Source organism: Acidilutibacter cellobiosedens (assembly GCF_004103715.1).
Lineage (GTDB): Bacteria > Bacillota > Clostridia > Tissierellales > Acidilutibacteraceae > Acidilutibacter > Acidilutibacter cellobiosedens.
Window position 1 is genome coordinate 3,177,844 of sequence record NZ_CP035282.1, and the last position, 115,343, is coordinate 3,293,186.

General features: G+C 34.6%; 114 protein-coding genes, 3 pseudogenes, 1 riboswitch and 1 other annotated feature (2 of these 119 only partly in view). Of the genes and pseudogenes, 28 read left to right on the forward strand and 89 right to left on the reverse strand.

Annotated elements, in window-relative coordinates:
• Window positions 1-1,675, forward strand: the 3' portion of a protein-coding gene (locus EQM13_RS15320) for a site-specific DNA-methyltransferase (RefSeq protein ID WP_128753122.1). It extends 65 nt beyond the left edge of the window; the window shows 1,675 of its 1,740 coding nt (coding positions 66-1,740); its start codon lies beyond the left edge, outside the window; it ends in the stop codon at window positions 1,673-1,675.
• A gap of 5 nt (window positions 1,676-1,680) precedes the next feature.
• Entirely contained in the window at window positions 1,681-4,218 is a 2,538-nt protein-coding gene (locus EQM13_RS15325) for a DEAD/DEAH box helicase (RefSeq protein ID WP_206172720.1), read from the forward strand.
• Between the two features lie 250 nt (window positions 4,219-4,468).
• On the opposite strand, the gene EQM13_RS15330 is transcribed toward EQM13_RS15325, so the two are convergent.
• Window positions 4,469-5,587, reverse strand: coding sequence for a hypothetical protein (locus EQM13_RS15330; protein WP_128753124.1), 1,119 nt, complete (start codon window positions 5,585-5,587; stop codon window positions 4,469-4,471).
• Window positions 5,588-6,010: 423 nt separating this feature from the next.
• Between EQM13_RS15330 and EQM13_RS15335 the strand changes: the two genes are divergently transcribed.
• The 3 genes and pseudogenes from EQM13_RS15335 (at window position 6,011) to EQM13_RS15345 (ending at window position 9,102) form a co-directional block, all read left to right on the forward strand.
• A complete protein-coding gene (locus tag EQM13_RS15335; protein WP_128753125.1) occupies window positions 6,011-6,529 on the forward strand; it encodes a hypothetical protein in 519 nt (172 codons plus the stop codon).
• Window positions 6,530-6,802: 273 nt separating this feature from the next.
• A complete protein-coding gene (locus EQM13_RS18310; RefSeq protein ID WP_161567275.1) occupies window positions 6,803-6,967 on the forward strand; it encodes a hypothetical protein in 165 nt (54 codons plus the stop codon).
• A gap of 104 nt (window positions 6,968-7,071) precedes the next feature.
• Window positions 7,072-9,102: pseudogene (locus EQM13_RS15345) on the forward strand (thioredoxin domain-containing protein).
• A 55-nt stretch (window positions 9,103-9,157) separates the two neighbouring features.
• On the opposite strand, the gene EQM13_RS15350 reads toward EQM13_RS15345, so the two are convergent.
• The 4 genes from EQM13_RS15350 to EQM13_RS15365 all read right to left on the reverse strand — a co-directional run bounded on the left by EQM13_RS15350 (window position 9,158) and on the right by EQM13_RS15365 (window position 13,084).
• The gene (locus EQM13_RS15350; protein ID WP_128753128.1) at window positions 9,158-10,474 is read right to left on the reverse strand and encodes a TolB-like translocation protein; all 1,317 of its coding nucleotides are present in this window, start codon (window positions 10,472-10,474) and stop codon (window positions 9,158-9,160) included.
• Window positions 10,475-10,636: 162 nt separating this feature from the next.
• Window positions 10,637-11,374 (reverse strand): ABC transporter permease, encoded by a 738-nt coding sequence (locus EQM13_RS15355; RefSeq protein WP_161567276.1) that lies wholly within the window; start codon window positions 11,372-11,374, stop codon window positions 10,637-10,639.
• Window positions 11,375-11,385: 11 nt separating this feature from the next.
• The gene (locus EQM13_RS15360; protein ID WP_161567277.1) at window positions 11,386-12,162 is read right to left on the reverse strand and encodes an ABC transporter permease; all 777 of its coding nucleotides are present in this window, start codon (window positions 12,160-12,162) and stop codon (window positions 11,386-11,388) included.
• 16 nt (window positions 12,163-12,178) lie between these two features.
• A complete protein-coding gene (locus tag EQM13_RS15365; protein ID WP_128753131.1) occupies window positions 12,179-13,084 on the reverse strand; it encodes an ABC transporter ATP-binding protein in 906 nt (301 codons plus the stop codon).
• A 152-nt stretch (window positions 13,085-13,236) separates the two neighbouring features.
• Between EQM13_RS15365 and EQM13_RS15370 the strand changes: the two genes are divergently transcribed.
• Window positions 13,237-13,935: a response regulator transcription factor gene (locus EQM13_RS15370; RefSeq protein ID WP_206173016.1), complete on the forward strand. Its 699-nt coding sequence runs from the start codon at window positions 13,237-13,239 to the stop codon at window positions 13,933-13,935.
• A gap of 4 nt (window positions 13,936-13,939) precedes the next feature.
• Window positions 13,940-15,334, forward strand: coding sequence for a sensor histidine kinase (locus tag EQM13_RS15375; RefSeq protein WP_128753132.1), 1,395 nt, complete (start codon window positions 13,940-13,942; stop codon window positions 15,332-15,334).
• Between the two features lie 187 nt (window positions 15,335-15,521).
• Here EQM13_RS15375 and EQM13_RS15380 read toward each other — a convergent pair whose 3' ends face one another.
• The 4 genes from EQM13_RS15380 to EQM13_RS15395 form a co-directional block, all read right to left on the reverse strand.
• On the reverse strand, window positions 15,522-17,009 hold the full coding sequence (locus tag EQM13_RS15380) for a cobyric acid synthase (protein WP_128753133.1): 1,488 nt from the start codon (window positions 17,007-17,009) through the stop codon (window positions 15,522-15,524).
• 123 nt (window positions 17,010-17,132) lie between these two features.
• On the reverse strand, window positions 17,133-17,705 hold the full coding sequence (locus EQM13_RS15385) for a chromate transporter (protein WP_128753134.1): 573 nt from the start codon (window positions 17,703-17,705) through the stop codon (window positions 17,133-17,135).
• Window positions 17,702-18,274, reverse strand: coding sequence for a chromate transporter (locus EQM13_RS15390; RefSeq protein ID WP_071140689.1), 573 nt, complete (start codon window positions 18,272-18,274; stop codon window positions 17,702-17,704). Before EQM13_RS15390 ends, EQM13_RS15385 begins: the two co-directional genes overlap by 4 nt.
• Window positions 18,275-18,291: 17 nt before the next feature.
• On the reverse strand, window positions 18,292-19,113 hold the full coding sequence (locus EQM13_RS15395; RefSeq protein WP_071140688.1) for a glycosyltransferase family 8 protein: 822 nt from the start codon (window positions 19,111-19,113) through the stop codon (window positions 18,292-18,294).
• Between the two features lie 501 nt (window positions 19,114-19,614).
• On the opposite strand from EQM13_RS15395, the gene EQM13_RS15400 reads away from it, so the two are divergent.
• Window positions 19,615-20,358, forward strand: a complete 744-nt coding sequence (locus EQM13_RS15400; protein ID WP_128753135.1) for a class I SAM-dependent methyltransferase — start codon at window positions 19,615-19,617, stop codon at window positions 20,356-20,358.
• 137 nt (window positions 20,359-20,495) lie between these two features.
• A complete protein-coding gene (locus tag EQM13_RS15405; RefSeq protein WP_206172721.1) occupies window positions 20,496-21,509 on the forward strand; it encodes a hypothetical protein in 1,014 nt (337 codons plus the stop codon).
• Window positions 21,510-21,624: 115 nt separating this feature from the next.
• On the opposite strand, the gene EQM13_RS15410 is transcribed toward EQM13_RS15405, so the two are convergent.
• From EQM13_RS15410 to EQM13_RS15485, 17 genes are all read right to left on the reverse strand, one after another.
• Window positions 21,625-22,485, reverse strand: coding sequence for a DegV family protein (locus EQM13_RS15410; RefSeq protein ID WP_128753136.1), 861 nt, complete (start codon window positions 22,483-22,485; stop codon window positions 21,625-21,627).
• Between the two features lie 311 nt (window positions 22,486-22,796).
• Window positions 22,797-23,249, reverse strand: a complete 453-nt coding sequence (locus EQM13_RS15415) for a hypothetical protein (RefSeq protein WP_114219195.1) — start codon at window positions 23,247-23,249, stop codon at window positions 22,797-22,799.
• Window positions 23,250-23,289: 40 nt separating this feature from the next.
• Window positions 23,290-24,123, reverse strand: a complete 834-nt coding sequence (locus EQM13_RS15420; RefSeq protein ID WP_114219194.1) for a deoxyribonuclease IV — start codon at window positions 24,121-24,123, stop codon at window positions 23,290-23,292.
• A gap of 40 nt (window positions 24,124-24,163) precedes the next feature.
• Window positions 24,164-24,652, reverse strand: coding sequence for a methylated-DNA--[protein]-cysteine S-methyltransferase (locus tag EQM13_RS15425; RefSeq protein WP_114219193.1), 489 nt, complete (start codon window positions 24,650-24,652; stop codon window positions 24,164-24,166).
• Window positions 24,653-24,672: 20 nt separating this feature from the next.
• Window positions 24,673-25,479 carry a class I SAM-dependent methyltransferase gene (locus EQM13_RS15430; RefSeq protein ID WP_114219192.1) on the reverse strand — a complete coding sequence of 269 codons (807 nt, stop codon included), beginning with the start codon at window positions 25,477-25,479 and terminating at the stop codon, window positions 24,673-24,675.
• A gap of 190 nt (window positions 25,480-25,669) precedes the next feature.
• Window positions 25,670-26,410 carry a DUF5131 family protein gene (locus tag EQM13_RS15435; protein ID WP_240662947.1) on the reverse strand — a complete coding sequence of 247 codons (741 nt, stop codon included), beginning with the start codon at window positions 26,408-26,410 and terminating at the stop codon, window positions 25,670-25,672.
• A 297-nt stretch (window positions 26,411-26,707) separates the two neighbouring features.
• Window positions 26,708-27,136, reverse strand: coding sequence for a hypothetical protein (locus tag EQM13_RS15440; RefSeq protein ID WP_128753137.1), 429 nt, complete (start codon window positions 27,134-27,136; stop codon window positions 26,708-26,710).
• Between the two features lie 330 nt (window positions 27,137-27,466).
• A complete protein-coding gene (locus EQM13_RS15445) occupies window positions 27,467-28,165 on the reverse strand; it encodes a flavodoxin family protein (RefSeq protein WP_128753138.1) in 699 nt (232 codons plus the stop codon).
• 184 nt (window positions 28,166-28,349) lie between these two features.
• A complete protein-coding gene (locus EQM13_RS15450; protein WP_128753139.1) occupies window positions 28,350-29,243 on the reverse strand; it encodes a damage-control phosphatase ARMT1 family protein in 894 nt (297 codons plus the stop codon).
• Window positions 29,244-29,339: 96 nt separating this feature from the next.
• The gene (locus EQM13_RS15455; RefSeq protein WP_161567278.1) at window positions 29,340-31,454 is read right to left on the reverse strand and encodes a glucosaminidase domain-containing protein; all 2,115 of its coding nucleotides are present in this window, start codon (window positions 31,452-31,454) and stop codon (window positions 29,340-29,342) included.
• Between the two features lie 58 nt (window positions 31,455-31,512).
• A complete protein-coding gene (locus tag EQM13_RS15460) occupies window positions 31,513-31,713 on the reverse strand; it encodes a hypothetical protein (protein WP_128753141.1) in 201 nt (66 codons plus the stop codon).
• A 212-nt stretch (window positions 31,714-31,925) separates the two neighbouring features.
• Window positions 31,926-32,063: a hypothetical protein gene (locus tag EQM13_RS18315; RefSeq protein WP_161567279.1), complete on the reverse strand. Its 138-nt coding sequence runs from the start codon at window positions 32,061-32,063 to the stop codon at window positions 31,926-31,928.
• 69 nt (window positions 32,064-32,132) lie between these two features.
• On the reverse strand, window positions 32,133-32,495 hold the full coding sequence (locus EQM13_RS15465; protein ID WP_114219187.1) for a C-GCAxxG-C-C family (seleno)protein: 363 nt from the start codon (window positions 32,493-32,495) through the stop codon (window positions 32,133-32,135).
• 117 nt (window positions 32,496-32,612) lie between these two features.
• Window positions 32,613-32,858: a hypothetical protein gene (locus EQM13_RS15470; protein ID WP_114219186.1), complete on the reverse strand. Its 246-nt coding sequence runs from the start codon at window positions 32,856-32,858 to the stop codon at window positions 32,613-32,615.
• 188 nt (window positions 32,859-33,046) lie between these two features.
• The gene (locus EQM13_RS15475) at window positions 33,047-34,915 is read right to left on the reverse strand and encodes an ABC transporter ATP-binding protein (RefSeq protein ID WP_240662948.1); all 1,869 of its coding nucleotides are present in this window, start codon (window positions 34,913-34,915) and stop codon (window positions 33,047-33,049) included.
• Window positions 34,905-36,641 carry an ABC transporter ATP-binding protein gene (locus EQM13_RS15480; protein ID WP_114219184.1) on the reverse strand — a complete coding sequence of 579 codons (1,737 nt, stop codon included), beginning with the start codon at window positions 36,639-36,641 and terminating at the stop codon, window positions 34,905-34,907. Before EQM13_RS15480 ends, EQM13_RS15475 begins: the two co-directional genes overlap by 11 nt.
• A 114-nt stretch (window positions 36,642-36,755) precedes the next feature.
• Window positions 36,756-37,193 (reverse strand): MarR family winged helix-turn-helix transcriptional regulator, encoded by a 438-nt coding sequence (locus EQM13_RS15485; RefSeq protein ID WP_071140670.1) that lies wholly within the window; start codon window positions 37,191-37,193, stop codon window positions 36,756-36,758.
• A 409-nt stretch (window positions 37,194-37,602) separates the two neighbouring features.
• Between EQM13_RS15485 and EQM13_RS15490 the strand changes: the two genes are divergently transcribed.
• Window positions 37,603-38,226, forward strand: coding sequence for a ketopantoate reductase family protein (locus EQM13_RS15490; protein WP_161567280.1), 624 nt, complete (start codon window positions 37,603-37,605; stop codon window positions 38,224-38,226).
• An 18-nt stretch (window positions 38,227-38,244) separates the two neighbouring features.
• On the opposite strand, the gene EQM13_RS18760 is transcribed toward EQM13_RS15490, so the two are convergent.
• Window positions 38,245-38,349 (reverse strand): toxic anion resistance protein, encoded by a 105-nt coding sequence (locus tag EQM13_RS18760; RefSeq protein ID WP_240662949.1) that lies wholly within the window; start codon window positions 38,347-38,349, stop codon window positions 38,245-38,247.
• Between the two features lie 335 nt (window positions 38,350-38,684).
• Here EQM13_RS18760 and EQM13_RS15495 point away from each other — a divergent pair, with 335 nt between their 5' ends.
• From EQM13_RS15495 to istB (EQM13_RS15525), 7 genes are all read left to right on the forward strand, one after another.
• The gene (locus EQM13_RS15495) at window positions 38,685-39,476 is read left to right on the forward strand and encodes a zinc dependent phospholipase C family protein (RefSeq protein ID WP_161567281.1); all 792 of its coding nucleotides are present in this window, start codon (window positions 38,685-38,687) and stop codon (window positions 39,474-39,476) included.
• Window positions 39,477-39,504: 28 nt separating this feature from the next.
• Window positions 39,505-40,494: an MFS transporter gene (locus tag EQM13_RS15500; protein ID WP_128753144.1), complete on the forward strand. Its 990-nt coding sequence runs from the start codon at window positions 39,505-39,507 to the stop codon at window positions 40,492-40,494.
• 149 nt (window positions 40,495-40,643) lie between these two features.
• Complete coding sequence (istA, locus tag EQM13_RS15505; RefSeq protein ID WP_128753145.1) at window positions 40,644-42,194, forward strand: IS21 family transposase; 1,551 nt, start codon at window positions 40,644-40,646, stop codon at window positions 42,192-42,194.
• Between the two features lie 33 nt (window positions 42,195-42,227).
• Window positions 42,228-42,971, forward strand: coding sequence for an ATP-binding protein (locus tag EQM13_RS15510; protein ID WP_128753146.1), 744 nt, complete (start codon window positions 42,228-42,230; stop codon window positions 42,969-42,971).
• The gene (locus EQM13_RS19060; protein WP_128753147.1) at window positions 42,964-43,161 is read left to right on the forward strand and encodes a mobility-associated LCxxNW protein; all 198 of its coding nucleotides are present in this window, start codon (window positions 42,964-42,966) and stop codon (window positions 43,159-43,161) included. Before EQM13_RS15510 ends, EQM13_RS19060 begins: the two co-directional genes overlap by 8 nt.
• A gap of 337 nt (window positions 43,162-43,498) precedes the next feature.
• Entirely contained in the window at window positions 43,499-45,016 is a 1,518-nt protein-coding gene (gene istA / locus EQM13_RS15520; protein WP_406565237.1) for an IS21 family transposase, read from the forward strand.
• On the forward strand, window positions 45,010-45,735 hold the full coding sequence (istB, locus tag EQM13_RS15525) for an IS21-like element helper ATPase IstB (protein ID WP_128751668.1): 726 nt from the start codon (window positions 45,010-45,012) through the stop codon (window positions 45,733-45,735). The genes istA (EQM13_RS15520) and istB (EQM13_RS15525) overlap by 7 nt, the downstream gene beginning before the upstream one ends.
• Before the next feature lie 270 nt (window positions 45,736-46,005).
• On the opposite strand, the gene bshB1 is transcribed toward istB (EQM13_RS15525), so the two are convergent.
• The 7 genes from bshB1 to EQM13_RS18320 form a co-directional block, all read right to left on the reverse strand.
• Entirely contained in the window at window positions 46,006-46,713 is a 708-nt protein-coding gene (bshB1, locus tag EQM13_RS15530) for a bacillithiol biosynthesis deacetylase BshB1 (protein WP_114218765.1), read from the reverse strand.
• 12 nt (window positions 46,714-46,725) lie between these two features.
• Window positions 46,726-48,525, reverse strand: a complete 1,800-nt coding sequence (locus tag EQM13_RS15535; RefSeq protein WP_114218763.1) for an ABC transporter ATP-binding protein — start codon at window positions 48,523-48,525, stop codon at window positions 46,726-46,728.
• 2 nt (window positions 48,526-48,527) lie between these two features.
• On the reverse strand, window positions 48,528-50,288 hold the full coding sequence (locus EQM13_RS15540) for an ABC transporter ATP-binding protein (protein WP_161567282.1): 1,761 nt from the start codon (window positions 50,286-50,288) through the stop codon (window positions 48,528-48,530).
• A 189-nt stretch (window positions 50,289-50,477) separates the two neighbouring features.
• The gene (locus tag EQM13_RS15545; RefSeq protein ID WP_128753149.1) at window positions 50,478-51,242 is read right to left on the reverse strand and encodes a class I tRNA ligase family protein; all 765 of its coding nucleotides are present in this window, start codon (window positions 51,240-51,242) and stop codon (window positions 50,478-50,480) included.
• A 41-nt stretch (window positions 51,243-51,283) separates the two neighbouring features.
• Window positions 51,284-51,533 (reverse strand) — a binding site (T-box leader).
• Between the two features lie 257 nt (window positions 51,534-51,790).
• Entirely contained in the window at window positions 51,791-52,504 is a 714-nt protein-coding gene (locus EQM13_RS15550) for a CPBP family intramembrane glutamic endopeptidase (RefSeq protein WP_128753150.1), read from the reverse strand.
• Window positions 52,480-52,614 carry a hypothetical protein gene (locus tag EQM13_RS18880; RefSeq protein ID WP_255417528.1) on the reverse strand — a complete coding sequence of 45 codons (135 nt, stop codon included), beginning with the start codon at window positions 52,612-52,614 and terminating at the stop codon, window positions 52,480-52,482. Before EQM13_RS18880 ends, EQM13_RS15550 begins: the two co-directional genes overlap by 25 nt.
• 308 nt (window positions 52,615-52,922) lie before the next feature.
• Window positions 52,923-53,081, reverse strand: a complete 159-nt coding sequence (locus EQM13_RS18320; RefSeq protein ID WP_161567283.1) for a hypothetical protein — start codon at window positions 53,079-53,081, stop codon at window positions 52,923-52,925.
• Window positions 53,082-53,332: 251 nt separating this feature from the next.
• Between EQM13_RS18320 and EQM13_RS15555 the strand changes: the two genes are divergently transcribed.
• Complete coding sequence (locus EQM13_RS15555; protein ID WP_128753151.1) at window positions 53,333-54,229, forward strand: SDR family oxidoreductase; 897 nt, start codon at window positions 53,333-53,335, stop codon at window positions 54,227-54,229.
• Window positions 54,230-54,470: 241 nt separating this feature from the next.
• On the opposite strand, the gene ehuA is transcribed toward EQM13_RS15555, so the two are convergent.
• The 29 genes and pseudogenes from ehuA to EQM13_RS15695 form a co-directional block, all read right to left on the reverse strand.
• Window positions 54,471-55,256, reverse strand: a complete 786-nt coding sequence (ehuA, locus tag EQM13_RS15560) for an ectoine/hydroxyectoine ABC transporter ATP-binding protein EhuA (protein WP_454665254.1) — start codon at window positions 55,254-55,256, stop codon at window positions 54,471-54,473.
• Window positions 55,257-55,267: 11 nt separating this feature from the next.
• Entirely contained in the window at window positions 55,268-55,921 is a 654-nt protein-coding gene (ehuD, locus tag EQM13_RS15565; RefSeq protein ID WP_071140657.1) for an ectoine/hydroxyectoine ABC transporter permease subunit EhuD, read from the reverse strand.
• A 1-nt stretch (window position 55,922) separates the two neighbouring features.
• Complete coding sequence (ehuC, locus tag EQM13_RS15570) at window positions 55,923-56,570, reverse strand: ectoine/hydroxyectoine ABC transporter permease subunit EhuC (protein WP_071140656.1); 648 nt, start codon at window positions 56,568-56,570, stop codon at window positions 55,923-55,925.
• Window positions 56,571-56,596: 26 nt separating this feature from the next.
• Entirely contained in the window at window positions 56,597-57,508 is a 912-nt protein-coding gene (ehuB, locus tag EQM13_RS15575) for an ectoine/hydroxyectoine ABC transporter substrate-binding protein EhuB (RefSeq protein WP_071140655.1), read from the reverse strand.
• 174 nt (window positions 57,509-57,682) lie between these two features.
• A riboswitch (cyclic di-AMP (ydaO/yuaA leader) is annotated at window positions 57,683-57,817 on the reverse strand.
• 282 nt (window positions 57,818-58,099) lie between these two features.
• Window positions 58,100-58,816: pseudogene (locus EQM13_RS15580) on the reverse strand (IS1634 family transposase); the annotation flags it as partial.
• Window positions 58,817-58,932: 116 nt separating this feature from the next.
• Window positions 58,933-59,478 (reverse strand): radical SAM protein, encoded by a 546-nt coding sequence (locus EQM13_RS18560; RefSeq protein WP_206173017.1) that lies wholly within the window; start codon window positions 59,476-59,478, stop codon window positions 58,933-58,935.
• 40 nt (window positions 59,479-59,518) lie between these two features.
• Window positions 59,519-60,466 carry an IS982 family transposase gene (locus tag EQM13_RS15590; RefSeq protein WP_128753153.1) on the reverse strand — a complete coding sequence of 316 codons (948 nt, stop codon included), beginning with the start codon at window positions 60,464-60,466 and terminating at the stop codon, window positions 59,519-59,521.
• 118 nt (window positions 60,467-60,584) lie between these two features.
• Window positions 60,585-62,300 (reverse strand): ABC transporter ATP-binding protein, encoded by a 1,716-nt coding sequence (locus EQM13_RS15595; protein ID WP_128753154.1) that lies wholly within the window; start codon window positions 62,298-62,300, stop codon window positions 60,585-60,587.
• Between the two features lie 531 nt (window positions 62,301-62,831).
• Window positions 62,832-63,119 carry a hypothetical protein gene (locus EQM13_RS15600; protein ID WP_206172724.1) on the reverse strand — a complete coding sequence of 96 codons (288 nt, stop codon included), beginning with the start codon at window positions 63,117-63,119 and terminating at the stop codon, window positions 62,832-62,834.
• Between the two features lie 178 nt (window positions 63,120-63,297).
• Window positions 63,298-64,158 (reverse strand): uroporphyrinogen decarboxylase family protein, encoded by an 861-nt coding sequence (locus EQM13_RS15605; protein ID WP_128753155.1) that lies wholly within the window; start codon window positions 64,156-64,158, stop codon window positions 63,298-63,300.
• 11 nt (window positions 64,159-64,169) lie between these two features.
• The gene (locus EQM13_RS15610) at window positions 64,170-65,894 is read right to left on the reverse strand and encodes an ASKHA domain-containing protein (protein WP_128753156.1); all 1,725 of its coding nucleotides are present in this window, start codon (window positions 65,892-65,894) and stop codon (window positions 64,170-64,172) included.
• A complete protein-coding gene (locus tag EQM13_RS15615; protein ID WP_240662951.1) occupies window positions 65,894-66,901 on the reverse strand; it encodes a uroporphyrinogen decarboxylase family protein in 1,008 nt (335 codons plus the stop codon). Before EQM13_RS15615 ends, EQM13_RS15610 begins: the two co-directional genes overlap by 1 nt.
• 3 nt (window positions 66,902-66,904) lie before the next feature.
• Window positions 66,905-67,978 carry a uroporphyrinogen decarboxylase family protein gene (locus tag EQM13_RS15620; protein ID WP_128753157.1) on the reverse strand — a complete coding sequence of 358 codons (1,074 nt, stop codon included), beginning with the start codon at window positions 67,976-67,978 and terminating at the stop codon, window positions 66,905-66,907.
• A gap of 15 nt (window positions 67,979-67,993) precedes the next feature.
• Window positions 67,994-68,641 (reverse strand): corrinoid protein, encoded by a 648-nt coding sequence (locus tag EQM13_RS15625; protein WP_128753158.1) that lies wholly within the window; start codon window positions 68,639-68,641, stop codon window positions 67,994-67,996.
• A 302-nt stretch (window positions 68,642-68,943) separates the two neighbouring features.
• Complete coding sequence (locus EQM13_RS15630; RefSeq protein ID WP_128753159.1) at window positions 68,944-71,544, reverse strand: ABC transporter permease; 2,601 nt, start codon at window positions 71,542-71,544, stop codon at window positions 68,944-68,946.
• Entirely contained in the window at window positions 71,541-72,227 is a 687-nt protein-coding gene (locus tag EQM13_RS15635) for an ABC transporter ATP-binding protein (protein WP_128753160.1), read from the reverse strand. The genes EQM13_RS15630 and EQM13_RS15635 overlap by 4 nt, the downstream gene beginning before the upstream one ends.
• 83 nt (window positions 72,228-72,310) lie before the next feature.
• A complete protein-coding gene (locus EQM13_RS15640; RefSeq protein ID WP_128753161.1) occupies window positions 72,311-73,300 on the reverse strand; it encodes a sensor histidine kinase in 990 nt (329 codons plus the stop codon).
• Window positions 73,287-73,958 carry a response regulator transcription factor gene (locus EQM13_RS15645; RefSeq protein ID WP_206172725.1) on the reverse strand — a complete coding sequence of 224 codons (672 nt, stop codon included), beginning with the start codon at window positions 73,956-73,958 and terminating at the stop codon, window positions 73,287-73,289. Before EQM13_RS15645 ends, EQM13_RS15640 begins: the two co-directional genes overlap by 14 nt.
• A gap of 11 nt (window positions 73,959-73,969) precedes the next feature.
• Entirely contained in the window at window positions 73,970-74,164 is a 195-nt protein-coding gene (locus EQM13_RS15650) for a helix-turn-helix domain-containing protein (RefSeq protein WP_114218752.1), read from the reverse strand.
• A 130-nt stretch (window positions 74,165-74,294) separates the two neighbouring features.
• The gene (locus EQM13_RS15655) at window positions 74,295-75,326 is read right to left on the reverse strand and encodes a class I SAM-dependent methyltransferase (RefSeq protein ID WP_161567284.1); all 1,032 of its coding nucleotides are present in this window, start codon (window positions 75,324-75,326) and stop codon (window positions 74,295-74,297) included.
• Between the two features lie 265 nt (window positions 75,327-75,591).
• Window positions 75,592-75,744, reverse strand: a complete 153-nt coding sequence (locus EQM13_RS15660; RefSeq protein ID WP_320053652.1) for a P-loop NTPase family protein — start codon at window positions 75,742-75,744, stop codon at window positions 75,592-75,594.
• Between the two features lie 258 nt (window positions 75,745-76,002).
• Window positions 76,003-76,485 (reverse strand): threonine/serine exporter family protein, encoded by a 483-nt coding sequence (locus EQM13_RS15665; protein WP_128753164.1) that lies wholly within the window; start codon window positions 76,483-76,485, stop codon window positions 76,003-76,005.
• On the reverse strand, window positions 76,485-77,300 hold the full coding sequence (locus tag EQM13_RS15670; protein WP_071141241.1) for a threonine/serine exporter family protein: 816 nt from the start codon (window positions 77,298-77,300) through the stop codon (window positions 76,485-76,487). Before EQM13_RS15670 ends, EQM13_RS15665 begins: the two co-directional genes overlap by 1 nt.
• Window positions 77,273-78,070: a pyrroline-5-carboxylate reductase gene (proC, locus tag EQM13_RS15675; RefSeq protein WP_128753165.1), complete on the reverse strand. Its 798-nt coding sequence runs from the start codon at window positions 78,068-78,070 to the stop codon at window positions 77,273-77,275. The genes EQM13_RS15670 and proC overlap by 28 nt, the downstream gene beginning before the upstream one ends.
• A gap of 83 nt (window positions 78,071-78,153) precedes the next feature.
• Window positions 78,154-79,221 carry a M24 family metallopeptidase gene (locus EQM13_RS15680; RefSeq protein ID WP_071141239.1) on the reverse strand — a complete coding sequence of 356 codons (1,068 nt, stop codon included), beginning with the start codon at window positions 79,219-79,221 and terminating at the stop codon, window positions 78,154-78,156.
• Between the two features lie 252 nt (window positions 79,222-79,473).
• Window positions 79,474-79,596: a hypothetical protein gene (locus EQM13_RS18885; protein WP_255417529.1), complete on the reverse strand. Its 123-nt coding sequence runs from the start codon at window positions 79,594-79,596 to the stop codon at window positions 79,474-79,476.
• 33 nt (window positions 79,597-79,629) lie between these two features.
• Window positions 79,630-80,835 carry a hypothetical protein gene (locus EQM13_RS15685; RefSeq protein ID WP_128753166.1) on the reverse strand — a complete coding sequence of 402 codons (1,206 nt, stop codon included), beginning with the start codon at window positions 80,833-80,835 and terminating at the stop codon, window positions 79,630-79,632.
• Window positions 80,836-80,837: 2 nt separating this feature from the next.
• On the reverse strand, window positions 80,838-81,302 hold the full coding sequence (locus EQM13_RS15690; RefSeq protein WP_128753167.1) for an RNA polymerase sigma factor: 465 nt from the start codon (window positions 81,300-81,302) through the stop codon (window positions 80,838-80,840).
• A gap of 174 nt (window positions 81,303-81,476) precedes the next feature.
• Entirely contained in the window at window positions 81,477-81,920 is a 444-nt protein-coding gene (locus EQM13_RS15695; RefSeq protein ID WP_071141236.1) for an Lrp/AsnC family transcriptional regulator, read from the reverse strand.
• A 135-nt stretch (window positions 81,921-82,055) separates the two neighbouring features.
• Here EQM13_RS15695 and EQM13_RS15700 point away from each other — a divergent pair, with 135 nt between their 5' ends.
• Window positions 82,056-82,472 (forward strand): carboxymuconolactone decarboxylase family protein, encoded by a 417-nt coding sequence (locus EQM13_RS15700; RefSeq protein ID WP_071141235.1) that lies wholly within the window; start codon window positions 82,056-82,058, stop codon window positions 82,470-82,472.
• Window positions 82,473-82,701: 229 nt separating this feature from the next.
• Here the strand turns inward: EQM13_RS15700 and EQM13_RS15705 are convergent, their stop codons facing one another.
• Window positions 82,702-86,808: an FtsX-like permease family protein gene (locus EQM13_RS15705; protein ID WP_161567285.1), complete on the reverse strand. Its 4,107-nt coding sequence runs from the start codon at window positions 86,806-86,808 to the stop codon at window positions 82,702-82,704.
• Window positions 86,808-87,509 (reverse strand): ABC transporter ATP-binding protein, encoded by a 702-nt coding sequence (locus EQM13_RS15710; RefSeq protein WP_128753169.1) that lies wholly within the window; start codon window positions 87,507-87,509, stop codon window positions 86,808-86,810. Before EQM13_RS15710 ends, EQM13_RS15705 begins: the two co-directional genes overlap by 1 nt.
• A 215-nt stretch (window positions 87,510-87,724) precedes the next feature.
• Between EQM13_RS15710 and EQM13_RS15715 the strand changes: the two genes are divergently transcribed.
• Window positions 87,725-88,300, forward strand: a complete 576-nt coding sequence (locus EQM13_RS15715) for a TetR/AcrR family transcriptional regulator (RefSeq protein WP_128753170.1) — start codon at window positions 87,725-87,727, stop codon at window positions 88,298-88,300.
• 111 nt (window positions 88,301-88,411) lie between these two features.
• Here the strand turns inward: EQM13_RS15715 and EQM13_RS15720 are convergent, their stop codons facing one another.
• From EQM13_RS15720 to EQM13_RS15735, 4 genes are all read right to left on the reverse strand, one after another.
• The gene (locus tag EQM13_RS15720; protein ID WP_128753171.1) at window positions 88,412-89,026 is read right to left on the reverse strand and encodes a class I SAM-dependent methyltransferase; all 615 of its coding nucleotides are present in this window, start codon (window positions 89,024-89,026) and stop codon (window positions 88,412-88,414) included.
• A gap of 64 nt (window positions 89,027-89,090) precedes the next feature.
• Complete coding sequence (locus tag EQM13_RS15725; protein ID WP_161567286.1) at window positions 89,091-89,711, reverse strand: class I SAM-dependent methyltransferase; 621 nt, start codon at window positions 89,709-89,711, stop codon at window positions 89,091-89,093.
• 50 nt (window positions 89,712-89,761) lie between these two features.
• A complete protein-coding gene (locus tag EQM13_RS15730; protein WP_128753173.1) occupies window positions 89,762-90,730 on the reverse strand; it encodes an alpha/beta fold hydrolase in 969 nt (322 codons plus the stop codon).
• 109 nt (window positions 90,731-90,839) lie between these two features.
• Entirely contained in the window at window positions 90,840-91,760 is a 921-nt protein-coding gene (locus tag EQM13_RS15735; protein ID WP_128753174.1) for a DUF4180 domain-containing protein, read from the reverse strand.
• A gap of 432 nt (window positions 91,761-92,192) precedes the next feature.
• On the opposite strand from EQM13_RS15735, the gene EQM13_RS15740 reads away from it, so the two are divergent.
• The 6 genes from EQM13_RS15740 to EQM13_RS15770 all read left to right on the forward strand — a co-directional run bounded on the left by EQM13_RS15740 (window position 92,193) and on the right by EQM13_RS15770 (window position 96,665).
• Complete coding sequence (locus EQM13_RS15740) at window positions 92,193-92,828, forward strand: TetR family transcriptional regulator (RefSeq protein WP_071139236.1); 636 nt, start codon at window positions 92,193-92,195, stop codon at window positions 92,826-92,828.
• 115 nt (window positions 92,829-92,943) lie between these two features.
• A complete protein-coding gene (locus EQM13_RS15745) occupies window positions 92,944-93,531 on the forward strand; it encodes a hypothetical protein (protein ID WP_128753175.1) in 588 nt (195 codons plus the stop codon).
• Window positions 93,532-94,080: 549 nt separating this feature from the next.
• Window positions 94,081-94,701: a TetR/AcrR family transcriptional regulator gene (locus EQM13_RS15750; protein ID WP_128753176.1), complete on the forward strand. Its 621-nt coding sequence runs from the start codon at window positions 94,081-94,083 to the stop codon at window positions 94,699-94,701.
• 154 nt (window positions 94,702-94,855) lie between these two features.
• Window positions 94,856-95,020, forward strand: coding sequence for a hypothetical protein (locus EQM13_RS15760; protein ID WP_206172726.1), 165 nt, complete (start codon window positions 94,856-94,858; stop codon window positions 95,018-95,020).
• An 11-nt stretch (window positions 95,021-95,031) separates the two neighbouring features.
• Complete coding sequence (locus EQM13_RS15765; protein ID WP_071139241.1) at window positions 95,032-95,835, forward strand: ABC transporter permease subunit; 804 nt, start codon at window positions 95,032-95,034, stop codon at window positions 95,833-95,835.
• 47 nt (window positions 95,836-95,882) lie between these two features.
• Window positions 95,883-96,665 carry an ABC transporter permease subunit gene (locus EQM13_RS15770; protein WP_200796017.1) on the forward strand — a complete coding sequence of 261 codons (783 nt, stop codon included), beginning with the start codon at window positions 95,883-95,885 and terminating at the stop codon, window positions 96,663-96,665.
• A 275-nt stretch (window positions 96,666-96,940) separates the two neighbouring features.
• On the opposite strand, the gene EQM13_RS18765 is transcribed toward EQM13_RS15770, so the two are convergent.
• The 7 genes from EQM13_RS18765 to EQM13_RS15805 form a co-directional block, all read right to left on the reverse strand.
• Window positions 96,941-97,219, reverse strand: a complete 279-nt coding sequence (locus EQM13_RS18765) for a PEP-utilizing enzyme (RefSeq protein WP_320054951.1) — start codon at window positions 97,217-97,219, stop codon at window positions 96,941-96,943.
• A gap of 225 nt (window positions 97,220-97,444) precedes the next feature.
• Entirely contained in the window at window positions 97,445-98,020 is a 576-nt protein-coding gene (locus tag EQM13_RS18770) for a PEP-utilizing enzyme (protein ID WP_240662952.1), read from the reverse strand.
• Window positions 98,021-98,058: 38 nt separating this feature from the next.
• The gene (locus EQM13_RS18775) at window positions 98,059-99,054 is read right to left on the reverse strand and encodes a transposase (RefSeq protein ID WP_234958800.1); all 996 of its coding nucleotides are present in this window, start codon (window positions 99,052-99,054) and stop codon (window positions 98,059-98,061) included.
• A gap of 148 nt (window positions 99,055-99,202) precedes the next feature.
• Complete coding sequence (locus EQM13_RS15790) at window positions 99,203-100,120, reverse strand: DUF7916 family protein (RefSeq protein WP_071139243.1); 918 nt, start codon at window positions 100,118-100,120, stop codon at window positions 99,203-99,205.
• A 342-nt stretch (window positions 100,121-100,462) separates the two neighbouring features.
• Window positions 100,463-101,203 (reverse strand): copper homeostasis protein CutC, encoded by a 741-nt coding sequence (locus EQM13_RS15795; protein ID WP_071139244.1) that lies wholly within the window; start codon window positions 101,201-101,203, stop codon window positions 100,463-100,465.
• A gap of 45 nt (window positions 101,204-101,248) precedes the next feature.
• Complete coding sequence (locus EQM13_RS15800; protein WP_071139245.1) at window positions 101,249-102,712, reverse strand: M81 family metallopeptidase; 1,464 nt, start codon at window positions 102,710-102,712, stop codon at window positions 101,249-101,251.
• A gap of 116 nt (window positions 102,713-102,828) precedes the next feature.
• Window positions 102,829-104,127: a PTS transporter subunit EIIC gene (locus EQM13_RS15805; RefSeq protein ID WP_320054952.1), complete on the reverse strand. Its 1,299-nt coding sequence runs from the start codon at window positions 104,125-104,127 to the stop codon at window positions 102,829-102,831.
• Between the two features lie 128 nt (window positions 104,128-104,255).
• On the opposite strand from EQM13_RS15805, the gene istA (EQM13_RS15810) reads away from it, so the two are divergent.
• On the forward strand, window positions 104,256-105,839 hold the full coding sequence (gene istA / locus EQM13_RS15810) for an IS21 family transposase (protein ID WP_128751667.1): 1,584 nt from the start codon (window positions 104,256-104,258) through the stop codon (window positions 105,837-105,839).
• 1 nt (window position 105,840) lies between these two features.
• Window positions 105,841-106,605: an IS21-like element helper ATPase IstB gene (gene istB / locus EQM13_RS15815; protein ID WP_114217624.1), complete on the forward strand. Its 765-nt coding sequence runs from the start codon at window positions 105,841-105,843 to the stop codon at window positions 106,603-106,605.
• A gap of 80 nt (window positions 106,606-106,685) precedes the next feature.
• Here istB (EQM13_RS15815) and EQM13_RS18940 read toward each other — a convergent pair whose 3' ends face one another.
• The 13 genes and pseudogenes from EQM13_RS18940 to EQM13_RS15880 form a co-directional block, all read right to left on the reverse strand.
• Complete coding sequence (locus EQM13_RS18940; RefSeq protein ID WP_320053675.1) at window positions 106,686-106,874, reverse strand: PTS transporter subunit EIIB; 189 nt, start codon at window positions 106,872-106,874, stop codon at window positions 106,686-106,688.
• 307 nt (window positions 106,875-107,181) lie between these two features.
• Window positions 107,182-108,030, reverse strand: a complete 849-nt coding sequence (locus tag EQM13_RS15825; protein WP_071139246.1) for a PRD domain-containing protein — start codon at window positions 108,028-108,030, stop codon at window positions 107,182-107,184.
• 17 nt (window positions 108,031-108,047) lie between these two features.
• Window positions 108,048-108,530: a PTS sugar transporter subunit IIA gene (locus EQM13_RS15830; protein WP_071139247.1), complete on the reverse strand. Its 483-nt coding sequence runs from the start codon at window positions 108,528-108,530 to the stop codon at window positions 108,048-108,050.
• Between the two features lie 879 nt (window positions 108,531-109,409).
• Complete coding sequence (locus EQM13_RS15835; RefSeq protein ID WP_102399019.1) at window positions 109,410-110,147, reverse strand: ABC transporter permease; 738 nt, start codon at window positions 110,145-110,147, stop codon at window positions 109,410-109,412.
• Complete coding sequence (locus tag EQM13_RS15840; RefSeq protein WP_128753179.1) at window positions 110,144-110,878, reverse strand: ABC transporter ATP-binding protein; 735 nt, start codon at window positions 110,876-110,878, stop codon at window positions 110,144-110,146. The genes EQM13_RS15835 and EQM13_RS15840 overlap by 4 nt, the downstream gene beginning before the upstream one ends.
• The gene (locus tag EQM13_RS15845; protein ID WP_128753180.1) at window positions 110,875-111,204 is read right to left on the reverse strand and encodes an AbrB/MazE/SpoVT family DNA-binding domain-containing protein; all 330 of its coding nucleotides are present in this window, start codon (window positions 111,202-111,204) and stop codon (window positions 110,875-110,877) included. Before EQM13_RS15845 ends, EQM13_RS15840 begins: the two co-directional genes overlap by 4 nt.
• A gap of 512 nt (window positions 111,205-111,716) precedes the next feature.
• The gene (locus EQM13_RS15850) at window positions 111,717-112,247 is read right to left on the reverse strand and encodes a GNAT family N-acetyltransferase (protein ID WP_128753181.1); all 531 of its coding nucleotides are present in this window, start codon (window positions 112,245-112,247) and stop codon (window positions 111,717-111,719) included.
• 222 nt (window positions 112,248-112,469) lie between these two features.
• Window positions 112,470-113,336, reverse strand: coding sequence for an alpha/beta fold hydrolase (locus EQM13_RS15860; RefSeq protein WP_128753182.1), 867 nt, complete (start codon window positions 113,334-113,336; stop codon window positions 112,470-112,472).
• Window positions 113,326-113,493, reverse strand: coding sequence for a hypothetical protein (locus tag EQM13_RS18325; protein WP_161567287.1), 168 nt, complete (start codon window positions 113,491-113,493; stop codon window positions 113,326-113,328). The genes EQM13_RS15860 and EQM13_RS18325 overlap by 11 nt, the downstream gene beginning before the upstream one ends.
• A 72-nt stretch (window positions 113,494-113,565) precedes the next feature.
• Window positions 113,566-113,847: pseudogene (locus EQM13_RS19070) on the reverse strand (transposase); the annotation flags it as partial.
• A gap of 19 nt (window positions 113,848-113,866) precedes the next feature.
• A complete protein-coding gene (locus EQM13_RS15870; protein WP_128751761.1) occupies window positions 113,867-114,616 on the reverse strand; it encodes an IS630 family transposase in 750 nt (249 codons plus the stop codon).
• Between the two features lie 85 nt (window positions 114,617-114,701).
• Window positions 114,702-115,115, reverse strand: a complete 414-nt coding sequence (locus EQM13_RS15875) for a TetR/AcrR family transcriptional regulator (RefSeq protein ID WP_128753183.1) — start codon at window positions 115,113-115,115, stop codon at window positions 114,702-114,704.
• Between the two features lie 193 nt (window positions 115,116-115,308).
• Window positions 115,309-115,343, reverse strand: partial view of a GNAT family N-acetyltransferase gene (locus EQM13_RS15880; protein ID WP_128753184.1) — the 3' portion only. The gene runs 427 nt beyond the window's last position; 35 of the gene's 462 nt are visible here — the last part of the coding sequence; its start codon lies beyond the right edge, outside the window; it ends in the stop codon at window positions 115,309-115,311.

A 115,343-nucleotide genomic window follows, 5' to 3' on the forward strand; every position in this document is an offset into this window, starting at 1 on the left:
TCAACTTATTCCAGATAAAAAATCTAGTATAACAGATAATGTAAGTCTAAATGATAATTTGATTATTCATGGTGATAATTTGCTAGCCCTAAAGGCACTGTTACCAAACTATGCAGGCAAAATTAATTGCATTTTTATCGACCCTCCGTATAATACGGGGGAAGAAAAATGGGTATATAATGATAATGTTAATTCCCCAATGATACAAGAATGGCTTGGGAAAGTAGTAGACAAAGATGATTTGACAAGACATGATAAATGGTGCTGCATGATGATGCCAAGGTTAAAGTTACTCAGGGAATTACTACATAAGGATGGAGCCATATTTGTCACAATAGATGATAATGAAGTTCATCACCTGCGTATGCTAATGGATGAAATATTTGGCGAACATAATTTCGTAACTAATATAGTATGGCAGGCTAGAAAATCAGTTCAAAATGATACGGATATTAGCCAACAGCATAACCATATTCTTGTTTATGCCAAAAATAGAAGACAGGAAGAAAGAAGATTAAAGGAATCAAACGCAGATAGATGGTATACAATGGATGGTTTTGTTTTTAAACCATTAGAATTAGATAAATCGAAATTTTCAAATCCAGATAATGACCCTAGGGGACCGTGGAAGGCTGACCCATTTGATGCACCGCAAATAAGGGAAAATTTAACCTATCCAATAGTAAATCCAAATACAGGAGTTGAATATTTACCTCCTAATGGAAGGCATTGGAGAACAGAAGAAGACAAATACAAAGCCTTATTAAAAGATGAGAGAATAATTTTTGGTACTACTGGAAGGGCAAAACCCCAACTTAAAGTGTTCTGGGAGGAAAAGAAGGATTTTGGAGAAGTTGAAAGAACATGGTGGGGGAATGGCTCGATTGAAACTTTTCTATATGATGAAGAAACAGAAGAAGAGATATTAAATGTGGACCAAGAATCTGCTCAGGAGTGGACTAACTATGGAACAGCGACTAGTGCATCTAAAATGTTACAACAAATATTTGAACAAGAAAAAGTTTTTGATACACCAAAGCCTGTTGAACTTGTGAAACATATTTTAAAGTTAGCCACCAAAAATGATGCTATCGTACTAGATTCCTTTGCTGGAAGCGGTACAACTGGACATGCAGTTTTGGACATGAATTTTGAAGATGACAAGAGTAATAGAAAATTCATTCTTATTGAATCAGAAGATTATGCTAATACTGTTACTGCTGAAAGGATAAGAAGAGTTATTAAGGGTGTACCAAGTGCTTCGAGTGAGAGAATTAAAAATGGTGTAGGGGGAACATTTTCTTATTTTGAGTTGGGTAATGCCATTGAATTGGAGGATATATTAAAGGGAGAGAATTTACCAGAATATAAAGAATTAGCGAGATATTTATTTTATACTGCTACTGGGGATGATTTTGATATCACTAAGGTAGATGAGGAAAAGAATTACATTGGTGAAAATGACCAATATGAAGTTTATTTGTTTTATAAACCTGACATACAATATTTAAGGACTATTGCATTAGATTTAGATTTAGCAAAAAGTCTTGGCGAATATAAAGGTAAAAAGAGGCTTGTTTTTGCTCCCATGAAATATTTAGATAACGAGTATCTTTTACAGTATAGAATTGAGTATTGTCAATTGCCATTTGAAATTTATAGGTTTAAGGAGTAATCATTATGAAATTAAAAGACTATCAAAAAAGGTGTTTGAAAGATATTAAACTGTATCTTCAATCTCTTGTAGAATACAAAGATAAATATGATAAATACATAGAGATTGATAAAGAAATGGCTTTTGATTATGATTTTCCTAAAAAAGCATGGGAGCAATGTGAATTTAAAAATGCTGTTGGAGAATCTGTAGTATACAATTCTAAACAAAATGGACTAAATGAACCTTTGCCAAACTTTTGTATAAAAGTTCCTACAGGTGGTGGGAAGACCTTTCTTGCCACAAGAACTGTAGATTTGATTAATACAATATATCGTAAAAAGAAAACAGGTATAGTTTTATGGATTGTTCCGACTAATCAGATATACAGACAAACAATTAATAGTTTAAAAAATAGAGAGCACCCATATAGGCAAGTTTTGGATTTATCTAGTGGTGGGAGAACTTTAATCTTGGAAAAAGGAGATAGATTTACAACTCAAGATATTAATGAAAATTTAGTTATTATGATGTTAATGCTACCTTCTGCTAATAGACAAAACAAAGAAACTTTAAAAATCTTTCAAGATGCAGGAGGGTTTGATTCATTTTTTCCGCCTGACGATGATTTTAAAGCCCATGAAGACTTAATAGATAAGTTCCCAAACCTCGATTACTTTGGTGAAGAAGATTCTTTTTGGAAACAGATAAAAACATCACTAGGAAATACTTTGAGAATTCTAAAGCCTGTTATTATTATTGATGAAGGGCAAAAGGCTTATAGTGAAAATGCACAGAAAACTATAAGAAATTTCAACCCAAGTATCGTAGTTGAACTTTCTGCTACACCACCTAGCGGTAGCAATCCTATTAGTCATATAACAGGACAGGATTTAAATCGTGAGGAAATGATAAAACTAGACATTCATGTAGTAAATAAGGCAACAACAAATTGGAAGGATGTTGTTCTATCAAGTGTTGAAAAAAGGAATTCACTTGAAAAACTAGCAAAACAATATGAATCACAAACTGGGCAGTATATACGTCCAATTTGCTTAATTCAGGTAGAAAGAACGGGCAAAAACCAAATTAATAGTGGATATATTCATTCAGAACATGTAAAAGATTATTTAATGAATGAATGTGGAATATCTTCTAATGAAATAGCAATTAAATCTAGTGAGAAAGATGACATTGAAGGTATAGACCTGTTAAGTAAGGATTGTTCAATACGTTATATTATAACCAAACAAGCACTACAAGAAGGTTGGGACTGTTCCTTTGCTTATGTTTTAACAGTATTGACTGATACAAGTTCCGAGATGAATATTACGCAACTTGTTGGAAGGATTTTGCGACAACCTTATGCAAAGAAAACGAAAATCATTGACTTAGATGAAAGTTATGTATATTGCTATAGACCTAATACTAATGAGATATTAAATAATATTAAAAAGGGATTAGAGGGAGAAGGCCTAGGAGATATAGCAGGAAGAGTGATTTCGGAATCAGGGGACCTAGATACCTCAGCCAGAGTGGATACAACAATTATTAGATACAGAGAAGAATTTAAAAAATTTGAGGGTAGAATATATTTACCAAGATTTATTATTAGAGAAAATGAATCCTACAGGGAATTAAGTTATGAGATGGATATCCTTAGCCGAATTAATTGGAATGAAATTTCCTTAAAGGATATAGAATCCCTTGTATTATCACCTGAAAATAAAAATGATATTGTAATTAGCATTGCTTTAAGCGATAGTACTGAAGATTTAATAGAAAAAAAGATTAGTGCCATGAGAGCGGATGGACTCATTGTTGATTATCTCTTTATAACGAGACATATTATGAATGTAGTTCCTAACCCTTGGGTTGCATATGAGATTACAGAGAAGGCATTAAAAATATTAAGAGGAAAGTATTCTGATGATTTAATAAGTGCTAATATGGTTTTTATAATTCAAGAGTTAAATAAAACTCTAGAAGAGCAGCGTGACATTCTTGCTCAAAAGTTATTTGTTGAATTGATAAAAAATAAAGAGATACTGTTTTTCTTACAATGCGATTCAAATTTTGCATTGCCTACGAAAAATGCAGTAAGAAATAATGTTAAAAAACTTACAAGGGATACTGGAGACCCAATTGAAAAAAGTTTATTCGAGTACGTTCCAGAGGAAGAATTAAACAAGTTAGAACAATCTGTTGCGGTATATATTGATAAACAACAAAAATTGCTTTGGTGGTATAGAAATCTATCAAAACAGGATTATTATATTCAAGGCTGGAAAAAGTCAAAAATATATCCGGATTTTATATTATCCAAACCAAATGAGGAAAATGATGATTATTCAAAGGTTCTTGTAGTTGAGACAAAAGGATTACATTTAAAAAACGAAGATACTGCTTATAAAAAGTCGGTTTTTGATTTATGTAATGAGTTAGGCAAAAAGATTAGTTGGGAAGAACTCGGGGAAGAATTTAGAGATAAGACAGTTGAGTTTCAGATTATTTTTGATAAGGAATGGCAGAGAAAACTCAATGAAATATTTGACGTATGGTAAGCAAACAGACTTTCAGCTACCGCTGAAAGTCTGTTGCATTATGCTTATATATAATTACAGCAGCATTCCTGCAAAAAGGAAAACAAGCACAAATAGGCCATTTTGTATTTAAAAATACATAATGACCTTACTTGTTATAGATTTGAATTTAACACGTGTTAAAGGTTATTATTTGGTTATTGACTATGCTAGTGGTTATTGGTTATTTTGAATGGGGTTAATTTTACGTATGATATATAAGTCTCATACCCTACCCTCCACCATCCTCTAAATAAAATGCCGGAGGAATAAATAGTGAGGATGCAATTATAGATTCTATATGAATATTTTTTTGCTGGTTAAGATGCTTTTTTAGAAAAGTGATTAGTATTAGTATTTTCAAAAGAGAGATTTTGAAATTTAATTTGTCTGGTTCATTAAAATCGGTAAAATCTATTTTCCTGCTAACCTTATCTAAAAGGTATACAGGATTAATATTATTTTTCTTTAATATTCCCAGATAATTGTTTTGGGTTTTTTGGGGATATTTTATATTTATAAAGTCTTTAGGTCTCTCATTAAAATCGGTAACAAATTCTATTAGGTTTCGGGCTTTTATTTTTCCGAACTCACTTTTAATTCTTTCTATTAGTTCGCTCTTATATAGAAAAGGACTATTAAGATTAGCATTTTTAACAGCATCTAGGAGCAAGTTTTCGCAAAATTGTTTTGTTAAAACATCTTTTACTGTTCTATTATACCTAAAATGATACCTCAGGTAAGCCTTCTTAACCTGGTATTCAAATCGCAAAACATATTTAATGTTATTCATTATGGTATAATCCTCATTTGACACAGAATGCGGTCTATTGGTAACCCTAAATTTTATTTCATCAACTTTACTATAGATATTTAAAGCATAACTTCCGTTTCTTGCTTGTATCCCTGTAGGATAATTATGCCTTTTTAATCTTGGGTATCGTGTCTTTTTCAAGCACTCCAAATAAATGGTTTTATCCTCTTCATTATCTGCGTAATAATGTACAAATGGATGTATTTCGGTGCATATCCAGTTTTCAAAGCAGTCAACATCAATATCGGGGAGGAGTTTTTTGATTTTGTAGTTGACTAACTTTATGACTAAACTTGCATCAGTAAGGTTAAATGGTTTGGCATTTGTTCCATAAAAAAATTTAGGAATCGAAAATTTAATCAGGAGTATCCCTGCTGGAAAATACCAAAACAATAAATGCCCGTCTTTCTTAAAAAATGAAATGGAATTATCTTTTTTGTTCACCCATTTTTTCCAACCTCTTTGCACAAGGCCATTTATATTAATATTTGCGTAAGTGTATGCTCGGATTGTATCGACAGATACCATGTAATTCACCCCCTTCCCCTAAGAAGTTATAAGGGATTTTGGAGGTAATTTTACACAGCGTTTTTGAGAATTCAAATTTTGGGGCAAAAAACTTTTTATTTGAGGACTTTTAAATCAGTTCTACAACAACCCCAAAGTCTTAAACTTACGTGTCAGTAAGTGTCAAATAGCGAGCAAAACTGATTTTAGAAACGGTTCCCTAAATAGAAAACGAAAAAGATAGAATAATTAGAAATGCACTAGATTTATATCTATAGTATAGAGAAACGGTTCAAAAACGCTTTATTTGCAGGCGAAACCATTTTTTCTAATTTAATTCTTTTAGAAACTGTTTCTCTAATTAAAAATCTTTTAAAATATCTATTTAAAACTCTCTAAAAAATCCTGTGTTATACTAATATTGGGAAGGAAATAAAAAAGAGGTGTTTATAATTGGAAAATAATATAATAAGTTTAGATAGATACAGAAATAATACAAAAGAAGAGACAAAACAAATAAAACAAAAGAAACAAAAGTATTCAAGTTATTTGGAATATAAAGAAAATGAAAAAGAAAAGATAGAATTTAATAAAAATGAAATTGAATGTTTGTTAGATTTATTTAATACCCGTATAGAATTTTATAAAGAACTATCGAAGGAAATATTTAAGGAAAATAATTTTGAACGGGAAGAATTAAGATATTTCCAATATAGTGAATGGAGATTTTACAATGAAACAATAAATAATATAGACAAATTAAAGAAATTAGAACTTATATTTAAAAATAAGATGGAAACGAAATACGTTATGTTACATTATAAAGATGTGAGTTTTATTGATTCAGAAATAAACTTCGAAACTCTTGGTGTAAGTGACGATACTGAACAGGAAAATATGCAAAAATATAAATCAATAAATAAAAAACTTGATAAAATACTAATGGGAGATGGAAAGCCTCTTATTTTATAAATTACTTTTCACTAAAATGCTACTAATACAAATGCGTATTTAGTAGTATTTTTTAATTCATTTTTAAAATGGGTAAGCGAAGTAATAACTTTTTTAAAATTTTTATAAAAAATCAAAAAAGTTTTAAATAGTTTGCAGAAGTTTAAAGTTTTCTTACCCACATTTAAATATTACATTTCTATTACAATTTTGCTTATAGCCCCTAATTCCGAACTCTCCAAATATTTTATGTTATGCTACAAATAACGCAGGAAAATTGGAGGTGCTTACTGGATGGCGATTAAATTTATAGTTAAAGAACTTAACAAACCATCGCAGTTCGCACTGACCAACTTGAGCCAGTCGGTTTATAATTTTCTGGACACTTGTAGTGATAATAATAACACTACTACGAAGAATGGCAGTGCCGAAACAAAACAGATGGGAAAAACAGCATAAAAAACTACTAACACACAAAAGGCTACCAAAATTTCTGGTAGCCTTTTAAATTTGCGAAATTTGGATATATTATATTAAAATACAATTATAAAGGAGGTGGTTTTATGGCAAACAATAAAATACCCAATAGATTAATTGCTGAAAAATCTCCATATTTACTCCAACACGCATATAATCCTGTTAATTGGTTCCCTTGGGGTCAAGAAGCATTTGAAACAGCAAAAAGAGAAGATAAGCCAATTTTCTTATCTATTGGGTATTCGTAGTTTTGCTGTTAATAACCGACTTGCCACTGGTGCCACGTTATGGAAAAAGAATCCTTTGAAGACGGAAAAGTTGCTGAAATACTCAATAAATATTTTGTCAGCATAAAAGTTGACCGGGAAGAAAGGCCTGACATCGACAATATCTATATGTCCATCTGTCAAAGTTTAACCGGGCAAGGAGGATGGCCTCTTACAATAATAATGACTTATGATAAAGAACCTGTATATGCGGGGACTTATCTTCCCAAAATAAGTAATTATAGCGTTTTAGGCCTTATTGACCTATTGGTATCGGCAGAAAAAATCTGGAAGTCAAGAAAGAAAGAATTTATTGAAACTGGAAAAGAGATTGCAAAAAGTATTAACAATAATTTAATCAGATATAAAAACGAAAAATTGCAGCCTAACATATTAGATAAAGCTTACCGGTTTTTTAACTTAAATTTTGATAAAACATACGGAGGATTTGGAACTCGGCCTAAATTTCCCACACCTCATAATTTAAGTTTTTTGCTTAGATACTATAAATATTTCAATGACGAAAATGCTCTGCATATGGTACAAAAAACAATAGAAGGCATGTACAGAGGAGGAATATTTGATCATATAGGATTCGGATTTTCAAGATATTCTACAGACGAAAAGTGGCTTGTTCCCCATTTTGAAAAAATGCTCTATGATAATGCCCTTATATCTCATGTATGTGCCGAAGTCTTTCTTGCTACCGGCAAAGAATTTTTTAAAGATATATCCGAAAAAATATTTGCCTATATTCTAAGAGATATGACTTCTCCCGAAGGAGGCTTCTACTGTGCTGAAGATGCGGATAGTGAAGGCGAAGAAGGAAAATTTTATGTTTGGGATAAAAAAGAAGTTGAAAATTTATTAACTCAGGAGGAATCAAAATTTTTCTCTGATTTTTATAATATAAGCGAAAATGGAAATTTTAACGGTAAAAATATTCCCAATCTTATCGACAAGGATATAAAATCCTTTGAAGAACTGGATAAAAATTTTGAAGGAATAAGAAAAAAACTGTTCAGCTACAGAGAAAAAAGAGTCCATCCTCATAAGGATGATAAAATACTCACAAGCTGGAATGGCCTTATGATAGGAGCTATGGCCTTCGGAGGAAGAGCTTTCGGAGAAAAAAAATATATCGCTGCTGCGGAAAAGTGTGCCGGTTTCCTATTAAACAATATGTTTTCAGATAAAGGACGGTTAATGGAGAGATATAGGGAAGGCAGCATTGATCACTTGGGTTTTATTGATGATTATGCCTTTTTCATATGGGGGCTTATAGAACTTTACGAAGCCACACTAAATATAAAATATCTTGAAAATGCGGTAAATTTGAATAATCAAATGACTGAATTGTTTTGGGATGAAAAGGAAGGCGGATTTTATCTGTACGGGAAAGATAGCGAAAATCTTATAATCAGGCCTAAGGAAATCTATGACGGAGCCATGCCGTCGGGAAATTCCGTAGCTTTATCTGATTTAATAAGACTTAGTAAGCTCACCGAAAATTCCGATTTGTATTCAAAAGCATCGAGACTTTTGGATCTTTTCGGCGGAAATATAAACAGCTCTCCCGAATCACATATAAACTTCCTGTCCGGGTATATGTTCATGAAATTAAAAGGAAGCGAGATAGTAATTGCAGGGGAACCGGAAAATCAAAATACAATAAATATGATAAATGAAATAAACAGAAGGTTTCTTCCTTTTACTGTTTTTATATTAAAGGACAGCAAGCAGACAGATGCCTTTGTATCTTATAAAACCACCGCTTATGTCTGTAAAAATTTCAGCTGCTATGAGCCTACCACCGATATAAAAACTTTTTGCAGACTTTTAGATGAGTAAAACTATATGTAAATTAAAAACACTCCTTCGTAAAACAGGAGTGCTTTTAAATCATTTATTTTATCTCCATATAATCTTCCGTACTCATATGGCCGTAGTATGCCACTGACATTATATCTTTGCTGATCAACGTTTCTTTACCATTTTCAAGTTTCCAAAGAGAGACGATAAAATTTTCATCATTTGATTCTTTCATATCCCATCTTAAAAATATAAGAGTTTTCCCATTATTTATATATCTCGGTCCGAAATCAAATCCGTCTTTTGCCGTAGTCAATTCCGTAACTTCCTTTGTAGCGATATTCTGAGCATATATTTTTTGTCTTCCTTTTTGGAAAAAATCTTTTCCATCGAGAACATCGGTAACAGCCGGAGAAGCAGAATATACTATATATTTTCCGTCAGGTGAAAAGGTTGGTGTCATGGCATTCACATTTTTGTCGGAAAGCCTTTTAAATGAATGATCTTTGACATCCAAGATTCCAACGCTGTTTCCATTCCATATCATTCTTCCCGAAGTTTGGGTAAACGCCAATTGAGTATTGATAATCGGCGACGGTGAAATATTATCATTATTGCATGTAGTAGAAACATTATCAAAGCTTATGAATTTCTTATTCTTAACATCATATACTCCGAAGGGTACCCCGTCTGCCGACATGGAACCTGAATGAAAATGTTTAAATATATAAACATAAGAGCTGTCATATGATTTTCCGGCAATTATAGGCATCATTCCTGCACCTGTTCCTCCGTCCTCATCCCAGTCTGCAGGGATATCAGGAATAACAATTTCTTCATTTCCGGTTTTTAAATCTATGGACACTATACCGAAGCACTTAACATATCTTCCCGGATCGTTAGGTTTTGTATATTCTTTATATTTTTCTGCCAAAAGGTTATTATCGGATATATAAATCATATTGGAATAATACTCTGCTCCCTTCTTTATCGCGTTTGTAATCCCCTTTTGAACATCATAAGTATATAATCCTCCCTTTTCACTTGAATAAACTATTCGTGAATTATCAATCCAACTGTAATATTCACCGTTCATATTCTCAAATTTACTTGATACCAAATTTAGATTTCCTTTTAGATCAGTGATACATATGGAATTACCCCGTACAAATACAACATGTTCCCCATTCGGAGAAAATTTCGGGCCAACTATCTGACCATCACAAAGTTTGGAATCAATCGCCTTATTCAAATCAATCAAATACAATCCGTCATTTTTTACAACAGCAGCACTTGTTTCCGGTTTAATTTCTGCTGATGGTGATGGACTGCTCTGAACAGGCTGAACCGACGATTGATTAATTAAAACAGATGACAAAACAATTAAAACCAATAAATTAAACTTTTTCAAATAAATCCCCCCAGATCATTAAAAATTCCGTTAATATTAATTTACCACTCATATATTATTTTATATAATCCGGTTAAAAAGGTATTTAAAAGATATTTACATTATGGTTACAAATAAGTTACAAAATCCACGCTAAATTATTATTCGTCTAAAATACCCTGCTCAATTTCTTATTTTTTTTATACTTATTATTGACAAATATATGAAAAATACAGTAAATAATAAAGTTGAAATCAACATCTTTATATATTCCGATACTTTAAGCATTTCTGTTTCATTTGACGACATTCCCTTTATCAATAATGAATTTGGTAAAAAATATACCAGATTTTCTCCCAAGCCCTTAAAAACATAAAATCCGATTCCGATAAAACATAAAAACAGGGCAATGCCTACAGGAACAGAAAAAGATTTTATATTCATAGATATAAAAGATTGCATGCTGCAAACAGAAATAGATATGATCCAGCTTATTCCCACCCAAATAAATACTTCAGGGGGAAATTCGGTTTTAAATCCGAATACAAATTTTCCCGTTACATAATAAAATATCAAGAATATCGCTTGAATACATAATGAAACTATAGATATGGAGACAATTTTTGAGATAATAAGTTGTAAATATGAATAGGGTAAAGCTAAAATCCTGTTCCAATTATTATCCTTATGTTCCATTCTCCAACTATAAGAACATATAATTGCAATGGTAATGGTATAAAAAAAGAAACCGTAAAATAAACTTACTTGAGTCCATAAAGAATACCACTCGCTTTTTAATATCTCTCTATTCAAATAGTAATTTCCGCTTCCTAAAAAAACAGAAATCATTGGTATAATAACTGCCGAAGTCCATATATTTGACTTTTTTAATTTCATAAATTCTATTCTGATTAAATTCATCATATGCCCTCCTAAAAATCTAATTTTTTCAGCTTTCGGCGACTCCATACAAACACAAAGATGCCGAGTAAAGCAGAAACCAAAAGAGGATATAACCTCATAGGAACTAATTTCAGCCCCCATTGGTCTTTCCCAGTCTTAACAAATTCTGTCGATATAAGATGAGCATAATAAGAATAAAGTATAAACCGACTAATGCCGAAGGGTAAAAGTATTCCTATAATTCCAGATAAGGAGCCGCATACACTAAGAGCTAATCCAATAAGCTGATTTTCATAACGCATAGCCAAAAAATAATGGATAGTCATAATGGCAAAACTTATGGCTATAATGGAAATTAAAGTCACAGTTAATCTCTCTACTGGTATTGGCATAGTTATTCCGACTTTTCTTCCTACCAGCACAAGCAAAATTCCTTCCAAAATTTGAAATATAATATATTTTAGGAAGATGGATAAAAATTTAATATCAAATATTTCCTCCATAGTCCATCCGGAAGTCTTTAACACCTTCCACATATCTCCCCTATTTTCTATATCAGCTACTCTGCTTGTAATGACTGCAAGTAAAGTCGGCATAAAAATTGTTTTTGCTATTAAATAACTATTTATCAATTGTAACCACGAATAGCTTTCCGGTTTATTTATTGTACTCTGAAAATTCGAATCCAAAGCTGTCATAATAACTATCCCCATATCCATAAATAAAAATAAAAGAAATATAAGCGATAGATATAGATGGCGGTATTTTTTATTTTCCACTGAAAATTTTTTTATTTTATTTATCACAGAATTCACCTCTTTCTTATAAACTTTTCTTTCCTGTCAATTGAATAAACAACTCTTCCAATGATTTTGTCCTCTCTTCCATCCGATACAGTTCTATTCCGCTATCAATAATTTTTTTTGCACAATAGGCAGTTTCACTATCGGATAAATCTGATATTAATACTCCTTCTTCCCTAAGTTCAGAATTTTTTTCCTTAAACAGTACAAAAGTCTTCTGCGGATTGGATGTTTTAAAATAAATACTTGGATGGTTATCTCTTTTCAGTTCTGCCAAACTTCCTTCAAAAATCATATGACCTTTGTTTATGATACCGATACTGCTTACTACTTTTTCTACTTCATCTAAGATATGGCTGGACATCATAACTGTCATTCCGTAATCCTTGGGAAGAGTCTTTATTAACTTCCTCATTTCTTCCATTCCCGCAGGATCAAGTCCGTTGGTCGGCTCATCTAATATAATAAGCTTTGGAAAATTAGAAATGGCCATAGCTACTCCCAGCCTTTGCTTCATGCCAAGAGAATAGTTTTTTACCTTTTTATTCATGTGGTTCTTTAGACCTACAATTTGAATAGCCTTCTCTATATTTTTTTTTGGTACATCCTTTAAAACCTGTATAATTTCCATATTCTCCATTCCCGTCAAATGAGAATAATATGAAGGGCCTTCAATCAATGAACCTATCTGTTGTAGAAGCGCTACTCTCGTATTATCATTCATTTCTCTTCCCATAATTTGAATTTTACCGTCAGTAGGTGTGACAAGAGATAAAATCATCTTCATGGTTGTAGATTTTCCGGCACCGTTTGGTCCGAGAAATCCATATATTTCTCCCTCTTTTATCCGTAAGGAATCAATATTGACAACTGTTTCTCTGCCATATTTTTTTATAAGATTTTTAATTTCAATCATCATGGTCATTTTTATTCCTCCTTTTCTGAGACTACAGCATATCAGAAAATCCTTACACTGCCCTTGCAGCATCCTTAAATTTACCTTAAATTTGCGAATAATTTTTTTTACAAAATAATATTATGATATAATTCCATTGGAAGGTGGTATTATTGAGTAATATGGATTATCTTAAAACCAAACATATCCTTCTTGTTGACGACGAAAAAGCATTGTTAGATCTGCTTCAGACTATTTTGCAAGAAGAAGGTTATACCAATATAGCAAAAGCAAAAAACATGGGTGAAGCTTTAAATAGTTTTTATGAGTTCAAACCGGACATAATTATTTTAGATATCATGCTGCCTGATGGAGACGGTTTTCAATTTCTAAGTAAAATCAGAAAATTATCGGATGTCCCTGTTCTCTTTTTATCAGCAAAAGATGCCATGAACGATCAATATCAGGGTTTTTCATTAGGTGCGGATGATTACATTACAAAACCTTTTCTTCCCAAAGATTTGGTCCTCCGTCTTCAAGCTGTTCTCCGAAGAACTTATAAAGAAAAATCGGAAACTATAGTTTTAAAATATTCGGAAATTCGATTTGAAACCGGAGAGATCATAAAGGGTAAAGAGGTTTTTGTTCTTACTAAAAAGGAATTTTCCATCCTTCAAACCTTATATCAAAATTCAAACCGTATTGTTACAATAGACGGCTTGTGTCAAGCTGTCTGGGGGGATGCTTATTTTGGATATGAAAACTCATTAATGGCACATATCAGAAGAATTCGTGAAAAAATAGAAAAAAACCCTTCCTGTCCCGAATCCCTAATCACCATTAAGGGCTTAGGATATAAGCTAATTGTGGAAAGGAGATAAAAACATGCAATCTACAGTACGATTTATCCGCAGAAACTTACTTGCTTTTTCTCTTTCCTTGTTTATTTTATTTATTATCAATTTAATATTATTCACTTATTTGAACTATAAAGCTATCAGTATCACTGCTTCTATCATTCCTCCGGATGAACTTAGCAATAAATTAATAGATCAAATCAATCAAAATAATTCAGTTGTAGTTATAGATAAGAACGATCTTGCACTGCTTGAAAAAAATAAAATTTGGGCTATGGTCATTGACGATAAAACCGGAAAAGTAATATGGAGTAAGGATTTACCGAAAGAAATTCCAATAAAATATTCCATAAAAGACGTTGCTTTGTTTACCCGATATTATCTAAAAGACTATCCCGTTTTCACTTATATAAATAATAAAGGACTTTTAGTACTGGGTTATCCTAAGGACAGCTATGGAAAGATTCCTACTAATGCTTTTCACGTGCGGATAGTACAAAATTTGCCCCGAAATATAATGTATTATTTACTGTTTAATTTATTGGTTGTTTTCATCCTCTATATGATATCAAAAAGAAAACTATTGCAATCTATAAATCCCATTACTAATGCTATATGCCGGATTTCAAACGGAGAAAAAATTCAATTGAAAGAAAATGGGGATTTGTTGGATATCAAAATAGCTGTTAATAAAACATCAAAACAGCTATTAGAAAAAGATTCCATGAGAACAAATTGGATTGCCGGAATCAGTCATGACATAAGAACGCCCCTGTCTCTGATTATAGGATATATTGATCGTCTTTCCCAAAGTAAGCATCTTGACGATATAGAGAAAAAAGAGCTGGAACTAATTCAAAGTAATAGTGTTCAAATTCAAAATTTAGTTAATGATTTAAATTTAACCTCACGATTAGAATATAATTTAGTGCCTATGAAAAAAAAGGATATTTCTATTGTAAAAATCCTGCGGGAGGTTATTGTAGATTATATGAACCATGAAATCTACAGTTCCCTGTACGATTTCAATTTTATTTCCGATAGTATTCCTTCCTCCACTATGGTAAACGGGGACGAAAAACTATTGGAGCGAGCTTTCAGAAATCTCATTTTAAATTCCATAAAACACAATCCACAAGGGTGCCAAATTCAAATAGAAATTACTATGAATACCGCCGAAGTTAATGTTGATATTTCTGATAATGGAGTTGGCGTTTCTGAAGAAAAATTGAAGCTTTTAAACTATTCGGTAACAGAACTTATCAAAAGAAATACTAAAACTGAAAGATCTCATGGATTAGGTTTGTTGATTGTAAAACAAATTATTGAATTACATGAGGGTTCCGTTAACTTTAGAAGTGTTGAAAGCCACGGGTTCAAAACGAGGATAACTTTGCCTTTGCATAACAAAAATAAGACCTAGTTCTGTAAATCGCTTGGGGTAGAACTAGGCCAACGGCGGGCTTATTAATCTAATTTAAGCTTACTATACTTAGTATAACAATTATCCATATAAAAATCGTTACAAATGAGTTACAAAAACTTATACAGAAAAAATTTTTCACACTGCTCAGGTGATTTAGCATAACATGATCTTCTATACCTTTTTTCTAAACGAACTCCCGTCCGATTATTTTATATATCCTTTTCATATCAAGGCTGTTCCTTACTATATCCGCCAATTTATTCAATTCCTTATCTCTGAGGCTTTCATAAATATCGGATCTTCTAAGAGGAAGCCCTTTTTTGCTTCTTATATTGTTAAGTATATATTCTCTAAATTCCGTACCATCAAATATCCCGTGAATATATGTTCCCATTATATTGCCCTTTTCATTTACGGTGCCATCAGGATAATTCGCTTTTTCTCCATTCTTGTCCACAATTTCAAATAATTTTTTAGCCTTATCCCCATATTCACATATTCCCATATGTATTTCGTATCCATAAACCTTCATATTGCCTTTCAATCCTATGGTTTCCGCTTCTATTCTGGTTGTGGTTTTTTCTTCATTAAACACAGTCCCTATGTCTAAAAGGTCCATCCCTTCTATTTCCTTTTCATCCGTTTCAACTCCATAGGGATCTTTTATCCACCTTCCAAGCATCTGATATCCTCCGCAGATCCCTATGATATTCCCGATATTTGAATATTCCTTAATTAAATCTTCCAAGCCTGTTTTTCGCAAGGCTATAAGATCCCCTATGGTGTTTTTGCTTCCCGGTATAATAAGTATATCCGGATTCCCAAATTCTTCTTTGGATTCTATAAACCTTATAGATACATCTTTTTCGTTTTTTAACGGATCAATATCCGTAAAGTTCGAAATATGAGGAAGCTTTATTACAGCTATATCTATAGGGGCCGTCACTTTCTTGCTGAATTCTATTGCCCCGTCTTCGTCTTCTAACATAAGCCTAAAATAAGGGACTACTCCAAGGCATGGTATATGGATAATATCTTCAAGCATGGTAAGACCGGGCTTCAATATTTCCACATCCCCCCTGAATTTATTAATTATTGTCCCTTTCACTCTCTTGCGTTCTTCATTGTTAAGTAAAAGCATAGTGCCTGCTAAAGAAGCAAATACCCCTCCTTTATCTATATCCCCTACAATAAGTACGGGAGCATTGGCTATTTCAGCCATTCCCATATTCACTATATCCTTATCTCTCAAATTTATCTCAGCAGGGCTTCCCGCCCCTTCTATAACGACTATATCAAATTTCCTTTCCAGGTCCTCAAATTGTTCTTTAATCATATCTTTAAACATGGATTTCATATTATGATACTCCATAGCCGTAAAATTTCCATAGACATTTCCATTTACAATTACTTGGCTTTTCTTATCCGAAGTAGGTTTAAGAAGTATGGGATTCATATAAAATTCCGGTTCCAGACCACAGGCATATGCTTGAAGTACCTGAGCCCGGCCCATCTCCTTTCCCGTTAAAGTTATATATGAATTTAAAGACATATTTTGAGATTTAAAGGGTACCACCTTAAAACCGTCCTGAGTGAATATCCTGCAAAGAGCTGCAACTAAAACACTTTTACCAACTGATGAAGCCGTCCCTTGTATCATTAATTTAGACATTTTACTTATCCCCTTTATAGTATTATATTTTCTAATATGAAACTCAATATTCCTTTAATTAGCTGTCAAAACCCTTTTCACCATCTTAATCTCAGCTCTATTATTAACAATCATCTTGAATTTTTATTTTAAACATATAGTTCCTACAATTCCGGCAATTAATGTAAGAAGTATTGGGTTTAAATCAAACTTTATATTCAAAAAAGCTGTAACAACAAAAATTATAAGAGAAACAAAGGAAACAGTCCCCAACGGATCTGAAAATAAATTGCTTATCTGCTGCCCCGGTAATAAAATAATTCCCAAAGCAATAGTAAGAGCTGCTGCTGCAATTAATCCCACGGCGGCAGGTTTAATTCCGGACAAGATGTCATTTACCAAATGACTTTCACGATACCTGGAAAAAAAGCGCATAACTAAAACAACTAAAATAAAAGATGGCAAAGAAACTCCCACAGTAGCAAAAAGAGCACCCCAAAAACCTTCGCTCAGATACCCTACATATGTTGCGGCATTAATTGCAATCGGTCCGGGTACTATCATATCAAGAGCATTTAAATCAGCAAATTGTTCCAAAGTAATACCAAATTTATGTGATTCGCTCAATATCATGGAAAGCATAGCATATCCGCCTCCAAAGCCGGCGAATCCAATTTTTAGAAAACTGAGAAATAGTTCCATAAGTTCCGTAATCATATTCTTTTGTCTCCTCTAATCTTATTTTTCACATTTTGATATATATAGCCTGCTACCCCGGCCATAATAACAACAAATAAGGCACTTACTTGTCCAAATGCAACCATCATAAAGGCTGATATCATAACAATAACGGCAAACCTGCTCTTTAAATTATATCTTCCAAGAGAAAAAGCGGCAGATAGTATCAATGCGGAAGAGGCTGCGCGAATCCCACGAAAGGCTCCCGCTAGAGCACCTTCCTGAGCAACCCTCTGTAACAGAATAGTAGCAACAACCATTAATACAAAAGAAGAAAATACAGCTCCCAATCCGGCGACCAGCATACCTATAATTCCTGCAGCGCTATATCCTACAAAAGATGCACAGTTTAATGCAATAACTCCCGGTAAAGTCTGGGAAAGAGTAGCATATTCCATAAAAGAATCTTTATCTAAAATTTTATATTTTTCTACAATATCCTTTTCAATGACAGGTAACATGGCAAGACCTCCTGCAAATGTAAAAGTACCTGCTTTGAAAAAAATATAGAACAATCTCCATAATATAACAGCATCTTTTTTTTTCATAGAAACCTCCAATGTTATTATTGCAGCAAAGCCTTCTCATCTCTTTCTGCTAACTTTTTATAATGTTTGTACAATATTCCAAAACGATATGGATATCCATTATGCCATGGCTTCTGTTTACCACAAAAATGCATAATGACGGTATTATAAATAATATATTCCATATTGACTTTTCCCTTTGTACTAATTAAATATGCACTATATCGGCGGGCATCATAATTATATAAACATTCATCCAAAGGCATAATTTTATCCCAATACAAGCCGTTAAGCACATCCTGATCCGGCAATATTAATTCACTGGCATGTTCTTCCACATAGCCTGATATCTCTGATATATCCATATCCTCACGTAATCGTTTTATATTCATTAACAGCACACCTGAATTGTAATATCTGTCTCCATCTGTTTTAAGACGTATTTTATTAATATATCCTATCATCATTTTATCATGAGCCGCAGCCGCAAATAAATAATCCCCAAGATCAATGTTGTATAATTTTTCAATTGGATTAAGTACTAAAATGTCAGGATCAAGATAAAGTACCTTATCTACTGTTGAAGGCAAAACAGTATAAGCAAAGAGGCGATAATACATTTCCTTGCTATAATAAAAATTAACAGGTGCATTAGAAAAAGTATCAGAATTAACAGGCAGTGGATATAGAGTATGACCGAAATATTTAACAAATGCTGCAAGATCCTTTATTTCATTTTCTCCTATATCCGTATACATAATATAAATAGTCAATTGTTTCTTACAATTGTCAAATAACGAACGCAGCATGACCTTAAGTGTCGGTACATAAGCTTCATTCAACGTTACTAATAAGTTCATCAATACTACACACCCCTTATATCATAATGTGTTTTTTTCATAACCCATAGGAAAGTCCTATTTGTCTTAATTATACTTGATTTTAAATGGGTTTCAAAAAAAGCTTCTTCTTTCATCTATTAATTATAACGAAACAAATATTAAAAATACCGCTACCTTTCTTTCCTATTAATTTTATCATATTTTTATTCTTTAGTGTACAGCTCACAATCGGAATTTATATATATTGTATTTAGTGTACAATTATTTTTTATATACAGGATAATATAATAAAATTAGAGGAGTATTAGTGAAATATTAAGATTTTATTAGAATTTAAAAAATTATATAAAAGAAGGTCAGCAGAGCATTAAAGGCAAATTAATATTATAATTTTATATTAAAATTTATAGCTAATTATAAATATAGATTTTTTTAATCTTCCCATCTAATTTAGTTTTACAATTGACCTATTTATGATAATATTATCATAATAATGTTTTTTAAAGGGAGTGATTAAAGTTGAAAGAAGACAGCTCAACAATTTGTTGGAATAATATTGGAGAAGAATGGGCAAAGTTTTCTGAAAATAATGATTACAGAAATTATTTTATAATGCCATATACAATCAATCTGATAGGTGACATAGGCAACAAAAAAATCTTAGATTTGGGGTGCGGAGAAGGAGAGTACTCACGAAAACTTGCAAGGAAAGGTGCTGATGTTACCGGCATCGATTGTTCATATAAATTAATCGAAATAGCAAAAACAAAATCCAAAGAGGAAAATTTGAACATTAATTATCTCGTCAGGAATAGCTGTAATTTAGAAAATATAAAAGATAATGCTTATGATATAGTCCTATCATCTATGATGTTAATGGATTGTGAAGATCTCAAGGAAACTGTTTCTGAAATATACAGGATTTTAAAGCCCAAGGGCAGATTATTTGCAAGTATTCTCCATCCGTGTTTCAGCGGACAAGCTGCCGGATGGAACAAAGATGACTGTGGAAATCAATTTTTTAAAATAACAGATTATTTCAATCCAAAAATTTATAAAGCAAAAATAAATAACGAATTTAGTAGTTCCGCTGTTTTCAGACATAGAACTTTAGAAGATTACTTTAAAATATTTCTGAAACACAAATTTATCCTCGTAGATTATAATGAACCTGTTCCCGATAAAAAACAAACAGAAATTTCATATAGGATAGCAAGATTAGCGCAAATTCCTCTATTTTTGTTTATGGAATGGGCAAAATAATATGCCGATTTATCTTAGAAATATATTTTATGGAACAAAAGTTTTTCTCCATTCATACTTTATACTGACCCAAATAAGAGCAATACTTGCATAATGAATTTCATACAAAAAGTCAAATTTGGAATGGAGGAAATTCAATGGGAAATATAGCTTTACAAATAGAAAGAACAGCATCAGGTGCGACAGTTGCTTCTACAGCTCGTGTAGTCTTTAATAGTCTTGTATATTCAACGGGAGATATAGATTATAATCCTTCCACGGGTATTATTACCCTTAATAGTACGGGAAGATATATTATAAATTGGTGGGTTGCAATTCAGTCAACAGGATCAGCTAATGGAATGATATTCTCGCTCTTATCTTCACAATCAGATTCCATAACAGGAAGCTCCCCACAAATCGCAGGGCAAGTTAGCGGCATCGGAATTATCGATGTAGTTTCAGCTCCTGTGACACTGTCTTTAATAAATTCAAGTACGGGTACTTTAACCTATTCAGTAGCAATGCCTGTAAAAGCAGGCCTTATGGTATTTAAAGACGAACCTTCAGGAAATTCAAATGATACTACTTCCTTATGTTTTAGTTATGCTCAGTTAGCACATATCATTGAACAGCTCATCACTTTATATTCCGGTAACACCATGTCTGTCTTTACAACAAATGTTAATGTGATAACGGGAATACCTTCTCAATTATATGCCTCTCCTGATGGTGATAATGGAGCAATTTTTATATTAATAGACGACCTTGGGCAATTCCAAGCTGTCCCTATAACACTAATAACAGCAATTTACGTTGGAGACGGAACGGTATATGATGATTCCATCACTTATCTTACACCACCATCACCTCTCCCTAAGGGATGCGACACTGATCTTATTGCCGCTATTCGTGATTATTTACCGCTCTCAACAGAGGTAATAATGCAGATGGGGGCTACTACTCAAGCAAGCGGGGCAATTTATAAAAATGAATATGGTATTCTTGTACTGTCTGATGAAAATGGAAACACTCCTATTTTTATTCCTGTAACCAAAATAGCAAGGATAGTAACGGCTCCCCCAACTCCGTCAAAAAAACCCACACCCGTATCTGTTATAAACAACCCAGAATTAAATGTTCCCAGTAATCCTGATAATCCTAATGATTAATTTTAAATATATAAGCAGATAAAAAACTTGGATATATAATAACCCCTAAGGAAGCGGTAAAGTTACCGTTTCTTTAGGGGTTGATACTTCTTTAGAAACGACTTTTAGTTCTTCATTAATTATCTTTGATATCCTTCACGAATAAAATACCAAGAGTATTTGGACCACAATGGGAAGTTACTGCACATCCTGCCCTTGTAACAAGTATTTCCTTAAATATAAAATTTTCCTTTATGATATTTTTAACCATTTCAATAATATCCCCATCTACGCCGGAATGAGTAATAAATATGCGGGAATAGTCTATATCTGTAGTTGTTTTAAGTCTTTCTTGAACATAATTATAAATAGCATTCTTAAGCTTGCCTCTATACTTTTTGACTAATCTCATATTTCCTTCTAATACTTCTATGCATGGTTTTATATGTAAAATATTAGCTCCCACTACTGTAATAGAAGAACACCTTCCTCCTTTATGTAAAAATTCCAAGCTATCTACTACAAAACTTGTATTCACACAGGGAATTAACTTTTCTAAATTTTTTACAATGTCAGGAGCAGTCAGCCCTCTATCTCTCATTTCACATGCTTTAATAACCAAAAGCCCAATTCCTGTAGAAAGATTTAAGGAATCCAAAACATAAACATTTGAAAGCTCTGAAGCAGCTAATGTGGCATTTTGATATACGCAAGAAACTTGACTGCTTAAACTAATATGTATAACAGAGCAGCCTTTTGCAGTAAACTGTTTAAAAAATTCTACGTATTCCAAAACATTCGTCGCAGAGGTTTTTGGTAATAGACCGGTTTTATCATAGATTCCATAAATATCATCAGGCATTAAATTTACACAATCTTTGTAATCCTTATCTCCTATGGAAACATGCAATGGAATAATTTTGACATTATACTTATCAACAATATCTGCGGACAAATCACATGCACTATCTGATGTTATTACAATGGCTTCACTCACAAATTTGCACCTTCTTTTCTATGATATTTGATGAATCTTTTAGCCCAATATTATTATATTTTGTTATTAGAATGAATACCACAATTTAATATTTTTAAATACATAATATCAAAAAGGCTTGCTTTAATCAATAATAAAAAATAAGAACCATTGAAAGCTCTTTCAATAGTTAATCGTAAAACTAAATTAGACCCTTTTTTGACTTAGAGTCTAATTTAGTTTTACAATTGACCACTTTATTTGAAGATAATATAAAGATTTATTATGTTGTCAATTAAATTTATAATGCTTTTTCCTCTCATCTTATTTCGCTATTTAGGAGGTCTTGCAGAACTACGTCTGCAAATTATATTCAATGCTTTTATTTCCTCGTATACTTTTTCTACTTCCTCTTTAATCTTACTGACGTTGACATTTTTTCTGTTTAAATTATCCATAACTTCTTCAACAGCTTCTGAGTATTTTGCTTTATATTTTTTATTAAGCTCCGTCCAGTTAATTCCTTTAAAATAATCTATAATATCTGAATTTAATGATAATTTTTTCTGCAGCATAAGAACTGCTATTATGGGATATCCTGCATAGCCCCTCCAATAAGAAGCATTATCATTAGACGTATAAACTCCGTTTTCCCATGTGACAGTATATTCCTTTTCTCTATTTGACGACAAAACCGCCGCAGATTCTTTCATTAAAGTTACTCTATTATCCGCAATTGCGCTATATGCCTCATAAATTTTTTCTATAGGCGGTAATTTTTCCATTCTCTGCAACTCCTATCTTTATCCTTTAAAATTCAAATTATCATTTCCTATATGCTTCCCGCAGCATCTTGATTTCCTCCCCATAACCTGATAATTCATTGGGAGTTTCTAAGATAAATGGCAGATGTCGCAGTTTAGGATGATTTATAATTTTAATAATTGCCTCTTTACCGATATATCCTTTTCCAATTTTTTCATGGCGGTCTTTGTGACTTGCAAATGGATTCTTGCTATCATTTAAATGGATTGCATACAATTTATCAAGACCTATAATTCTATCAAATTCATCTAAGACTCCATCTAAGTCATTAACTATATCATATCCGGCATCATAAACATGGCAAGTGTCAAAGCATACACCCATCTTGTCCGAAAGGTCAACATCGGAAATGATTTGTTTTAGTTCTTCAAATCTGCAGCCTACCTCCGTTCCTTTGCCGGCCATTGTCTCAAGAAGAACGATAGTGGTCTGTTCAGGCCTTAATATGGTATTGAGCATATTTACAATATATTTTATTCCTACTTCCGCTCCCTGCTTTACATGGTTGCCTGGATGGAAATTATAAAAGTTGTTAGGCAGATATTCCATTCTGCCTAAATCCTCTGCCATAATTTTAGTTGTAAATTCCCTTATATTTTCATCTGCAGAGCATGGATTCAATGTATATGGTGCATGTCCCAAGATTGCAGTAAATTTGTTTTTCCTTATAATCTCTAATAAAGCTTCCATATCATTTTTATCTATTTCTTTTGCCTTACTGCCCCTGGGGTTCCGAGTAAAAAATTGAAATGTATTTGCTCCTATTTTAATAGCATCTTTTCCCATTGATTCATATCCCTTTGATGCTGATAAATGACATCCTATATTCAACATAGCTGTTCCCCCAACAAAGTTATTATATTCTCGTTTCCTTTTATATTTCCGACGTCCATGATGTACATCTACCATTTTTTTCTATTTCTAAAAGTTTTTCCTTTATATTCAAACCCCCTCCATATCCAACCAAACTGCCATTAGCTCCAATAACACGATGGCAGGGAATAATGATAGGGATGGGATTTCTATTGTTTGCCATGCCTACTGCACGTGAGGCCTTAGAATTATCAACATTTATCGCTATATCTTTGTAGCTTAGGGTTTCTCCGTAAGGAATTGCCTGCAATGCCCTCCAAACTCTTTGTTGAAACTCTGTGCCTTGAGGTACAAGGGGCAAATCAAAACTCTTTCTTTTTCCATTGAAATATTCCTGAAGTTCTCGATTTGCTTTCTTTAACAACGGAGTTTCAAAAACGTTTGTATTTTCAGGAATCTGTTCTCCAAAATTCACACGAATAATCCCGACACCATTTTCGACAATAGTTATTTTACCGATTATCGTCTCATAACAATATGCATTATTCATATTATAAATTCCTCCCGAAATTATTTTATACCAATATGCATACGATAACAAAAACATATCTCAAATTCATTATCCCCATAAATATCCATTATTTTTTTCTTAAAAGCCGTAAGATATGGAATGATTTCATCTCTGTCTGCCCTAATGCTGGCCTGTAATCCTCCATGGCTTAAAGCCATTTCTATAAATCTCTGAGCATTACAGCTTTCACAATTTGAAAAAACAATTTCTCTTGTATATCTGAATCTTCCGAGCTTTTCTATATTTGAAAGATGATTATTTTTATCCCATCTGACAAAACTATCTTTGATGTCTCCATGTGTTGACTCCATTTCTCTTACTTTCTTAAAAAGTTTTTGGTATTCAATCTCTGCCTCCCAATTACATACAGGAGGCCAATCATAATCATAAACCGCAAAAATGCCCCTCATTTTTAATATCCTATATACTTCATTTAAAGTTGTCTCCGGATTCATCCAGTGAAAAGATTGAGAACATGTAATTACATCAGCACAATGATCCTTAAGTCCCGTATCGTCTGAAAATGAAGAAATGAATATTAAGTTGTCTAATGCGGAAGCCTTCTTCTTGGCTTCCTCTATCATATCTATGCTTGGGTCAATTCCAATAACCTTATCACTTACGTTACTCCAAATTATTGTGGAAAGGCCGGTGCCGCATCCCATATCTACAACAAGAGATGGATTATATCCTAAATATTTTAATATAATTTTCTTTACATTTTCCGGACATTTAGGCCTTCCATGATCATAAACATCTGCAAAACCTACAAATCTGTCTGCATTAAGTTGTAAATTTTCTCCCATATAAAATAACTTCCTTCCAAATATATATGTTGAAAAATAATAACTCATCTGAAATAATTTAATCTAAATTCACTTTCATCATTTTTATTTTCACATATATAAATTCTTTACAATTTTAGCATTAATCTAAAATTTCATGTTATTCATTTTATATATTTTATTGTACTATAAATTACCATTATATGCAACTTTATAGATCAATCCCGGCCTTTTGTGCCTGTGAATGCTGAAGTTTTCTGGGAATCGTATAAAGTCTGCCGTCTTTTTGAAAATGAGCTCCCGTTTGTTTAAAATAAAACGGAACACCCTTTTGCAAACATTGTTCTCTGATGTCCAATACCCAGTCATAATTACATATACGAGCATTATCTCCGGATTCGCCGCCGACCGTAACCATTTCAATGGCGGAAGAAAGATAATCAGATAGATGAATAAATTCCAAGATTGGTTCGCATATAATACTTTTATGCTTAATCGGTTCAGCTAAAAATATGGGAAGCCGATAGTCTGCTCTGTCTTGATTTTCAACTGTACAACAAATAGAAACATTGTCATAGCCTTCTTCCCAATCGTTAGGAAGATTTACATGAAAACGATCAATTCGCTTTGTGATGATAAAAAAATGTAAGTCGTGCCTTATACGGATCATTTGCCATACTTCAGCTCTCCACGGATCTGCATCTTCAAGGAAAAAATCAGAGGTAAAACAGGTATAAACTGTTTCGTTGCCGACCAATTTATATCCTCCCGTTCTATTGCGTTTTAAAGGCAAATCAAAATTACCTGTTTTTGCAACTACTGAACTGTTTCTTTCATACTTTGCGTCAATTCGATACACGTAACAATTTTGACATCCTGGGCTGATCTTATGGCAACCATGCCAAGGATTCCAAGAAGACAAGCCAATCACCTTCCCCCGTATTTTTATCATTTTGTCCTGCATTAACGTCCGATAATATATTATAATAACTATAAACATATTTAATATGAATAATTACCATATTGTATTATAGAAAAAACTTGCAATATATTCATGAAAATATTTTATGATGCAACCAAAAATGCCCGAAAAAACATTAAAATCATTCTTTCGAGCATTTGAAGTTAAATAATTGTTGTCACAAATATAACTTCTAACAGTTTCCATAAATATTAATAATTAGATATTACAACAGTTTACCACATATCTCCTGTTGGATTTTAATCAATTAAAAAACTTAGTATTATATTATTTATCATCATTTTTAGAAGTATCTTCTAAATCATCTTCGTTTTTTTCATCATTTTGATTCTCTTCAGGGTTTTCACCATTTTGATTTTCTTCGATTTTTTCATCATTCTGATTCTCTTCAGATAATGTTATTTGATTTTCAGCATTATTTTCAACATTAAATTTTGTTGCTACACCAAATGAGCTTTTTTGCAATATCCATCCCAAGGTAAATAAAATAACTGCAAATGCTGCATATTGTCCGCAGTTTGACATATAAAAATTTGCTATATTATACTTATTTCCGCTGATTACCAACTGACCTTGTGAAACCATCTCAGAAATATATTTGAATGAGCTGACTGCAGACCAAATCGTATAAATTATAAGTAATCCTGACAATACATATAAAACTAAACTTAAAACCGGAATTTTCTTTTTATTCATACTCCACTACCTCTCTATAATTTTTATCCAAAATATTTTATTGCTGTAGCATTTCTGCCTTTACTTTGCAGAAAAATTTTAATATTAAATGATATACTTTTCCCTATTTAACAGACAAATAATTAGAAGAATTTCTCTCGTTTTTTTCAGGTATACCTTTTGCCATATAAATACAGTAGTAAATTTAATATTAAATCAAATTAATAGTTAAATGATTTAACTATTAATAATAAGCATAACAGCTTATTTTTGAAAAGTCAACATATAACATAATCTCACATAATTTCACATAATTTATATTTTTCTGTAATTAAATATAATTGGAATCTTCTACCAAGGTCTGCCACCCGTCAGCCATCCATTTTTCTCCCAATAATCCCTGTCAGTAGGGTTCCATTTACTTTTTTTCTGCATAAGACCCATAATGGAAAATATAATTTTCGTCTTAAGAGTAGGTCTGGCTCTTCCAACGGATTTCTTAATCTTTCGCGAAAGATTATTAACTTCCCTTTCAATTATATTCTTCTTTTCATGGGATATACTATCCCATCCTATAGCCTCAACGGCTTTGCCATAGGAATATATCTTTGGAACACCCCAGTAAAACAGATTATCTTTCATATTTTGATTGGCCTTTTTCATCCCTGCACCAGCAACAGTTGAGATTACAAGACCAACTTTGCTAAACATAGTTTTATTGGGCCTATGGGGCATCCACTGATAGCCGAAGTGGTCAAGCAATGATTTTAACTGACCGCTGATTGAAAATACATACACCGGACTTGATAGAATGATTAAATCCGCCTTCTCCAATGATTCTGCAATGGGATGCACCTTGTCAAAATGAGGACAGGTATTCTCGCCATTAAGAAAACAAGAAAAGCAACCGCAACAATTCTGATCCATATCCCTTGGTAAAAAGAACTCATCTATTTTATCGGAATCATCAGTTAAACGATTCAAAAACAATTTGACGATATGATATGTGCTGCCCTTATGCATTACACCATAGATTACAGTAATATTCAAAATTTCTACCTATCCTCCTATCAGAAGTTAAACTTAATTGCGTTCCTCTGCCGCCACTTTTTTATATAAGAAGCCACCTTAAAAACTTTCTTAGCATAAAATCTCATCTGTTAATATCTTAATATTATTCTTAATTAATTTCTATTAAACTCTGTTTTTGTTTTTCACATTATATAAGACATAGTTATTTAGAGTACATAATATTTTTAACATTTTTTTCGCTAACAAAAACACCTTTAAATTTTTCTATATTAAATCTCTTTGTAAACAGATCACATTTGCATAGGAAAATATAATAAATGTTCTTGCCGCAGCCAAAGAGAGTCTCAAAATTTCCTTGTCCTTTTGAAATTATTAAGTCTGCATCATCAATTATTTCTTTTGATTTCATATTTATCTTGTTCAATTGTGTGCCGGGTATAGCCGTCCCATTTTCTGCAACATTAGCTATATTGCAAAGTCCTACTTCTTTTGCATCTATAATGGTTGCATCATTATATACAGGGTCACCTCTTACAATAACATTTATAATTATGTTTGGGTATATTCCCTTTATTATTTTAATAAATATCTTATCAAAGACTATTTCTCCGGCATTATCAATAATATATGCGATTTGTCCGGCATTTTTTAATTTTTCTACGAAACCTTCGTATTCTTCAGCATCAATTAGTTGCTGTGGAACATCCTTAATTAACTTTCTTAATTCATCAATATCCACTTTATCCATGGCTCCAAAATCAATAAAATTGCCGATCATTGCATATTTTAAAGCCGTAAGAAGTTTATCTTCAGAGTCGTAAATAAATCCTAAGATTTCTTCCTCCATAGAAATTGCAAGAGCATTATACTCTTTTTTTACTTCATAATAAGTATCCCCTAAGTTAAACTCATTATTTAACATTTCAATTATTTTTGAATTAAGATATGGAGAGGTATCACCTTTCTCAGACATTGAGACAACTTTAAATACCTCTTTCATAAACTTCAACTTTTTATCCTTATCAGCCTCATACTTGCTGAATAAAGAATCTGCTTTCCTTACAATACAATAAATACATTCCAATCCTGCATCCATGATTAGCCTCCGAATTCTATATTTATACCATATCTTTTTACTAATATCCTGCTCTTTGAAAAGTTAATTGTCCCTTCTAAAATCATAAAATAGCTACTAAATACTTACTTTGTCAAGTTCTTGCAGGTTATATAGGCGAATAATTTTTATAAGTTTCATTGAATATTGAGAATCTGTAGCATACCCTGCTCTTCTTAAAGCCCATGCTCCCTGAGTGCTGTCATGCATTACCTCTCTAAAAGGCTCATATCTTTCGGCTGTAAGCAACAAATTATTATGGTCCTTCCAACTTTCCTCTACATTATTGTAAGCTCTGAATTCAGCGTCAATACGATAAGATACTCCGTTATATTCTTCCCATGTATTTGATGTAACAGAACCGGCAGTTCCAATACCTTTTACTCCGAATAAATTATAAGAAAGTTGTCCGTCATATTTATCCACAGGTACACTCTGCCCCCAACCCGTTTCGAGAATAGCTTGAGCAGTCTGAAGTGAAGCCGACATCCCTGTTTTTTTCCATGAATCTTCAGCCATTTTTGATGCCATATCAATGAATTTATTCTTTTCAATTATCGGTAAAGCTGTATAAATTTTATCCAAATAAATCGTAACAGGCACCTCTTCAGTTTCAATTTCCTTTCCTGACTCATATATTCCTTTAGCCTTGATTTTCCAAGTTCCGGCATCTCCTTTAACGGGAGTATAAACATACTCTTTCAAATAGTCCTTGCCCTCGGCAACAACTTTTTCTTTCCCAGTTTTGGAATTAATCATAATATATTTAATACTGTTCAAGGAAACATTGCTAAAAACCTTCAACTTCACAGCTCCCGTAATAACTTGATTCGGCCCTATTCCTTGTAAAAGGATTTTTGGAGTTCCAATCGGATTAACGGTAACACTGTTACTTGTGTAGGAACGTCCCGATGTATCTTTAACTCTGACAAAGAGCTCTTTCTCTCCTGATATCTCCGGCCCCGGGAACCAAGTATAATTTCCATAGCCAATCTTTGATAAAATTTTTTCTGCCCCGTTTTTAGGATCTCTCATCACATATTCGGTTTCACTTACTTCAAAATTTCTTGAAGTCGACAGCGTAACAGGATTGTCGATTGTCTGGCCTTCCGAAACCCCTCTTAATGATAGTTTTCGTTCTATATTAATTTTAGCATCAACGGACTGGCTGGGGTAAGGATTGTCGTTAATATCATAGGCTGTTACCTTTACAGAAACATTTCCGTTATCCTCTACCATTAAAGTCTTATTAAATATGCCTTGAGGATCTAACTCCGGAGAAGTATAAACCTTACCCTTATCTTTATTTTTTATCTCATATTTAACATAAGCTGCTGAGAAATTTAACCCTGTATTTAGCTGTATTTTGTCTTCTGTTATTACCTGGTTTTGAACTAATCCGGTTAATGATACCTGAGGAGCTATACTTACTTGTACGGGAATGGAATCCCCGGCCAAAAATTCTCCATTGGCATCATAAATTGCAGCTACAAGAATTTTTTCTCCATTATCCTGAATACTTGGCATCCACTTATATTTATCCGTCAAGTTTTCTCCTCTAGCGATTATAAATCCCTTTGCAGTATCAGGGTTAATCAGAAGGTATTTTATCTCTGCTGCTCCCTTCTGAAGAGTCGGAAATACTGCTTGGAGATCTGTTGTACCAGTAATAACTTGTCCGGATTTTAGAGATGAGATTTTCATGTCAAAGAATGAGGTAATGTTAGACGTTTGTGAAGAATCAACGTAAATCGTCCTCTCTGAATCATTCCAATCAATTTTTACATTTAATGCATTACTTATTAAGCGAAGAGGTACGTAAGTATGATTTTTTATAATACAAGGAGATACATCACTCAAATTATAAATTTTCTCCTTATTAATTTCATACTGTGTCAGTCTGCTATCAATTCTCAGCAATACCGAACGATCTCCCTTTATAATTTGCACAGTCCTATCATCATTATTCCACTTTACCTCCGCTCCTAACTGTTCAGCTACAGTACGGATGGGTACGATAGTTCTGTCATTCTTTATTACCGGCACAACGTCGGTGATATTGTGACCGTCAACTACTAATTTTACGGAACTATCGGCAAGAACTTTGGGTATAATCATCCATAAAGCCAATACGAATAACATTACCAATAAAATCAACAGATGATAATTAACCTTATTATTTTTTACTTCCACTTTTATACTCACTCCTTTATAAATTATGTCGCCTCCGAGTTGATTTTTATTATTAATACTACGCATCCACAGTAGTTTTCATGCTTATTTTCTCATTATTAAAATGCCTTTCAGCTGTATCTTTTAAGTATCCATAATCTACATCATAAAGTATGTCTGAATATTTCGGATGCCTTGTCCCTTTCGGTCTGTCAATAATAATTTCCGATTTGGAAACTAATTCATCTAAAGCAATCCAAAAACCTTCATCTATGTCCATAAGTCCACCTCTTTTTTAATGAGCTCTTTGCATAATTCAATATTCTCCATCAATGCTATACATAAATTCTTAATTTAATTCTACCATATTTTTCCCTTATAGTGAGTACCCCCACCTGAAATAAGCATAAAAATTATTATGCAAATACTGGAATATAATGTGGTAAATAACGTAATTAACCGGTATAAACAATGAAAAACTGATAATAAATTCTATAATACCGGATTTAATTCAAGACATTTTTTCGGTATGATAATGTTATAAGAATATTCATAAATCAATTTTTCAAGAATGTCTTTACTTGATAATATAGATGACTCAAGAGGAAAAAATACTGCATTGGTATCCATGGTTATAACCTCCAATAATTTGGTTACCATAAACTCATTTAGAATAAAAATCCACTTTATTCAGTATGCCTACATTTTAATGTATTCATTTAAAATATTGTAAGCATATTCTATTATTTCATTGCAGGATACACCTTTCTTCTTTAATTCTAAACATTCATAGGTACCATATTTTTCTTTTATTTTGTTCATGATTTCCTTTGTATATTCTCTTGATTCATTCTTGTCACTTGACTCTTCCCTCCCTTTTATTGCCCCTAATGCCATAAGCACTCCCGTAATTGCTCCGCAGGTACTGCCTACTGTCATACCTCTGCCAAAGGGACTGGCAATAGAAACAGGAATATTTAATTTCTTTTCTTCATTAAATGCTTTTATTATAGATTCCGCACAATTATATCCTTGTTTATGGTATTCCAATACTTTCACCATTTATTTAACTTCACCCCCTATATTTAATATATGCATATTACTCTACATATGTAAACCTCACATGACTAAAGTCATATGTTTTGAGATCACTCTATCATTTTTCTGTTTCATTCAAATTCATATTTTTGTCTTTCCTTTTATTCTTTCGTTTCCACGTTTAAAATTACCAGTAATTTTAGCCATTATTAATTGTGATTCTTTTGCGCTTGATTTTGACATTTTAGATAAAAATTTCTCGCTTTCTCTATTTTTTAATATCATTACTTGTTTTTTATGCCAGAAAATAAATACTTTATTATCTTTAGATACTTTGTATGAAAAAACCTCTTCATCAAGTTTATTTCGTTTATCTATATTATCCAATTTTTAAACCTTCTCTCTCATTTTATTATATTATACTTATCTAATAAATAATATATTTTGTGCCACCGGAAAACTTAAAAAAAAAAAAGTCAGTAGCTTTTCATTTCCTATCAACATTTCTCATCTGCTTACAAATCATAGCAAATAATTTAAACTGTTGATTAAAAATAATAGCTACTGACAAATCATCATTCCAATTCAAAGGCTCCGGTATAAAGTTGATAATATCTGCCCTTTGCTTTTATCAATTCTTCATGGTTTCCGCATTCGATAATCCTTCCGCTATCAATCAGCATGATAACATCAGCATTTTGAACAGTGGATAATCTATGAGCAATGACAAATACGGTACGCCCCTTCATAAGGGCATCCATACCTTGCTGTACCATTATTTCTGTACGGGTATCAATGCTTGAGGTCGCCTCATCCAAAATAAGCACCGGCGGATTCGCAACTGCAGCACGCGCTATGGAAAGAAGCTGACGTTGCCCCTGAGACAAATCACCGCCATCATCTGTAATCATGGTATTATAGCCATTGGGCAGCATAGATATAAAACTATCGGCATTCGCAAGTTTCGCTGCTTCATATACTTCCTCATCTGTAGCATCCAACTTACCATAGCGGATATTTTCCATAATCGTACCTGTAAACAAATGAGTATCCTGCAATACCATGGCAATGGAACGGCGAAGGTCGCTCTTTCTGATTTTTTTGATATCAATGCCATCATAATAGATTTTGCCTTCCTGTATATCATAAAAACGGTTAATCAGATTAGTGATAGTCGTTTTACCTGCTCCAGTAGCACCTACAAACGCAACTTTCTGTCCCGGTGCTGCATAAAGGCTGATATTATGAAGTGTGGTTTCTTCTTCTGTATAGCCAAAATTTACATCTATAAAACGAACGTCCCCTAAAAGTCTCGTATAAGTAACACTACCATCAGAATGAGGATACTTCCAGGCCCAGATTTCTGTACGTTCTTTTACCTCAACTATTCTTTCTCCTTCAATTTTAGCATTGACAAGGGTAACATACCCATTATCTTCTTCCGGTTTTTCGTCCATTAATTCAAAAATCCTCTCAGCACCTGCAAAGGCCATAATAATAAAGTTAGACTGCTGAGCAATCTGCCCCAGCGGCATGGTAAAAGAACGGCTGAGCTGCAGAAAGGCTGCTATACTTCCCAATGTCAGCCCTCCCACATTCTTAATACCCATTATGCCGCCCAATATGGCAATCAAAATATATAAAAGTGTGCTTAAGTTAAACATAGTCGGCATCAATATATTTGCCAGCTTATTCGCCTGAGTCGAACTATAACAGAGTTTTTCATTAAGAACATCAAAATCCTCTTTAGCCTTTTTCTCATGGCAAAAAACTTTAACAACTTTTTGCCCTTCCATCATTTCTTCGACATAACCGTTCACCTCTCCCAAGGATTTCTGTTGCTGTCCGAAATATTTCTTACTTTTATTCCCTATTTTGAATATTGTAAGAACCATCAATCCGGTAAAAGCAGTCGCAAACAATGTCAAATGAATGCTGATATACACCATGCTGACAAATACAACAATCATGGTAACTACAGATGAAAAAACCATCGGAATACTTTGACTGATCATTTGACGCAATGTATCCGTATCATTTGTATAGCGGCTCATTGTTTCCCCATGAGTATGGGTGTCAAAATACTTAACCGGAAGCATCTCCATATGAGAAAACATGTCATCGCGAATTCTTTTAAGTACTCCCTGAGAAATAGTCGCCATTAAAAAATTATACAGATAAGTGCAGAGCACGCCAACAAGATATATCCCCACCATATATAAAATTACATGAAAGAGCGGTGTAAAATCCGGTTTCGCTTGTGATAACATGGGCGTAATATAATCATCAATCAAAACCTGCAGAAATAGAGAGCCTATTACTCCTGCCGATGCACTTATGAGAATACTGATGCATACAAATATAAATCGTGCTTTATATGTTCCTGCGATATAACCAATCAGGCGTTTAGCCGTTTTGTTTCTTCTTGATTTCTTATTTTCCATCATATAATGCCCCCTTTATCTGCGAATTATAAATCTCTTGATAAATCCTATTTGTCTTCAGCAATTCCTCAGATGTTCCGATTCCGTCGATTCTGCCATCATTTAATATGATAATTTTGTCTGCATCCTCAACGGAAGAAATACGTTGGGCAATAATAATTTTTGTAGTATTCGGTATCTCTGTACGTAAGGCTTTACGTATAAGGGCATCTGTTTTAGTATCCACCGCACTGGTAGAATCGTCAAGAATCAATATTTTAGGTTCTTTAAGCAGCGCTCTTGCAATACAAAGTCGCTGTTTCTGTCCACCTGAAATATTACTGCCTCCTTGTTCTATATAAGTATCATAACCCTCAGGAAATGATCGGATAAAATCATCTGCCTGGGCAATTTCGCAAGCACGTATAAGTTCTTCATCTGAGGCATCTTCATTTCCCCATCGCAAATTGTCTTTAATCGTTCCCGAAAAAAGCACGTTCTTTTGCAACACCACAGCAACCTCGTTACGTAATGTGTCCATATCATAATCCCGAACATCAATACCTCCGATTTTAACCGAACCTCCGGTAACATCATAAAGCCTTGGTATCAAATGGATCAGAGTTGTCTTGGCACTCCCGGTTCCTCCCATAATACCAACAACTTCTCCAGAATTAATACTAATATTTATATCTTTAAGGCAAAGCTTATTTTCGTCTTTTATATAGCTAAAATCAACATGATCAAACTCGACAGAGCCGTCTTTTACACTAAATATCGGATTATTACTGTTGCGGAGATCACTTTCTTCTTCAAGAACTTCAACAATACGATTAGCCGAAGTCCTTGATATAATAATCATCACAAAAACCATTGATATCATCATAAGACTATTTAGAATTTGCATAGTATATGCAAAAATACTCATCATTTCTCCTGTAGTCATTGTACGGGAAACAATCATTTTTGCACCCAGCCATGAAATAAGCAAAATACAAGTATAAATACAAAGTTGCATGAGTGGGTTGTTAAATGCCAGCATCTTCTCTGCCTTTACAAAATTATTATATATATCCGTTGAACGCTCGTGAAATTTTTCATTTTCATAATCTTCATTCACAAAAGATTTTACGACGCGGATGCTTCTGACATTTTCCTCAACAACGGTATTTAAATTATCATATCTACGAAAAACTCTCACAAAAATCGGATGTACTTTGATTGCAATTCCAAAAAGCCCAACTGCCAGTATAGGAACAACAAATACAAAAATAAATCCTAATCTGACATTAATATTAAAAGTCATAATCATGGCAAGAATGAGCATCATCGGAGCACGAGCCAGCATACGAATCACCATCTGATAGGCATTTTGAACATTTGTTACATCAGTAGTCATTCTTGTAATCAAGCTGGCCGTAGAAAATTTATCGATATTTGAAAAGGAAAAATTTTGAATATTGTAATACATATCATGACGCAAATTTTTGGCAAACCCTGCGGATGCCCTTGCAGCCAATTTCCCTGAAGAAACGCCAAACAAAAATGAAGCTGCCGCCGCAATAATTAAAATGCTTCCCATTTTCCATATATAGTTCATATCCCCAGGTTCAATACCGTTATCAATAATTTTTGCCATTAAAATAGGAATGATTACATCCATAACCACTTCAAAGGTCATCATTATCGGTGTAAGTATGGAATCTCTTTTATATTCTCTTACACTTTTTATCAATCGTTTCAACATAAAATTCATTCTCCTTTACTGCATACTGTAACTCTAATTAATGTTATCGGGCATATTGTCATACTGACAATATGCCCAAAATGAATAGTCAATTCGATTTATATATCCAATTGACTATTTAATATTATCTGAAATTTTTTCCATAACAGAAAAAAAAGTGTTGATTTCATCCTCTGTCAAATGAGCCGCAAGCTGATTTTCAACACTCTTTAGCACACTTATGATTTGATTATGAAGGCCAAGAGCTTTATCCGTTAAAACAATCCTCTTCAGCCTTGCATCGTATGAAACAGCCTCGCGTTTAATAAGTCCGTTCTTTTCCATTAATTTTAACATACCTGTAGCTGTAGAACGCCTAATATCAAATTCATTTTCCACGTCTCTTTGAAAGACGTCACCAGCCTTTGACTTTTCTCTGATAAAACCGAGTACGTGTCCCTGCAATCCTGTAACATCATTAGAAATGTTTGTAGATATTTGGTATTCAATTTTACGGCCTATCTGATGTGAAAGAATTCTAATTGCAAGTCCTATTTTCCTATGCTGCTCCATATTACTCCTCCATTTAATGTTAGCACCCTAACAAATAGTATATTTAAGTATTTGAATTTTGTCAAGATATTTATAGAGCATTTCCATAACTGCTTTAAAAAATTTTCCCTAATTTAAGTACTAAAAAATTTCAATATTAATAAGTCTAAAATATAAAATATGTATTAAGGCTTCTATAAAAATTAATATATAAAAAAAGCATTGTTAAAACTTATGAATTGTGGTGTCTTTCCCGTCCTATTAGGGCCTAAGACCGAATACCTCCTCATCCGGGATATCAAATGTATTAATATTAGTCGAAAATCCGGTTATGCTAATCCCAAAAAACATCAAACTGTGTTTTTAATTTATGCTATACTGATAATATACAAAGTAAGGGAATAAAAGCAAAATAATATTTTTTTATGAATTGAGGAATCTATATGAAATTTTTGATTTATGGTGCGGCGTAATTGGCAGTATCTTTGCCGGAAAACTTGCCTCATCCGGCTGTGATGTCACAGTTTTGGCCCGAGGGAAGCAGTTTAACGAACTAAAAAAACATGGGGTAATTTTAATGCGGCCGGGAGCTAAGAAACAAGAACAGGTATTTGTCAAGGTAATAGATACACTAACACCTGAGGACATAAATGGGCAGGTAAACTACTTCATAGGCAAGGGATTTATGCGTATCTTTCAAACCACAACTTTTGCCGAGTACAGCGGAAAAATAACTCAGCGTTTAGATGTCCTTGTACAAATCTTCCGCAAAACAAGAATTCCGGCCGTCACCACTCGGAACATGGACAATTGGCAAAAAAACCACGTAGCTATAGTCACAAGCATAGGCAATGCCCTCTACAGGTATGACGGAGACAATTATGCCTTTTCCCGCTCCTATAAAGATGTACGGCTTATGATAAGCGGAATCAAAGAAGGTTTTTCCGTATTAAACCGGCTGGGCATTAAAACCACGCCGACAAAGCTGAACTTTTTCAAACTCCCGACCGGGCTGTTGGCAATTATATTTAAAGTATTCATGGGAACAATTTGATATGTCCCCAACTACACTTTATTTTTTAAGTCCTATTAATTTTTGTTTCAATTCATTTTCAATATTCTGAAGTTCAACCTCTGCCGATGCCCTTTTCGTTTTTCCTTCTTCCTGTAACTTCAAGGCATTCTCCTGCCTTAACAACGAAATTGTTCCTAACAGCCTTCAATACCGCATCAAAAATTTTTGATATATGTATTTTAACATATAGATTTAAATATGTCTCCTTGTCCCATGAATGCTGCAAACTCATGATTTTTGACCGAAATCATCATTAAATACAATACAAGAGCAATTATATATAAATTCTCCAATTCAAAAAATAACATATACTTAACATATATTTAATATAAAATAAACTCAGAAATGTTAATTTTAAGATGTAATTAATCAAACAGTTTATATCAGCCATAAAATGTTAAAAATTAACTATTTGAATACAGAATGGAGGAACAAAATTGCCAGCTACTTATGCTCACTATATTTTTGGAGAAAAAGTATTGCAAAATCTTGACGGAGAAGTAAAAGAGTTGATATATAATAATCTCCCCTTATTCCACATTGGCCTTCACGGACCGGATATATTATTTTATTACAAGCCTTTGAGCTCAAATCCTATTAATCAAATGGGACATCGCATTCACGAAGAGCCGGCATGTTCTTTTTTTCAAAGAGCAGAAATTATTATCAATAGTTGTACTGCCCCGGAAGCAGGTTGCGCCTATATATTAGGCTTTATCTGCCATTTTATGCTGGATAGTCAATGTCATCCCTACATTAAGAAAAAAACAGAAGAAACTAAGTTATCCCATGGGGAAATAGAAACGGAGTTTGATCGTCTATTAATGGTAGAAAATAATTTAAATCCTCTTTCTTATAAACCGACAAGTCATATTATAACAAAAATAGAATATGCGGAGTGCATTTCATGGTTTTTTGAGGAAATAAACGAAGAAAAGATACTGTCTTCTTTGAAATCAATGAAAAGATACTTAAATTTTCTGGTTTCTCCAGGAAAATTAAAAAGGTTTTTTATTGTAAAGGCGTTAAAGCTAACCGGAAATTATGAAAATATGGCAGGACTCCTTATGAATTATCAGCCCAACCCTGCCTGCGAAAATATCAGTATGAGCTTAAAGGCACTATATTCCTCAGCCATAATACCTACACGGGATCTTATAAATGAATTTTATGAAAATATTCATAGTTCAAAGTCATTAAATAGCTGCTTTCAAAGAAATTTTGTATAAAATCCTACGGGAGAAGGGAGTAAAAATAATGAATGGATTCGGAAATAAACTATCAAATTTAGAGAAATATTGGATTCTCTATGATGTCGGAAATTCTGCTTTTATTCTTTTAGTATCGACTATAATACCGATAAACTTCAAAAACATAGCTCAAACTAATGGAATAATACCTTCTGATTCAACTGCATATTGGAGCTATGCCATATCTCTGAGTACTATTATTGTCGCCATACTTGGACCTGTTTTGGGAACTCTTGCAGATACCAAAGGTTACAGGAAAACACTGTTTGCCATATTTATGATATTTGGCGTTTTAGGATGCGCTGCCTTGTCCCTTCCCCTCTCTTGGATTCTTTTTCTCTCCATTTTTGTTTTTGCAAAAATTGGCGTATCAGGAAGTTTTATTTTCTATGATGCTATGCTCTCCGATATTACAATTGACGAAAGGATGGATCACATTTCTTCTCTCGGATATGCGTGGGGATATATAGGAAGCTGTATACCTTTTATAATAAGTCTGTTACTTATTTTATTTGCCGATAAACTTTCTTTAACCACCTCCTTCGCCACAAGTATCGCTTTCTTGTTAAATGCTGTTTGGTGGCTTTTCATGAGTATGCCCCTTATTAAAAATTATAAGCAGATATATTACGTGGAGGTCAAAGAAAATCCTCTAAAGAACAGCTTCCGCAGACTTTATGATGTATTAAGGGATATAAAAAAACAAAAGAAAATCTTTATATTCTTATTAGCCTTCTTCTTTTATATAGACGGTGTATATACAATTATCGAAATGGCTACATCCTACGGAAAAGATGTGGGTATTGATGATGCAAATCTCTTGTTTGCGTTGCTCTTAACACAGATTGTGGCATTTCCTTTTGCAATTTTATTTGGAAAATTATCTAAAAAATTTAAATCCCAAAATTTAATAAGTACATGTATTTTAGGATATCTGGCAATCGCACTTTTTGCTCTTCAACTTGATAAACCTTGGGAATTTTGGTTGCTGGCCTGAATATTCCGTTTAGAAAGTGCACTCTTTCCGGAAATTCAGAGCACCTAAATCCGATATTTCAGAGCAGGTGTTTCCGCTGTGGAGTGCAGTCCTCTATAATGAATTTATGCACATAAAATGTGTAAATTCATTACAGGAGGTCGATAACCATGACTGATTATCGAGAAATCATCAGACTAAAAAGTCTGGAGTTTAGCAATGTTGCCATTGCCAATAGTTTAAGTTGCTCTCGCAACACGGTTTCTGAAGTGATTAAGCTTGCAGAAACGCATTCTCTGGGATGGCCTATCCCTGACGCACTGACAAACAGTGACATTAAGCATCTGTTTTATCCGGACAGAGGTAACAATGAAGGAAGACGGCTCCCTGACTATGAGTATGTCTACAACGAGCTTGCCAAGCCGGGTGTAACACTTTCTCTTTTGTGGGCAGAATACTGTGCCAAATGTGAGACAGAAGATACGATTCCGTATCAGCACACGCAGTTCAATGACAAGTACCATGCTTATGCCGCATCAAAGAAAGCAACACTCAGAATCAAGTGTAAGCCCGGAGAAACAATGGAAGTGGACTGGGCAGGTGATACCATTAAGGTTTATGATATTGCCAATACCAGTGACATATCGGCATATTTATTTGTTGCCGTACTTCCATGCAGTCTGTACGGATATGCTGAAGCTTTTCCGGATATGAAATCCAATCACTGGATAGAGGCTCATATGCATGCGTACTCATTCTTTGGCGGTGTAACCCGTATTCTTGTTCCGGATAATCTTAAAACAGGTGTTATCAAGAATACGAGGACAGAGCTTATACTCAACCGCTCTTACCATGAAATGGCAGAGCATTATGGAACGGCAATCATCCCTGCCAGACCGATAAAACCGAAAGATAAGCCAAATGCCGAGGGTACTGTAAGGGTACTTGAAACATGGATTCTTGCAGCGCTTCGCAACCGGAAATTTTTCACTTTCGAGGAACTTAATAAAGCCATCCATGAAAAGCTGGAAGAGTTCAATGCAAAACCTTTCCAGAAAAAGAAAGGAAGCCGGTTAACTGCATTTATTGAAGAAGAAAAAGACTTCCTCATGCCATTACCTGCTTCCCCGTATGAAACGGCTGTCTGGTCCACTGCCACCATACAACCCGATTATCTCATAACTGTTGGGAATTGCAAGTATTCTGTTCCATATGAATTTATTGGCAAGAAAGTGGATATTCGTACTACTGAAAGCAGTATTGAAGTCTTCTATCATAACAACCGTATAGCATCGCATGTACGCAGGGCTTACTCACTGGAACCGGTTTATATGCCGGAGCACATGCCGGAAAACCACAGAAAATTTCTGGAATACAACACGGAAAGTTTTCTGAACTGGGGTAAAACAATCGGTTATTCCACCCTCATTGTGGTAAAGCATTTCTTATATATGCATAAAGTGGAACAACAGGGATATAAATCCTGTGCATCACTCATGAAGCTCGCTGACCGTTACGGTACAGAACGCTTGGAGAATGCCTGCGCCAAGGCACTTAGTTATACTCCGAGTCCAAGCCTGAAAAATATCAGTACCATTCTGAAAAATGGTCAGGACAAAGTAGCATTATCAACTGTTCCTGCCAGTGCATCCAGTAAAGAAAGCTCCAAATATGGCATTACCAGAGGTGCCTCTTATTACGAAGGAGGCGACCGTTCATGATTTCGTCAGTCAACCATAGATAAACTGCATGATATGCACTTATCTGCAATGTCAGATGCTTTTGAAAGCCAGTGTGCAGACCCTGATACCTATCATGGATTATCCTTTGAAAACCGCTTTGGTATGCTGGTTGACAAAGAATGGGATAAGCGTAAAAATACAAAGCTGCAAAAACTTATCCGCAGTGCAGAATTCCGCTATCCGAATGCATGTATGGAATCCATTGAGTATCATCCGGACAGAAATCTGGATAAAGGACAGATGATGGAATTCTCCACCTGCAGGTACCTTTCAGATGACCACCATATCATTCTGAAAGGGGCGTCCGGAAATGGAAAAACATATATAGCATGTGCACTTGGTGTCGCAGCCTGCCGGAACTTTATCAAAGTCCGTTATGTGCGTCTTCCTGACCTTTTAAATGAGCTGGCTGTTGCTCATGGTGATGGTACACTGAAAAAGGTAATCAAGGGTTACCAGAAGATTGACCTTCTGATTCTGGACGAATTCCTGTTAAGCCCGGTATCCACAGAGCAGACACGGGAGCTTCTTGAAATTATCGAAGCCCGCAGCGTAAAAGGATCCGTGATCTTCTGTACGCAATTTGAACCGAAAGGCTGGTACAGCCGTATCGGGAGTGACTGTGATGCTACCATCTGCGAAGCAATTATTGACCGAATTATTCACAACTCCTATGAAGTGATGATAGATGGCCGCGTATCTATGAGGGAACGTCATGGCATCAAAGCTTCCCGGAAAGGAGCTGCCAATGACTAATTATTGTGCTTTCAGTAAAGACCATAAATGTATCAAGTGGATGGATTACGAATTAACCCGCCACGAATTAGAGGAAGCCGATGAACTGTGTCATGGCAACTGGATAGAAATCCAACACCTGCGAGATTATATCAACCAGTTACAGGCACTGCTCACAGAGTACGGAATAGAGATTCCGCCTGAGGACTAAACAATTAACTGCACTCTGCTCCGGAAAGGTATGCACTGCTTTTCCGGAAAAGGGTGCGCTGAATTTCCGAAAAGTATGCACTATTGCAACGGAATACTCACTGGCCGTCTGCGTTGCAATGTTTCAAGGTGCTGTTCAGGCATTATCCCGTTCCTATTTTGCTAAAATTATTCCAAAAGTGTTTGCTGTAAAATAAAATTACCCAATATTGCAAAGTAGAATTCCCCACTTTTGCAGAGGTAATTTCCCCAATATTGCAAATGCCATTGCAGACATCTGACCAATATATTATCCTTGTAATTGATTAGATTGCAAGGAGGAAATGGAGATGCTAACAATGGCACAAATATATGATATCAGAAAACTTTACTTTGAGGAAGGGAAAAATATATCTCAAATATCCCGTGAAACCGGTTATGACAGAAAAACAATAAGGGAGTATATTAATAAAAATGATTGGAACAAGCCTGTTCCTGCAGTTAAAACAAATATGGAATTTTCTAAACTTGATCCTTACAAGTCAATTATTACCCAATGGCTGGAGAATGATAAGAAAGCAAAAAAGAAACAACGTCATACAGCCACCAGGGTCTATAACAGACTGAAAGAAGAAATCGAAGGTTTTGACTGTTCTTACCGGACAGTAGCGGCTTTTGTAACATTAAAGAAAAAGGAAATTTTTCATACCGAAAAAGAAGGATATTTGCCGTTGGAGCACCCTGCGGGTGAAGCACAGGTTGATTTCGGGGATGCACAGTTTTATGAAAATGGCGTACTTCATGACGGAAAATATCTGAATGTATCTTTCCCATACAGTAATCAGGGATATCTTCAGTTATTCTATGGAGAAAATATTGAATGTTTGTTGGAAGGATTGAAAGCAATATTCGAATATATAGGAGGTGTTCCAACCCGGTTATGGTTTGACAATACGAAGACGATTGTAACCAAAATACTGAAAGAAGGAAGCCGTAACCTGACTGAAAAATTCATGAGATTTCGGGAACATTACGGTTTTGATACTGTATTCTGTAATCCTGAGGCAGGGCATGAAAAGGGGAATGTTGAATCAAAAGTAGGATACCACAGGAGAAATATGTTAGTCCCCATTCCGAGATTTCAGGAATTAAGGAAATATAACGAGGAATTACTTGTCAAATGTAATGAAGACGGAAACAGGGAGCATTACAGGAAAGCAGATTTTATCAGTAAATTGTTTGAAGAAGATAAAAAGAATTTTTTACCGCTGCCTGCAACAGAGTTTGATACAGCAGGATATCATATAGTACATACAAACGGATATGGGCGATTTTATTTAAACAATGGATTACATGAATATTCCGTTTCACCAAAATATGCAAATACCCGTGTTGTAATCAAAATTACATCTTTATATGTGATACCTATGGATGAAAATCAAAACGAAATTGTTCGGCACAAAAGATTATACGGAGATCATAAACAGCAAAGCATGAAGTGGCTTCCCTATCTGAGGCAGCTTGCCAAACGTCCTGGGGCACTAAAATATAGTGGTATCTATAACATTATGCCGGAAGATATGAAGAAATACCTGGATAAATGTAAAAGAAGCGAGAGAGGGAAGATACTATCCGTAATAGCTTCATTAACAGAGAAAAATGGTTTTGAGAATGCAGCACAAACAGTAACCCAAGTACTATGTTATGATGCAGTGGATGTAGACAGCCTGATAAGCATGCACAGGCATTTATGCAGTGAGATAAGGGAATTACCTCCGATGAAAACAGAAAGCAGAATACCCCGACTGAAACCTACGAAAACAGATTTATCAAAGTATGATAAGGCATTGAAAAAATGGGGTAAAAGGACATGTTAGATAAAGAAATCAGAGAATGCTGTAAACGTCTCAGATTAAGTCAAAACCTGGCAGAACAGGCACAGACAACGGAAGGGGAAAATCATCAGGAATTTTTACTTAAACTACTGCAGGAAGAAATAGAACACAGAAAAACAGCAAGAATAGATAAACTAATAAGCAAGGCAGGATTCTATAGTATAAAAACATTTAACGGATTCAAGTTTGATGAAATAAGCCTGCCTCCAGGTGTTACACCGGAGTATTTAAAGGAGTTAAAGTTTTGTGAAAGCAAAACAAATATTATAATGTACGGAAATGTAGGTACAGGGAAAACTCACTTATCCATAGCATTAGGAGTAGAAGCTTGTAAAAAAGGGATGGAAACCCGTTTTTACCGTACGGCAGCATTAGTTAACAGACTGTCGGAAGCAAAGAAAGAAGGAACCTTAAGCAGTTTTATGAAAAAGATTATGAAAGCGGAACTGATTATATGTGATGAATGGGGATATGTACCCCTTGATGTAACAGGAGCCCGGCTGTTGTTTGAACTTATATCCGAATGCTATGAACAAAGAACACTGATTATAAACACTAATATTGAATTTTCAAGATGGATAAATGTTTTTTATGATAAAGATATGACAGCCGCAATACTGGATAGAGTTTTACACCACTGTCACCTGCTGCTTTTCCCCGGGGAGAGCAACAGGATGAGAGAATCAAGTATTTCGGCTTAGTAACCGCAGAATAAAAAGTTGAAAGATGGCTGCAATGATCAAAAATTCCCCACCTATGGGGTGAGGAAAAAAATTTGCAAAAGTGAGGAATTTCCTCTTGCAAAAAACAACTTAATATCACCTTTGTAATATAAATAATCAAAATTTATAATTTCTACTTCATAAGTTTTACTAAGCTTATTGTATAAATTTACTGAACCAATCTGAGGCAATATATTCTCCTTTGAAAAATAAATGCTATTTATTAGCAATATATCCATCTAATCACCCCTAATAATATAACTCATAATCAAAAATATTATCACATACCATCAGACCATCATATAGCAATTCTTCTGCATATTCACATCCTATTAAAGCTCCATTATAAGTATCTTTAGACGTTATTTTCTGAATCATATATTTATTTAAATATGTAACTTTTGATGCCATATTCATCTTAAATTGGCTCTTATATTGTTCTAACGCTAACAACTTCTTATCATAGATATCTGTAATATCAATATATAATTTATTACAATTATTTGATATTATATCTTGACTGTAATAATAAATATATTTACATCTATATACTGGACCAACATCTAAATATACATTTAAACTCGATTTTTTAAATGCACTTTTTATTAATTTATATGTCTCCTTATGGTCTGGATGATTATCTAACATATATGGAGAGATAATTATACTTGGACGATATTTTCTTATAGTATAAATAACCTTTTTTAGTTGCTCTGTAGAATTAGAAGATATCTCACAATCATTTATATCCAAGCAAATTCTCTCATTAATACCTAATAAAGCATTAGCTCGGTCAATTTCTTTTTGTCGTACTGTATTATTGCCATTTGCAGAACATTCACCTATAGACAAATCCACAATAATAATACTGTATTTATCCGAATGCTTAATAATTGTTCCACCAACACATAATTCAGCATCATCAGGGTGTGGAGAGAAAACTAATATATTTATCATTTTTATCCCTTCCTAAGAATTAAATTTAGTATTATACTTACCATTAAATTGGGAATAAAATAATTCATAATATCTGCCCTTATCGATCATAAGAGATTCGTGAGTTCCCCTTTCAACAATTTCTCCGTTATACAGTACTATAATTTTTGAATAGCTGTTCGGAATAATTCTATGAGTTGAAATAATGACTGTGCGTATTTTTTTCAGTTTTTCTATCGTCAGATAAAATTGTTTTTCTCCTTCGTAATCCAAAGAACTTGTAGGCTCGTCAAAAATAATAATATCGGAATTGCTTACTAAAGCCCGGGCTATTACGATACGCTGTCTTTGCCCGAAAGATAAATTGCTCCCAAGTTCCCCGACTGGGGTATCATATTGTTTTGGAAATTTCATTATAAAATCATGAGCGTTAGCAAGTTTTGCGGCTTTTTCAACTTCTTCGAAAGAAGGTTTTTTCCTCCTCCCCAGTGCCCCCAAAGCAATATTTTCTCCTATTGTTCTGTCAAATAGGGGAGTTTCTTGCTGAACATATGAAATATTACTTCTCCAGGAAAAAAGACTTGTATCATAAAAATTTTGTCCTTTCATAAAAATATTTCCCGATTGAGGCACCAATACCCCGAGGATTATTTTTATAAGGGTGGTCTTCCCTGAACCCGAATCTCCTACAATTGTAAGCAAATCATTTCTCATTATTTTTAGATTAATATCCTTTAGTATAAACTGACTTCTTGAAAATTTATAGTTAACATCTTTCAATTCAACCATAACATTATTAGTATAATCAATATTATCCTCTGTAATACCTTCTCTTTCTGCCCTATCGTCTTCTTGCTCCAAATCGATGACTTCAAAAATTCTTTCTGCCGATACGCTTACGGAGACTAAATAATTCCAAAATTCGCCAATCATTTTCAGCATATTGCTGACAAGGCTTTGTATTGGAATTGCAATCATCACATCGGGAAAATAAACATATTTTTTTTGAGATAAATAAAGTCCTATCAAAATATATCCCACTATGGAAATCATCTCAAATAAACTGCTGAAGAAAATGGCCAATTGATTTTTTGTTTCTGCTTTTAAACCTATTTTTGCCGCTGAAATACATTGTGAATTCAGATCCGAAATCATTTTTTCTTCCGAACCGTAAGTTTTTATTGTTGCTATGCCTTTAATTATATCCGTAAATTTCTGGGTTGTATTTGAATGTACTTTCATTGCATCGGTTTGCAGGTTTTGTATACTGCCTGAAAAAAATGATGAAACAGCGGCGGAGCACAGGCCAATGATCAGTGAAAATATTACCAGTCTGAAATCAATTAAAAAAATTGTAATCAAACCCAATACACCTGTTATTAAGGGTTCAATAATTTTAAGCCCAAGACCCTGAAAATAAAAATCCCCCAGTATATCACCGCAATCCTTAATTATTCTTGATAATAAATCCCCTGTAGATATGTTATTTAATTTATTTTCATCTTTACCGATCCATTTCTGTATTATTTTTTCTTGTAATTTGCTGACAAGGCTTATGCTTCCCCAGGCGTTTAATCTATATCCGAATATATTTGGAATTCTTAATAAAATCAAGGCAATAATAATTTGTATGATAAATTTCCAAGTGGAAATTCCTCTATAAACATTGTCAGTTACGGTACGCATAAGTATTCCGTTTAACAAAACCGTAACATACCATGGTATTGCCGTAATAACAGCTCCCAAGACGGATATTCCAAAGGTCTTTGAATCAAAAGTACATAATCTTTTTATTAATTTATATACTCTTTTCTTAGAATATTTTTCAGTCAAATCTATTCCTCCAAATATTGATCGTAATACAACTTTTTATATATTTTATTCTCCTTAAGAAGTTCCTCGTGATTTCCCTGCCCTACAATTCTGCCTTCATACAGAACCAATATCCTGTCAACACCTGTAATCGAAGATAATCTGTGGGATATAACAACTATTGTCGAAAAGATATCTTTCTTTAATAAATTGCTGATAAATTCCTTTTCGATTTTGGAATCCATCATGCTGGTAGATTCATCAAGGAGCATCAATTTAGGTTTTCTTAATAAGGCCCTTGCCAGCAATATTCGTTGACGCTGGCCTCCCGATATATTTGAGCCGTTTTCATCTAAAATGGTATTTAACCCATGGGGAAGCTTTTCAATCATTCCTTGTAAACCGGCTTTATTTACGGCTTCGGATATTTCATCGGAAGATGCTTCGGGTTTTGACAAAACAATATTTTTTAGGATGCTTCCTGGAAAAATATAAGAATCCTGACCGACATAACTTATAAGAGTTCTTAACTGGGAAACATCACAATGTTTAATGTCAACACCGCAGATCTTTATACTTCCTTCGTAGGAATTATATAACCCTTCCGACAGTTTGAATATTGTGCTTTTGCCTGATCCGCTTGTACCTACAATCGCAACTTTTTCTCCTTCTTTTATTTCAATGGTAATATCCTTTAAAACAAATTGATTGTTTTCATTCCCATTCTCAGGGTATTTAAAAGAAACGCTTTCAAAAGAAAGAACCGGTAATTTCGAACTAAAATCAATAAACCTGCTTCCGCTCTTCTCCTTTTGCACATCCCACAAAGGAAACAACCTTTTGCCGTAAGCTATCAGTCCGGGCAAATTAGCGAATACGGAATTTAAGCCCCGCAGTTCTTCCGAACCGAGGATTGAAAGGGAAAACACAGTGATGAATTTATCTACGGCAATATAATTATTAATTACAAGGGAAGATCCCACACCTGCTACCAATAAAGAAGGCAACTGAACGGCAACAGTTGAAGGGCTGAAAAATATGGGCAAAGACACCATTGCCTTTGTAAATCTTTCTATGCAAACTTCAAAGATATCTTTCATCCATTTCAAAACGACATTATTCAGCTGATACGATTTTATGGCAACAACATTGCCGACAATATCATTGATTTGTGCATCCCTCCTGCCATAAGATTCTCTGTATAGGGACAGGGGCTCTTCACTATGTTTATGAGCATTTATCTGGAAAAATAAAATTGCAGGGATTGATACGAGAAAAACCAATGCTATTCTAAGATTGGTAAATAACATTACAATTACGACTCCGGAAATAACGACAATCCTCCTCATTATATCCGGTAAAAATACCGATATAACCTGTGCCGCCCTCTCGGTATCGCTGCTGAATTTTCCGATGAGTTCACCTGTTTTCTGGCGATGAATCCGGCAGTAATCACCATATATATAATTTTGTGCTATAAGCAATTTATAATTTACAACAGATTGTTCTTTTATGTACGAAGAGAGGATTTTATTTAATAAATTTATAAGGGCACTTACAGACATACCTACAGCAATATAAACGATACCTTTGAATAATAGATTTTTATGAAAATCCACAGCATTGTCAATCACTATACCTAACCCATAAGAATAGATATAACCTGAGAAAAATAATATAATATACAAAAATATTAACATTATCATCCATTTTAACATCTTCGAAGCTTTAACCAACCTCTTTATGGATTTTACCGCTTCAAGAAAAACACCTTTATTACTCATCATAAACTCCTATTCATGTTTTCAAAAATTTCATCCGGTCTTGTCCAAAACAAAAAAATAAATTCATTGACATACTCATTATAATATAAATATAATAACTAATCAACATAAAATTTACGTTTTTGTTATTAATTTGTGATAATACCACTTTATAATTATCCTATGGAAATGTCATATTTTTTAGTTATTTCAATTTAATTTGCTTAGCTCCTCTTCAATCTCTTTTTTGTCCAATCTTTCAAATAAAATATCAAATTTAGCTATTGTAGCCCCTATTTTTAAATTAATATACTTCCAAGTTTCTGTATCACAATTCAACCAACCTTTAACTTTAGCCGATGAGAACGGTAAAAATGGCTGTAGTAAATTAGCAATATTTATTATAGCTGCTAAACAGTTATAAATAGTATTCGTACACCCAGCCCTATCTGTATTTATAGTAATCCAAGGACTCTTCTCATCAAAATATTTATTTATGCTCTTTATAAAATCAAAAATTTCATCTATTGCTGTCTTCAGATTGCCGTTTTCGATAAGATTACCAATCTCATAGTATAAGAGTTCAATTCTTGATTTTATATGGCAATCTATCTTACCATCCGGTATTTTATTTTCAAAATATTTTTTCACGAATACCAAGGTCCTGTTTACCAAATTTCCATACACACCTAATAATTCACCATTATTTCTATCGATAAATTCTCTCCACGAAAAGTCCGCATCCCTTTTTTGAGGACTATTTGCTATAAAAAAATATCTTAATGAGTCGGCATTATATTTTTCAATTATATCCAGAACCCACACCGCCCAGTTATTACTCGTTGATATTTTTCTTCCCTCTAAGGTAATATACTCACTGGAAATTATCCTACCAGGAAATTTGTTGATTCCGAGACCACTCAACAATGCAGGTAAGATTATAGTGTGAAAAGGAATATTATCTTTTCCGTGTATAAATAGTTATATAAAAAAACTCCCGAACCTAAGAAAAAATTCTTAGGAACGAGAGTTGAATTTCGCGTTACCATCCTAATTTGCCTGTACCTCACGATATAAGCCTCTTCAAGTACGTTATATAACAATGATTATACTCTATCGCTATAACGGGCAAACCCGGTGCAGCCTAAATCTAATGATCCCGGTGCACAACTCCAAGGCTATTTTCACTTCAATACCCTTTGTTTCTTCTCACCATAGGAAATTCTCTGTAAAAGTATTATTAAAGCTACTTTTCTTTGTATTTAAATTATTAGATATATTACAGTACATGCCCTCTATTTTATTCCATATATTTTTAATTTCCTTCACAATTTAAAAAACCTGCCATAGATGATTATTGATGAAATTGTTCCTAATGATGTAACTTTAGGCTGACAAAAGCGCCCTGCCGACTGAAAATTTTTGGTAAGCAGGACGGCTTGCGCCGTGAAGATTATTTCGCATTATCTTTGATTTGGTAAAACGCTATGATTACAAGCAAATTGATAATAATCTTGATGAATTTATCTAAACGTCTCCCTTTTATAAAATTTATTTTTACAAAATATAACAAGAACAGCAATGAATGAAACAGTTTGCGATATGGTTATTCTCACAATTTGCAGCTCATCTACATCTGTTATAGTGGAAATATGCAGTATATTGATAATTGTGTTGTTTAAAAAGTGATCTGCCATTGGCAGCCACAAAGAACCTGATATTTTTGTAAGCAGACAAAATTTGACTCCGGTAATGCCTGTTGTTACAACAAGCATAAGCATCATCATAAGCGTACCGCCAAAGCTTCTTTCTGCGTTCAAAAAGCTCCGCAGGGGTGCGGCAATATGCCAAAACCCGAACAATACGGATGAAAGGATTACCGCAATTAAAAATGAATATTTCTTTTCCGCAAGTTTTAAAAACAGTCCTCTAAAAACACCTTCCTCCATAACAACATTTATAATGTTGCCGATGACACAAATGGCAAAGAATAAGAGTCCTGTCTGATTACCTAAATTGCCATTGACAGAATAACTTGTCACATAAAGCTGCAACGATGGTGAGTTTCCTAACATAGAATGGATGGAATACTCGATCCCATAAGCCAACATATATGCACATACTCCAAGCAGCAATCCATATAGCACATTTTTAAGAGCTTTTTGGGGTTGAAAGCCGATTTCACTTGTGCGAATATGCAGATACTTTAACGCTATAAAAAGAATTCCAATTCCCATAAGCTTGTGTATAAAAGCTTCACCAAAAATACTTTAGTCAGTTCTGATAAACATATAAGATAAATCAACAGTATAATTCCAAACGTTGCTTGGGTGCGTTTTTTTCCCATTAACTCAACCTCCTGAACTTATTGAATTTACTTGGATTATATAAATTTCACCCATTTCCCACAAAGTTCACATTTGCAAGAGATTACTTTCCATATCCAGCATAACACAGTTCAGCCAATTTTTCTACGCTTTTCTAGACAGTATAGGCGGCTCATATTACGCTATGACTGGCAAAAATTAAAAATTAGCCTATCGCTGCCCAGCGAGCATGGTGCAGTACACAAGAAGAAAGGGACAAATCAAACTATTATGAATAATATGCCAGCCATGTTATATATTTTTTAGTTGAATTGTATATTCTGGCATATTATGAATGGCATGACTGAACTGTAACTTCCATCGTTCTGACATTCCTGTCCCAGCTTGATAAACTGCACTGAATCTGATACCATAAATTTACAGCTATATTATAATCCATTAATCGTGAAATCCAATTCATCCTCTGGTATTCCAATGGAATGCCCATATTCCAAGACCTTATCCCAAGTATTTTTATTTTACACAGATCATATTTAAATCAATAATTCAATCAAAAATATGTTCTATCAATATAATTTTTTTTCAAATTTTGTACATAATAAAATATTATGATGGAAAATCAAGACCTATTAAATCAGGGAATTAACCGGATAATTTTAATAGCGTCAGTTCCTGTTTGACCATACCGACAATACTTTTTCATATCATAATAATATAAAATAAATTAGGAGGAATAATATGCTCTATTATCCGCATATAGGATACAAAGAAAAACGTACCACAGAACCGACTACGTTTCCGCCTCAGCATCAGACTATGCAGCCCGGATTTGAATATGTCATGTCTCCAAATCCGATTTTTGATAATCCCAATTATGTCGGAACCGAAAAATTACGCAATAAAGTTGCTCTTATTTCCGGAGGCGACAGCGGTATCGGCAAAGCTGCAGCAATTGCCTTTGCCAAAGAAGGAGCCGACATTTCCATAGTCTACTATAATGAACATGAAGATTCCAAGGAAACAGAAAAATACATCAATAATTTAGGAAGAAAATGTATTCTGATCTCTGGTGATTTAAGAGAAGAGGCATTTTGCAAAAAAGCAGTTGATGATACTATCGATGCTTTTAAGCACCTTGATATATTAGTAAACAATGCCGGAGTACAGTTCCCGCAAAACAGTCTGAAGGATATAACTGCGGAACAGTTTGAACATACTTTCCGTGTTAATATTTTTTCATTCTTTTATATTACAAAAGCGGCTCTTCCTTATTTAAAAAGCGGAAGTGCTATTATAAATACAACATCAATTACTGCCTACGCAGGCGATGAATTACTGATCGACTATTCTGCCACCAAGGGAGCCATCGTAAGTTTCACACGATCATTGGCAAAATCCCTCGTAGCACAGGGAATACGTGTAAACGGTGTGGCACCGGGCCCTATTTGGACTCCTCTTCAGCCTGCAAGTTTTCCTAAAGAATATATAACAACATTCGGCACGGATACTCTTATGAAAAGAGCCGGTCAACCTGTGGAACTGGCGCCAACTTACGTTTATCTGGCATCCGATGATTCTACTTATGTTACCGGGCAAATTCTTCATGTAGACGGAGGAGCTTCTATGAGTTCTTAACAAAAAAATAATAGGCAAAATATACAAATTCTCCTTCTTAGCAGATATTTATTTTAATTATTTCGGGCAGAACAGAATATCTACCCGAAATGATTTATTGATATTTATTTTAGTATATTATTTAATTTTTTATAGAATATCCATGTGACTTTATATTTTGTCAATATAACATACCATTTGATAAAATTATACTGTTATCTTTCATCTCATATAACTTTGGAATTTTACAATATCAGAAATTTCAGGAATTAAACCTGGATAAAAATGTCTGCAGCCTTGGGGTTTTAGGATTATCAAACAATTCATCCGGAGATCCTTGTTCAACTATTACTCCTTCATCAAAGAATACTATTCTGTCGGCTATTTCTCGTGCAAAATCCATTTCATGGGTTATTAAAAGCATAGTCATATCGGTGTCGTTGCCTTCGACAGCTATTTCTTTTATAACATCCAGCACTTCACCAACTAATTCGGGATCAAGAGCCGATGTAGGTTCGTCAAACAGCATTATTTTAGGTTTCATTACCAAAGCTCGTGCAATGGCAACTCTTTGCTTTTGACCTCCCGACAGTTGAACAGGATAAATATTTAATTTGTCTATTAAGCCGACTTTTTTTATCATAAGTTCGGCTTGTTTCTTAGCTTCTTTTTTAGACATTCCCAAAACCGTTATAGGGGCTTCCATTACGTTATTCAATACAGTCATATGGGGAAAAAGATAAAAATGTTGAAAAACCATACCAATATCCTTTCTCATTTCGTGAAGATGCTTTTCCTTTGCTCTGACTAATTTGCCGTTTATTTTTTCATGCCACAAAAGTTTGCCTTCAACTTCAATCGTACCGGATGACGGTTCTTCCAATGTCATTAAAAGTCTGGCTAAAGTCGTTTTCCCCGACCCGCTTGGCCCGATCAGAGCAACCTTTTCTCCCGGATAAATTTCAAAATCTATCCCTTTCAAAACTTTCAGATCACCATAAGCTTTAGTGATTTTATTATAACGAATTATAGGTTTTATTGTAATCACTCCTTTCTTTATTAAAATTTTTTATTTAATCGTACATCCAAGCTCTTTATTAATCTCGATGACGGATAGCTAAGTATAAAAAATATAATGCCTACTATTGTAAACCCTTCCAAATATTTAAAAGAACCCGCACCAATTATTTTAGCAGTCTGCAGAATTTCGACAAGTGTTATTGCAGATAATAGGGGAGTTTCCTTAAACATCGTAATTAAATAATTACCTAAAACGGGTAAAATAGGAGGTATCGCTTGAGGCAGTATTATCTTAGTCCAAGTTTCCATCCGTGTAAAATTTAAAGCCTTTGCTGCTTCCCACTGGCCCTGAGGCACATTTTCAATACCGCTTCTATAAACCTCTGACAAATAGGTACTATAATGAATTCCTAAACCTAAAATTCCGGCAGAAAGTGGCTCAAGTGTTAAACCGTATTCAGGAAATACATAAAAAATAAAATATAGTTGTACTAACAAAGGTGTATTTCTGATAAATAAGACTACCCCATTAGTTAAACGAGATACTGGCTTTATTCTTGATTTGGATAAAATGGATAATACTAAACCAAATACAAGAGCAAGAAAAAATCCTGCAAAGGTTGCTACAATAGTGATTTTTAAAGATGCCAATATTTTAGGTAGTATGTTTATAGCAAATTTCCAATCAAACATATTAAACCCTCCATACGGACAGCTTGCATTCCAACATCTTAATACCATATGTTAAAGGTAAGGAAATAACAAAATATATAATTAAAAGCAAGCCGTAAATTTTTGTTGTTTCAAATGTAGAAGAATTAAGTATATTGGCGTGATATGTTAAATCAGCCAGTGTAATCATAGAAACAAGAGACGTACTTTTTAACAGCTCTATCAGCTGATTACCCAAGTTGGGCAACATCGTTACAAATGCTTGAGGTATTATAACTCTCCGCATACTTTGAAATGAAGTCATATTTAATGCTATACAAGCTTCTGTTTGCCCTTGAGGAATTGAATTAACCGCACTTCTGACAATTTCAGAACAATAGGCACCAAAATTTAATCCTATAGCAAGAATAGCCGTAGATATCGCAGAAAATTTTATACCCAATAAAGGCAAAGCAAAATACAACCAAAAAAGTTGAACTAATAGAGAAGTCCCACGAAAAACTTCTACATACATTCCCGATATAATCCGTAATATTTTATATTTTGATAAACGTGCCAACCCTGCAGTAAATCCCAAAATAAAAGCAAGAATTGTAGAAAATAATGTAACTATAATTGTAACTTTAAGGCCTCCCTTCAAAAGGGAGATGAGCAGCTCAAATGTGCTCAACTATAACACTTCCTTCCAAATATAAATTATTTAATTAAATTTTTAATTGTAATATCTCCTGGAAGTTCATTTTCAGTAAACCCAAACGGTTCAATAATTTCAAGAAGTTTTCCTGATTCCCGAAGCTTCTTTAATTCTTTATTAAAAGCATCAACAAAATCCTGGTCTGACTTTCTGAATGCCGTTGCTCCGTAACCAATCACACTTTCACCATCAATAACAGGTTGTGTGAAATCCGTCACGCGCTCAATTTTATCATCCTCTGAAGAGTCAAGAGTGGCCTGCAGTGACGGACCTGTTGCGGTAATTGCGTCTACTCGCCCTGATTGTAAAGCCGCCAGAGCCGAAGGCATATCAGGAACAGTGACAATGCGTTTCTTATCTAACCCGACAGCCACTAAGTAATCATATTCTATTGCTCCTCCCGGTACTGCAATTTTAGCAGAATCATGATTTGCAATGTCTTCATAACTGTGTAAGTCGAGAGGATTGCCTTTTTTCACGGCAATAGCTTCCCCAATTTTATATTCAGGATTAGCAAAACTTACATCCTTTGCACGTTCAGGTGTTACAAACATACCGGCAGTAACCATATCAAATCTTTTTGCTTTTAAGCCCGGAATTAATGAGCCGAATTCAGTCAAAATACCTTCAACCTTAGTGATGCCTAAATTCTCAAGAACTGCTCTTGCAACCTCCACCGCCTCACCTGTAAGCTTACCTTCCGCTGTTTGATATGCATATGGTTTCTCATTTGCAAACCCAATTGTTACAGAACCAAGCCTTTGCGCTTTCTCTAATGTCGTTTCGTTTTCGGGCGCCCCTTCTTTTGATTGTAAATTTTCCTTTGAATCTTGGCACCCTGTTAAAAATATTACCAGCAAACCGATTGATAATAGAACTGTTAATAAATTTGTTGCCGTTTTAAATTTTTTCATTTTTTTCTCCTTTCTATTTTAAATACTCAATAAAAAAATACTTAAAATATATTTTTAAGTACTCAGAAAATGCTGAAACAGCCCTATAATATTGGAATATTAAAATAGAAAAACAAAAAGGGCTTTTTATAGCCCAAAAGAAAAAACACGCATAATTGAAAAAACAGAAATGGTTAAATTTGTTTCATACGCTTACGAGGTTAGCTGACGGGTTCGGATAGAAACTACCCTATGTTTTAATAAAGCAAAACAATGCACCCCAACGTTGGTTCCCCCGTTTTCCTTTTGGAAATTCAGCAAAATATAACTTTACTGAGTTGTTTAACTTATAAAGATATAATTTAATAGACATATCTTAATGGATATAATTTAATAAAAATGGTAACACATATTATTTTTAATGTCAAGGCGAAAAATTCTCCGAACATAAATTTTGTATTAAGATTTAATCGAAATCCAATACCATTAAAATGAATTGATTATTCGGGTCTTTGACAGTTGAAGAATAAAAAAATCGCTAAAGTCATTGAAATGGCTTTATTTTTTTGTCAAATTTAAAATATTTATATTGCGGAATGCACCTCCTATATATAATATAATCCCGTCTCCATCCATAAATAGTCCCATTTCTACAATAGGGTTGGGTCTGTTTTCTTTACTGGGCCCGTATTGTTTGTCGCCTTCTTCTTGTTCAATTTCAAAGAAGTAGTTTGTGCAGTCGTAGTAAAGAATTTTATTGTTACGTTTAGAAACAGCAAGACTATTTTTGTAGAGCTCAGACTGTATAAAATCCGATTCCTTGGCAATTACTTCAAGAGCACGGTAAATGTGTTGTAATTCAAAATCAGGCTGCTCCAAAAAAGTTCCGGAGAGTTGATATGTATTAAGCTTTGAGCAAGGGAAAAGAATTCTTCCGTAAATCAATCTTGAGAGGATAGAATCAAGATTAAAAGAGAATTTATATCTGTCAGAAATATCTTTGCAGATTCGGTTAAGCTTCAAGTCGTGATACAATCTTTGAAGAAAAAGGTATCCCCCATTAAAAGACACCTGTTCTCCTCTATTGATAAGTTTGGACTGTGTACGTTTTATGATGACTTGTCTGCTTTCTTCTTTTTCTTTTTCATTTAATTTTTTAACATAGTCTTTTGCCCATTCATAGGGATTCTGACCATTAAGTTTTTCACGTAGTTGTTTTTCCGTACCAAGTTTTTCAACGGTGATAGTACGTTCTTTTTTATTTTCATAAACAGTTTTAGTAACATAGTAAGAAGCAGAATTTTTTGAACGAGATACTTTCAATCTCATAACCAACCCTCCCATACGTATATATTTTATTATAATACATCACGCGACATCACCCAATAATTATTTTTAAAAATTGACAAAAAAATAAAGTCTTTTCAATGACTTTCGTACTTTTTTTATTCTTCAACTGTCAAAGGCCCGAGAGGCAATTCTATTGTGGTTAAAAAATATTTCAATTGTTGTATCTGTAATACGCACATCGACTTTATTTCTGATATACTGATAGGGGACAGAGTAGTACATCTTATTAAACTAAATTGTATACTAATATTCTGGTATTCATGAAATAACAAAAATAACTTCTTGCTAAAAATAGTACCATTAGTAGCTACTATTAAATTAAATCCTTTATCTAAAATATATTTACATACTTCAATAAATTCTTTATATAATAATGGTTCTCCACCACTTAAAACTATGTCACTAATCCCAATTTTAGATGCATCTTCAATTATCTTTTTCAATAAATCATATGATAACATGTGTAAATTACCTTCTCCGAATTTTCCAAAGCAATGTTTACAACGTAAATTACAATCAGAAGTTATCTCTATATAAATACTTTTAGGTTTAACTCTGGTTTCAAAATTATTTAAATTAACTTGTTGTGCTAACAGATATATAACCCAACTGAGGGATATTATGGCAATATAAAGATATATAGTATCCCTATATAATTAGCCGCTAAATATTTTGGATTATTTATCCAAATATAAGAGCTTTGATCCTTGAAAAATTAGTATCTCTGCCTATAAGCATATTGATATAATAGCATAGATTATAGGCTAATAGCTTGGTTTTTATCCTTGTTATAAGACCCCAGAGCGATTTAGCACGGACTCTTTCAATATTAAGGTGCTCTGTTAGCTGTGATGTTGTAGTCTCAATCCTTCGTCTGAGTTTAAAAATTAACTGCCTGAAGGCTTTGGAATATTGAACTTTTTCATTGTCTCTTTTTAAGGGAATAAGGTCAATGTTTTTTTCTTGCTTAAGCGTAGAAACCAAATTCTTATGAGTGTACCCTTTATCACCAAGTACAGTGATTGAGGCATAGTTCTTTAATATATCCCACAAACTATCACGGTCATCAGTGTTTGATGATGTTAACTCGAAGTCTGTGATGAATCCATCAAGTGTTACTAAGAGGTGCAATTTGTAACCAAAATAAATCTCCTTTTTAGAAGGACAATTTCCATAAGTTGCACCATAACCTCTAAAAGTTTTATGAAACTTTGCTCTACCGAATTTACACACAGGCAATGGAATACTGTCAACAATTCTAACAGGACTATTTTGGTTTCTCGTGATAGCAGATAACCGTTTACGGATTTCGTCAATAACTGCATGCAGTGATCTGCAAGTTCTATTAAATCTAGTCCTGCCGCAAAGTTTGGGAAATAGGTCCTTGAAATTTTTCTCACAGAACCCAAGCCAAGCTTTTTCTGAATCAATAGTAAGCAGTTCACCAATGATACTTATGGTAATTATTTCACTGTCACTCAGTATAGAATCATTAGCATTTCGACGATTCTTTATATGTGTTGGAGTTATTTCTTGGTAAATGTCATCTATAATAACATAGGCAATTATTACCAAGTCTTTAAAATTTTCTATTTCTTTGATAAAATAAGATTTATGAAGCTCCGGCATATTTATAACCTCCTTAGTTGCATTATTATCTATTTAACTATACCAACTATAGGTTAACATAATATGTTGGGGCTTTTCATTTGTAAGTTTTTCCTATAAAATCAACTAGCACAACAGGTTAATTTATTTTAATATAATTATTATAATCTTCGCATTCGGATAATAATTTATAATGACTATTTATATAATAGTTACCGTTTTTACCAAGATAAATTACCAAATCAGCTTTATTCAAAATTTCAAAATTATGTGTAACAAAAATTATAGTCCTATGGCGGTTATATATCTCATCGGATATTATTTTCTGAGATTCATTATCCAAAGCATTAGTATATTCATCCAAAAGTAAAATTTGGGGTTGTCTAATAATCGATCTCGCCAAGCCTATTTTTTGTTTTTGTCCTCCCGATAAATTAGCCCCGTTATTATGGATAATATAGCCCTTCGGTAGATCTTTGACTAAATCATTCAATTGGCATATATCCGTAACATAATTCAGTTTGTCTTCATTATCATAATTCCCCAAAAAAATATTATTGCTTACGGTATCACTATATATATAAGATTCTTGTAATACATAACTTAAGTTATCCCTTAATACCTTTTCGTCAATATTATTAAGTAATATATTTCCCACATAAATTTCTCCGCTGTCAGGCTTGTACAAACCTGAAATTAATTTTAACAATGTGCTTTTTCCGGTACCGTTTTTCCCAACTATGGCAACTTTACTTCCTTCCGGAATATAAAAAGACATATTATTTATAATTTTCTTACTTTGATATCTAAAATTTACACTTTTAAACTCAATATCCCAGTTTGCTATATCGGTTTTAGCTATACGGCCTTTCTCTTCAATTTTTATATTTTTTTCATTAAAAATATCATTAAATCTTTTTAATGAATTTTCTAATGCACTGAATATTATTACATTATTGAATACTTCCATGATTATTACAAAAATATTTCCCGTATAAAGTATTAATGATGTTATTTCCCCCGGTTTAACCATACTTTTACCGCTACCTGATAATAATAAAATTAAAGAAATAATTATTATTCCAAATAAACTTAAACTCATAACAGAAGTTGATGAGATTAAATTACACTTTAATCTGTTCTGTCCCCAATTTTCTTCTGTTTTATTATAATTATTTAGTATATACTTTTCACTATTAAATATTTTTATTGTACTAAGGCTATTTATTATTTCATGAGTAAAATCTATAAGTTTTGCATTACTTTCTATTTCTTTTTTAGAAGCATCTTTTTGTTTTTTTGAAATATATTTTGTCAGTAAAGCCATTACCAAAACAAAAGGAATTATCAAAAAAGCAATGATATAGTTAATTTTAAATATAAAATAAAAGGTAAATATAAGTACAAATAATGACTTTCCAAACCAATAAACAATTTCTAAAATCGACTCAACCAACTCTTTTATAGCATTATAAATTCTCGTAACATATTCACTTGTTTGAAGATTGTTGCTCTCATTTAAATATTTGATATCCAATAGTTTATTTATAGATTTTATTCTTAAATTTTTTTCTAAGTTTACCCTTATACTTTCACCATAATATGTACTAAAAAAGCTGAATATTAAATTTGAAAATCTAATCAATATATAAACAAAAATTAACTTAAGTACACTACTCGTTAATCCCTTTTCTACTGTTATTAAATCAATAATATTACCTAATAATCTATTTGGGTACACACTCAAAAATGAAATAATCATATAAACAGTAATCAAAAATAAAATTTTTTTAAGAAAAGCCTTAATTATTTTTTTAAAATCTATATGTAATCTTTTTACCTCACTAAGAAACATATTCTTCTCCTTTCTAATCAATTATATAATAATCAAGTATCTTAAATACCTAATATGTATATCGTTTTCCTGGCTTTAATCATATTACTATTCTAAAATATGTCAATCCCAATTTTACAATAATTTAAATAAACTGCCTAAAAATTAGTATGAACAGCCTTTTTGAAACCCACGTTTTTAAATAAAAAACGCAAAAATTACTCTACTTCTTCGGTACTATTCAGCAATCCGACTCCCTTGTACATTGGATTACCTTGCTTTGTTATCACTTGATTTATCCTACTTCTCTGCGTAAGAGCCATAGGGTCTCCCAAGTTGACCGAATCATATCAATGTGTAGAGCGAAAAGCATTGGACCCCGAGGAAGACAACATATTCTTGCATAGCGAATATATTGATGTTGTTTTCTGTCCTGATTGGGATTTCGAGACTCTATCCTTTTAACTAATGTTTACCGCCTACTACCTAACTGTCCACGCTTAACATCATAAGTCGCCTGACCGATGCTCAAGGCTCGCTATAAGTGGTTTGCTAAACCTTATTCCAAGTATTTTTATTTTCATAATTAAATTCAAATACCTTATTTTTAAAAATGGCAATAACATCTGTTTCTTTCCAAAAATGCATATACCAATCCCCAATAATATGCTTAGACAACTCCTGTATTTCTTCCTTTGTTACATCGACCTCATACATATGCCACCTATCGACAGGATTGGTATGTCCTGTTATCCGCATTTTTCTTACGTTCAGTTCATTAAGTAATCTGTTGTCGTCAAGACTCTCCTCTACAATAATTCCGGTATAATCCTTTGCCATTATCTTCACTCCTTATAATTTATTCACACTTATTAATCAAGTGAAATTTTATAAAAATTTACAACTTCCAATTTTTATGTTCATTTTCATTTCGTTACAAACATATTAACATAAACTTATTACAAAACTATATATTTTATAAATATATATAGATAAGTTCTCGTCCATATTTTCCTCTTCATTTAATATTGCAAACAACTACTTGATTTCTAAACCTATCCGTCTTTAAACACCAATGTCCGATAAACTTTATGTCCTTTCTTTTTAGCTTTGCATTTTGAATCATTTGAAAATAATCTTTTCCTTCCGTCTCAATTATTTCACTTTCCAACAGCCCTGTAGCCTCAAGGGAAGTAGATGTTTTCCCGCAAAGATGGACAACGGATTTTCCCAACCCTTTCTCTATTCTTTTTAATATGTTATATGTAGCCTTTCCCGATAATTCCTTATAAATTTTAGGCCCAACTATGTCTATGGTTCCCGCCGGATCGGCAAAAGAAATAATATCCGCGCTTCGTTTTATCCCTTCCGATATGTATTCAACCGCACTATTTTCAATCAGTTTTAACAATGAATCTATTTTATGTCTATCTTTTCGGAGAATTTTATAAAACAATTGACTGTCCATAACAGATGTAGCTATACTTATGGGACCGCCGATATTAAGCACTACATTCTCTCCATTCTTTTTTAGAATACTTACCGCTTTTAAAACCTCAGATATCCTCCCCTTATTTAAATCAATTTGCTGTATGCTGCCAATTGAATCCATATCTTCAATTCTATATTTTCCGATTCTGTTTCCTACCCTTTGATTAAATATAACTTCAGAACCAAAGGCCTCTGCTTCTACAGTATGGCAAAAAGGCAATCTGCAATATTCTTTTTTATTTTCTTCTTTAATCAATTCTGATAGCATCGCCATTTCGGAAGCCCTGTTATTTGCGGTTTCATATGATATCTTTAACTTTTCCAATAATTTATCCGGTATTATATCTATTTCATTTCCGATACATTTAAAAATATTTATAGTTTCCATATTATCACCTTCTAAAAATTTAATTGGGATACGAAAACATCCTGGAAATTTTCTTTAAGGGACAATTCCAACGTCTTTACATTTTTGCTTATGTAATATGCCTTTTTAAGGCATTGTTTATTTATCAAAACAAGTCTTGCGCCTTCTAAGGAAGTGTTCCCCAAAAATCTTATTTCTCCCCTAAATCCCTTAGGAATAAGCCCTATTGTTTTTATATTATCAGGATTAATGTGGTATCCAAAAGCCCCTGCAATATATATGGTCGATATTTTTTGTATGTTTAATCCTATTTCATCCAAGAGTAAAATCATACCTGAAGCTATGGCTCCCTTTGCCAATTGAATTTGTCTTATATCTTTTTGAGAAATATATACATCGTCTGTTATATAAAATTTCTTATCTGCTAATCTCCAGGCTATCTTAGAATCTAAATTTTTACTCCATCTTCCGGATTTCTGAAGTATATTTCTTTTAACTAATGCTCCTACTATATCTATAAGTCCGCTCCCACAAATCCCTATGGGTTTTTCGTTCCCTATTACGGTATAACGAATATTAAATTCTTCATCTATATCAAAGGTTTCTATAGCACCTTCCTTTGCACGACATCCGCATTCTATATTCATACCTTCTAAGGCAGGCCCCGCTGCAGTAGAGGTAGATATTATATCCCCGTCTTTTAAAACCGCAATTTCTCCGTTTGTTCCTATATCTATAAAAACAGCTTCTTTATTATTTTGAAAGTCCGATGCCATGATGCCTGATACTATATCCCCTCCTACATATGAAGAAATAGATGGAATTACCGTAAGCACAGCTTCATCATTGGCTTCAATGGATATATCCTTTGCTTTGATGTCATCTGTTCTTAGAAATACAGCCCTATAGGGAAATTTAGCTAATGACTCTGGATTAATCCCAAGTAAAAGATGATTCATAGTAGTATTGGCAGAAACAGTAATATAATAAATATCATCTATATTATAAATATTTCCTGTTAAGCTTTTTATTGAATTATTTATTTCGTTAACTATAAGTTCATGGAGTTTATCTGTTCCTGATTTATTTTCCATACAGTATGTAATCCTTGTAAGCACGTCCCCGCCGTATTGAATCTGAGGATTTAAAAAGGATAATTTTTTTATTATTTCTCCATTTGACAAATCTATTAGATAGCAGGAAACACCTGTTGTTCCAACATCTATAGCCACCCCCAATATGTTCTTTTTATATGTTGTAATATCTAATAATTTGTTGTCATACACTATTCCCCATATTTCTTCTGGATTATTTTCTTCTATGAGGCTTATTTTTTTATATAACTCCGGGGAATTAAAATGATATCCGAGATAATCGGCATACGGTAAAGGATTGTCTTTACAAATACCAGGAAGTTTTATATTTTTAACAGGGCTGTCTACAGGAACATCAATACTAAAACCTTTATTTACTGTTTTTAATCTTTCTTCATTTTTTAAAATCCCTACTTGCGTATCTCCAAATACTAATGCCATACAGGACAGTCTTTCAGATTTATTTTCATCTATAATTTTTTTCTCCATTTCGCTAGGATCGGATAGCTTTCCTTTTGCAACTACCTTACATTTACCGCAAATTCCCATACCATTACATGGAGCCTCAATGCTTAATCCAGCCTTTCTGATGGCATCCAATAAAACAGTGCCTTTTTTTACTTCAATACTTATATTCTCATTAATGAATTTAACTATGGGCATTATATACTTCCTTTCACACATTCCGTCATTGCCTTAAGGTTTTCAACAGGAGTTGACATGTCCAGTCCACACGCAGGGGACACAATATCCACTCCGGAATCTATGGCATTTTTGGTAAATGATATAATTTTTTCCAGAGGTCCGTTCTGTAACAGAAGTGTACTTATGTTTCCCATTAATCTTGTATTAATTTTAGATTTTACAAATCTCATATTTACCATAGAATCAAAACTAAGGGCGTTTGCTTCCAGCAAATTCAAACTATAGATTATATTTTTTGTATCACCGCATATATGAATTATTACGGGAGTATCAATATCTTTCATGACTTTTAAAAACTTAGTATACATAGGCATTGCAAATTTATCAAAATTTCTCTTTCCCAATATTTCTCCCGTTGCCGTAGGATCCGACACGGTAATGACATCAGCTCCTGCTTTTACCATCTTTTTAGCATATTCTATGAGATAATCATTTATATATTCAATAAATTTATATGCTCTCTCCGGTTGTTTTTTTAACATTCTGAATAACTTAAGGGGATCCACAACAGATGTGGCTGTGCTTATGGGACCCGTAATATTCCCTATAACAGGCACTTTATCGTTTTTTAACCTTCCGATAGCTTCGATTACAGTTTGGACTCTTAAATTTACCGATGATTCCGAGTCGAAAGATTCCATTATATCTTCTACGTCTGATTGATTATACTCCACTATCTTCGGCTCATTTTCTTTGTCTCCTTCGCTGATAATTACACCGAATGGTTCTGATTCACATGTCATACAAAAGGGAACACCGTAATTTTCAAACCCTACAATTTCATGAACCTTAATTGCAGCAGATACCATAGCATCCAAATCTGTATTATGATTAGCTTTTATCCCTTCTAAAATAGCCGTAACCGCGGCATTCATCATACCTCCGGGGCATATAACCGGGGGCCTGTCCACTTTTTCACCTCTTAAAATTTTTAATAATCTTTCCTTTTGAGTCATATTTTTCATTCCTTAATCTCCATTAAATAACAGTTCTTCTTTGATAGGGTAACTTCCATATATCCTTGTTCCATCAATTAATGCTTCGATATTTTCCATTGGAGTATACATAGGTATCTCACATCCTGATGCAAGAATATACCCTTTTTTGCTGTTATAAGCTTTTCTGATACATTCTTTTACCGATTTCAGTACATCTTCCTTGGTGCCCCTCTGTATTACGTCAACAGGAGGAACATTACCCAATATTGTAACTCTGTCACCCATTATTTTTTTGGCCTCTTCAAGATCTTCCGCATTATCTATGCTAAAACTTGAAACTCCCGTGTCCATAACCGATTCCCAAATATCTTTGCTTTTACCGCAAATATGTATTCCCATACTGTGTCCTGTTAATGACTTCATTTTATCTACATTCTTTTTAATATACGGAGCAGAAAAATTTTTAAATTGTTTGGCACTTATTAAGCTCGTGGATGAAATAGGTTCTGATATTCCTACCCCTACACCTATATCTACAGCCTTTTCTATAAATCGATTGTTAGATTCCGTTATTATTTCAAGCAATGTATGAATCTTATCAGGGTATTTCAACATCCACTTCAATAAATTTTCAGTACCAACCACCGACGCAGCAGTAGTAAACGGCCCCGGCATAGACAATCCAACATCCACCTCATGACCAATTTCCTTAATTACAATTCTTACTGCTTTAAATACCAGCGGAAGTCTGCCGTCTTTTTCGGGGTTGCAAGGTTTCAAATTTTCTATTTCATCAATATTTTTTACAACGGGAGTATCTAAAAATGAAATATTGTTTTCCGGGTAGCAAATCTTTGAACCCATTGCTTCGGCAATTCCCCTTAAAGTAGTAGTAATACTTACTCCATCTTGTCTTAGTATTTTAAATGACTCTATTACGGCTTCTGCCATTCCCTCTGCAGAATGATAATAGTCTTTTAAAGTCATTCCTATGAGTGGAACCATGATAACTCCCATGTCCGGGACACACGGAATCCGATCTGTTTCAAGCCCTTGTGCAAAAGCCGACATCCTCTCTTTTGGTGTCATTTGATCATCTTTCAATTTTAGTCCCCCAATCTAATTATTTGCTGCTATAACCTTCATTTTTTTTACTGCAGAATTAGCATCAACAGCATAAGCATCTGCCCCTATTTCGTCGGCAAACTTTTGAGAAATAGGTCCCCCGCCAACCATTACTTTATATTTGTTTCTTATATTTTTTTTCTTCAACATATCTATTACAGTCTTCATTCCCATCATAGTAGTTGTCATCAAAGTAGACATACAAATAAAATCCGCCTTTGTCTCTTCCGCCGCAGCTATAAATCTTTCAAGGGGTACATCTCTGCCTAAATCATGTACTTCAATTCCTGCCGATTCGGTCATTATTTTGACTAAATTTTTCCCGATGTCATGAGTATCTCCTTCCACAACTCCTATAACTGCTTTAATAGGATTATCTGTAATCTCGGTTTTTATATGAGGTCTTAAAATATCCAACCCTATATTCAAAGTATCAGAACAAGTAAGTACTTCAGGAAGAAAATATTCATGTTCTTCATAAAGTTGTCCGACTTTATTCATTCCTGATAATAAACCTCTTGTAATCGTTTTTTCTGCAGGAATTGAAAATGTCAAGGATTCTTTGCAGAGTTTTTCAACTAACTCATCTTCCATATCTACTACTGCTGTACTTATTTCTTCAAATAAATGTTCTTCATTCATTTAAAAATCCCCCTTGCTTTTATTTCTACCTATTATTATATATAAATAAAAATAATATTCTAATAGTTATAATTTATCAATGTTTTGTTTAGTATAGAGTAAAATTATACAATAAAAACAGCACAAAAGAACCGTCCCCTTGTGCGATATGCGCATCTTGGGACAATTTGTCTCGAAGTCATATAAACAAAATGCGCTTGCGGGGTATAATGCCACGCAGACGCATTTTGTTTACCTATATAATAACAATTTTCATATCTACTACCGGAATACCCCTGTCCAGGAACTAGGCTTTTTTTTAATCAAGCCATATCATCCCGGAGTACATCAATGATATTTTCTTTTCTGAGCTTGCTGACGGCATACATCATGGTGACAAAGATTACAAGAAGCACGCTAAACACGCTGATTCCGATACTGGCCCACGGCAACACAAAAATGATACCGTCCGCTCCGCCGATGAACATTCCTTTATAAATCAGCCAGGAGAAGATGATTGCCAATGGAAGCCCGACAAACAGCGCTCTTATGCCATAAAAGGCACATTCACAACGCATCATTCTATTGAAAGAGCGGTCGGACATACCCACGGACTTGAGCATGGCGAGCTCCCGTCGGCGCAGCCGGATGTTGGTGGAAATCGTGTTAAACACATTGGCAACCGCAATCAGCGAAATCATGACGATAAACGTATAAGCGAACACGTTGGAAATGAAGATATAATTCCGGTTTTCATCCATCACCTCAGACATATTCAACAGCATATACGCGGATGTAATCCCCGCACCCTGTATCATCGTTTTCATTTCAGCAACAGACTGTGACGGGTTCTCGGACTGAAAGGTCAAGCCTTTGACTCTGACATCTACAGAGGCATCAGGGGGGGCAATTTTCTCTTTCAGCGACCAAGGCGCCATCACCTGAAAAAAATATGTCCGCTGATCGGAGACTTCTGTCGTCGGAGGTGTGTCCAGACCCACGACTTCTACACAGGTAATGCTTGCGCTTTGTCCATAATCCTTATTCAGCTCCCCCCCATTTGTTTCGGGGATCAGGTCAGCCTCCACGGAAGAACTCTTGAACATATTACGAAACTCGTTGACTTCTTTTTTTCCCTTCTTCTCATTGCTGCCAGTCTGTATTTTGGCAACGGCAATCATTTTTGTGTTTTCCCCGGTATAGTCCTCTGCGGACAGACCCGCGCTCTTAATGAGGTTCAGATATGTGCTGTCATCAAGGAACTGGATCTCTATTGGCAGTTCTACCGTTTTGCCCGGCGAAGATCCCCCTGCGGATTCCCAGTAATCGTTTGAGAGTTCGTCTGCCTGAACAACGCAGGAATACTTCATAACAGCCTGATAGGAGCTTCCGGTAACACCATCGGCGGTTTTCAGCTTGTTATAGAGTTGAATCATTTCGCCGTCGTCCATATCCTTCGTTCCGAAACCAATGTCATAAGTGGTAACTGACAATACCTGTGCCATCGTCTGCTTCAAATCTGTTACAAAAGCACTGGTCGATATAAACAGCACGACGCTTAAAACAAGTGACAGTACAATGCTGCGGTAACGTTTTTTGTTCCTCTTGAAATTCTTCAGCGCAAGGGTTCCTTCCAGACCGCACATGCGCTGCACCAGTTTTGATGTTTTTACGGCTCCCGCTTCCACCTGCACTTCGTTCGTCTGGCGGATACACTCCATTACCGGCGTACTGGCAGCTTTCATGGCCGGGATATAGGCCGAAATCAAAATCGTGACCAGACTAACCGTCGCTGCACCGACAATTGCGGGAACTGACACATGCAGGGTTAAGGGAACGCCAGAGTAGAAAATGCTCCCAAAGTTCCCTGATACAACGGAAATCACAAGCCGGATGCCGCCCAAGCCTGTGAGAATGCCGATTGGGATGCCGACTGCACCAATGCAAAGCCCTTCAAAAAGTACCGAATTCCGCAATTGCTTTGTCGTGGCCCCCACGGAGGCAAGAATCCCTATCTGCCGTGTACGCTCGTTCAATGAGATACTGAAGGAATTGTGGATCAAAAAAACCGAGCCAATCATGATAATGGCAACCACAATGCCGCCCACTGAGTACAAGAGCGCATTAAAAATCTTATCGGATGAATCGAGGCCCATGAAGCGCAGCACATCATGATTCAGGATGTAAGCATGGCCAGCCGCCTCAGTACTCGCGTAGGAATGAACCTGACGAGGATTCTTCAGAGTGATAAACAAGCTGAGGTCGTCTGCCGTTTCTACAGTATCCGATATTGTAATCAAAGTATATCCCGGCGCGGAGTCTTCCTCAAAAACTGGTGTTCCACAAATACCGACAACCGTATAAGTTTTCTCGCCGCGTGGTACAAGCGTTTCGGCCCCTGATGTGTACGGATCATTCTGACTGAGTTTCTTATTTCCATTCATGCGACTTCCCACAGACAAGGAAACCGTATCGCCCACCGTATAGGAAACACCGCCGTTTGTCGCAGTTTTTCCCGAGACAAGAATTTCCCCGCTGTTTTCAGGAAGTCTGCCCGAAAGTAAGGTCACGGGCAAGGCATCAAAGGTTTCCTTGCTGAATCCAGATATAAAGAGATACGGCTTATTAGGATTTTTCCCGCCGTCAAGTTTTGCATAGCCGATATTTTCAAATTTTACGGTGTTTGCAACTTTGTCGTTACTTGCCTGCTTCGCTACGAAGGAAGAATCAACATCCAGAAACGCAACGTGCCAATCGCCGTATTTTGCGGCTGCGCCCTTCGCCATATAGTCCAGCAAGGAAACACCAAAGGTAGCGACTGCCGTAATCATGGCGGCGGACAGAACAACTCCGATAATCGTGACAATCGTTCGGGTACGGCTTTTTTTCATGCTTTGCAGGGTGACTTTGTTGAAAATGTTCATGGTCGCACCATCCTCTCATCCCGCGTTACTTTGCCGTCTGATATGCCGATAATGCGGTCTGCTTGCAGGGCGATATTTTCATCATGGGTGACGAGGAGCAGGGTCTGCCCATATTTTTTATTGCTTTCTTTCAGCAGTTTGATGATTTCATGTCCATTTCGGCTGTCCAAACTGCCTGTGGGTTCGTCGGCAAGCATGACAGCCGGAGCGTTCATCAAAGCGCGTCCTATGGCAACGCGCTGTTGCTGACCGCCTGAAAGCTGATTGGGTAAATGTGTTTTGCGGTCTTTTAGCCCAAGCAAATCCAACAAATCATTCAGCCGTTCCTCGTTGACCTTCCGTTTGTCCATCAGTATAGGCAAGGTGATGTTTTCCACCACATTCAGAGTGGGAATGAGGTTGTGAAACTGGTAAATCAGTCCGACCTGCCGCCTGCGGAAAATGGCGAGTTTTTCATTGCTTTGGGTATATACATCCTGCCCGTCCAAATACACCTTTCCGCTTGTCGGCACGTCCACGCCGCCGATGATGTGAAGCAATGTAGATTTGCCGGAACCGGATGAGCCGATGATTGCGGTAAATCCTCCTTTTTCGATTGTAAGCGAAACATGGTCAAGGGCGGTAACTTGGTTTTCGCCCTTGCCGTAGATCTTACATAGATTTTCAATTTTTAAAAACTCCATTATGTGAGCCTCCTTTTCTCTTGGTTCACCTATATAATAGAACCTTCAGCTTACATCTCGGTGACTTTCAGGTGAGAGATTCGTCACTTTGGGAAACGAATGGTAAATATCGCACCGCCCTGGGGGTGATTTTTTGCGGTAATCGTCCCTCCCTGCCGTGTTATAATCATCTTGCAGAGAGCCAAGCCGATCCCGTATCCTGTCGCACCTGCGTTTTTCCCACGATAAAACCTGTCAAACAGGCAAGGTAAGTCTTCTTTTTCAAAGCCTGCACCGCTGTCGTGGATGGCAATCTCGGTAAACAGTGGATTGGACCTGCAGACAATCTCAATCTTCCCATTCTCGCCTGCGCTTTCTATACAATTTTTGATGATGTTCTGAATTGCTTCCGAAAGCCAGCCAGAATCGCCTTGAATAATTATCCCTTCCGGTACGTCTGTTTGCAAAGCAATACCATGCAGCTCCATTGAAATCAGGAATGGGCGAAGCGCGGCGCATACAAGAGCATTCACATCAATCTGCTCGCTTTGGAACACCACAATGCCCGCGTCCAGGCGGGATAATTTCAACAGGGAAGTAAGCAGCCAATCCATCTGTACAAACAATTCCTTTGTTTCCCGTATCAATGCTTTCCGTTCGTTTTCGTCAAGGTTATTCTCCAACAATGACAGAATAAGGTTTACGGATGTGAGAGGGGTGCGAAGTTGGTGAGCTATGTCGGCCAGCGAATCAGCAAGATGTTCTTTTTCTTTTTTCAGTGCGTCGTTTTGCTCCCGAATACGCAGCGTCATTTTTGTTATCTCGCTTTGCAGAATGGAAAGTTCGCCCTCGTCCGATTCACCAATATACAGATGGTCGGCATTATGAAGCACAAGATCGATTTGATCTGAAATCCGCGCAATGCTTTTGTATCGGGCTTTGGTAAACGCAAAAAATGCTGCCCCAAAGGCGGCGGCAGAAGCAACGGCAAGGATTCCAGCCAACCTATTGATTGCAAATCCCAGCGTTACAGCGGCGGCGGCTATTAAGGAGAACAAAATGGCAAACTGCCGAAACTCTCTATTCCGAAGCATAACCGTCCCCCAATCTATACCCCGTCCCGCGAACGGTCAGAATGATTTGCGGACTCGCGGGGTCGTTCTCTATCTTCTCCCGCAGGCGTTTAATGTATACGGTTAACGTATTGTCATTAACAAACTCGCCTGCAGCGTCCCACAATTCGTCAAGCAGCCTGCTCCTCGTGATAATACTTTTTGGGTTGTTAATAAACACCAACAACAAGCGGTATTCTAAAGCTGAAAGAAAAACTTCGTTGCCGTTTTTTTTCACAATGCCGCTTGCCGTATCGACATGAAGCTCGCAGATTTCAAAATCCGATGGAGAACGTCCGCTTTTTCGCAAGGCGGTTCTGATTCGTGCGATCAATTCCCGGGGACGAAAAGGCTTGGTGATATAGTCGTCCGCACCCATGTTCAATCCGGTAACAACACTTGCTTCATCGCCGGAAGCCGTCAGAAAAATAACAGGAACATGTTGCCTTTCCTTGATTTCCGTGCAAACCGTAAAGCCGTTTCCGTCAGGCAAAGAAATATCAATCAACGCCAAGTCAAATTTATTCCCGGCAAGAATAGCAAGGGCATCACTCCGCGTAGGGGCATGGGTGACTGTAAATCCCTCCGAGCGGAGCAAAAGTATAAGGTTTTTAGCGATTACTTTATCATCCTCAACCAAAAATATCCGTTTCATTTATTCTCACCATCCTTTACTTTACTGCTCCTGCATCGTCCGTCAGCCGGTTTTTCAGCGTCAGCAGGAACAAGCCATGTATTTCCCATTTTTTTAGCTCCCTTAATCCGCCCAGCGGAGCAATGGTACACTACCATTCTGTCCGTGATTCCCCAATTTTTCGCTGCTTCTTTTGTCGTTATATAATCCACGCATAACACCTCCATAGCTATATTGTATTTCTTTTGACGGAAATATACAAGCTGAGACATAACCGGTGGGTTATTGTATAGATACAATCAAAAAGGATACCATAACGGTATCCTCAAATTTATATTATATTTACTTAATGGCTGTAATAAACGGATCAATATATGTCGGGGCTTCAAATTGTACTGCAACGCTTACTACTTTTTTAATAATACCATCTATTGAAGCAAGATCTTTCGGTCTATCCTTGTCTGAATATTGATCAAACAATTTTGCAGCAGCTATACCGCCATTATAGGTGGGAATTATTTTTCCAAAACCTATATCCTTTAACCAAGAAACAAAAGTTCTTCCGGATGGATGAATCGTTTTACATACTTGTGAATTAATGATTTTATGCTTTATACCTTCTAAATACGGTACAGTTATTTGGTTAAACGAGACCTCACCTTCTGCAGACAGTTGTTTTACAACTTCTTTTTTTGACATGGCAATTGTCAATGCATATTGAACTGCATATTCTTTTTCAATATTCCTATTATATAAGATTATCTTACAAAGATTGTCCTTAATTTCTGAAATCCATATATCTTGTTCTTGCCCGTTTCTATAGCCGCTCAATGCTTCATAATAAATTCTTAATCTTCCTTTTGGTTTTAGTACCCGATATAATTCCTCTACGGTTTTTTTCGGGTCCGGTGTCTGCTCAATAGATGAAGCTGCCATTATACCATCAAATGTATTGTCATCAAAAGGAAGTTTTGTACCTACCGTATATTTTATAAACTCAGCATTCGTTATTCCCATTCTCTTTGCATTTTCTGTACAAACTTCTATTCTCTTTACTGATGAATCTATTCCAATAACTTTTTTTACATATGGAGCAACGATTAATGAAGGCCAACCGTCTCCCGGTCCGAAATCCAATAAAATTTTTCCTTCTCCATCAGTCGAATAAAGAAAGTCATAAAGTTGTCCCCTATCTTTCCAGTGAGATATTTTTGAAGCATCAAAGGGCTGATATATAATGGGTAAACTATATTCAGATTGTGACTCCATTTCATTATAAATAAATTCCTCTGATGTACATGATTTAGGCATTAATTTTTCTTCTATCCAGTTAAACACATTTTTCTCTGAAGCGTTTTGATTTTCCATTGACATCATTTGATACCTCCAATTATTTGTCTTTTAATCTATTTATTTAAGGTACCTTTCGCCAATGGATAAAGTCATTTTTAGTTAAATACACTTCCTCCATTCGTTAAAAGGTCCCTATTATTAGTTATTGCTCTCATAATGTCCAACTCCTTTCATAATAGCATTTTTTGTTCATAAATATTATTCTGCAAGCAAAATGAAAATCCTCTTTTATAATAAAATTTTAAAGATAAAGGGACACCCTGTCTTTTCATGTCATGTGTTAAATTCATAATTCAACAATCTTTGTGGCAACATTTTTGCAAAATTCACTGTCATGTTCCACAAATAATAAAGTTGGTAAATATTCAAGGATTAACTCTTCTATTTGTATGCGAGAGATAATATCAATAAAATTAAGAGGCTCATCCCTGATTTTCAAAAGTAAACCACCCACGGATAAAAGCACAGGTTTCCAGCTTCTTCGTCCTCGTAACCTACTAACTCCAACTGAAAGTATATATTTAAGTCATTGCGGCTTCAACTGCATCTTTCAGTTCTTTTTTTCAAACTGCCTCTTTCCCCTGTTCTCAGAGTATAACTGCTCACATGCTTATTTTTGGACGTTTCAATTTTAAAATATGCATTGCTCATAGCACGGCCACCCTTTCTTTACTAATATTTTTATATCTTAAAGTCCTTATTTATTAGACTTTTTGGATCTGCGTTCTATCTCATTCCACACTTCAGATTCCTGCTCCCATCCAAATACCTTTGCTGGTATTGAATAGGCAACTCCAATCCCGAGTGAAATTGCCAGAGCAATTTTAATACTTTCAATTCCTTTTAACATGGCCTCATGTCCCGCATTAATAAAAATGTAGTAAGCCATATAATAAATACCGGCACCGGGAACTAATGTAAATATCCCGCACAGAAGAAACAGGGTAGTTGATGCTTTGCATTTTACGGAAAGAATGCGAGACATAGCTGTCAATATCATGCTGGCGATAAATGTAGCTAAAATCGAGTTATGAAAGTAATGGTTAATTATTAGATATACACTCCATCCCACACTTCCAGTAAGTCCACAGAAAAAGTAGTACTTTTTTGGAACGTTGAAGAGTATGGAAAATGCAACAGTACCTGTAAAAGCCATTATTATTTGCATTGCCGTTTTCATTAAAAAATTCCTCCCCTTATCATGCTCCATATTTTCATAGCAATACCAACTCCCATGGCAATGCAGCCTGCAGTTAAAAGTGTATCCATAAGCCTTATTATCCCTGATAAGTAGTCATTTTCCAAGAAATTCCTTATGGAGTTCGTTAATGGTATCCCCGGAACTAGCGGAAAAATCGATCCTATGATAATTCGATCCAGGTTATTCCCAAAACCTATACTGTAGAGACCGCAGCATGTAAGGGAAACCAGAAGACTTCCGATAATATTTACCATAATTTTCGGCAAATTCGCTTTTGGAACCCCAAAAATTAGAAAAATATATAGAACCATACCTCCGACTAAGGCTACCAACGAATCCGTTATACTACCTTTAAACAAATAACAAAAGCTGGCACTTCCACAGCCGGAAGCAAGAATCTTTAGTAAATTGCCTGAAGAATTCATCTTTTCAATCCGTTCCAATTCCCTTTTAATATCAATAGAGCTACACTTTCCACCAGCAATTCGGCGTGAAAGATTATTAAGAGCCTCTACCCGACACAACATAATAGGTGCCAATGGGACAGCACAAATACGACTGGAATAAAACTTCCCATTCACAACAATTGAAGCAAAAATCCCGTTTGCAATTACATAAGCATTAAATTCTTTCAACCCCAGTGCTTCTGCCGCATAGCGCATGGCCTGATCAGTCCTGAAAATTTCTCCTCCGTTAAGAAGCATCATCTCCCCCATCCTGGTTACCAAGTTAAAGCATTCCAAAGTATAGCCGTCCTCGTTTTCTTTTATAATTCCATTGATTTTTTCACACATGCTTCAACCGCCTTTATTACACTGCCTCTGAAACCTTTTTCTTCTAAGACACTGACAGCTTCAATGCTGGTGCCACCGGGGGAGCATACCATGTCTTTTAACTCACTGGGAGACATGCCTGTCTCCAATAGAAGCTTCGCGCTTCCCATAACTGCCTGTTCAGAAAATGTATAGGCCTGCTGCCTATTCATTCCTTCTTTTACTGCCGCATCAGCCATAGCTTCAATCAGCAGACATACATAAGCCGGAGAACTTCCACTTATTCCTACAACTGAATTCATCATATATTCCGGGACTTCCTCTACTCTTCCAAACCCATTGAACAGTTTTTTTATGTGTTCCATTTCAATCTTCGTTACATTAGAATTTCCACATAAAGCGGTCATTCCTTCAAGTACCATAGCTGGAGTATTAGGCATAGCTCTGATAATTTTGGCTCCTTCTTTAAATCCTCTTTTTAATTTTTCCAACGTCTCTCCGGGAGCAATTGAAACAATGATTGTTTCAGGTTTAATTACATTCTGTATGCTTTTTATTATACCTTTGTAAAACTGCGGCTTAACCGCTAATATTACAATATGACTTTCGGCCGCTGCTTTCTGGTTGTCACAGCTTCCACTAATGCTCAATTCCTTTTCTATCCTCTTTACCTTTTCCTCATTAATATCTGTAACTATGACCTGAGACGTTTCCAAAAGACCTGCTTTTAAGATCCCTTTTACAATAGCCTTTCCCATATTTCCGCTACCAATCACGCATAATTCTTTCATATTTATCTATCCTTTCTCCCTTATATTTCTGATGCCTCCCGTATTTATATTAGCAAAATCCGTATAAGTTCTGCTTTCCTTTTTTATAATTCTATCAAGTCATGTGTGAAACGAACCATATTCTCATACCCGTCCTCTGTTACAAGTATCTGATCTTCGATTCTTACGCCTCCCCATTCTGGAATATATATTCCAGGTTCTATGGTCCTTACATTTCCGGACATTAGCTTAGTCAGGTCTGCCTCTGACGAAAATGGCCCTTCATGAACAAAAAGCCCTATGCCATGGCCGATATTTGTGTATTGGTATCCCATGTACTCCGTTCCTTCCAAGGCTTTTAAAGATTCACGATAAATCTCTCTTCCGGTAACTCCGGCTTTTGTTATGGCAAGACAATCTTCTACCATCTTTTTTTCCAGCTCATATACCTCTTTTTGTTTAGCTGTTGCTTTCCCCACCACAACGGTTCTTGTCATATCAGACATGTAGCCGTGTACCTGACAGCCAAAATCCATCAGAACAAAATCGCCATATTCGACCGCCTTTTCTGAAGGAATTCCATGCAAAAGTGAAGTTCTTGCGCCGGAAATCAAAATATTACCATACGGCATAGTATCGGCACCTTCCATAACCATATATAAAGATAATTTTGCTGCCAATTCTTTTTCTGTTACCCCTACCCTGATTTCCGGGAGGAGTTTTTCTAAAGCACGGCAGGATATCTCGCACGCTGCCCTCTGATATTCAATTTCCTGAGGACTTTTAACCTGACGCATTTTTTCAATGACATCTGTTTCAGGAATCAATTCTCCTTTAAAAGTCTCTTTAAATGTCTGGTAATCGGCAAAATTCATTCTATCCGCCTCAAAGGCTAAAGTAGAAAGTTTGTTCTCTGCCATCAGTTCGCTAACCTTATCTCCTATTGTGTTGCCTTTTTCTCTCCAATTTACTACTTTATATTGAGGGCACTCTATGGCTGCCTGTTCCGTATATCTGGGATCCGTGAGGAAATAATAATTTGACCTTGTTATAAGAAGATAACTATCATCTCCTGTATAACCGCTTATAAAACGTACATTCTCCTTTTTGGCTACAAAAAATCCGTCCAAATGTTTTTCTTCCATATAAGACAATAATTTTTCTTCGTTCATTTATCGGTTCCTCCTTCTTTATGTAATATATTAGACATAATATGTAATCCTAAAACTATCATAATATTCCGCTATAACTACAGGTTATAATAATACAAATTGACTTTTGTGTCAAACAAATCATGCTTTCATTAAAACTATTGCCAAAACTAATCATTTAACGTATGAAATAGTTTTGGCAACCGTAAAATTAAGCTATTTAGTTTTTATTCTTATACAGTACCTATCTTTTTAAGAATCATGCCAGTTCTCTTATGCGTTCCTTGTGATATATTTTCTATACCATCTATATTCTAATTTTTTATATTCTTTTAATCCAATATCTTCATTTAATATTATTTCTGAAAAAATAAATATATTGTTGTAATAAAACATCCGCAACCCCTTCTTTTACTTGTTTCATCTTTTTTACAACTTCAGTTCCGCTACATTCCCATAAAGTATCTTCTCCGTATCATCGTTTGATTCTTCAGCTTTTTCCTCTTTTGGTGTCATTATCTTTCCATAATTATCTGTTATCTTATTATTTACCGTATTAAGTTTGTCTTCCGGTACTTCAATAAGTCCATAGTTAATTATCGATGCAACATTTTCATTGAATTTCTCATAGTCAAGATTTTCATCAAAGATAAGTTTCCCCATATTCCTTATAGTTACTTCCTCTTCTAAATTTCCTGATAATATAAGCTTTCCTTTATTGTTCAACAACTTTCCCTTGATTATTTCTACCTCCACATTTTTGTCCAACCCATCCTTGATAATTTCATAAGTTTTTTCGTTGCATACAACCGTATCACAAATCAAATGCTCAATATACTGGTCAAACACTATATTATCCTTCAAATATATTTCCGCATCTCCGTCTACATATAAAACATTATGGTCGTATTTTCTTATTGAAATATCATCTATGGAAATATCCCCATCTATATATTGAACTCCTCCGGACCCTTGAGGAATTAAAGTCTTGTTCACCGTATAATATTCATCAATATATGGAGAAATTTCATCTTCATATTCATCAAGCATTACTACCTTATCTAAAATCTGAATATTAGATATCTTCTCCTTTAATAGCTTTATGTCAATGTCGTCGATAATGATTAATTGCTCAAATGCTAACTTCGAATCCGATTTTAAACTCTTTAGAAAACTATTCGTCAACTTGAAATTTCCGCTGAAAAATTTGTAGTCGTTATTATAGTTGACGATTTTTCCGTTAATTATCCCTTTAGACTGAACAGCCACAGCCAATCTCTTAGTACATATCAATTTACCATTCAGCAAAACGGAATAAACCTTATCATCAAATAGTTTGATATCAATGTCATTTTCAAAAGTCAGAATTCCGTTCACCATAATAGATACGGATTTCACTAATCCTTCTAAATAATCTCTGTCTACTTTCATTTTCCCGTTTTGAATTATGATATTTATTTCTTTTGGTACTTTTATAGTACTGGCAACATTTATTTTTTCACAATTTTTTAAAAGTACCCGAGATTCATCACTTTCTACAAGTGTCCCAATATCCTCAATCTTTGTTATTTCCTGAGCTAAATCCTCAGAAATATTTCTAACATCTAACATTCCTATACCTATAATCTTTGACATTTTTATTCCTCCCATAATCTATTTTTTAATATTTTTAATGACGCACTTAATCGAGAACGGACTGTAGATGGGGAGATACCTAATATTTTACCTATCTCACTACTATTTAAACTCATTTTATACTTCAGTAACAGCACTCTTCTGTTATTTGGGGGTAACTTTTCTAATAGTATCCTTATAACTGCGCTTTCTTCAAAGTCTCCATATCCTTCAAATATTTCATCATTTTCTAAGTAAGTCAATTTAGCTTGCTTCCTAATATTGTCGATGTTCTTATTCTTAATGGTTGTAAAAAACCAACCTTTAATTTGATACTCGTTCATATTTGCAAATATTTCTTCTCTCTCCAATGCAGCTACATAGGTGTCTTGAACTAAATCTACAGCTTGATCTTCATTGTGAGCAATTGACCTTGCAAAGGAAATAAAATCTTTATTGTATTTTTGATAAACCAAATACACATTCATTATCTCACATCCTCGATTAGTGCTTTCACTTATATAACGAATGAGGAATCAAAAGTGTCCAAATTAATTTTTAAATCTATTTAAAAAAATACTAATCGACCCTTCTTTTGCATATAAGAAATAATATCAATAAAATTAAGTAGTCCATCTTTACAAATCATTTTTCATTTAATATTAAAGATATTTTTTAATATTATTATTTATTGTTACTTCTGACAATGCTATAATGGTTTCTGTCATTGCATATGAAGATATATCATTTATAAATTCTTCTATATCATTTAAAGATCTAATTGATAATTTGACTAAAAAGCATCCATCCCCAGCAATTCTATAACACCATTCGCTTTGTTTATACTCCTTAATAAATATCTTAAATTTTTCATACTGCCCATTTCTCATAGTTACCTTAATTATACAATCAATATACAATCCAAGTTTCTTTTTATTTATTTTAATTGTATATCCTTCAATGACCCCATTATCTTCGAGTCTTCTTACTCTTTCAGTAACAGATGGCGGCGAAAGATTTACACGTCTGGATAATTCTCTTATAGATAATCTGCTTTCTTTCTGTAACTCTTGTAAAATTAGCACATCTATTTCATCTAATTTCATTTGTACTCCCCCTCATAAATTATTGTTTTAAATGACATACTTATTATTATATTATATATCATTTACAATACAATATTTATATTATAATTTATATAATATAAATTGTTAAAGAATATATTATAGAGGAGAGATAACATGGCAAAAATAATTTTTTCACAAGAAGGACTTTCACCATTTCAACAATTATTAGGTCATAATAAGTATGTATTGGAAAAATGGTCTTCTTTAGAGGAATGTTTTTTCAATAGTAATACATTTACAACCGAATTAAAAGAAGAGGTAAGACGTACTCTTGCTTTTAATAATGGATGCCAATATTGTATGGCTAGAGGTAAGCCTTCTGATGGAATAACTGATTCAAAAATTTTGATTGCTACCAAAATAGCAGATATTGTTTCTAAAAATCAGCCTATTAGTGATGAATATTTTAATAAATTAAAAAAAGAATTTACTGACAATGAAATTTCTGAACTTTTAGCTCTGATATGTTTTATAACGGCCTCTCAGAGGTTTGGAGCATTACTTGATTTACAGCCAAGTTGTCCAATTTAGCTAAACTTTCAATAACAACTTATAGGCAATTGGGGTTCAAATACCCTATGATCGCAGCCCACACCATGCAGAAATATAATAAAAATGCTCATTTGAAGTAAATTCAAATGAGCATTTAAGAATTTATATATTATATTTTATGTCCTGAAAGTTCTGCTTGGCAGGCATATCTTGCATCTTAGTTATCTCCAATCCTTTGCGGAAATACTTTTTCAATTTATGCTTCGGCTTAATCCACTGATTTTAAAGATTCAAGCATATCAATGTTTCTAATTCTCGGCTTCGTGCACTGATTAACAATCCATGTAAAGAACATCATCAGAATTATAGCCCCAAGATAACCCTGCCATGTAAGATCACGGGCAAGAAATAGCATATCCGGCTCTACGGTTGTAACAACCGCTCGATAAAGGAAGACACCAAACAACAGTCCCACAAGGCATCCGACAGTCGATAAAATAACCGTTTCACGAAAAATGTAGCTGTATGTTTCCTTATCATAAAAGCCAAGGACTTTAAGCGTAGCAAGTTCCCTTTGACGTTCGCCGATATTGATATTCGTCAGATTATAGAGAACAACAAACGCAAGCACCCCTGCTGCAATAATCAGAATCCAGATGATATTGTCCACACTCTTTATAGAAGTCCTGATATTACCCAAAAGGTCGTCCGTAAAAGAGATTACACCAATACCGGAAGCTTCGGACAGGTATGTCTTTATTTCATCATCGGTACGGTTCTTTGCCGTAATAGCAAAAAACTGATTGTATTCGGGTGTTTCACCGAATGAGGCTTTATAGGCATTTTTACCAATATAAACATAGTTGGAAGCGTAATTTCTCGTAATTCCTGTAATTTTAACAGGATATCTCTCATCATTATCCAGATATTTCACCCAAATCGTGTCGCCGACACCGACATTCAAATTCAGTGAAAGTTTTTCAGTAATCACTGCACTGTCGTCTGTAAAAGAAAGATTTTTCTTTGTCTCTGGATCGTAAAGAGTAACATAATCCGTAAACTCTTCTGCTTCTTTTGGGGATACCACATAAATGTTATAGGTATCCTTATCCTTGTCCTTCAGGCTTGCCTCGGCAGAGTTATGAAGTACCTCGGTTGATTTATCGAAATATGTTTTATCCGATAAGAGGGAAGTAAGATCAGCGGAGGGCTTTTCCTCGTCGAAACCGATTGTGACATCGTAATGAAAGATATCACGGAATTGCTCATCCAAAATCGCCCTCACTGCATTTTTCGCACCCAAAGCCGTAACCACCAGTGCAGTACAGCCAATAATGCCTGCGAGGGACATCATCAACCGTTTTTTGTTTAATCCAAGATTCCTGACAGTTACCTTTTGTGTGAAGGTAAGTCTGCTCCAAACCGGTTTTACATACTCTAAAAATACACGTTTCCCACTTTTTGGAGCCTTCGGACGCATAAGTTCGGCAGGAGATTCCCTCAAGGAATTTTTTGCCGCAATACCGGTAGAAAGGGTCGTGATAAACACAGTCGCAAAAACCGACAGGGCTCCGATACCAAAATAAAAGGCCGGCGTCATTTTGGGCAATGCGAAAACAATGCCATAAGCTCTCCATATAATAGTCGGGAGCAACCAAAATCCTACACATATTCCGCCCATGCTGCCTATCAGGCTGGCAGAAGCAGCATATTTTAAATATCTCCCGGCAATTTTTCCGTTTGAGTAACCAAGGGCTTTAAAAGTACCGATAAGGGTTCTGTCCTCATCCACCATACGGGTCATAGTAGTCAGACATACCAGTGCGGCCACGAGAAAAAATACAATCGGAAACACGGTGGCAAGATCGCGCATACGTTCCGTGTCGCCTTCATAGGTAACAAAAGCCTCATTCATATGCCTGTCAAGGACATACCATTTTGGTTTACCTAAACCGGAAAGCTTGTTCTCCGCATCCTCTATTTTTTGCTTTGCATCTGCAAGGTCCTTATTGGTTTCAAGTTTTTTATCTTCATATTCCTGTTGCTTTTCAGTGAGTTCTTTCTCCCCTTTCGCAATTTCTGACGCTGCATCATTAAGTTCTGCTTTAGCATCGGTGAGTTTCCTATCAGCCTCCGCTTTTTTATCCTTATACTCCTGTTGCTTTTCAGTGAGTTCTTTCTCCCCTTTCGCAATTTCTGACGCTGCATCATTAAGTTCTGCTTTAGCATCGGTGAGTTTCCTATCAGCCTCCGCTTTTTTATCCTTATACTCCTGCTGCTTTTCAGTAAGTTCTTTTTCTCCGTCTGTAATTTCTGACGCTGCATCGTCAAGTTCTGCTTTAGCATCGGCAAGTTTTGTATCCGCTTCTGATTTTTGGGTATCATATTCCTCACGGCCCTCATCATAAACCCGTCTTGCAGAAATCAATTCGTCTTTCGCTTGAGAAAGCTGATTTTCGGCACTCCCAAGCTCTGCACTCTTTTCAGAATATTCGTCTTCACCTCTGTCAAGGGTCTGTCTGGCATCGGCAAGCTGTGCTTCACCTTCCTCTATTTGTGAGGCGGCAGCATTGTACTCCGCCCATTTCTGTGCAAGAGTATGCTTCATCGTTACAAGTCCGGCAAGCTGATCATACTGTTCCTGGGCTGCATCAAGTTGCGCCTTCATTACATCAAGCTGTGCAATCAGTTCGGCAGCCTGTTCCTCTGTAAGACCGGCGGCTTGTAATGCTGCCTGATATTGTTCATTCAGCGCATCGTATTCCGGCGTCCCCGGTTCGTAAGCGTCTCTCGCCGCTTTCAGCTGTGCAAGCTGAGAAATAGTTTCATATTGCGCTTTTGATTCATTAAGCTGGGATTCCATAGACGGGAGTGCGGCTTCTATTTCCTCCATCGTCATACCCATAGCACTTTCGGCTGACGCCGCACCTGCATCATATTGTGCTTGGACTGCATCAAGGGTCTCTTTATTTTTTGCAAGAGCAGCTTTTCCATCTTCAAGTTCATTTATTTTCTTATCGTAATCAGCCCAGCCGTTATCAAGCTTCCCCCTAGCAGCTCTCAATTCAGATTTCCCAGAAGTAAGTCTATTCCGATTTGCTTCAAGCTCTTTCTCATCATCATCAATTTTTTCCGCAGCATCTTCAAGCTCTGCCTTGGCATCGGCTAATTGTCGCTGAGCATCTGCCTTTTGCTCGTTATATTCGGCCAACCCGTCGGCATATTTCTCTTTTGCATCTTCAAGTTCTTTTGCACCTTCATTAAGCTTTTTTTCGGCATCAGCCAATTGTTGCCCGACATCTGCCTTTTGCTCATTATAATCAGCCAACCCGTCGGCATACTTCTCTTTTGCATCTTCAAGTTCTTTTGCACCTTCATTAAGCTTTTCTTCGGCATCGGCCAATTGCTGTTCGGCATCTGCCTTTTGTTTATGATATTCGGTCACTCCATCAACGTATTTTTCTTTTGCGTCTTCAAGGGTTTTCACACCTTCGTCGAGCTGTAATTTTGCATCCCCTAACTTTTCATCTGCCTCTTTATCGGCATCATTATATTCTTTCTTTGCCTCAGCCAAATCGGATTGGAACTCATCATGACGAAGAGTCTGCCGTTTTTCGGCAAGTGTTTCAAGTCGCTCTACAGCAATATCCGTACGGTCAAAATATTCGTTTTCAAAAGCGTTTAGTTCTTTTGCGCCTTTCACAGACACATACATATCCGTATAGCCATCCACGATAAAGTTTTTCTGCGGTACATACAAAACGTAATCAATCATTCCGCTACCCACAGAGGTGTTACCTTGCACAAAAGATAAATAATAAGGAGATTCTGCGACGCCGACAATGGTGTACTTCAACCGATCCAGCGTATCAGGAATATCACCGTTTGAATTTTTGTCCAGTGAGATGGTACTGCCGAGTACAATATTTTTCAATCCGATGGACGGACGTATAATTACTGCCTCTCCGTCATTTTTCGGCCAGCGGCCATCTATCATTTTCAACTGGTTCATATAATCAGGAGCGGAAGTATCGGTTGTTTTGGATAAACCGTTTATACGAAAAGCATAGTCTTTATCTCCAACAGAGCCCGTTGCATCCACCGTATAACTTGCCATAACTTCTGAAACACCGTCGGTGTTGCGTATTGCCTTCACATCTTCATCGGTAAAACCATACGTCGAAAGCATACGGATGTCCATGACGTTTTGTCGGTCGTAGTATTCATCCCCGACCCGTTTCATATTGGGAGAAACTGCCGCTAATCCGGCAAACACTCCGGCCCCCAAAAATGAGATAAGGATAATGGATATAAATCGGGTTAAGGAACTTTTTACAGCCCGTGTTGAACTTTTTTGAAATACTGTGCTTTTCATTACCATTCAATCCTTTCCGCAGGCATGGGATTTTGATTTTCCCGTATCTCCGATACTGTACCGCTATTAATACGGATCACCCGGTCTCCAATTGTTTCAAATGCCGAGTTATGAGTAATAATAACCACAGTTTTCCCGTTGTTACGGCAGGTATCCTGCAATAATTTCAAAATGTTTTTACCCGTCTTGTAATCAAGTGCACCTGTCGGTTCATCGCAAAGCAGCAGCTTTGGATTTTTGGCAAGTGCACGTGCAATGGCAACCCTCTGCTGTTCGCCGCCTGAAAGCTGGGAAGGAAAGTTATGCATTCTATCTCCAAGACCAACATCAATAAGGCATTTCTCAGCATCAAGAGGATCTTTGCATATTTGTGAAGCAAGTTCGACATTCTCTACAGCTGTCAGATTCTGTACCAAATTATAAAACTGAAATACAAAACCTATATCCTCACGGCGATACCGTATCAACTGATTACGGTTATATTTACTTATTTCCGAACCATCCAGGTAGATATTACCCGATGTGCAAGTATCCATGCCTCCGAGCATGTTCAGAACCGTCGTTTTGCCTGCGCCGGAAGGGCCAACAATGACAACAAGCTCTCCTTTGTTTATCGTAAAGTCAACGCCTCTAATTGCTTCAACTTTTACTTCGCCGCTTTGGTATACTTTGCGGACATTTTCGAATTCTACAAATGGCATGATTATTGTCTCCTTCTACTTAATTAATAAATTTCTATAGTGCCAAAAGAATCAAAAATGATTTATAAATTTTTAACTCGATTCAAAACTATAGTTGATTAATTGACACAAGTCTATTATAATAAGAAGTGTAATAAATAACAATAATCACATTAGTTTTGTAATGTCAATTAATCAACATTGTTTAAAATAAATGTTAATTAAGGAGAAAAATTATGGGTAACGAGAGTACAGACCGTCGTGTCCGAAAAACAAAAAAGCTGCTCCGCCAAGGTTTAACGGAACTGCTTGAAGAAAAAAGTGCGAAAGATATTACTGTCAGAGAGTTATCTGAGCGAGTCGATATTAACAGGGGAACCTTCTATTTACATTATAAAGATATATTCGATATGATTGAACAGATTGAAAAGGAAATGTTCGAGGATTTTCACAATGTATTAGCCAGACATCCATCAAAATCTTTAAACGGAAAACCACTGCCGATGCTTATTGATGTATTTTGCTTTGTCGCTGAAAACTCTGATATGTGCAGAGTACTTACAAGTAAAAACGGCGATATGGCATTTGTCAATAGACTGAAAGATTTGGTAAAACATCGATGCTTGAACGATTGGATGGAGATATTCAACACGGGAAAATCTCAAAACTTCGAGTATTTTTACTCCTTTATCGTATCCGGCTGCATTGGGCTTTTACAGAATTGGTTGGAAAATGGATTGAAGGAATCTCCAGAACACATGGCTTCCTTGGCTGAACAGATGATTATGACTGGAATTAAAGTACTTGAATAAAACCTTTATGATTTCTAAACCACAATACATCATCGTATCAACGTGTCTTGAGGAGATAAAAAAGATAGCGGGGTAAAATCCATCATATCTCTATAATACCTTAAACGTGGCCTAAGTTTGTTTCCTTTTTTTACGTTCTAATTTTTTCGATAAATGCTGTTGTATTTTTTTCTTAACAGGTTTTTTATCGGAACGTTTCTCCGCAATAAAAATAAAATAACCATCTCTTTCAATAACTTTACACCCTCCAAACACAGCTGTAATTTTGTTTTTATACCAGTCAAAACGTTTCGTAACCATAAGCAGTTTGCCGCCCAAGATTAATCGGTTGAAACTATTCTCAATAAAGTTTTTTGCTACAGAAAAGTCGGCATGATAAGGTGGATTGCTCAAAATAATGGTAAAATCATTTTCTCTTATATGTTCAAATCCATTGCTTCGCACTATATTTACCTTTCCCACCAAATTATATTCTGCATTCTTTTTAGCAAGCCTTATCGCTTCTTCCGATATATCACACATAACTACATTGTCTTCACCTATCATTTTTGCTGCTAAAATACCTACTACACCATATCCGCATCCCAAATCCAGAACCTTATCAGTCGGGAAAAATTCCACCTCTGCAAGCATCGCTGACGTACCTTTATCAATTGCGGAAGGTGAAAACACCTTGTCGCTTGTATCAAATTGAAGACCGACTTCTTTTATAATTGTCTTAATCATTATCTTTCACTCCAAATCTATTGATCACTTAATGGTTTGCAATCAGAAATTACCGCAGTAAAAACTATTTTCTCGTTCTCATAATCGCGGCCTGAAAGTCAGTATTCCTGCCAACGTCCATTTGTTTAAATTCGATGATTTCAAATATACCGCCTAATATCTCTTTCAATTTATACTCGGAATAATAGGAAAAATAGCGTGGAACATCGGAAACTTCATTAATATAATTGCTCTCTGTATCAATACCACCATATACACCCATATAGAACAAGCCGTTTTCATTTAAAACCGAGTCAATTTCATTCAATACATGTGATAAATCCGGCTTCGGAACGTGCAGGAGACTATTCATAGACCAGATACAATCAAATTTTCTGTTTAAAGCGGCAATATTGTAGAAATCCCACTCATATGCTTCTACAGACTTTTTACTGCAGATCTTAACCATTTCGCTTGACAGATCGACGGCGGTAACTCTTAATCCACATTTCATAAAAAACTGACTGTCTTCACCAGTTCCTGCCCCGATTTCCAGCAAAGACCGTTTATTTTCGGCCTTTATATAATTATTATAAAAATAATCTCTCTGATTTTTCTTCCATTCCTCTTTCGAGTTAGCATTTCTTAATGACGCTTCTTGATTATAAAATTTTTGCAAATTCAATTTTATTAATTTCGTATCCATAAATAAACCTCCTGATTTTACAGTATTTATATTAATCGATTCTTCACTTATCATTTTTTATTTATTATATTAATTATTTCATCAGCAATAATTTCCGGATGGTATTGATGAATATAATGTTTTGAATCTTTTACTACAAACTGCCTACTGTTATTCGACCATTCCATCATTTTTTTCTGGCTGTCCAACCATTCTTTACTTACATTGCCAAAATCGCCACTGGTTATGATTGTCAACGGTATATCTTGAAGTTTCCCTGCGTTGACAACCTTTTCAGCATTTTCCTGGCTTTTTTTCATTTCATCAATAATATTTTCGTTATTTCCCTTAAGAAGGGTAGCAGTTTCATCCAATTTCTTCAGCTCCGAAGGCAAAAGCCTAAGCCCGTTACGTTGGGAATTTACATAATCCGCAAAACCATTTGTCTTATATAGTACTCTCGCTATGCCAAAATTTATCAGCTGTCTTTGAAAAGTACTGATAAAGGTAATCGGCTTTGTTTTGGCATAAAGCTCAGGATTTCCCCCATCGATCAAAACAATTCCTTTCACTTCGTTTTTATACAATTGGGAATACCTTATTATTTCAAGGGAAGCCAATGAATGGCCTACAAAAATATAGGGTGGTTTTTGCCCTGAAACAGTCAGAATCTCATGGATTTCATCAACTATTACATCAATTTCTCGTTTTTTGTCCGTAGTATCACTGTATCCATATCCAAATTTATCATAAACTATAAATTTTGCAAATTTCGATATGTTTCCATAAAGAGGATAAAAATCAACATAGGGATTCACCGTTCCCCAACCTGCAGCAAATACTACAGTTGCATCTCCACTACCTCCTTCATACAGATGCATCTTTTTATTCCCGACCTTATAAAGCGTACCCGGAGGTTTATATAATTTTTCATCTTTTTTAACGCTCATCATTTGATATATATATCCGGCGGTTAATGCTCCAACCAGTAAAACAAAAAAAACAATACCGATTCTTCTTATTACATTTATTTTTTTCATTCTGTTCACCTCAGACTATACTGAAAGTATTACCATACTGTGTATTTACGTAAAATTTCTTTATTAGGCAACATTCAATACTCAAGAAATACAATTTTCATTCCTTCCATTATAAATCTAAAAGCCAATTTTCAGCTTCATTTTTGTTATTAAATGCTCTAAAGTTATCTCCTCTATTAGATTCGGATAAAAACTCCCTTAACTTTCCCTTAACTTTTTGACTGTCCGTAATAACAATCGTCACTTTTATGTGGTAATTTATAAACTTTTGTAATATATCTCCTGCCAACCCTGTCCTCAGCCTAAAAAAATCATCATCTAAAGCTTCCATATGGATCATTAACAGATTAGTATCGTGTTCAATGCAGGCAGCAATTAAATCCAATGCATTTTGTTCATTGTGGATTGGTGTTTTCGCTGAAGCACATTCAATATATTTTTTATCCTTTCTTTTAACAACAGCATAATTCATCGTGTTTATCTCCTCCTCGTTATGGTTACAAAAAAGTTCAGTGCGCAATCTTTTTATCCATTCCAACTCATTCTCGTAAGAAGAAATGATATTTTGATAAATCATATCCCATATAAATCCTTCTCTTGGAGTTCTGTTGGGGAAAAAAGCCTGTCTGCGTCTCATCTCTTGTTGTAATATAATTTGCATTTTAATTTCATCTTCATATTGAGATAACAAAGTATTCAATTCATCTGTGCTGAGTTGGTCCGCCCAAGCAAGTTGAATTAAAAAAGTTTTTTTAAATTCAGGAGGCTCTGGAGAAGAAAGTATCCATTTTTTCAGTTCATCCAATCCTTTTTCAGTAATTGTATAAATTTTTTTTGAAGGAGAGCTTTCCTGATAACGAACTTCACTCGTAACAAGCCTTCCGTCAAGAAGCTCTATTAATGATTTGTATATTTGGTTATTGTTTCCGGACCAATACATAAATGATGAATCCCTTATAATTTTTTTTAATTCATACCCAGTAAAAGAATTATAACTTAAAATTCCTAAAATTGCATATTTAATTGACATATCTTATCCCTCCTATTCCGAATAACATATGTTAATATTAACATATGTTATTCGGAAAATCAACTATAAAAATCAAAATTTTTTTGTTATCTATACATCTGTTTTTACTCCCTTTACAAGGTTAAAATACAAACTTTGTATAACGAATATCTTTTTCTTCTTCTCTCATTATCAATTTTATTTGATTACTCATAAGATGAAAAACATGTATTTTATATTCGTATATTCCCCTATATTTATTAATTATTTAAATTAATTTCTTATAATCTTCATTATCTTTAAATATTATCTGTCTGTTTATTTCTCTAAGCATCAATATATTTCTGTGCTGTTCTTTCTTGACTTTTTTGAATATAACTGACACTGTGTAAAATAATTATTGACACAGTGTCAGTTATATATTATTATTAGAGGCATGAGGAGATTATAAGTATGGAATTTATTAGGGCAAGAACACAAGAACAAATTATTAACAGGCAGGAAGAAATTATCCATGCATGTGATGTTCTGTTCAGTCAAAGCGGATATGACGGGGTAAACTTTAAGGCGATTTCCAAAATGACATCTTTCACCCGCCCATCAATTTACAATTATTATCAGACAAAAGATGAAATCCTATTGGATCTTCTTAAACGGGAAATGCTGCATTGGCAGGCTGATTTTTTAGATATTATGAATTCAACCAGTAGCATGACGAAGGAGCAGTACAGTATTTCTATAACCAAAAGTTTACAATCCCATGATAAGATGTTAAAATTGCTCTCCATTCTTTTTATATTCTTAGAAAAGAACAGTAGGGTTGAAAAAATAGCAGACTTTAAAAAGACAGTATTTCGCATCTTTGGAACGATCAATGAGAGTGTAAATAAATACTTTCCAAACGCCTCTAAAAAAGCAAAAGATACTTTTACATCTGTGCTTTTTCCATATATCCTTGGACTTCACCCAATGACATATTTATCAGAAAAGCAGCTTAGAGCAGTTCAACTGACAGGCATGAATTATACTGTACCTGATTTTCAGTATATGTGTTACCATGGAATTCTCCTATTGCTTTCCGATTTATAAAAATCGTAAAGCAAAAAGCTCTGAATACCGACGAATAAATTTATGCCAGGAAATATCAAGCTAAATAAAAAATTTGAAAGATGATATGGCACTATTTTGGGGAGGAATAAAAGAAATGACTAAAAAAGAAAAAATAGCAAAAATCATACGAACCGTTACAGTACCGCCTGTGATGGTCTGCATACTTCTAATCATTCTTTATTTTACAAAAGATGGAATCATCTCTGGACATACAGAATTGATAATATCTATTTTACTTTTGGGAATCGTTCCGTTGCTTTCATATCCATTGTCTATGTTAATACCAGCCTGGAAAAGAAAAGGCCGTGAAGGGCAACGAAGCCTTGCTTTTATTTTAAATTTTGTCGGATATCTGGCAGCACTGGTTTACGGACTGGCAGCGCACGTAACCCGGGACATGATGTTGATCTATCTCACCTATTTCATATCCGTTTTTGTCCTTACTATATTCAATAAACTCATAAAAATCCGTGCCAGCGGTCATTCCTGCTGTATTACAGGACCACTGGTTCTGATGGTTTACTTTATCGGATGGAAAAGCGTTCTGCCTTGTGCCGTACTATTTGTTTTCATTATATGGGCATCCTTGACATTGAAGAGGCACATGCCAAAGGATTTAGCATGGGGAGGAGTGACTGCGGTTATTGCTTTTGCCGTTAGTATGCTTTTAACTGAGATATAATTCCGTCGGCACTTGCGTTTTCAGCAAAAAATGCGTTGCTCTATGTCCTTCTATCAGACCATTTTTATAAGTACCTTCCGCTTTTACCCTGCTATTCTTAAAATAATAGGTCAGCTTATTTTCAACTAATTCATAGACTTTCTGTCCATTTACATATTATTTTTTTTAACATGATTGCCTCCACTGTTCATTTTTTATTGACGGTAATCACCTATTTTTAAACAGGTTTTGCCACGTTTTTCGTCACGTTATATTATTCAATTAGCTCATCACCTCGTAAATCAGCCGGATATAAGAGTTTTCAAGTATCTTACATTCATTTCAAGAGTTTGAAACAGTTACTTTCAAAGCTTTAGGAATAGGTGCCAATATTTCAAAGAATAACCAGTTAGCATAATTTGGTGACCTCCTTGGCATTAAGTATGACAAGGCAATTAAACTTGCAATTTATAGTTGCAAAAATATTTTTAGATATCTATTGACCAAACCGGTTTATCATGATATGCTTTTATAAACCGATTCGGTTAATATCATGTGTGAGGTGGTTTTTTGGAGAAATTTTTAAATTTGCCCGTAGAAAAACAGAATACAATTATCGACGCTGCCCTTACATCCTTTGGCACAAACGGCTATAAAAAAACATCGGTAAGAGATATAGCCTCTGCCGCCGGAATTTCAAAGGCAATGATATTTCATTACTTCGGGACAAAAAAATCATTATATCTTTATTTAATTAATTTATGCGGCAATATTTTTAAGAACGAAATTAATGAAAAATTCGATAATAGTATTACTGATTTCTTTGACAGAATTATTCTCGCTACTCGCATTAAAATTTCAATTATGAAAAAACACCCTGGAATCTTTTCCTTTTTAACCAGTGCATATTTTGAAAGCGATAGCGAAGTAAAAGTTGATAAAGATGCTATTTTTTCAAGCAGTGAAGGTAAAGATTTCAGAAGCAAGATTGCTTTCGGAGGTATAGATGCTTCGAAATTTAAAGATGATGTCGATCTGAAACTTGTAATGAAAATGCTTACGTTGTTTGGTTATGGATGTATAAATATAGCATCAAGCAAAATCAACGTAAATCTTGATTCATTATGCAAAGAATTTGAGGAATGCATTAATTTACTTAAAAATAATTTATATAAGAAAGAATATTTATGATCGATGCAAATAAAATATTTGAATATTAATTTATTAGAAATTTTTTTAATGAAAATACAGGAGGACATTTATATGAGTGTTATCGAAACTAAAAATCTTACAAAAAGTTACGGTAAATCAAGAGGCATCATCGATGTAAATCTGAATATTGAAGATGGATAGGTTTTTGGATTTAAACGACTTAAAAATCAAAGATAATACGGCCAGCTTTATATTCAGAGGAAACATTAATTCCATTATTAAAAGCGTTAGCCAAATTGAGCTTAGCAACATATCTATTGATGAGCCTGATTTAGAGGAAATTTTCATGCATTATTAGGATTGAACAATATGAATATGTATTTGCACGAGCTTAAGTCCATGAGAAAGTCAGCTATTATATGGACATGCGCCTTAATAGGGCTGGCGGCATTATATATTTCAATCTATCCTGAAATGGCAAATGATGCGGAAGATTTTAAGGAACTGCTTAGCGGTTACCCGGCCACCGTCAGGTCAATGCTTGGAATCGACATCAACTACATTACATCATTTTTAGGATTTTACTCTATGGTATTTTCCTTTATCACGCTTTGTGGAGCTATACAGGCCATGAATCTCGGCGTTTCCATACTTTCAAAGGAGTCACGGGAAAGAACAGCGGACTTTCTGCTTGTTAAACCTGTTTCACGTTCGGCTATCGTAAGTGCAAAGCTCCTTGCGGCTCTAACAATAATGCTTGCCACTGATGCCGTATTTTATGCCGCATTGTACATCATGGTCAATGTTGTTGAAATAGTGAATTACAGTGTAAAGCTGTTCTTCATGGTTAACCTTACATTGCTTTTTGTCCAGCTTATTTTTCTGTCCATCGGTATGGTTATTTCGGTATTCTTTAAAAAGATTAAAAACGTACTCCCGATTTCACTTGGCACTGTTTTTGGATTTTACATTGTAGGCGCATTAATTGCTACAGATAAAGGCAACGACATAGAACGTTTTATATCACCCTTTAAATACTTTGACAGTACTTATATCATTAAAAACTCAGAATATGAAGTACCATATCTTATTGCCGGTACAGCTATTATAATCGTCGCAATAATTGTATCCTATATCATTTATACAAAAAAAGATATTAATGCCGTAAGCTAAAGATGCTTCCGGATTGAATCAAGGGAGGTTTTATTACGAATATTTTCTTGAGGGAATTAAAAGCTAATCGAAAAGCTATTATCATATGGAGTGTCTGTATGTTTCTGCTGGTTGTAAGCGGCATGAGCAAGTATACGGCTTATTCCTCCAGCGGAACTAACAATGAAGTCTTCAACAAAATGCCGCATACAATGAAAGCAATACTCGGAATCGGATCATTTGATGTTACGACCATAAGCGGTTTCTTTGCTCTCATGTTTCTTTACATTGAGCTTACGGCTGCCATCCATGCCGCACTTTTAGGAAGCGGCATAATTGCAAAAGAAGAACGCGATAAAACTGCTGAGTTTCTGATGGTAAAACCCGTGTCACGAACTACTATCGTTACTTCAAAGCTCCTCGCAGCCTTAGTGAACGTCTTAATTCTTAACCTTGTTGCACTATTTTCATCGATAATTATGGTTAGTTCTTACAACAAGGGAAGTGATATTTCCGGTGAAGTAACAATGTTTCTATTGAGTATGTTTATAGTTCAACTGATTTTTATGTCCCTTGGGGCTTTGCTCTCAGCATTAATGAAAAATCCAAAGACTTCAGGTTCCCTTGCCACGGGAATAATGCTCGGTGGATATGTCATATATATAATTACGGATTTGACGGATCGTCTAAACGCTCTGAAAGTACTGTCACCTTTTAAATATTTCAGCTATGAAGACATCATAAAGGGAAAGGGCTTAAGCTCCAGCGCTGTTATCCTTTCAATTTTGCTCGTAGCCGTTTTCTTTGCTTTAACATATTTCTTCTATCGAAGAAGAGATTTAAAAGTATAATTTATCATTTTATGGTAACCAGTGATTAAACTTATATTTAAAAGCAGCCGGAAATATTTTTCGTTTTCCGGTTGCTTTTAGTTGCTTATATTATTTGATATGGCAGCTTATCTTAAACAGAAGTATCCGTCCGCATATCATCTTGAATATTCACAAAAAGTTTGTTTATCATTAATTGACCATCCTTAGCAGAGATGCTACATGGTTAATATATATCTTCAATTAGAGTAAAATAAAGCTTCTTTATACAAAAGGAGTAAAAAATATCTTCTCCATTATAGGATTTCTACATACCCTTCTGTTCCATGCACGCGAATTCGTTGCCCATCTTTTATCAGTTTATTAATATTTTCTACTCCGACAACTGCTGGTAAGCCATATTCACGTGCAATAACTGCTCCATGAGTCATCAGTCCACCAACTTCGGTAACTAAGCCTTTTATGGATACAAATAATGGTGTCCAACTAGGGTCAGTAAAGGAGGTGACTAATATATCTCCATCCTCTAAATCAGCATCTTCCAGGTTTAAAATGACACGTGCTCGTCCCTCTATTACCCCGGAAGAACAGGTAGCCCTACAATAGCGCCCGCCGGGAGATTTTCTCGTTTGTACTCTCCGGCAATGATTTCACCATCAGACGTGATAACGCGTGGGGGAGTTAGTTTTTTATATAATTTGTACTCTTCTTTTCGTTTGGTGATGATCCGGTAATCCAGTTTATTTGTGCATACGACTTCGCGGAATTCTTCAAAAGTAAGATAATATATATCTTCTCTTTTATAAATAACGCCTAATCATGCCGTATTTTGGATATTCACGATAACCGATGAAATTCCTGATTAGGCTGATCATTCGTTTTGTCTTCTTAGCTTTTTCTTCACCATCCGGCAATTGCTTCAATCGATCTAATAACTCTTGTTCTTTTTTCAAAGCTTCCTTTTGCCCTTGCTCAAATTTCCGTTTGCCGGTATTAGGCTCAAAGTTTTTGATATTACTGAGAATCATTGGGACAAGTGTAGTTGGTTTTTCACTCCAGCGAGGTTTGGTAATATAGATTTCTCCGGAACACCGCATTCCGTATTTGCTAAGATAAGCATAGATAGCGTCTTTGGTTTTCTGTCCGCCATCAAACTTAACCAGTTTAGCCAAAAAGTTATCATCTTTTACATGTCGCAAATAATCAATTACTTCCGGATAAGGACGAATCACATCTGCGACATCCAATAGTGCCAGACCCATTTCCGAAGTAATATTGTTTGATACAGATTGAGAAAGCGTATCTGCTGCATTTTCTTCACCTAACCACTTATTTATTTTTTCATTGATCCATAATGAAGCATTTATAGCAGCCATAAACACACGCGAACTTTGTGGGTCAAATAAAATCTTCCTTAACTCCTGAATATCTTCCAGAATAAAATCAAATAAATCCGATCCTGATTTCGTTTGGATGTTTGGCTTTTCTTAATCAAATCAGAAACGATTGCCGGATCGTTTTCGATTTGTGATTGAATATCCGAAGACGATATCCCGTTATTACCTTGGCTGAGACTCTTTTTTTGCTTATAATTCGGCATCAGTTTTATAAAATTCCGCTCAATTATGGTCATGAGTGCATCTTTCATCAGCGGATCATGCTGTCCCATGGCATCCAATAAAGTTTCTCTGCTGTCAGGTGAAGCCAGATTATGTGTGATATCAACAAACAACCTTCCACCAGCCTTACGCATGGATGCACGAGTCGTCAACAGGAAAAAAGACAATCCCAACGGTTTCATGGGGTCGGTCATCATTTGTTGGTGACCGACAGATATGTAAACGTGATTTTCTTGATCTTTTGTTTCAGGGATTAGGTATAAAGTAGTAATTGGCCTACTCTGGACAATATAAAATGCAAACTTCGTATCACAAATGCCTTTCTTTCCTAAGTACTCATTATAGCTACTCCATGGGTATTTTGCTATATCATTCTCAATCCCCACTTTAACTGGATTTTGATATATATACCGCAATACTGTTAAAAAATATTTATCATTTTCTACTACTTCACTTTTATATCTATCTTGAAATAAATGTCCGCTTCTTTCATATTTACAATTATACCAATATACATATTTAGTACCTATTCTTCGAAATACTATTCCTAATTCCTCTTTTTCTTCCTTTATCAACAGATGTATATAGTTGTCCATAAGACAATAAGCATATATTTCATACCCACATACTTCTTTATATTCTCTAATCGTTTGAACTAACTTTTCATAGTCTTCATTATCTTGAAATATTATTTGTCCATTTATTCCTCTAAGCATTGCATGATATATTTCTGTACTACTTTTTTTCTTGCTTTTCTTGGCATAAAAATCACCTCTAACTAAGTTTATCACACACTAGAAGTTATTACAACACAAAAGAACCGTCCCCTTGTGCTCTCTATATTTCTAAGTTATGTGTCTTGTATAGCGACTATCATGAAGTTTTCATGGTACAAAAAGGCATCCCTGAAGCAGGAATGCCTAAGTATAATTATAATTATTATCTGTTAATAGACCATGCCATCCTTAAATAAGTATGACGAATCCCTCTAATAGCTGTGCTATATGTTTTGATATTTTCAGGTAGTGCCATACCTAGGTAACCGGAGTCTCCAATATGATGGATATCAGTTCCTGCCATTTTGCACATTAAAGCAATCTCCCTAATTGTCTCTGGATCCGCACCTTCCTGTGAAGTTCCTATGGAAGTTAAGGTTGCTACACCAAGTTTATGTGCATAAGCAATAAGTTTTTTAGCAATATCAAGGGTTATTCCTGGTACAGTACCAGGGGCAGGAATAAGGATTACATCAGCACCGGACTTTACGAATTCTTCAATATCATTTTTACTTATAATGTTATCTCCTGCTTCAGAGAGGATACATGCAGCGTGCATTTTACCAGCACAGAGGACTATGTCATCACCAACAACAGCGCTAATTTCTTTTAAAGCTTTAGCAATCTGTGCATTTCCAACACCGATCCCTGGGTTACCGGTTATAAGTATAAACTTTATACCTAGGTCCCTTGCTTTTATAGCGTTTTCTGTAGTAGCTTTTCTACCTTTATTAAATTTTAATTCGGGCAATTCAAGTCCAATGCTTTCAGATACAGGTTCTAAGTTTATTCCTAATGGTCTGCCTACAAGACGTTTAAGTTCTTCAACTGCTTCTGGACCCTGTTCTATTGGGATGCCTTTAATTAAAGGTTTATTTACATCAAGCATGTTTAATAATATAATATCTGCGCCCATAGCTGCAGCTAATTCTGCATCAGAGATTTGGTAAAGAGTTGGGTTGAGATGAGGGATAATTTCACTCATTAGAACCCTGCCTTCACTCGCAACAATAGAATTAAGAAGGTCCTTTTTACTTATGTTTTTAAAATCTGAGGCTGCCAAGTCTAAAAACCTTTTCATATTTTATCTCCTCCTCATGTATTTTGCTTAAGTTTGTACCCTAATTGTTAATAGCTAATCCCAGCTGTTTTTTATTTCGTTTGCGGTGGAACCACACAAGAATATTTACTCAGGTATCTCTTTTCCCTGGTTATCTAATGGGCTGCTTTCGATCAGGTAACGGCGAACATGAGCTCAGCATAGATTCTCTTTATGTCGTCTATATTTCCATATCCAATTCAGCATTCGTTCCTAGTTCCTAGATACCCATGAAATCCTTCCAATAGTTTCTGGGCAACCTTATCGCTTTGAGAAGATGAATAATAGAAATAGGATGCCGTGATATTCTCCGATACCCCGCTCCTAAAGTGAGTTTACCAATTTTTTAACAAGTTTTATATCGACCACATCGTAATCCATTGTATGCGGATCTGAAAGATATGAATAACTTACATTATTCCTTATAGTTGTTGGATCAGTGCGATAATTTTTGCATGAAGAGTGAACTTGACAAATTCCTGTTTTGGCTATTATTTCTTTGGCATTATCTGCATTGATTCCACTGCCTGCTAAGATTTGAATCCGCTTTCCAAATTTCATCTGTAATAACCGAATCAGTTCAGTTCCTTCCATCGCTTTTGCCTCTTGCCCACTGGTTAAAACGCGGTCCACATTGCAAGAAATCAATTCTTCCATAGTCTTTAGTGGATTCGGGCAGACATCAAAAGCTCGATGAAAAACAGCCTCCTTTTGACATCCGTGAATCAAATCAGCCATTATTTTTGTCTTTTCAAGATCTACATTATTATCGGCTTTTAAAAATCCAAATGCAATGCCATCCGCACCATTCTCTAAAAAGATCTTTGCATCTTCCATCATAATCATTGCATCTGAATCGTCATAACAAAATCCAGCAGCACGTGGGCGAACCATACATACCACATTTAATTTTGTCTCTCTCTTTACATGAATTAAAGTTGCCAAACTCGGGGTCAATCCTCCAACACTTAATGCACTGTTAAGCTCAACGCGATTGGCCCCTCCTTTATAAGCCGATAAACAGTCTTGATAACTACCTGCACATACTTCAACAATTTTCTTCATAAAACATCCCAGCTTTATTATATTTAAGGATATCCTTAATGAAAATTAATCAATATATTTTAAATCTTCAAATTCGTCCATAGGCCACATTGGTCTATAAATGCGTTTGAAAGGAATCCTTTCCGACCTTTGCACTGTTGGGCCATCAGTCAACGCCATAATATGATATGCAGTCTCAGGCACTAAATACGTATCAAGATATCCCATTTTAACAACTGCAATATCATAGTCATGAAATTCTAATCCGGCTTTATGGAATTGATCCATATTACCATATTGTATATTCTTATTTAGAATTATTACGTCAATAAAGGAATTATCAATATTTACTGTATATGCTTTACCTACAACATATGAACTACATAACCCATACATTTCTTCACCTATTTGTTTCAACGTTCCTTCAATATGAACCGGAGTTGACAATTCATCTTCTCCTACTCCTAAATCAATTGAAACATGGTCTCCTATTTTATATAGATTCATTTTACTATATGCTATCGGATCATTAATTCCTGCAACAAGTATTTTTTTCCCACATAAATCGGATTTTAATAATTCTCTTAAGATAACTGTATTCTGGCCGGCTCCACCTGCTCCACAGTTATCTCCTGAATCAGTAATAACTGCTGTTTTCCCTGCAAAATTGATTGCTCTTTTTACAGATTCGACAGGTTCATCAAAATTTCCGCTAAATTTAAATTCTTGTCTATGTGCCCAGGCATATTCTGAAATCTTGTCTGCAATTTTTTCGCAATATTGGATATCCTGTGGCGTATTCGGTACAACTACAACCGCCGCGCCTAATTTATCGTCATCATGACGAATATATCCTACATGATAGGAATCCGAGAAAACTCTGGAATCTTTTTCAGCTTCATCCAACATTGCATTTATAGTCAGCATAGGTTCCTGTGCTGAAACACTTCTTTCTCCCCCAACCATAATTGGTAATTTTCGAATAATCGGCTTCATTTCTCTTCTATTTTCTAAAAGATTAATAAATTTTTCAGCAACTAATCTTTCTGTATCTACCTGATCCGAATGTGGAGATTCTCTATAACAACGAACTAAATTAACATTTCTCGCCAATTTTTCGGTTATATTTCCATGCGGATCCATTACTACCGCAATTGGCATGTATTTACCCACGACCTCTCTGATTTTCTTAATAAGATAATGCTCTCCGGAAACTTCATCAAGATTCTTTATCCCGCTTGCACCATGAAGTTGAAGATACATTCCATCTATTTCATTAATATTATCCCTAATTGTATTTATAATTTTATTTACAATAAAATCAAAGGCTTCACGCTTAATCATCCCACTTGGATTAAGACCTGCAAAAATTGCAGGAACTAGCTCAATATTTTTTTTCTCAAAAACATCTTTAATATGCATTGCTTTTATGCAATCGTCTCCATACAATAGCAAAAATTCATCTAAATCTACGACATGGGAGATATGTTCATTACATTCCGATGTAATATGTGCTACTAATACTTTCATATTTATTTGTATGATATCTATAGAAGCTAAATATCATATTCTCCTTTCTTTTTAGATTTATTTCCTGTGGTTCAATGTAGCTTATTTACTTTATCTGATTCTGCAACGTCACTTAATTAAACAGACAATGTATCTTTATTTTCTTTCACTTGTTTTCCAGACTTTTCTGTAAAACCAAATACTAATCCTAAAATAAAACTAACTGAAAATGCTATAACACAAGCAATGATTGCAGGGACTAAACTTGAACCATCTCCACCTGCACATACCGTAAAGAATAAAAAATTTCCTGTTCCTATGGTATATGCTTTTACATTTAGTATTGAAGCAATAATACCACCTATAAAACCACCAATGAACAACCATGCCATAGCTTTTTTGAAGCGGAAAATACATCCGAAAATTGTTGGCTCACTGACTCCTCCTAAAATTAAAGTAATTGCATTAGATGTATTCATTGCTCTTTCTTCCTTTTTTGATCGAATAGCGTAGGCAATAGCTACTCCTATTAAAGCATATGTGGCAACAATGGCACTCAACCAAAATAGGTTGTCATATCCATAATTTGCAAACTGATTCAATATAACCGGTACTAAAGCCTTATCCATTCCTAAACCAACAAGCACATACCATAATCCACCAATTAATCCTACTGCTAACGGCCCAACTGTTGAAACAAGCCAGTTAGCAAACATTGCAATCAGAATACCACAATAGCTTCCAATAGGACCTAATAAACATAGTGTTATGGGAAGCATAATAAGAACTGTACATAAAGGAACAACAGCTATTTTAACAGACTTCGGACAAATTTTATCTATATATTTATACACGTAAGATAAAATCCAAACCATTAAAATACTAGGTAATAATTGATTTGAATATTTAACTAAAGTCATTGGTATACCAAAAACTGTAAATTTAGTACCTTCTGTAACTAGTCCAACCAATGTTGGATGAACCAATACGGTGCTTAAAAATAAAGCAATTGGAATACTTGTATTAAATCTTTTTGCTGCTGTCCAAGCGACAAAAACCGGGAAATAATAAAACCCAGCATCTCCTACAAAATTTAATAAAGTTAAAACGTCACTCTCTGCTGAAAAAAGATTCAATAAATTTGGTCCTAAAATTGTAGCAAGCATTTTTATAATTCCAGCGCCAACAAAAATTGGAAAAATAGGAAATACACATTCCGAAATTGTACCTATAATAACTGTGTTAAAAAGATACTTGAATGAGAACTTTTTCTTTTCTTTTAAAGCGGGATCAATATTTTCTTTAATTGTATCTTCCTTTTTAAATCCCTCAAGTTTGCAAATTGTTTCATATACATCGCCAACTTCTTGCCCGACTATAATTTGTAATTGATCGCCAACCCATTGGCATCCAATTACACCCGGTATCTTTTCAATTTCATTACTATTTACTAATTGTTTATGCTAATCTAAAAATAGGTCAGCTGGCTCATTGAAAATTAGGTCACTTTCTTAAGAAAATATGGTATCCTTTCAGTATAAACTGGGAGGAGGAAGAGAAGGAAGTGATAAAATTGAATCAAAAACAAAAAATCATACTTAAACATATTGACGGTATGAGCAATCGAAGCATTGCCAGTGAGCTTCACATGAGCAAGGATACTGTAAATAAATATGTAAATGAGTATGAAAATCAAAAGCAAGAACTTTTAGCAAAAAATCCTGAAACAGATACAAAAGAATTAATTCAAGCAATTGTTGAAAAACCAAAATACAATTCTGAAAACAGAGGGCCAAACAAGGTAACATCTGAGATGATTGAAGTAATTGAAGAATGCTTAAAGGTTAATGAATGGAAGCGTGCTAACGGTATGTCAAAGCAGCAAATGAGAAAAATTGATATTCATGAATACTTGTTAAAGAAAAATTTTAATATTAGTTATTCATCAGTTAAAAGATTAGTTAAAACAATCGAGGATAGGCATCGTGAAGCTTTCATAAGACAAGAATATGTTCTTGGAGATGTATGTGAATTTGACTGGGGTACGGCAAAATTAGATATAGGGGGAGAAGGATATAAAGCTTATCAAATGGCAGTTTTTACTCCTGCTAAAAGCGGAATCAGATATTCAATGCTTTTTAAATCTCAAGATACTCCAGCATTTCAACAATCACATGCAGAATTTTTCTCATTTTGCAAAGGTAATTTTAGAACAATGGTCTATGATAATATGAGGGTTGCAGTTAAGAAATTTGTTGGATTGTTCGAAAAAGAGCCAACAAAAGCATTGACAGAATTATCAATATACTATGGATTCAACTTTAGGTTCACGAATATTGCAAAAGGCAATGAAAAGGGCCACGTTGAGAGAAGTGTAGAATATGTTAGAAGAAAAGTATTCAGTGAGCCGGGTAATGACAAATTCGACACTCTTGCAGAAGCAAACAAGTTTCTTTTTGAAGAATGTATGAAGCTTAATAATAAAGAAACATCTAACGGATTGGTGCCGATGGAAATCTTTAAAGAAGAGCAAAAACACTTGTTTCCTAACTTACCTAAGTTTGAAAGCAGTATTTATTCAGAAAACCGTGTTGACAAATATTCGACCGTAACGGTAAGTCAAAATCATTATTCTGTGCCGGATACATTAGTTGGTAAAATGGTAAAAGTGAAGATGTTTACAGATAAGATAATTATCTACTACGATAACAGCATTGTAGCTAAACATGACCGCAGTTTTAAACTGCATGACTGGAAAATTGAGATTCATCATTATCTTAGAACTCTACATAAAAAACCAGGTGCCCTCAAAGGAAGCACAGCACTGCTCCAAACGGACACCCAGATCAAATATATCTATGAACAGTATTATACCAAAGATGCCAAGACATTTCTACAAGTTTTAGAAATTATTTATGAAAAAGGAATCCATGCTGTGACAGAAGCTTTAAGGGAACTTGAAAAACTGTCACCAATGGATATGAGTGCTGATAAGGTTAAGGTGATTTGTGAAAGTAGAAAGGAAAAAGAAATTTGTGTTACTGTTCCATTAAATGATCATCTAACTGAAAAATCAAGGAGCACATTATCGATTTATGATAAACTTGCAGCACTCCAATCAAGAAAGCTTAACAAGGAGGCTGTATAGTATGAAGGTTAAATTAAATGAAGAGATTAAAGAATACTGTAATATATTGAAACTTAAAGGAATTAAAACTCACTATGAAGAAGTAATATCTGAAGCGGCTGATTATGAGGATTTTCTTCATAAGCTTTTAACTTATGAGATGGAAGAAAAGGATAAGCGTTCCATTGAATGTCGTATTCGAAATGCACATTTGCCTTACAGGCAATATATTGAAGATATTGAAATTGACTGTCTCCCAGTAGATATGCAGAAAAGACTTCCTGAGTTAGCAACACTTGATTTTATCGAAAAAGGCAAAAATATCATAATGACCGGTAACCCGGGAACCGGAAAAACTATGGTTAGTATTGCTTTAGCATTAAAGGCTTGCATGGCAGGTTATAAGGTTCTGTTCACGACAATTCCACTACTGGTTACTACATTGAAGGAAAGCAATAGCGCTAAGACCTTGAGATATTTTGAGAATAGATTTGAAAAATATGACCTTGTAGTGGCAGATGAACTTGGGTACACCTCGTTTGACCGGGAAGGGACAGATCTGCTGTTTAATAATCTTTCTTTAAGGGCAGCAAGGAAATCAACAATAATTACTTCTAACCTTTCATTTGAGCGTTGGATTGAGGTTTTCGGTGATCCGACAGTTACAAGTGCGATGATAGATAGACTTACTTACAAGGCAATTCTTGTCGACATGGAGGGTGATTCTTATCGGCTAAGAGAAACATTAAGAGAAAATGGTGCATCTATTAAATCTTTAACAGCTTAAAGTATTTGTGCCTTTGTACACAAATTTTAGAGGCACATTTATTTACAAGAAAGTGACCTAAAATTAAATGGTCTTTTGACCTAATTTTCGGTTGACAAATACACTAATCCTTTGTCTTTTAAATTAAATCTTAATCTAGTTACACAATGTGTAAAAAAGCTAATGTTATCTTTACCTCCAATACTTTTGACGATTTCAGATGACATTATTGAATAATCTTTCTTTTTCATATTTCCTCTCGTATGATATTTATAGAAGTTAAATATCATACTCTCCTCTCTTTTTAGATTTGTGATTTATAATGCATTTCAGATACTGTGGACATTTATAAGCTGGATATGCCTGGTCTTATGCTCATGAGCATTTATTCCAATCAAGTCTATGATGATAAATCCAAATGGTATTGCCAAACTCAACACCTTTGTTAAACAGAGCCTAAATTTAAAAAAGACTACGATTAGAGTTGACTTTTCATGGCTGACCACCTTATAGTTTTATATGCAAACGATGTTGCGCGCAATTACATCGTATTTGCTAAAATAAAAACCTCAACATCAAAAAGAAAATTATCCCTTTTTATGTTGAGGTCAAGCCCTGTCGGTAACAATCCTCACGTACACATAATCTATTAATGTGTATCATCAAATATAGTAATTCTTCATCATTTAATCTAAAATCTAGCATCTTGCACAAATAATCTCGAATTCTTATCGTACAATCATATATATCTGTATCTGTAAATTTATTCTTTAACATTTTGTATATTTGTTCGTTATCACTCTTCATCTGTTCATTTGTTCTTGAGAATAAATAATGCAAATGTGATACAAATCTAAAATAATTAAATGACGACCTATCTATCTTAATATTAAGCTCATCTTCAATTAGCTTAGTACAATTAGCAATAATCTTTTCTTCATTCTTTTCATCAATAGGATTATTTGTAATTCCATAATTTACTAAATGTAGTGTAATGCTCACTGCTTCCTCACTCAGAAGATTAACATTTAATTCGTTTGAAATTAATTTAACAGCATCTATACCTATTTCTGTTTCTTTTGGATACAAGTGCCTTATTTCATATATCAATGGCAACTTAATACTAATGTTGTTTTGCCTTCTTTGTATTGCATAATTGATGTGATCAGCCAACGATAAGACAACGTTAGACTTATAGCTTGTATTAAGTTTAATATTTGCCATATCAATAATCTTACTTGACACCTCTAGCACATTTTCAGGTAATGATGCAATTACGTCTAAATAATTCTTATTAACATTATAGAATGTCCTTTCTATCTTAGATAAGGGAACTTCTTCATTAGCTTTTAGAAAGCCAACTCCCTTTCCAAAGATTACTACCTCTCTATTTTTACTGTCTTTACAAAGGGAAACGTTATTATTTATGTTGCGAACAATTTTCATAAATTTTCTCCCCATTTTTATTGTTTTTTTTCTAATTTAATTATTATATCATTTAAGCTTACTTTCTGATTTGACTTCAATATATTTAAACTATATTCATCACCATTAGTTAAAATCATGGGCGTTGTTAGATCAATTTTTTTCGAATTCATAAATTTTAAATTAACTTCTAATAATTTTGTGCCTCGCTTCACTTTATCACCAGCTTTAACAAAAACACTAAATCCCTCACCATTCAAATTAACTGTATCAAAGCCAAGATGAATTAACAATTCGCTTCCATTTTTTGTTTTTAGTCCAATTGCATGTTTTGTTTCCGCTACCATTACTACTTCTGCATCACATGGTGAATATATTTTCCCGTCGGATAATAAAAAAGCAACACCGTCTCCTAATAGTTTTTTAGCAAATAGTTTATCATTAACTCTTGTAATAGAAATAACTTCTCCATTTGCTATCGAATACAACTCTTCATTTTTCTTTTTAATCAAATTAAGCATATTTCTGTCACTCCTAATAAAAAAACTCTTCGAAGTCTTGATTTTATAATCAGTATTTACTAATTATAAGGTCAAGCCTCCGAAGAGTAACAATCCTTACTTAATCTATTATAAAGGATATCACAATAAACAAAAAAATGCAACAATTTAAAATAATCTTTTATAAGAATTTATTTTCTTAAATTCATTTCTGATAATCGAAAGGAAAGATACTAAAATGAAGATCCCCCGCTACTTTTAGATTTCCTTCTGCTATCATTTCCCTTAATACTTTTTTTGGTAGTGCTGACATAAAAATGCTCCTTTCCGGTTTTCATATTATTTTTATTCTTGCCAGAAAAGAGCATTTATTTTCACAAAAGCACAAATTATTTTATATTACTGACGGTTTTGGAGATGTTTGTGGGTTTTTGTGGGCCAAAAGTACGCACGTCTCCACATGGGTGGAGTTGATGGAATTGATGTCTTGGGCTGCTTTTTTTAACCTTACGTTTACGGGAACATGCCAATGGGTTTTTGGCTGATTTTTGAAAAACCGCCGTTCACGGGAACATATCCACGGAAAACTTATTTATGGAAACATATTCACGATATTTGCGTTGTGGGCAACATATTAACAGCAGCAAACTGAAATTTCTTACCTTATCCATCAGTTTCCCAAGCCATCTTGGATTGAGAGTTTAATAGTGATGTCCTTAGTGGACTTTTAAAGCTTATGTTCGTAGAAACATATCCCTGTGATTTCAGCTGTCTTTTGAAAAACTGAGGTATAAAGGAACATATCTATTACATTCTTTATAAAAAGATGATACATCATGACTATAACTACAAACACAGAGTATAATAATTTTAACAAAATTCAGTTTAATTAAATATAATTTAATCTGCATCACTGTTCATTCTTTTACTAAATATCAATACTGCTAAAATAAAAATTACAGTTGCATATCCTATTACCCACCAAAGATGTGGAAACATTCCACTATAGTTACCTGCAAGTGCCGATTTACCAGCATCAACTGCATGAACAAAGGGGAGTGCATAAGCAACCTGTTTAAAAGTTCCACCGACTAAATTTAAATCGAACCATGTTCCAGATAGCCATGCGGCAAGATTTGTAAGTAAAGCACCACAAACTCCCCCAACTTGTTTATCTGTAAGTAAACTTCCTGCCAATAACCCAATTCCTATAAAAAGAATGGATGTTGGAATGAGTACAATAAATACAATCAATACATTAACGCTAATTTTAAGTCCAAGGAAAAATGCTGCAATAAAACAAATAGCACTCTGCACTATTGCAAATGGCAAAAGTGGAAGTGAATAACCAAGTATAAAATTAGCTCCAGTAAGTGGAGATGAGAATAATCTCATTAAAAATGATGTACTTCTATCTTTTGCAATAAGCATTCCAGAAAATGTTGATATAAATGAAAATCCAAAAACAGCAATTCCTGGCACAAGATTTTCGATTTCAAATAAACTTACTGGGACATTAGACTGAATAATAGAAAGTAAAAACAATATAGCCAATGGAAATCCTATACCGAAAGCTAAGTTTAAAGGATCCCTTAAAATTTCCTTAGCATTTCGTGAAGCAAACGCTAATGTTTTCATATAGATACACCTCCATCTGTAGAAAGAGCAATAAATGCATCTTCAAAATTTTGTGCATTTGCACATTCCATAAGTTCCCTAGCTGTACCGACTGCTTTTAGTTTGCCTTTTGTCATAATACCAATCCTATCTGATAGAGCTTCAGCTTCTTCCAAATAATGTGTTGTGAGAATAATAGTAATTTTACCTTTTAATTCTTTTACCATAGTCCAAAGTTCACGTCTGGCGATGACATCAAGACCAAGGGTAGGTTCATCAAGAAATAAAATCTTCGGGTTAGAAATAAGAGACATTGCAATGCTTAGCCTTCTCTGCCAACCTCCTGATAATGTCTTCGCTTTACTTTTTGCTATTTCCGCAAGTCCAAAACTTTCAATTATCTCATCAGCTTTTCTTATAGCATCTTTTTTGTTATTGCCGTAAACTTCAGAAATCAATTGTAAATTCTCCTTAACTGTTAAATTTGGTGCAACTGCTGTTTCTTGCGGAGACACAGCTATTTTTTCTTTTACAGCAAAGGGATTTTTAACTATGCTATCTCCAAGTAGTATTGCATCACCACTTGTTGGGCTACACAAACATGAAAGCATTTTAATTGTTGTTGTTTTTCCGGCTCCATTTGTACCTAGCAATGAAAATAATTCTCCTTCTTTAATAGATAAATTAAGCTTGTTTAATGCTACTTTTTCTTTGTACTTTTTTTCAAGGTCTATGGTTCTTATCGCAATCATTTACCTTCATCCTCCATCTTACTAACATTTTTTATTCCTTTTGCAAATTCAGTCAAATGTTCATTATTTTCGTTATTTTCATTTCTATCAGGCTTATATTTACCGCTAAATATTTCATCAGCCATTTTATCAAAGTAATCAAGTCTCTGAATAGCTATTCCTCTTTCTACATCTGCGAGTAAAAGAAGTGTATCACCTGGTTCTATATTAAACATCTCCCGTGCCTCTTTTGGAATCACTATCTGTCCCTTAGCCCCTACCTTTACAGAACCCATATACTTATCTTGTTTGTCATTTTCTCGTTTTTCCTTATTGTTATTTTTCATATAATATATCTCCTTTCTTAAAGGGTATGTTAAGTCATACGTGTTATACTTGTATAACTAATTATACTTAAGTAATCATTTCATGTCAATAAAAAAGTAGGAGTTATCATAGAGTTTTTTCTACGAATTCTCCTACTTTATGAAGAATTTTACTTAATTGCTAAAGAACTTCTTATATTTTGTTACATCCATCCCATCTTCTCAACCCTACGAATTTATCTATTCTGTCTCCTCAACCCTACCTAATTTCAGACTTATTTTACCACAAAAAAACATCCTCGATATGTTTCCATGAACACATATCGAGGGCTTAGGTTGAGTGGACAGATTTACTTTCATTTTATGAAACCCAGTATTTTCAAGGCTTTCCGAGCTTTACTTTCTAGACATCAAGACAACTGTCTCCACATGGCTCGAGAGGACAGAATGAATGTCATTTGAGTGTGTCCGTTCTCGGGAACATATCCACTCCGTTTTTGGTGCTATCGGTAGACGGGAACATATCGATATTCCTATTCAGAAAACTCTTTACTATAAACCACAGTTCCTGAAATGTCTTCAAGGGCTCCATCTCCAAGTTCTAGTGCCATAAAAAACTCGTCTGGCACATCGAATGGGGCTTTAATCCCCCATGTACTTGCGGGTTTAAATCCAAATCGTGGGTAATATTTATCATGTCCGAGAACAATTACTGATTTGAAACCTATTTCTTTTGCAATCTTTAAACTTTCACTGATTAATGCACTACCTATACCTTTATTCTGATGTTCAGGTACTACAGAAACTGGTGCTAATGCCAATGAGTCATATTTACTTCCCTCATTTTCTATGAGTAACTTTGTAAGCATTATATGCCCTACAATTTCCCCATCAAGCTCTGCAACAAGTGAGAGTTCTGGTATAAAAGCACCGCCTTTTCTTAATTTAGCGACTAGTAAATGCTCTTTATGATCGGTATGCTCAGCATTCTTAAACGCTTTTTCTACCACTGTTTCCGAAAGTTTATAATCTTTTTCCGTTTCCTGTCTTATTATTATATTCATCTTTAAATATCTCCTTGAGTTAATTGGTTTACATTTATTTATTCATTAATTGCTCTAACCCTGCTTCGGATGTTAGCATTTCAAGATTATTGAATATTTCCTCTTCGCTCCAGTTCCACCATTGAAGCTTTAGCAGGAATTCAATCTTTTCGTCACTTATTACCACCAATTATCGTTGTTTAATAAAACACATTTCCGTAAGAATATTGAGTATTAAAAGAATCAAGAATAGTCTTTCGATAAAAAGCTTTTTATAACCTTGGAAAATTCTTCTGGTCTCTCTTTTTGAGGCCAATGTTTGCATCCTTCCATCAAATAAATTTCCGATCCTTGTATACTATCATGTGCTTGTTTCGCATATTTAACTGGGACACTTGAATCGTTTGTACCATGTACTATTAATGTAGAATTTTTTATTTCAGACAATCTGCCCGCTAAATTCGTACGAAGACCTGTCCTTGTAATTTCACTTCTCTGAAATGAAATAAATGCTTTACCCGCATCGGGAGCCTTTAGAACCTCCTGTACTTCATCTACAAGTTCTTCTGATAACTTGTTTGGATCTCCAAACAAGCTATTTAACAATGTCCATTTCACAAACGCCCTGCTTTTACTAGATAATTTATAAGATAGTTCATTGAAGAAGGTTTTGGTATACCAATAGGATAGACGGTGATATGGCAGTTTGTTAAAAATTCCCCACGCGTCTACTAATATTAATTTTTCTACTCGTGTTGGATATTCCAACGCAAACTTGAGAGATATTCCTCCGCCAAGCGACAAACCAATCAAACTAGCTTGATCAAAATTCAGGGTTTGCATGAATTGTTTCAAAAATTCCACATAAAATGAAAGGGAATATTCTATATCAGGTTTGTCACTCTTTCCATACCCAGGTAAGTCCGGGGCAAATACACGATTTGTTTCAGATAAAGGCTCTATTATTTCGCCCCATGAAATACGTGCGGAATCTACGCCTGCACCATGTAAAAGAATAACAGGCGGGCCTGTATCACCAGCTGTATAGCATTGAACGTTGATATTATTTATGTTTAAACTTATCGTATTTATTTTTGAATTACCTTGCATCTTCTTTGGCTCCTTCCTCTCCATGATTTATCCCGATAATCTGATCAATACACAGTTCAGTAAGTTTCTTTAACGATTGATCTTGTTTGTGAAGCCAGAGCATCACTACTCCTAGAACGGAGGCTTGCAATAAATAGGATGTATCTTTCACATTCATTTTCGCAATCTCCCCTTTGTCCATACTATATAAATCACAATGACAAATGGCTAAATCCTCTTAGTGAAAGGCTTAACATATATATGCACATAGTTTTTTTAACTTACTCTTGTTTTTATTTATAGAACAAAGATAAGATTGAACTTCGTTTAATAATTCTGTAAATTGATCAAAAAGTGTATTGTGTGTAACAGCAGCACGTATGTTTTTCCACAAGTGTTCTATTGCATTAAGTTCCGAGCAATATGAAGGCAAGTATAGAAACTCTATATTCTTTAATTCTTTCAAGTATTCGTTTATACCTTTAAAGTGATGATATTTTACGTTATCTGCAATTATTATTACTTTTTTACCGCTGTAATTTTTAGATACCTTATTTTAAAAAAGACTTGAAGTTTTCAGTATTTCCCTTATCACTAAATTGCTGTGATAATTCGCCGGTTTCAGGATTTACTGCCCCAAATATTACGTTTCTTTTTCTTGAGCCGCTGGTATTTGTTTTAACTACTGTTTGAGTACCTTTTTTAGACCAAACCGAAGAAATTGTAGGTTCAGATGTAATTATTGCTTCATCTTCGTATACAATTACGGTATCTTCATCTTTAGATTCAAGTAAGCCGTTAAGTTCACTCCGAAAATTTTCTAAGGTTTCTTTATTTACTCTTTTATCTGTTTTCTTTGGACGAGTCTTGGAGTAGTTTAACCGGTGAAGAATGTTGTAGGCAGTTCCAAGGGCTATAGTTTTATTAAATTTGTTTTTAACAAATGAAACAATAAGCTGCCCCGTCCAGTTACTAAAATTTAAACCCGCATTTCTTGGGCTTGATGATAATGCTTTATCAATTTCTTTCAATTCATCATTAGTTAGTATGTTTTTTTTAGGCGGATGGGGTATGTCTTTCAGGCCCGCCAATCCGGCTTTATTATATCTATGAAGATATCTTCTGACTGTAGAATCAGATTGATGTAACAACTTAGCTACTTCAAGGCTGGTATATCCTTCAAAGAAGTGTAAAATTGCAAGTAACCTGATTTTAAGCCTTACATCTTTTTCAGTTTGATATAATTGCTTCAACATATCATATGAAGCATATTTAGGATTAACCTCAAGTTTTTTTCTCATGATATCATCTCCAAAACTGTATTTTCTTTAGTATACTCATTTTGGAGATTTTTAAGCAGTATTTACAGCTATTTGTTAATAAAATTTATATAGCTTGAAGTATCCTCTGTACTTCGTTATCAATTAGTAAATTTCTTTCCTGCGAAATAGCATGCAATTCTTGATCCTGTACACCTTCTAAATAAATAGCTATCATAATTATTAAGGAAGTAGCATCGCCATTTTCTGCAGACCAATATGTCAGAAAATTTCGCAACGTATTTATATTGGGCTCTTTTAACTGGTTCTTTTCAACTACTAATCTTGTTTTTTCTAATGCATACCGAAAAAAACTAAGTATTAAGCCTTTTTTTGAACCAAACCGCTTTGACAAAATTGCTGTTGAGACATTGGCTTCTTTTGCAATTTTTTCTAATGACAATTTTGAATAACCATGCTTAGCAATTGCGGTATAAAATCCTAAAAAGATTTGTTCATCACTGTATTTAATTGGGCGCATTTTGCATACTCCTTTAGTAAGTAATTATTCACTTACTAATATATATATAAATAATTAGAAAGTCAAACATTTAATTTAAACCTCACTAATACTGTCAATAGTGCCAGGCACCGAACTTTAGAATTTCTTTCTTCTTATTCATCGACATTAAGTTCTTTTATTAGATACCTGGCACCTTTGTGAAGCCTAGAGATTAATAGTTTTTAACCATTTTATAATTCACCAATG

Bases quoted from the DNA above. Each gene is read 5' to 3' on its own strand.
- EQM13_RS15325 (WP_206172720.1), top strand. From the start codon at position 1,681: ATGAAATTAAAAGACTATCAAAAAAGGTGTTTGAAAGATATTAAACTG.
- EQM13_RS18310 (WP_161567275.1), top strand. From the start codon at position 6,803: ATGGCGATTAAATTTATAGTTAAAGAACTTAACAAACCATCGCAGTTC.
- EQM13_RS15355 (WP_161567276.1), bottom strand. From the start codon at position 11,374: ATGAATTTAATCAGAATAGAATTTATGAAATTAAAAAAGTCAAATATA.
- EQM13_RS15365 (WP_128753131.1), bottom strand. From the start codon at position 13,084: ATGACCATGATGATTGAAATTAAAAATCTTATAAAAAAATATGGCAGA.
- EQM13_RS15370 (WP_206173016.1), top strand. From the start codon at position 13,237: ATGGATTATCTTAAAACCAAACATATCCTTCTTGTTGACGACGAAAAA.
- EQM13_RS15375 (WP_128753132.1), top strand. From the start codon at position 13,940: ATGCAATCTACAGTACGATTTATCCGCAGAAACTTACTTGCTTTTTCT.
- EQM13_RS15380 (WP_128753133.1), bottom strand. From the start codon at position 17,009: ATGTCTAAATTAATGATACAAGGGACGGCTTCATCAGTTGGTAAAAGT.
- EQM13_RS15385 (WP_128753134.1), bottom strand. From the start codon at position 17,705: ATGATTACGGAACTTATGGAACTATTTCTCAGTTTTCTAAAAATTGGA.
- EQM13_RS15390 (WP_071140689.1), bottom strand. From the start codon at position 18,274: ATGAAAAAAAAAGATGCTGTTATATTATGGAGATTGTTCTATATTTTT.
- EQM13_RS15395 (WP_071140688.1), bottom strand. From the start codon at position 19,113: ATGAACTTATTAGTAACGTTGAATGAAGCTTATGTACCGACACTTAAG.
- EQM13_RS15405 (WP_206172721.1), top strand. From the start codon at position 20,496: ATGGGAAATATAGCTTTACAAATAGAAAGAACAGCATCAGGTGCGACA.
- EQM13_RS15415 (WP_114219195.1), bottom strand. From the start codon at position 23,249: ATGGAAAAATTACCGCCTATAGAAAAAATTTATGAGGCATATAGCGCA.
- EQM13_RS15420 (WP_114219194.1), bottom strand. From the start codon at position 24,123: ATGTTGAATATAGGATGTCATTTATCAGCATCAAAGGGATATGAATCA.
- EQM13_RS15425 (WP_114219193.1), bottom strand. From the start codon at position 24,652: ATGAATAATGCATATTGTTATGAGACGATAATCGGTAAAATAACTATT.
- EQM13_RS15430 (WP_114219192.1), bottom strand. From the start codon at position 25,479: ATGGGAGAAAATTTACAACTTAATGCAGACAGATTTGTAGGTTTTGCA.
- EQM13_RS15435 (WP_240662947.1), bottom strand. From the start codon at position 26,410: ATGATAAAAATACGGGGGAAGGTGATTGGCTTGTCTTCTTGGAATCCT.
- EQM13_RS15440 (WP_128753137.1), bottom strand. From the start codon at position 27,136: ATGAATAAAAAGAAAATTCCGGTTTTAAGTTTAGTTTTATATGTATTG.
- EQM13_RS15450 (WP_128753139.1), bottom strand. From the start codon at position 29,243: ATGGATGCAGGATTGGAATGTATTTATTGTATTGTAAGGAAAGCAGAT.
- EQM13_RS15460 (WP_128753141.1), bottom strand. From the start codon at position 31,713: ATGGACATAGATGAAGGTTTTTGGATTGCTTTAGATGAATTAGTTTCC.
- EQM13_RS18315 (WP_161567279.1), bottom strand. From the start codon at position 32,063: ATGGATACCAATGCAGTATTTTTTCCTCTTGAGTCATCTATATTATCA.
- EQM13_RS15465 (WP_114219187.1), bottom strand. From the start codon at position 32,495: ATGGTGAAAGTATTGGAATACCATAAACAAGGATATAATTGTGCGGAA.
- EQM13_RS15475 (WP_240662948.1), bottom strand. From the start codon at position 34,915: ATGGAAAATAAGAAATCAAGAAGAAACAAAACGGCTAAACGCCTGATT.
- EQM13_RS15480 (WP_114219184.1), bottom strand. From the start codon at position 36,641: ATGTTGAAACGATTGATAAAAAGTGTAAGAGAATATAAAAGAGATTCC.
- EQM13_RS15485 (WP_071140670.1), bottom strand. From the start codon at position 37,193: ATGGAGCAGCATAGGAAAATAGGACTTGCAATTAGAATTCTTTCACAT.
- EQM13_RS15500 (WP_128753144.1), top strand. From the start codon at position 39,505: ATGAATGGATTCGGAAATAAACTATCAAATTTAGAGAAATATTGGATT.
- istA (WP_128753145.1), top strand. From the start codon at position 40,644: ATGACTGATTATCGAGAAATCATCAGACTAAAAAGTCTGGAGTTTAGC.
- EQM13_RS15510 (WP_128753146.1), top strand. From the start codon at position 42,228: ATGCACTTATCTGCAATGTCAGATGCTTTTGAAAGCCAGTGTGCAGAC.
- EQM13_RS19060 (WP_128753147.1), top strand. From the start codon at position 42,964: ATGACTAATTATTGTGCTTTCAGTAAAGACCATAAATGTATCAAGTGG.
- istA (WP_406565237.1), top strand. From the start codon at position 43,499: ATGGCACAAATATATGATATCAGAAAACTTTACTTTGAGGAAGGGAAA.
- istB (WP_128751668.1), top strand. From the start codon at position 45,010: ATGTTAGATAAAGAAATCAGAGAATGCTGTAAACGTCTCAGATTAAGT.
- bshB1 (WP_114218765.1), bottom strand. From the start codon at position 46,713: ATGATAAATATATTAGTTTTCTCTCCACACCCTGATGATGCTGAATTA.
- EQM13_RS15540 (WP_161567282.1), bottom strand. From the start codon at position 50,288: ATGAGTAATAAAGGTGTTTTTCTTGAAGCGGTAAAATCCATAAAGAGG.
- EQM13_RS15550 (WP_128753150.1), bottom strand. From the start codon at position 52,504: ATGGGAATTGGAATTCTTTTTATAGCGTTAAAGTATCTGCATATTCGC.
- EQM13_RS18880 (WP_255417528.1), bottom strand. From the start codon at position 52,614: ATGGGAAAAAAACGCACCCAAGCAACGTTTGGAATTATACTGTTGATT.
- EQM13_RS18320 (WP_161567283.1), bottom strand. From the start codon at position 53,081: ATGGGCATTCCATTGGAATACCAGAGGATGAATTGGATTTCACGATTA.
- EQM13_RS15555 (WP_128753151.1), top strand. From the start codon at position 53,333: ATGCTCTATTATCCGCATATAGGATACAAAGAAAAACGTACCACAGAA.
- ehuD (WP_071140657.1), bottom strand. From the start codon at position 55,921: ATGTTTGATTGGAAATTTGCTATAAACATACTACCTAAAATATTGGCA.
- ehuB (WP_071140655.1), bottom strand. From the start codon at position 57,508: ATGAAAAAATTTAAAACGGCAACAAATTTATTAACAGTTCTATTATCA.
- EQM13_RS15590 (WP_128753153.1), bottom strand. From the start codon at position 60,466: ATGCCGGAGCTTCATAAATCTTATTTTATCAAAGAAATAGAAAATTTT.
- EQM13_RS15595 (WP_128753154.1), bottom strand. From the start codon at position 62,300: ATGTTTCTTAGTGAGGTAAAAAGATTACATATAGATTTTAAAAAAATA.
- EQM13_RS15600 (WP_206172724.1), bottom strand. From the start codon at position 63,119: ATGGCAAAGGATTATACCGGAATTATTGTAGAGGAGAGTCTTGACGAC.
- EQM13_RS15605 (WP_128753155.1), bottom strand. From the start codon at position 64,158: ATGGAAACTATAAATATTTTTAAATGTATCGGAAATGAAATAGATATA.
- EQM13_RS15610 (WP_128753156.1), bottom strand. From the start codon at position 65,894: ATGCCCATAGTTAAATTCATTAATGAGAATATAAGTATTGAAGTAAAA.
- EQM13_RS15615 (WP_240662951.1), bottom strand. From the start codon at position 66,901: ATGAAAAATATGACTCAAAAGGAAAGATTATTAAAAATTTTAAGAGGT.
- EQM13_RS15625 (WP_128753158.1), bottom strand. From the start codon at position 68,641: ATGAATGAAGAACATTTATTTGAAGAAATAAGTACAGCAGTAGTAGAT.
- EQM13_RS15630 (WP_128753159.1), bottom strand. From the start codon at position 71,544: ATGAACATTTTCAACAAAGTCACCCTGCAAAGCATGAAAAAAAGCCGT.
- EQM13_RS15635 (WP_128753160.1), bottom strand. From the start codon at position 72,227: ATGGAGTTTTTAAAAATTGAAAATCTATGTAAGATCTACGGCAAGGGC.
- EQM13_RS15640 (WP_128753161.1), bottom strand. From the start codon at position 73,300: ATGCTTCGGAATAGAGAGTTTCGGCAGTTTGCCATTTTGTTCTCCTTA.
- EQM13_RS15655 (WP_161567284.1), bottom strand. From the start codon at position 75,326: ATGTCAATGGAAAATCAAAACGCTTCAGAGAAAAATGTGTTTAACTGG.
- EQM13_RS15665 (WP_128753164.1), bottom strand. From the start codon at position 76,485: ATGAAAACGGCAATGCAAATAATAATGGCTTTTACAGGTACTGTTGCA.
- EQM13_RS15670 (WP_071141241.1), bottom strand. From the start codon at position 77,300: ATGTGTGAAAAAATCAATGGAATTATAAAAGAAAACGAGGACGGCTAT.
- proC (WP_128753165.1), bottom strand. From the start codon at position 78,070: ATGAAAGAATTATGCGTGATTGGTAGCGGAAATATGGGAAAGGCTATT.
- EQM13_RS15680 (WP_071141239.1), bottom strand. From the start codon at position 79,221: ATGAACGAAGAAAAATTATTGTCTTATATGGAAGAAAAACATTTGGAC.
- EQM13_RS18885 (WP_255417529.1), bottom strand. From the start codon at position 79,596: ATGTTTTATTACAACAATATATTTATTTTTTCAGAAATAATATTAAAT.
- EQM13_RS15685 (WP_128753166.1), bottom strand. From the start codon at position 80,835: ATGTCAAAGATTATAGGTATAGGAATGTTAGATGTTAGAAATATTTCT.
- EQM13_RS15690 (WP_128753167.1), bottom strand. From the start codon at position 81,302: ATGAATGTGTATTTGGTTTATCAAAAATACAATAAAGATTTTATTTCC.
- EQM13_RS15695 (WP_071141236.1), bottom strand. From the start codon at position 81,920: ATGAAATTAGATGAAATAGATGTGCTAATTTTACAAGAGTTACAGAAA.
- EQM13_RS15700 (WP_071141235.1), top strand. From the start codon at position 82,056: ATGGCAAAAATAATTTTTTCACAAGAAGGACTTTCACCATTTCAACAA.
- EQM13_RS15705 (WP_161567285.1), bottom strand. From the start codon at position 86,808: ATGAAAAGCACAGTATTTCAAAAAAGTTCAACACGGGCTGTAAAAAGT.
- EQM13_RS15710 (WP_128753169.1), bottom strand. From the start codon at position 87,509: ATGCCATTTGTAGAATTCGAAAATGTCCGCAAAGTATACCAAAGCGGC.
- EQM13_RS15715 (WP_128753170.1), top strand. From the start codon at position 87,725: ATGGGTAACGAGAGTACAGACCGTCGTGTCCGAAAAACAAAAAAGCTG.
- EQM13_RS15720 (WP_128753171.1), bottom strand. From the start codon at position 89,026: ATGATTAAGACAATTATAAAAGAAGTCGGTCTTCAATTTGATACAAGC.
- EQM13_RS15725 (WP_161567286.1), bottom strand. From the start codon at position 89,711: ATGGATACGAAATTAATAAAATTGAATTTGCAAAAATTTTATAATCAA.
- EQM13_RS15730 (WP_128753173.1), bottom strand. From the start codon at position 90,730: ATGAAAAAAATAAATGTAATAAGAAGAATCGGTATTGTTTTTTTTGTT.
- EQM13_RS15735 (WP_128753174.1), bottom strand. From the start codon at position 91,760: ATGTCAATTAAATATGCAATTTTAGGAATTTTAAGTTATAATTCTTTT.
- EQM13_RS15740 (WP_071139236.1), top strand. From the start codon at position 92,193: ATGGAATTTATTAGGGCAAGAACACAAGAACAAATTATTAACAGGCAG.
- EQM13_RS15745 (WP_128753175.1), top strand. From the start codon at position 92,944: ATGACTAAAAAAGAAAAAATAGCAAAAATCATACGAACCGTTACAGTA.
- EQM13_RS15760 (WP_206172726.1), top strand. From the start codon at position 94,856: ATGGATAGGTTTTTGGATTTAAACGACTTAAAAATCAAAGATAATACG.
- EQM13_RS15765 (WP_071139241.1), top strand. From the start codon at position 95,032: ATGAATATGTATTTGCACGAGCTTAAGTCCATGAGAAAGTCAGCTATT.
- EQM13_RS18770 (WP_240662952.1), bottom strand. From the start codon at position 98,020: ATGGCTGCTATAAATGCTTCATTATGGATCAATGAAAAAATAAATAAG.
- EQM13_RS15790 (WP_071139243.1), bottom strand. From the start codon at position 100,120: ATGAAAAGGTTTTTAGACTTGGCAGCCTCAGATTTTAAAAACATAAGT.
- EQM13_RS15795 (WP_071139244.1), bottom strand. From the start codon at position 101,203: ATGAAGAAAATTGTTGAAGTATGTGCAGGTAGTTATCAAGACTGTTTA.
- EQM13_RS15800 (WP_071139245.1), bottom strand. From the start codon at position 102,712: ATGAAAGTATTAGTAGCACATATTACATCGGAATGTAATGAACATATC.
- istB (WP_114217624.1), top strand. From the start codon at position 105,841: ATGAAGGTTAAATTAAATGAAGAGATTAAAGAATACTGTAATATATTG.
- EQM13_RS18940 (WP_320053675.1), bottom strand. From the start codon at position 106,874: ATGATATTTAACTTCTATAAATATCATACGAGAGGAAATATGAAAAAG.
- EQM13_RS15825 (WP_071139246.1), bottom strand. From the start codon at position 108,030: ATGAAAATTGTTCGCAACATAAATAATAACGTTTCCCTTTGTAAAGAC.
- EQM13_RS15830 (WP_071139247.1), bottom strand. From the start codon at position 108,530: ATGCTTAATTTGATTAAAAAGAAAAATGAAGAGTTGTATTCGATAGCA.
- EQM13_RS15835 (WP_102399019.1), bottom strand. From the start codon at position 110,147: ATGAAAACATTAGCGTTTGCTTCACGAAATGCTAAGGAAATTTTAAGG.
- EQM13_RS15840 (WP_128753179.1), bottom strand. From the start codon at position 110,878: ATGATTGCGATAAGAACCATAGACCTTGAAAAAAAGTACAAAGAAAAA.
- EQM13_RS15845 (WP_128753180.1), bottom strand. From the start codon at position 111,204: ATGAAAAATAACAATAAGGAAAAACGAGAAAATGACAAACAAGATAAG.
- EQM13_RS15850 (WP_128753181.1), bottom strand. From the start codon at position 112,247: ATGAATATAATAATAAGACAGGAAACGGAAAAAGATTATAAACTTTCG.
- EQM13_RS15860 (WP_128753182.1), bottom strand. From the start codon at position 113,336: ATGCAAGGTAATTCAAAAATAAATACGATAAGTTTAAACATAAATAAT.
- EQM13_RS18325 (WP_161567287.1), bottom strand. From the start codon at position 113,493: ATGAATGTGAAAGATACATCCTATTTATTGCAAGCCTCCGTTCTAGGA.
- EQM13_RS15870 (WP_128751761.1), bottom strand. From the start codon at position 114,616: ATGAGAAAAAAACTTGAGGTTAATCCTAAATATGCTTCATATGATATG.
- EQM13_RS15875 (WP_128753183.1), bottom strand. From the start codon at position 115,115: ATGCGCCCAATTAAATACAGTGATGAACAAATCTTTTTAGGATTTTAT.